Raw genomic sequence first — 99,051 nt, forward strand, 5'->3', positions numbered from 1 at the left:
GCTGCTCAATTAAACGTTGCCAATCTTCTAGTGTTCTTCTTAGCTTCATAATACCTCCTGAAAAATCAGAGGGTATAATTAAACGAATCAAAATGATCTGCTAGGTGTGGTTACTCGGACGCTTACCAAGTTTATCGGGAATGAAAAAGGCTATCTAAAATTTAATAAGCTCCATTTGATGCTTATCACACTTTGAGTTTCTGATTTTATTGTTAAGTTTACTCACACTAGACATATTATTGAGTCTGAAATTTGTCTAGCTTACTGGACAAACGGAGGTAGAGGGTATCAAGCTAAATGTTATTTTATAGTGCTCTAGTTATGAACTGGCAGGGTTTGTCACAGGTGACTTACTATGATAGTAAAAAGTGGTGGCCCCTCCCCGACTTGAACGGGGGACCTACCGATTATGAGTCGGGTGCTCTAACCAGCTGAGCTAAGGGGCCATTTGTAATATATTGAATCAACTTATTTTCACTATTTAGGGTAAACAGCTTAATTAAGCGCGTGCAGTATAAGCATTTTTTATTTTAATGTCACCTCTTGAATTGTAAAAAACAGAGAAAAAAGGCTCGGTTGTTGTATTAATAATCAAATTGGTAATAATTTTATATTTTCAGGTGCTATTTATGTTTTTATCTATGCTTTAATTATGCTCGGTCGCATTTACTCTATAAAACAAGTATAAAAAAAGAGTAGGCTAGCGGTGCTAACATACTCTTTATTTATTTCATTACGCTTACGTATGGCACGTTATAACCAACGTTTATGTAACTTATAACTTACTCACCATCTAAGAAGCTTTTTAATTGCTCTGAGCGCGATGGGTGACGTAATTTACGCAATGCTTTTGCTTCAATTTGACGAATACGCTCACGTGTTACGTCAAATTGCTTACCCACTTCTTCTAATGTGTGGTCAGTATTCATGTCAATACCAAAGCGCATTCTCAGTACTTTAGCTTCACGTGCTGTTAAGCCTGCAAGTACTTCATGCGTAGCACCTTTTAGGTTTTCAGACGTTGCTGAGTCAACAGGAAGTTCACCACTGCCGTCTTCGATAAAATCACCTAAGTGTGAGTCTTCATCATCACCAATGGGTGTTTCCATTGAAATTGGCTCTTTTGCTATTTTCAATACTTTACGCACTTTATCTTCAGGCATGATCATGCGTTCTGCTAACTCTTCTGGTGTTGGTTCACGCCCCATCTCTTGTAGCATTTGGCGAGAAACACGGTTTAACTTATTAATCGTTTCAATCATATGCACCGGAATACGAATGGTGCGCGCTTGGTCGGCAATTGAACGCGTGATGGCTTGACGGATCCACCAAGTTGCATAAGTTGAAAACTTATAGCCACGGCGGTATTCAAACTTATCAACCGCTTTCATTAAACCAATATTACCTTCTTGAATTAAATCTAAGAACTGTAAACCGCGGTTAGTGTATTTTTTAGCAATAGAGATTACTAAACGTAAGTTAGCTTCCACCATTTCTTTTTTAGCGCGACGGGCTTTCGCTTCGCCAATTGACATGCGACGGTTAATGTCTTTAATGCCATGAATGTTTAAATGGGTTTCTTCTTCGATTGAGTTTAGTTTATAAATACAGCGCTCTACGTCAGCCTCAATGTCGACAAGTTTGGCTGAGTAACTATGCCCTGCTGCTTTTTGCTCTTCAAACCAATTTTTAGAGGTTTCATTACCAGGAAAAATTTTAATGAATGTGGTTTTAGGCATGCCCGCACCCATCACACAATGTTTCATAATTAAGCGTTCTTGAACGCGTAATCTGTCCATAACACTGCGCATATTTTTAACAAGCTTATCAAATAATTTGGGAATAAGACGAAACTCTTTAAAAACTTCGGCTACCGCATCAATTGCTTCTTGTGCATCTTTATGACCACGCCCTTTTTTGTCGATAATCTTATTAGCGTGTTCGAAGGCATCTCGTAATTCAGTGAATTTTTCACGCGCTAATTCAGGATCTGGACCAGTATCTTCTTCCTCTTCAGCTTCTTCGCCTTCTTCAACGTCTTCGTCGCTCTCACTTTTGTCTTCATCATCAAGATCTTCTTTTGATAACTCAGAGCCAACATGTGTTGCGGCTGCAGGGACTTCATCATCTTGGGCGTTAGGATCTAAAAAGCCAACAATAATGTCGGTTAAGCGTACTTCTTCTGCTTCAAAGTTATCCCACATTTCTAATAGGTAGTTAATTGCAGGCGGGTACTCTGAAACACTACTTTGTACTTCTTTAATACCTTCTTCGATGCGCTTGGCGATAACTATTTCACCTTTACGCGTCAGCAATTCTACTGTGCCCATTTCTCGCATATACATACGAACAGGATCAGTTGTACGACCAATTTCGCTTTCTACTGTTGCTAATGCCTGTGCAGCAGCTTCGGCAGCATCTTCATCGGTATTAGCTTCGCTCATCATTAGTGTGTCGGCATCTGGAGCATTTTCAAAAACTTGAATACCCATATCATTGATCATACTAACAATGTCTTCGACTTGATCTGAATCGATAATATCTTGCGGAAGATGATCGTTTACTTGCGCAAACGTTAAATAACCTTGTTCTTTACCTTTGGTTATTAAATCTTTCAATCGAGATTGAGGGGCTTTTTCCATTGACGAGTGTCCACCTATGTCTGGTAAATAAAGTTTTTAAAACTATATTATAAAAAATGGGGTATTAAAAAAATTGCACAAACAAATAAAGCGTGAAATTATAGCAGATTTATGCTGTAATTTCCATCACTGAATTTATCTATTAAGTCGCTACTTATTTTCAAATTATCTTCTTCACTTGATGTCAGTATAGATATTAATACTGATTATGCGTGATTAGCCGTTTAATATTACTTGTAATTCTTGCCTTTCTTGTGCCGTTATTTGCTTCATACGTGCTTTGTGTAGCAAGAATTCCGCTCGTTTTTCAACAAAATCATTAAGCAGCTTTTCAATACTGTCAAGAAACACTTCTGCTGCTGCATTAGCCGCAACATGGTGCTGCCAACACATAAGTTTGGCTAACTGCTTCCCTTGCGTTGTATCTCGAAAGTACTCTAATAATTGTGCTGTTTTTATTGCTGGGTTTTGTCGACACAACTGTAGTAACTGGGTAAGTAAATCAACCCCTGGCACATCCAAGGGTGCTAAAACTGAAATATCACCTAACTCAGCTCCTATATGGGGGTGCTCTAGCAGTAATGCAATGGCTAACCTTATGGGGGTTACTTTAGTTGTCTCGCGTATTACTTTTTTGTTTGGGCTCGCATTTAATTGTTGTAACTCTAGTAAGCGTTTTTCGCTACTCATGCCAAAATGTGCGGCCATTTCTTCGATAATGGCACTTTTTAACATGCTGTCTGGCAACTTTACAATATAAGGTTGCAGCTTATCAATTAATGCCACTTTTTCTTCCGTGGTGTTCGCTGGGTTATCTTCTAGAAATTTGTCAAATAAAAATTGTGATAGTGGCATCGCTTGGTCAAGTATTTGTTCAAATGCTTTTTGGCCTTGTTTTCGTATAAGTGAGTCTGGGTCTTCGCCGTCAGGTACAAAAACAAATTTTAATGAGTAACCATCACGAATTAGGGGTAATGCATTTTCCATGGCACGCCATGCAGCATCACGCCCTGCCCGGTCGCCGTCGTAACAGCAAATAACTTCTTTTACCGTGCGAAACAAGGTTTGTAGCTGCTCTGGTGTGGTTGATGTACCCAGTGAGGCTACGGCATAACTTACGCCATGTTGCGCGAGTGCTACTACGTCCATATAGCCCTCAACCACCACTAAGCGCTCAAGGTTTTTGTTGGCTTGTTTTGCTTCATATAGACCATATAGTTCCTGGCCTTTATGATAAATTCGTGTCTCTGGCGAGTTTAAGTATTTTGGTTTTTCGTCGCCTAAGACTCGACCACCGAAACCAATCACTCGACCACGCTTATCATGAATAGGAAACATGATACGCCCACGAAATCGATCATACGGGCGACTTTTATCGCCTTGTATTGCCATGCCTAAGTCAACCAATTGTTGGTTGGCTTTCCCTTGCGGTGAAAATACTTTTATCATGCCGTCCCAAGCATCACCAATGTAACCAATACCAAAGCGTTTAACCACCTCGCCACTGAGGCCTCTACCTTTTAAATATGCAATTGCTGTTGCTTTATCTGTGGCTTTTTTTAATTGTTGCTGATAAAAGCGGCTCACTTGGCTCATCAACTCGTAATCATCTTGCTTTTGTTGGTAATGTTTTTGCTGTTGTCGCTGCTCTGCTGGGCTGGCATTATTGTCTTCTCGCACAACTTCTACACCGCAATAACTGGCCAGTTCTTCAATGGCATCAACAAAGTCTAGGCGATCAAATTCCATTAAAAATGAAATGGCATTACCATGTTCGCCACAACCAAAACAGTGATAAAATTGTTTGTCTTGACTGACGGTAAAAGAGGGAGACTTTTCATTATGAAAAGGGCAACAAGCCTGGTGGTTTTTCCCTGCCTTTTTAAGCGGTACACGGCTATCAATTAAATCAACAATATCCGTGCGTGCTAATAAGTCATCAATAAATTGTCGGGGAATACGTCCTTTCATATTATTAATCTCTACTACTTTAAAAAGCGAGGGGGACTTATTGTACACAAAACAGCAGCGTAATTGTATGACACCAAGTTGAGTAAGTTGGTCTTCATGAAAACACTGTATTTTGCGATAATAAGCTAGATTCAGTTAAAAAAATACCGCAGTATCTATGACACTGCGGTATTTTATTATGGAGCATAAACTGACGAATGGTGCAGTTTATCTGCCGATTATTAGCAATTAAGCTTGTGCGATAACTGCCAATTTGATGCTAGTATCAACATCAGCGTGTAAGTGAATAGCAATTTCATATTCGCCAGTTTCACGGATTACACCTAAAGGTAAACGTACTTCAGCTTTTGTTACTTCTACGCCAGCTTCTGTGATCGCATCAGCGATATCACGTGTACCGATTGAACCAAATAACTTACCTGCTTCACCTGATTTTGATGCGATGGTAATGTCAGCAAGTTCAGTAATTTTAGCAGCACGAGCTTCTGCTGTTGCTTTAACTTCAGCAAGTTTAGCTTCTAATTCAGCACGACGTGCTTCAAAGTGCTCAATATTCGCTGCCGATGCAAAAACTGCTTTACCCTTAGGTAATAAGAAGTTGCGTGCATAACCTGATTTAACAGTTACCTTGTCACCAAGGCCGCCTAATTTGGCGATTTTGTCTAGAAGAATTACTTCCATAATAAACCCCTTATTAGCTTACTTGTGTAAGTCGGTGTATGGTAACAATGACAAGTAACGAGCGCGTTTAATAGCACGTGTTAATTGACGTTGATATTTAGCAGCAGTACCAGTGATACGGCTAGGAACAATTTTACCACTTTCAGTGATATAGTTTTTTAACGTGGCAATATCTTTATAATCTACAGATGTTGCGCCTTCCGCCGTGAAGCGACAAAACTTACGACGTCTAAAAAAACGAGACATAATATTCTCCGAATTGGTTTTATTTTAATAGTAAAGTAAAAATAAAACGCTAATTAATCATTTCTATATGCTGGGCATGTAATACAAGTAACGGGTTACCGTTTCTTGATTCGTGGCGATTGATAAAACCGATCACTTTTACATTATTACCAGCAACTAATTCACGCGTTAAGTGTGATAACTCACCTGTAGCCACAACCTGTATTCTTACAAACGCTTGTCGCTGCATACCCGCTTCATGTTGAATAGACTTATGGTCTATTGAAAATTGGCTATGAGCAATGCCCGCTGGGCTTATTGACTGTTTTGGTGTTTTCACTACCAAACCGTTCAACACTAGGTTGTTCTCTTGCGAGATCATCACAAATGACTATTCTTCGCTAGCAGTTTCTTCTTCAGAAACATTTGTTTCTTCAACAGGTGCATTGGCTTCTTCTGTAGAAGCTTCAGCGCCTTCAACTGATGCAGAGAAATCTTTCTTAACTTCGCGACGCTCTTCTTTAGCAGCAGCCATTGGCGATGCTTCAGTTACCGCGTCTTTAGTACGCATAATCATGTTACGAATAACAACATCGTTATAGCGGAAAGCAGTTTCTAGCTCATCAATAACCGACTGTGGCGCTTCAATGTTCATCAGAACATAGTGTGCTTTGTGTAGTTTATTGATTGGGTATGCTAATTGGCGACGACCCCAGTCTTCTAGACGGTGGATTTTGCCTTCAGCAGCATCGATCAAGTCTGTGTAGCGCTGGATCATACCAGGCACTTGTTCACTCTGATCAGGGTGAACCATAAATACGATTTCGTAATGACGCATTACGAGCTCCTTATGGGTTGTAGCCTCATTTTCTGGCTCAGCCAAACACCAGTTGAGGCAAGGAACAAAAAGTTCAGGCTGAATTAAGGAGGCGTAGTGTAGGGAAAATAAACAATTAAAGCAAGCGATACTTGCCTAAACCTAATACCAATTGAGTTACCTGCCTTCCTAACAGGGTTCACAACGGCTAGTAAGTCTAAACAAGTACCAACAAAGCCCGATTAATGCGCTAATAAATTTTTAACCCGCTCTGCTAACATGTAATTCACTGGAATAAGAAGTAAGGTAATAAAGGTGGCAAATAAAATACCAAAACCTAGTGAAACCGCCATTGGAATTAAAAACTGTGCTTGCGTTGATTTTTCAAAAAGCAACGGCATTAATCCAATAAATGTGGTTAAGCTGGTCAACATGACCGGCCTAAAGCGCGAAGCCCCTGCAATTAGTACGGCGTTCATTAAATCATTTGTCTCTGCACGTTTTTTATTAATGAAATCGACCAATACTAATGAATCATTCACGACAACGCCTACCAATGCCAGTAAGCCTAATAAACTCATGATGCTTAAGTCTAACCCCATAATCCAATGGCCAACGACCGCACCTATCATACCAAATGGTATGATGCTCATAACAATTAATGGTTGTAAATATGACTTAAAGGGGATCGCTAACAAGACATAAATGATAAAAAAGACAAAAACCAAAGCCCACCCTAAAGAGCTGAAAGATTCTCGTTGTTCTTTTGCCTCACCTTCTAGTGAATATTTAACACCTGGGTATTGATTAATCAGCTCATCTAAATAGGTTGTTAAGTCGGCTTGAAGCACAGTCATATTGGTGTTGGTTTTTTCAATATCAGCAGTAATATTAACAGTTCGGTATAAGTCAATACGGTTGATTGATGATGGGCTTTGCCCTGGTGTTAAGGTGGCAACATGTGACAAGGGTACATTACCACCAAGCGGCGTTGTGATAAATATATTTTCTAAGTTTGCTATGGTGCTGCGTTCTGCTGCGGGTAAGCGTACCATTACACGCACGTCGTCTCTGCCCCGCTGTATACGTTGTACTTCAGCACCAAAAAAAGCGCTGCGTACTTGTTGTGAAACACCAACACGTGTTAAACCAAGGGCTTTGCCTTGTTTTGTTAATTCTATTCGCAACTCTTCCTTACCATCTGACAAACTGTCTTCAATTTCAAATACTGTTGGGTAAGTACTTAAACGTGTTTTAACTTTATTGGCAATTTCTTGCAACGTTGGTAGCGAACTTCCGGTTAACTGAATATCTATTGGGCTTGATGAACGCCCTGTTTCAGCTCTAAAAGTCAGGCTTTCAGCGCCAGGAATAACGCCTATCAACTCACGCCACTCTCGTACCAATGCACTCGAGGTGATATTTGACTGCCTTTCTTCTGCGGGAGTTATTTCAAAGCGAACACTACCGGCGTTAGACACCCCACCGCGTCCTCCGGTGGTAGCTAATATATTAAGAATAACACTTTCGCCAGTTTCTTCATCTCGGTATTTATCTTGTAAGTTTTTAGCTTTATCTGCAATATCAATAACAAAGCTGTTAGTCACATCAAAAGGAGTACCAACAGGAAGTGTTAAGCTCATACGCACTGTCTCACTCGGAATACGTGGGAAAAAGATAAACTTACTCCAACCACTCATCACCAACGAGATGATGACAAAGAATACAGCGACAAATAAGCTCAAGGTGGTTAACTTGTGCTTTAAAGCAACTCCTAACAATGGCTGGTAATAACGCAATATTATCCGTTCAAAGCCGTCAGCAAAACCACGCTGAAAACGTTCGAATTTGCCAGGTTCAGACTGTTCATGACGTAATTTCATGCCTTTTAAGTGGGAAGGTAAAACAAACTTGGATTCTATTAATGAAAAGATCAAGACCGGAATAACCACCACTGGAATTTGAGCAAATATTGGCCCTCTATTTCCCTCAATAAAGGCCAGAGGGATAAAGGCTGCTACTGTTGTCAATATACCAAAGGTAACTGGGGTGGCGACCTCTTGGGTTCCTTTTATGGCGGCTTCACTGCCTGAGCCTGATTTTTTTAAGTGCGTGTATATGTTCTCACCCGTGACAATGGCGTCATCAACCACGATGCCTAGCACCAGGATAAATGCAAATAAACTCATAATATTTAACGTTATACCCATAAATGGCATCACAATAAACGCGCCCATAAACGACACTGGAATACCCACACATACCCAGATAGCAATAGAAGGCCTTAAGAATAACGATAATAAAGCAAAAACTAAGATCAACCCTTGCATTGCGTTCGTGGTTAAGGTGGATATACGCGCTTTTACTATTTGCGAGTCATCGTCCCAGTAACTTAATTCATAACCATAAGGTAAACTGCTTTGTCGCTCTTCTATATAGTTTCTTACTTTCTCAGCGACATCTGTCGCACTTTGTTGGCCAATACGATAAACGTCAATAAAAGCCGCACGCTTACCATTAAAGCGTGTTCTAACGGGGGTTTCTTCAAAACCATCATTAATGGTGGCGATATCGTTAAGCGTTAACATCGACCCGTCACTGTTTGTTTTAATCACAATACGAGCGTATTCGTCCTTGCGGTAAGCTTGTCCTTTTGAACGAATTAAAATATCTCCCCCCTCAGTTTTGATATTACCCGCTGAAACATCACTACTTGAATTGGCAACCGCAGACGAAACTTGGCTGAGACTCAAACCATATTGACGCAATTTATCTTGAGATATTTCAATGGCTATTTCGTAATTACGCACACCACTAAGCTCTAGCTGCGTAACGCCCGGTATTTGCAATAAATCATCACGTATTTGTTCGGTGAATTCTTTTATTTCTTTTTCGCCATAAATACTAGAGACAGTAACGGCTATCACTTCGCGCTTTCGTTCCGCTAGAGCAACCACGGGCTTTTCAGCATCTACAGGAAAAGTATTAATAGCATCAACCCGTGCTTTAATGTCAGCTAACATTTCGCGCGCATCGTAATCAGGGTCAATTTCAACAGTGACCGAAGCTGAACCTTCTGAAGAGCGGCTGGTGATCCGCTCTATGCCTTCTAAATCTTGCACGGCTTCTTCAATTCGAATGGTAACCCCTTGCTCAGCATCCTCTGGAGTTGAGCCACGTAAAGAAACATTGATTGAAATTTTATCGGTGACAAAAGAAGGAAAAACTTCCAACGGAATTTTCGCAGACAAGCTAAACAAACCAAGAAATAAAATGGTTATCATTAATAAGTTAGCAGCGACATGGTTACGAGCAAACCAAGCTATCATTATTTGCTCTCCTTACTTTTGCGCTTTTTATTACCAGGCCTTCTCTTTTGGCTATTTTGGTTAGCGTTTCGTTGTGCCTTGCCTGACCCTTTTCGTTTAGAAGCTGTAGCGCCTGCAATTTCTACTACCGTGCCAGAGCTAACTTGACCAAGAGGTGTTAGCACAAGTTCATCACCTGCAGATAAACCCGATGCAATAATTGCGTCTCGATCATTTTGCCAACGAATGGTTATTTCTTTTCTTTGCAGTACTGTTTTATCTTCTATATTTTCTACAGTATAAACATAGCTACCTTGGTAAATTGAACTATTAGGAATAACTAAGGCTTGTGCTATCGTTTTACCCACTATTTTTGCATTAACATACTGGCCAATTTTAATCGGCGCCACCTTATTTTTATGCGTTATATCATAGGGGTCATCAATTTGTGCAACAACATAAAGCTGCTGAGAACTTTCATCAATTGCCCCCTCGGTTCGAACAATTTCCCCGTGCCACTGCTGTTCCCCAATTAAATCTGAGGTAATTTCAACGCTAGGGCCCTGCAGTTTATTTTTAGTAGCGCGGTATTCTTCGGGTAAAGCGATAAAACTAAGATCTTTGTTATTAATGGGGAGTCTTATTTCGACATAATCAATCGCATAAATATCTGCTAATGCTGTGTTACCCACCACAACGCGGCCAACATCAACCTGTTTTTTTAAGACTCTTCCGGCAAAGGGTGCGACTATTTTTGTCCGCTCTAATAACAACGCTGCTTTTTCTAAATTCGCTTGTGCTGATAACACTTCAGCCTGCGCAGCCGCTAACTGTGGCTCACGTAGAACTAAAGCACTCGGTTGTGCACCGTTGCCTAACCGCTGCCAGTCGAGCAATGCTTGCTTTGCTCTTGCCTCTTCTTCTAGCAGTGCTTGTTTTGCTGAAAGTAAATTTGACTGGCTAATTTTTACTTCCGCTTGATGATCTCTATCATCAAGCTGCACAAGTACATCACCCTTTTCAAAAAAACCACCGTCTCTAAATTGCTGGCTAATTTCTTTTATTTCACCTGACACTTGAGCAACAAGTACACTGCTCGTTCTCGGTTGCACTGTACCAAAGCTGTTGATAGTTACCGGGTACTGTTGTGGTGTTAATGTTAACGTTTCAACACTTATTTTAGCAGCTGGGCTCCCTTGACCTCGATTAGTTTCTGGTGGGTTATTCATAATAAATTGAGAAATAATATAGGTCGCGATAATAATCACGGCTGGTATGATTATTTTTTTAATAGATGATTGTTTATTGGGTTTGTTCATTGACTGGCTTGTCGATTGGTTACTTACTATTGTCATCTTTATTTATCCTGCGCTTGTGCTTTTGGCGTCGGTCTTTTTGCAAAATTACCACCAAGGGCAACATGAAGATTTATTCGGTTAGCGATTAATTGGTTTTTTATTTGAATTACCGCACTTTGAGCGTCGTAAGATCGGCTTTGAGCATCAAGCACAGTAATATAATCTACCAAGCCACTTTGGTATTGTTCAAACGATAAGGTTTGTGCTGCTATTGCGTTCTCTTGTGCTTTAACCATCATTTGGTAGCGCTCTTTTAAACTGGCTTCGTAGGTGATCGCGTTTTCAACATTGGCAAATGCATCATACAAGGTCGATAAATACTCTTGTTCTGCTTGCTTTAGGTCTAAGCGTAATTTTTCTTCATTTGCTGCCAATTTACCCGCATTAAAGAGGGGCATTGCTAAATTACCTAGCAATGACCAGCCTAGCGAAGAGGTTGATAATAAGTCTGAAATATTGGTTTGGTTATCTGATAACGAGGCCGTAAGGCTTATACTGGGAAATCGTTGTTTATGCGCATACGCTAATGCTGAGTCTTTCGCCAGTAGTTGATACCAGCTTGCCACTAACTCAGGCTTTCTGGAGAGTAAATCACTGGGTAAGCCAAAAGGTATGTCTGAGCCAAGCGAGGGTAATTGGGCGTCAACAAATAATGTCCCTTCAGGGTATTGCCCAAGTAATTGTTCTAGCTTGCGTATGGCGAGTGTTTTTTTTGCGTTTTGTTCAGATACCCTAGAGAGCTCACTATTGACTTCATTACGCGTTAAATACACATCTAGAGCACTGTTAAGCCCTTGTTGATAGCCTGACTCAATAATTACTAAATTTTGCTGTATATCTTGGCTACGTTGTTGATAGAGGGTTAATAATTTATTAGCTTCTATTACCGAAAACCATGCCGTAATTACATCAGCAACTAATTGTTGTTTTGCTTGTTCAAAGGTGGCTTTTTGTGCCATTAACTCTAAATTAGCTTGCCGGTTAGCCGCAGATAATTTTCCCCAAAGATCAAGCTCGTACTGTAAATCAAGATCTAAAGAAGCACTCGTGTTATAAGTATTGGTACTATCACTTGATACCGACTTACTTCGGCCATTTCTTAAAGATAAGTCCAGCGAAGGCCAAAGTTCACTGCCTGATATAATTAAATTTTGCTCACTAATAGCGATGGCAAAAGCTTGCTGCTTCAATTGCAGGTTATTCTTAAGTGCAATATCAACAAGTTGATGAACTTGCTCGTTGGCTAATTGGTCAAACCAACCCGTTGCGACTTCTGTACTTAATAAGTTAGTTGACCAGTTAGCAGGGACATGTGATTGCTGTAAATCATCTGCTAAGTAAGAAGATGAACTACAAGAAAATAGCAGCATGCTAAATGCCATAATATAAAGTGATTTAAGGGCAACAGCCATAAAAAATAGCCTTAATACTGTTTGTTATCTGCTTATGATGGTGGGTTATTTTAGTTGAGTTTTGTTATTAATTTCTAGTTAATTTACATAACATTACAAAGCTAAAAAATTTTTATCACTCCATATTTAGTCAATTGCTTTATGGTTGAGTACTCGCGCTAGCTCAACAGGTAAGCTTTAAGTATCTGTGGCAGTTTTTAAACAATAGATGTCTTGATATCATTTTAGTAAATACCGATAGTCACAAGCGTGTAACTATCGGTATTGATTGGCGTGCTATAAAGGAATTACTTGGTCGTTAATTGTTAATTTGCCTTGGGCAAAGTTAACGTTAAAGCTTAACTCGTCCTCATTTTTTAGCAATAAATCTTGTTCTATGTATAGTTCAACCGTTGATGTTAAGCCAAGATCGGCAAAAAAAGGCATAGGTGCTTTAGCGTTCGCATGCACTTTTACTGCGGGTATAATTGACATAATGTTGGCTGTATCAAACAAAGCGGCATCGACACTGAGTTGCATAAATGAGGTGATTTTTCCTGTGGGTGTTTGCACGCTCAAGTCTTTCATTTCAATCTGTGGCTCATCAACTAATAATTGGCCAACTAGGGCTGATAACTCTTGTTTTTTTTCTGGACTAAATATGGCTTCGCCCTTAGCAGACAAGTCAGACATAAAAGTGTTAATTTCTTGCATTACTTTGTAGTTCAACCCGTTAAGTACAATATCTAGATTCGCGCTAGTTAAGTGTTGCTCCGCCGTTATAATTTCATCAGCCTGCGTATTAATCGTAATGGTTAGCAAGTCATCATCACGGCTTGCTCGTGCTTTCATCAATAAATTATCAAGTGAATGGACAATATTACCTACTTCATCTTTTTCAGCTAACGCACTGATTGAGAAGTTAAAATCTCCGGTGGATATAGCATTGCCTTGGTAATAACTGCCGGCAATAAGTGTTTGGTCAAGTGAGAAGCCCATCTCAGCTAAATTAAAGTGCTTACCGCCTTTGCTCACGGTTAAGCCAGCCCACGAAAAATCGCCGTAGAGTCTTTTATTATCTTCTATTGTGAATTGTCCGGTCGCTTTAGCAGAGGCTATTGTATTGCCGTCAACTTCTTTCGTTATGTCAGCGATAGCCACTTTAGCAACAATGTTTTTCGAGAAGGTAATCAAGCCACTTAGCTGAACGTGTTCATTAATAAAGGTTTTAATTTCCTCCCCTATTAATGGCGTTTTAACGTTGATGCTGGCGTTAGAGTGGCTTAAGCCGAAAGTTAAACCGTCATCTGTCAATATGGCAGGCCCAAACGACAACGCCTCTTCAACCACTAGCGTAATGTCTTCAATACCTTCCTCTTGCAAAAGAATGGTTATTTCTGTTTGGGCTTTACCAGTAAACCACTGACGCGAAAAAGCCGTTGAGTTAATGACAATTGCAGGGTTGTCGTTAAGCTTTTTAACTCCTGATTGATGTTCAGTTTCAACCACACTGCCAATAAATACTGGCGCAATTAACATGGTAGCAATGAGTAATAACATAACAATAATGAGTTTTTTCATGTAAGCATCGTCCTTGAGGGTAGATCAGGCATGGGGTTAAAATAAGTCGTATTTTTAATCTGTGATTTTTTATAAAGTAAGCGAGTTAACAGCATAATATTATAACAATAAATGCTGCTTTACACCGAGCGCTGTCTAACCATTTCAAACAAACAAATACCCGTTGCTACTGAAACATTTAAACTAGAGACACTGCCTGCCATGGGCAACTTTACTAATTGGTCGCAGTTTTCACGTGTTAGCCGGCGCATTCCTTTACCTTCTGCGCCCATAACAAGCGCTATAGGGCCGGATAGTTTAACATCATAAAGGCAGGTGTCTGTTTCACCCGCTGTGCCGACTATCCATACGCCCATTTGCTGTAAATGCTTCATAGTGCGCGATAGATTAGTCACCTGCACTAGAGGTACTGTTTCTGCAGCGCCTACGGCAACTTTACGGACAGTTGCGGTTATTTTAGCCGCATTGTCTTTAGGGACAATTATTGCTTGCACACCGGCAGCATCGGCATTTCGCAAACAAGCACCTAAATTATGAGGGTCTGTAACACCATCGAGTATCAGTAAAAATGGAGGTATATCGCGTTTTTCGGTTGCGTTAATAATATCGTCTAAATCATTTTCGGTAAGGGCTTTACCTGGTTTTATCCGTGCAACAACACCTTGATGTTGTTCACCGTTACTTTTCTCATCAAGTACACGTCTTTGCGCCATTTGAGCAGATATTCCGTATTTACGCGCTAGGTTAGTAATAGGCAATAAACGCTCATCGTCACGCCCTTTTAAGAACCAAATTTCTATAAAGCGCTCTGGTGCACTGGTTAATAGTGCATTCACTGCGTGAATACCAAATACTATTTCTTCATGTTTTGCCATAAGTTTTGCCTTTGTCACACTGCGGATAATCACGGTTAAAATTAGATTTATGCCCATGAAAAATGAACGCAATAACTGATAGTTAAGTCATTGCGTTACCCCTAATAGGTTTACTTTTTATTTTTTGCTTTTTTTCTCGCGTTTTTACCTGGGCGCTTTTTACGTTCACTGCGTTTTTTTACTTTTGCCTTAACTTTACCCGCGACTTTAGGTTTTCTTTTAGAGGCCTTTTTATCTGCTGTTTGGGTTTTACCGTGCTTACTTTTAATTTTACTTTGACTGGCGCGTTGACTTTTATCTTTATTTTCGCCTTTTTTGGCTTTACTATTGCCTTGCATCAAAAGATCTATTTTCTTTTCATCCAAGCTCACTGCCGCTACCTGCACGGTAACGACATCGCCAACCCGGTATTTAATACCGGTGCTTTCACCGGTTAAACACATGCGTGCATCATCAAAGTGATAGTAGTCTTGGCCAAGTGAAGTAATATGTACTAAGCCTTCAATATGTAAGTTGTGCAAACGAACAAATAAACCAAAGTGCGTTACTGTGCTAATAACACCCGTGAAATTATCACCTACGTGGTCTTGCATAAACTCACACTTCAACCAATCATTTACATCCCTACTGGCTTCGTCAGCGCGACGCTCTGTCATTGAGCAATGCTCGCCTAACTCAACAACTTCTGCTAGCTTATAGTCGTATGCTCCAGCATTGGCATCACTGTCGGTGTCATGCTTTGCTTGCGCGCTTAAAATACTCTTTATAACACGGTGGACAACTAAGTCTGGATAGCGTCTGATAGGGGAAGTAAAGTGGCTATATGACGCTAACGCTAAACCAAAGTGACCTAAGTTGTCACTTTGGTATACAGCTTGGCGCATGGAACGCAATAGCATGGTCTGAATCAGTTCTTGATCAGGACGGCCCGCTGTTTTTGTTAAAATATGACAATAATCTCTTGCCTCAGGCGCTTCTCTAGTAGGTAAAGTGATACCCAACTCTGACAGGTAGCTCACAAAGGCATTATATTTCTCTTCGCTAGGCTTGTCGTGTACCCGAAATAAGCCTGGTTTATTATGCTTTTCTATAAATTTCGCAGTAGCAACGTTGGCTAAAATCATACACTCTTCAATAATTTTATGTGCATCGTTACGAATTAGTGGCACAACGCTTTCTATTTTTTTATCTTCATTAAATAAAAATAACGTTTCTTCTGTTTCAAACGCAATGGCACCACGCTTTTTGCGAGCGTCGCTCAATGCCAAGTACATGTCTTTTAAGTTTTCTAAATCAGGAACAAGTGCTGAGTACTCTGCTCTAAGTGCCAGCCCTTCTTTAATTTTTAGCTGTGCGCTGTCACTGTTGTTTTCATCTGCTGTAGTAATAGCTTTTGTATTAACATCCAGTATTGCTGCCACTTTACTGTAGGTAAAGCGTGCATGAGAACTCATGACTGCTGAATAAAATTCACTGCTTGATAACTCACCTTCACGCGTGACTGTCATTTCACAAACCATACAGAGTCTGTCAACATTGGGGTTTAGCGAGCACAAGCCATTAGATAGTTTTTCCGGTAACATGGGAATAACTTGGCTAGGAAAGTACACTGAATTACCACGTGAAATAGCCTCGTCATCTAATGCTGTACCGTGCCGCACGTAATAACTCACATCGGCAATCGCCACCCATAAACGCCAACCACCATCAGCCTCTTTTTGACAGTAAACCGCGTCATCAAAGTCTCGTGCATCTTCCCCGTCAATAGTAACAAGTGGTAATTGTCGTAAGTCTCTGCGGCCTAACTTCGCCGAGGCTTCTACTTCATCAGCAATAGGAGCAATTTCAGCTGCTACCACATGTGAAAATTGATGCGGTAGATCATGAGCGCGTAAAGCAATTTCTATTTCCATGCCGGGAGCCATATGGTCACCTAGCACCTCCACCACTTCACCAATAGCCTGCGAGCGTTTTGTCGGCCTATGGGTTAAGTTAACCACCACCATTTGCCCATGGCGCGCACCTAGCTTCGCTTTTGGGTCTATCAGTATTTCTTGTTTAATTTTATTGTCTTCTGGTACTACCATACAAATATGTTGTTCAACATAGAAGCGCCCGACAATTGGAGTTTTTCTCGGCTCAACCACGTCAATTATTTTAACTTCTTTTCTGCCTTTTCTATCACTGCGGTCAACCAGAATGGCTTGTACAATATCCCCATGAAATACACGTTGCATTTCATAAGCTGATATATAAAAATCTTTACCGCCACTGGCAGAAGGTTCGTTTATATTGCCTGAGTATTCTGGCGACAAAAAGCCAAACCCATCACGGTGGCCTAATACTTTACCCGTGATTAAACTATTCTTTGCCGGTATTGCGTATTGCTTAAATTTAGTAAAAATAAGCTGACCACTATTTTCCATAGCGCGTAAACGCCGCTTTAAACCTATAAGTAAGTGCTCTTCTTCATAGTTAAGCGTTTTAGCAAGGGCGTTAAAGCTAGGTGGTGGCGAGCTTTTTTCAATAAGTGATAATAATAGCTCTCGTGATGCTACTGGTTTTTCATATTTTTTAGCTTCGCGTTGCGCGTGGGGATCGTTTAAGGTCACAATAATTGATTACTTTAATAGCTGAAATAAGAACGGGTTAATCTTGAGTATATCACAAACTTTCGCTGTGAAAGTTAGAAAATAAAAGGGAGTAAAAATAACGCGTTTAATTTGTATAGTCTGTTTTTTTAGCTTTATTGACTATATGTGCTGGCATTTTTTGCGCGAGCTGACGCTTTAATTTCGCTATTTTTTTATGGGTTGCTTTATCGTCGGTCAGTGCATGATGCAGCTGTGAATATAGCTCAGGGTAATCAAGTGGGCTACCGAAGCCTTGTTGATAAATGCTCGCTAAACGCATTTGTGCTGCTAGACTGTTCATTGAGGCGGCAGCTTTTAGAAATCGAATTGCTTGGTCAATATCTTTTTGCATAAATCGGCCAATATGATAATAGCGCCCCATCTGTTCAAGGCCTTCTGTTAGGCCTTGCTCTGCAGACAAACGCATAAAATGCACCCCTAATTCAATATCTTTTTTCACGCATACGCCATACGCTAGCATATCACCCCATAAGTATTGGTAAGAGGGCATTTCAGAAATTACCGCACGCGCTTCGATATCTTGCACCAATTGACAGTCGTCTAATACGACTTGACCAAGGTGTTTATTTTCTTTGATTAGCTCAAGTAATTGATCATCCGTATAAATTTGTACTGCGGTTAAGTTTTGCCCGTACACAGTGGGTAAAAAGCTGAGATAAATAAAAAATAGAAAAGCTCGCATACAATCTCCAAAAAATACGCCGAAAAAGATAAAGTGTAGGCTTTCACGTTAACCTTGTTTAGGTTATCGGCCATACTGTATAAAACTAAACAATTAACACTAGTAACTATAACACGCAATCAAGAGCATGATTAAGCACAGCATAAAGCATACAAAATTGTATGCAATTAAAAGGCCATGACGGTTCAATGTGAATGGTTTTCGCCTACTTACGTCATTTAAATAAACAGGTAATTGTGACGTTATATAAATCTCGCTAATATTACCTACGGTGTATACTTTAAGTAATTACGCTTACTGGCTTTAAAATAGATGATTGTAGAAAAGCAACTGACGCAATTAAATGTCGGTGACTATGTCACCGGTATTGCTAAGCAAAGTGGTACTTTTTCATTAAAAGCACCAGGGCATATTAAAAGCATCAAGGTTATTAATCACTTAAAAAGTAATAATGTCATCTCTGTCTATATAGACGATGAGAAAAAAGCGCCGCCCCCCCACTAAAGACAAGACACAAATAGCGGCAGAAATAAAACAAGCCATTGAAATAATTAACGAGTCAAAAGACATTCATATCTATGGTCGTATGATTGCTATTTGCGATATATTTGACGCATTAACGGCAACGCGTTGTTATAAAGATGGTTTTTCACATAATAAGTCTTTTGCTATTTTGCGAGCGCTTGCTAAAAGTAACCATCTTGATGGTCAATTAGTTGACCAATTTATTCACTGTATCGGTGTTTTTCCTATTGGTACACTAGTGCAGCTAGCATCAAAAAAGCTTGCTGTGGTAGAGCAACGTAACCATAGTGACTGGAGCAAGCCTAAAGTACGCTCTTTCTATAGTGTAAAGTTAAGGCAGTACCTTAACACGCAAGATATTGATTTAGCTGACACCGATGATTATATTGTAAAGTCGGTAAAACCGGAAGAATTTGACCTTGATATGAATACAGTGATTGAAATGCTGCTTATGCAAGGGTGATCGGGCAAGCTTCTATCTCCTTAAGTACTTACGCAAAACAAAACACACTTGGTCAACAAGGGCTTATTAATTTGGTATCATAGCTATAGTGTTTTAACTTATTATTACTGGCTCTTCTTACATGTCTGAAACGAAAACAGCATTAAAACGTCAATTAGCGAGTTTAGTTGAGAATTCCCGCATTAATGCTGATATTGCGCAAAAGCTATTTGAAATAGAAACGCAGATTTTACGTTGTAAAACAAGCAAAGAGCTACTGCAACAGTTATTAACGTCTATTACTGACAAGTTTACTTTAACCAGTATACATTTATTATTAGCAGAGCCGCTCCCTATTAGCTATGTGCTCAGCGGTAATTTGCAGTCATCGTGGCATAAAGAAAACTGCCAAAGTATTACTATTGAAAAGCTACAACACTTACACCCTGAACGAAAACCATTGCTTATTAATGACATACACCACATTAGTACAATACTACCAGCAGTATTAGTTAAAAATGCCTTATCAATCGCATTAATTCCTTTAGTTATTGAGGACAAGCTGTTTGGTAGTTTAGTGTTTACTGATCAAGATAAAAATCGTTTTCACCCTGAGTTAGGCACAGTGCATTTAGAGCAACTAGCAGTAAAAGTAAGCTTATGCTTGTCAAATGCGCTGGTTAGAGAACAATTAGAATATATGGCGCATTACGATAGATTGACAGGTGTTGCTAACCGTCGTCTTATGGAAATTTCAATTAACGAAGAGCTGGTTCGTCAACGTCGTTATAACGTCCCCTTTTCGTTACTGTTCATTGATTGCGACAAATTCAAGCAGATCAATGATACTTATGGTCATGAATGTGGGGACACGGCACTCAGGTATGTTGCCACACAACTACAAGCGCTGGTTCGTGAAAATGATAAATGCTTTCGCTATGGTGGCGATGAATTTGTCATAATATTAGCTGGGCAAACCTACCAAGAAGCCAGAATAGCGTGCCAACGACTCACGCATTATTTTCAACACAACCCTATGCCCTATCAAGGCTCACATTTGGCAGTTACTATTAGCTGTGGCGCTGCAGCTAGTGATGGTAAAAAGACTATGGATACTTTATTACAGCAAGCTGACGAGCAATTATATTTGCACAAAAAAGCCGAGATAACATAGTTATATCGGCATTGCTACTGTATAGGTAATGGTACAGCTAATATATTGAATAGCGGTACTCGTTAAACACTGCGGGTGACAAAGGCCGTTAGCTTAAATAGAAAAAGAAGAGCCACAACCACACGTGGTAGATGCATTAGGGTTATTAACCACAAAGCGACTGCCTTCTAAGCTTTCAAGATAATCCACTTCGCCGTCAACCAAATATTGCAGGCTCATTGGGTCGATAACCATAGTGACTCCTTGCTTTTCTATGGTCATATCACCGTCATTTATTTTTTCGTCGAAGGTGAAACCATACTGAAAACCTGAGCAGCCACCACCCGTCACATAAACCCGTAGTTTTAGCGCGGGGTTCTCTTCCTCAGTGATTAAAGACAATACTTTGCTCGCCGCTGAATCGGTAAATTTAATTGGTAGTTCTGGAGTTGAGATAGGGTCAGACATGAAACTCTACTTTTATTTTAAAAGAATAGGGTAAAATCAAGGTAATTATACCAAGTCTATTATGATACTTCCTCTTTTTTATTGCAGAGAAAGTGTATACTGCAAGCATTATCTTAAACCCGACTAATTTAGTCAAGTATTATTATTTAATCAATATGCCATACCACTGTGTGATCAAGCTTGTGATATTTTTGCCATTTGTTTTTGGTTAATATTGCTGTCAGGTTTATTTTTTCTGGTATAAAATTTTCAGGTAAGACAAAAGTCCCTGTCAATACTTGGAAATACTTAAAGCTAAATGATAAGTCTGCTCTGGTTGTCGCAGAAATGTCAGCGAGTGCTAGCTGACTAGGCTTATCAGATAAACTCCCTGTGATCGCTAAGTCGACATAGCCTTTTGCGTAACGTTTTCTTATTTTTTGCTGCACTAAAGTGATTTGAAAGTCATAATGGTTAGGGCTTTGACTAGCAGTAACTTTAATATTATCAATAACAACGCCATCAGCTTCTTTTTCTGGCGCCATGACTTTTTCATAAAAGGCTAGCGCTTTTTTTACTTGGTAGTGCTCAAGCGACATTTCTTTTAAGGTTTGTTGCGCATTCTGGTTTGCTAGCTGCTCTATTGCAAGCTCGACTTCTAATGTATGAATAAGCTCAACTTGGCTTGATTGCTTCTGGTACAGTTCTTCTAACCGTATTTTTTGCTTTTCCAATGTCGCGGCTTGAAAGTTATGATAAAAATTCCCCATTCTATAGCCAACAAAAACACAAAGGGCAATAAGCACAAGTAAAAAAAAAGCTGACTTTAATGGCCCTAAACGTTCAGCAACAACGGTAAGATTTATTTTTGCTAACCAATTCATTTGTAACGTACAATAACCTTATAAAAAGTGAAGACTGTGTTTATTAAAAATCTTATATCATAAACTTTAGAAACAATATCGCTAAACTAGACAAATAAAAAGGCTAATAATGAGCTATATTAGCACAATAAGAGCACATTTAGCGCTACCAAAAACGTCATGGCAAATTTGTGTGCTTGCTGTTATTGGTGGCCTTGCTTCGGCATTATTAGTGGTGCTTTTCACCTTAACCATTGAGCAAATACAACAGCTCTACCTAGTAAAACGCGATAACTATAGCACCTTAGATGGCCTAAGTCGTTTTGATTTGCCCATTATCGGGGCAATTATTATTTTATTATTCGCCTGGCTTACCGGCTATAAATATCTGAGAACCGGCATTCCCTTTGTATTACACCGGCTAAAAGTTGCTCACGGTATTATCCCATTTAAGAATACGCTTAATCAATTTTTTGGTGGTGCTGTCGCACTTGCCTCTGGTTTCTCTGTTGGACGTGAAGGCCCTGCTGTGCATTTAGGTGCTGCAGCAAGCAGTTACGTTGGCAGTGTATTAAAACTACCTTATAACAGTATTCGTACCTTATGTGCTTGCGGTATTGCCGCTGGTATTGCTGCAACATTTAATACCCCCATTGCTGCAGTGCTTTTTGTGATGGAAGTGATAATGCGGGAATATAAAGTACATATTTTTATTCCGGTCATGTTAGCGTCGTTAGTGGGCTCATTAGTCACTAGTAATATTTTTGACGTCTCTCAAAAATTTGATTACTTTGCTAAAATCGCGCTTATTCCACAACACTATATTTCCTTAGTAATTTTAGGTATTTTACTCGGCACGCTCGCTGCTATCTTCAACAAAACATTAATAACCATTATTAAGCATAGTGAAAGGCTTCATATCGTACTACGGCTTATTTTAGCCGCTTTGGTCACCGGTGTTTTAGGGTATTTTGTCCCCAGTGCTATGGGCGTAGGAAGTGGCGCTATTGACATTTCTTTGGCGAATAATTGGCAAGTAGGCTTGTTGTTTACTTTATTGTTAGCAAAGTTTTTAATGACAATATTTGCCCTTGGCTTGGGTATTCCTGGTGGTATTATCGGGCCTATTATTGGTATTGGTGCGATTGCTGGGGCGTTAACAGGTGCGCTAGTGATACAGGTTTTTCCGGGCGAGCATATTGGCAATGACTTTATTTTAATGGGTATGGCTGGCTTTATGGCTGCTAGTTTAAATGCCCCCATTGCAGCTTTGTTGGCGGTAGTAGAGCTGTCTGGCCAACTGGAAGTAATATTACCCGCCATGATAGTCATCACGGTTTCTAGCATCATTTCAGGGCAATTATTTAGCAACCGCTCTATCTTTACTATGCAACTTGATGTACAAGGCCTGCTTTACCGTAAGCCGCCAATAGAAACAGCATTACAAAAAGTTGGTGTGCTAAGTTTACTGATCAAAAAAATAGAACTTACAGAGCAAACGTCTTTAACAGGTATTGCCGGGATCCTGATGACTATTGACAATAAAATACCCGTGGTTAATAGACAAGTTCGCCACAGCATAAAAAATAATAACACCATTGAAGAGGTTCATTATTATTGGGCTGACTTCAACGAAACAACGCCCTTAGCGCATATAGAGTCTATCGACGACCCAGCAACACAAGGAAGTGATGGGCAATATCAAGTTTCAGAAAAAATAAGATTATACCAGCTTATTCCTTTGTCGCACCAGGCAACCCTGGCTGAAGCCTACTTGGCATTAGTGCATAATCGTTGTGGTGGTGTTTATATTTACCAAGAAACGACCGATAATATTTTGGGTATAATAACCTTTGAACAAATAAGACATTACTTAGTTAATGGACAATTAATTGCCAACGTATTGCCACCACCAACGCAAACAAACCAATAGACACTTGAAGGAAAAATAGATAAATGAATGAGTTTTTAACCAATAGTATTTTATGGCTTAAAGCCTTACATGTGGCTTTTATGGTTGCTTGGTTCGCCGGCATTTTTTACTTACCGCGCTTGTTCGTTAACCATGCAGAAACCAATGAAAGCGCTGTTATTCAACAATTAAAAGGCATGGAAAAACGCTTGCTTTATTTCATTACTCCTTTTGCCATACTCACCGTAGCGCTAGGCACACTACTTATCTATATTTATGGTTCACAGTGGTTTGCTGCTGCTAAATGGCTGCACATTAAAATTACTTTGGTCATACTACTGCTGATTTACCATGGTTACTGTTTTAAGTTAGTTAAGACGTTTGCACAAGATAAAAACACACGTACTGGAAGGTTTTACCGAATATTTAACGAGGTACCGGTGCTGGCGTTATTTGCCATTATCATTTTAGCCTATGTTAAACCGATGTAATTTACCTTTGCGCAACTAGCAAGGAAAAATAGCGTGATATAGCATTATAAAATATTTCAATTTATGCTATATTCCTGCAAATTTTACACGACTTGCAAGCGGTTAAACTTTTCTAAATGATGAAATTTCAAGGCAACAATATACTGTCAGTGTCTCAGTTTGATCGTGAGGCTATTGCTAAAATTCTTGACGTCTCGGCACAAATGGCTCCCTATGCTGCACGAAAAAAACGTTGTACTGTGCTCGATGGTGCTATTTTAAGTAATTTATTTTTTGAGCCAAGTACACGCACGCGAGTAAGTTTTGGTACCGCTTTTAATTTACTCGGTGGTGCTGTTCGTGAAACCGTGGGACAAGAAAGCTCGTCGTTAAGTAAAGGCGAGTCACTCTTTGATACAGCCCAAGTAATTAGTGGCTATAGTGACATTATAGCGATGCGCCACCCACAAATGCATTCGGTGGAACAATTTGCCCAAGGGAGCACAGTGCCGGTAATTAATGGCGGTGATGGCGCGAATGAACACCCAACGCAAGCGTTATTAGATCTGTTCACCATACAATCAGAAATGATGCATTATCAAAAAGGTTTAGATAACCTTGATATTGTATTAATGGGGGACTTAAAACACGGTCGCACAGTACATTCATTGTCAATGCTGCTGAGCCTATACAAAAACGTTAAAGTAACCATGGTTTCTCCCAGTGCATTGCAAATGCCCGACAATGTCGTGTCGGCGTTAGAAAATGCCGGTCATCAAGTCATTATTACCGACACAATGGCAGGCAATTTATCTTGTGATGTAATTTACCAAACACGCATTCAACAAGAGCGCTTTGCCAGTAAAGATGAAGCTGACTTATATCGTGGCCACTTCAGTTTAAATAAAAGTGTTTATCAGCAATACTGCCGCGAAAATACTGTAATTATGCATCCATTGCCCCGGGATTCTCGCCCTGAAGCGAATGAGCTTGATGTGGATCTTAACGATTTGGACAGTTTAGCTATTTTTAGACAAGCCCAAAATGGTGTGTTAGTTAGAATGGCACTGTTTGCCTTAACTTTAGGTGTTGAAGATCAACTAACCCAATACGAAAAAAGCGTAAACTGGCATACCAACAAATGCTAATACGGCTTTAACCAGCAACCAATTTATACACTTCTGAGTATCACTTAACCGTAACAGGCTAAGTAAGTGCTCAGCGAACTAAAAAAGAGTTTTTACTATGAATGGATCTACGAATCTTTTAACCAACAATTCAGCGCAATTATTCGCTCAAGCAAAAAAAATTATTCCTGGTGGCGTAAACTCACCCGTACGAGCATTCAAGAGCGTTGGTGGTACACCTTCATTTATTAAGCGTGCAGAAGGTGCTTATATTTATGATGCTGACGACAATGCATACATTGATTATGTTGGCTCATGGGGTCCCATGATTTTAGGCCATAACCACCCCGCTATTTTAGCGGCTGTTATAGCCACCGCACAAAATGGTTTAAGTTTTGGTGCGCCTACCGAGTTAGAAATTACCATGGCTGAAAAAGTGCGTGAGTTAGTGCCGTCAATGGACTCTTTACGTATGGTTAGCTCTGGCACCGAAGCGACCATGACAGCAATTCGTTTAGCCCGAGGTTTTACAGGTCGTGATAAAATATTAAAATTTGAAGGCTGTTACCATGGCCATGCCGATTCTTTATTAGTTAAGGCTGGTTCAGGCGCTTTAACATTAGGCGTGCCCAATTCTCCTGGTATTCCTGCTGATTTTGCTAAACATACCTTAACAGCTAGTTATAATAACCTTGACGAAGTAAAGCAGATTTTTGCCCAATATGCTGACCAAATAGCTTGTATTATTGTTGAACCTGTCGCCGGCAACATGAACTGTATTCCGCCAGTAGAAGGTTTCCTTGAAGGCCTGCGAGAAGTGTGTAACGAACACAGCGCTGTGCTTATTTTTGATGAAGTTATGACAGGTTTTCGTGTTGCTTTAGGTGGCGCACAGGCTCATTATAACGTAACTCCAGACTTAACCACATTAGGAAAAGTGATTGGCGGCGGTATGCCAGTTGGCGCTTTCGGTGGTAAACAAGAAATAATGGACTACATTGCTCCAGTTGGCCCCGTCTATCAAGCAGGTACGCTTTCTGGTAACCCTATTGCTATGGCCGCAGGCTTAGCTGCGTTAACTGAGCTATCGCAAGGTGATAAACACCTGCAATTGAGTAACGCCACTGAAAAATTAGCCATGGGATTAAAAGCAGCAGCTGACCGAAACGGTGTGGATTTAAATATTAACTATGCTGGTGCTATGTTTGGCTTTTTCTTTACAAGCGATGAAAACCCAATTACCACGTTTGAGCAAGTAATGGCTTGTGATCAAGAGAAGTTTAACCGCTTTTTCCACTTAATGCTTGAACAAGGTGTTTATTTAGCACCATCTGCTTTTGAAGCTGGGTTTTTATCTCTGGCCCATACAGATGAAATAATTGAGAAAACACTAGAAGCCGCTGCCAAGTGTTTTGCTCAGCTGTAACCTATATTACTTAGGTGTTTAAGTAATAAATATAGGCGTTAGATGCCCCCTCTAACGCCTATTGTGTACTTGTAAACGCGTCTACGTATCGCCAGGTTCATTATGTTAGTTATGTAATAAACTGGTCAAAAAGCTGCACTGTTACTCTTTCACCGGCCATGACCTTCCCTTGCTCTGCTGGTAAAATAATAAAACAATTAGCTTGCGCTAAGCTTGATAAAATACCTGAACCTTGTGCACCAGTTGACGCAACAATGTTTTCACCTTGCGCATTTACGCTCAGTATACCGCGCTGAAAATCAATACGCCCAGGTGATTTTCTCAAATCATTAATACATTTCACCTGTAAAGTAGTCCGCTGAAGTGGCTCAGCATTTTGCATTTTAATTAAGGCTAGTAAGGCCAGTTGGTGAAAGGTCACCAAAGCTGAAACAGGGTTACCTGGCAAACCAAAGAAAACACTGTTCGCTAGCTTGCCAAAGGCAAAGGGCTTACCTGGCTTCATTGCTATTTTCCAAAAGCCAATTTCACCTAAAGCTTCCAATACCGCTTTAGTATAGTCTGCATCTCCCACCGAAACACCGCCCGATGAAATAACCGCATCGGCTTGTTTGTCTGCGTTAATAAAAGCTGTCCTTATTGCGTCAAAGTCATCTTCAATAACACCAAAATCAATCACCTCTATATGCAATTTTTCTAACATAGCACGCAAGACAAAACTGTTAGTTTCATATATATCGCCAGCCTTTAATGCCTGCCCAGGTAGTTTTAGTTCATCACCTGTTGCGATTAACGCAACTGTTAATTTTCGGTAAACTTTCACATCGTTAATACCTAATGAAGCCAAAACACCAATATCGACGGCAGACAACTTATGCCCTTTAGTAAAAACTTGTTGACCCAATTGAATATCTTCACCCGCATGACGCACGTTAGCGCCGGGTTTCTTTTCGCTAAGGAATGTTATTTCCTTGGCATTTACCCGCACATTTTCTTGCATCTCTACGCTATCACACGCTGCCGGCATTTGAGCGCCCGTCATTATACGAACACACTCTCCATGCTTACACTCCCCTTGAAAAGGAGCTCCTGCCATAGCTTGGCCAACCAAGGTTAACACCTTGCTTTCTTTAAAACTTTCAAAAGCAAAAGCATAGCCATCCATGGCAGAATTATCATGGTTAGGCACATTTATCGCACTGATAACCGGCGCTGCTAACACACGGTTGACGGCCTGGGTAATAGGCAAAATTAAGGTTTCAGTCACGGGCGTTACTTGTGACAACATATTCTCTAACGCATGCTCAAAAGGTAAAAGCCCTGGAGCTGAACAACAATCTGACATCAAAACCTCACTTAATAAATTTTTGTAACACCGTTAAATATACAGTTAAAAACATTCACTACCTCATCTGGCTATTATCCATTAATTAATAACAAAAGTAATAGCGCTTTTAATAACAATAGCTTGATTCGAATCAAAAAGTATTTAACCAAAAGCAAGATGTTACTGAGTAATAAATGCTATACTTTTATCAGTCATAAGACTAGACAAGTATTTTACACCGAGCTTAAATTGCTACCGCCTATTTTGATAAAAAATTTGGTTATGCTATTTCAAGCCGTAGCTTTGTTTTAACTAGGTTATATCTATTGCGGTATAAAACAATTGCTGCCAGGGTTAGCAAGGAAACGCGCTAGCCTCCCGACATTTGGAAAGGTGATATGTTAGAAGATAATTTTGGCCGTAGGTTTTATTACCTTCGCCTATCGATTACAGACGTTTGTAATTTTAAATGCAATTACTGCTTACCTGACGGTTATCAGTGTGATCAGCCGCGTGACTTTCTTTCACTTACTGAAATACAGCGTATAGCGGCGGCTTTTGCTAACTTAGGCACTGAAAAAATTCGTATCACGGGAGGCGAACCTGCACTGCGTAAAGACCTACCTGAAATTATTCATGCTTGTAAGCAAACGCCCGGTATTAAAAAAGTCGCCATTACAAGTAATGGTTTTAAATTACCTGAGCATTTACCCCAATGGTTAGATGCGGGTATTGATGCGATAAATATTAGTATTGATAGCTTAGACCCACGTAAATTTCATGCGATTACTGGCCATAATAAACTCGATACCATTTTAAAGGGAGTCGATATGGCGTTAGCGGACGGACGCCCTAGTGTTAAAATTAACACCGTTTTAATGCGTGAATACAGCGGCTATGACATTACCAGCTATTTAAACTGGCTCAGAGATACTCCAGTCACCTTACGCTTTATCGAACTAATGCAAACGGGTGATAATAAAAAGTTTTTTGATGCGCAACACGTACAAGGCGCTCGAATAAAGCAAAACTTAATTCTTGACGGTTGGTTACCTGTGCAACAAGACAAAACAGCAGGCCCTGCACAAGAATTTTACCACCCTGATTACCAGGGCCGTATTGGTCTAATAATGCCTTACTCAAAAGATTTTTGTAATACCTGTAATCGCTTAAGAGTAAGCTCTTCTGGAAAGTTACATTTATGCCTATTTAGTGAAAGTGGTTTGTCGTTACGCGAGCAATTACAATCTGATGATATTGCTCCGTTACAAGCACAAATACTCGCTTTATTAGGTGATAAAAAAGCGACTCACTTTCTCCATGAAAAACTGACCGGCGGCACTAAACATTTGGCTATGTTAGGAGGTTAATTTGAGCAACATAAACCATGAATGCTTAGGTGTAGTGCTTGCCGGTGGCTTATCCTCACGTATGGGACATGATAAAGCACAGCTAGTTAGAAATAACCATTCATTGCAGTCTATGCTCACCTTTTCAAAACAAACCCTGAATAACTCGGGCATTAATCATGTTGTTGTTAGTGGTGATAAGTATGATGTACCTGATCAAGTTAAACAAAGCGGCCCCGTTGGCGGTATTTTTAGTGTATTAGCTAAATACCCTCATGTTAGCTCTTTATTAATATTACCGGTTGATTTACCTTTTATTACCGCATCAGCCTTAGCTGATTTACGTATAAAAGGCGAGTTAAGCCAAAAAGCGACCTATTTTACAGGCCATAACATTCCGCTTTATTTACCTAATAATGCTTATCTAACTTTATTTTTAACGCAGGCGTTTTCTCGCTCAAAAGACATGAACAAGACAAACTCGCCACGCAGTTCGAAACACACAAATAGAGGGCCTTCAATGCAAGCGCTATTACAACAAGTACCTCACCAAGCAATACAGAGTAGGGATGAAAACATTTTATTTAATAGCAACACACCCGCGCAGTGGCAACAAGCAAAACAGCAATTACAATTTTAACTGGTTTATTGTTAAGGCGTATTTTTTAATATAAACAAGTTAATCCATTAATTTTATATATAAAAGAGTAGAAAGGATCACCTATGTCAGCACATGGCAGCACAAAATTTATCCCCTTAAATATTGCAATATTAACGGTTTCCGACACCCGCACAGAAACCAATGATACCTCAGGGCAAGCGCTAGTGGAGCGCCTTACGACCGCAGGCCATAACCTAGCAGACAAAGCTATTGTTATTGATGATATTTATCAACTACGTGCCCAAGTTTCCAAGTGGATTGCTGATGACAGCATTAATGTTATTATTTCTACTGGTGGAACTGGTTTTACTGAGCGTGACAATACGCCAGAGGCCTTAATGCCTTTATTTGATAAAGCTATCGAAGGGTTTGGTGAGGTGTTTCGTCATGTATCCTTGGGTGAAATTGGCACCTCGACTATCCAGTCACGTGCTTTAGGCGGCATAGCCAATAAAACGGTAATTTTAGCTGTGCCAGGCTCAACCAATGCATGTAAAACAGCCTGGGATAAAGTCATTAAAGAGCAACTAGATGCTAGCCATAAACCCTGTAATTTTGTGCCGCATTTAAATATTACCGCTGGGTCTTCAGCAACAGAAAAATGCGAGACCCGTGGCTAATGCGTAACTCAACTACTCAAGCGAAAGAAACACCTGTACTTAGCCATTTAAATCAACAAGGTGAAGCCAACATGGTTGATGTTAGCGAAAAGGCGATGAGCTCGCGTACCGCGACAGCACAGGGTATTATCAGCATGAACCGAGCCACCTTTGACTTAATAACCACAGGCAAACATAAAAAAGGCGATGTTTTTGCCGTGGCACGTATTGCTGGCATTCAGGCAGCTAAAAAATGCAGCGATTTAATTCCATTATGTCACCCATTAATGCTGAGCAAGGTACAAGTAGATTTCAGCTTAGATGAAGAAAGTTCATCAGTAAAAGTAACTAGCCTTTGTCGTTTAACGGGCCAAACCGGTGTTGAAATGGAAGCATTAACCGCGGTTTCCGTTGCTTGCTTAACCTTATTTGATATGTGTAAAGCTGCCGATCCTGCCATGGAAATAGGCAATATTAAAGTGCTAACCAAAGAAGGCGGTAAATCAGGACAATGGCAAGCTTAGTAAGTTGTCTATCCGTCCACGTATTGACGTTAGTTAGCAGTAGACCATAAGTTAAAGAGAGATAAATTATGATCAAAGTCGTTTTTTTTGCCGCGCTACGCGAGCAGCTTAATTGTAGTGAATTATCATTAAACAGTGAAAAACTAACCACTGTTGCCGATGTAAAAAAACAACTTGCCGAGACAGATGAACAATGGCAAAACACCTTTGCAAGTAGTGTTTTATTAGCGGCGGTTAACCACAATATGGTGAGTGATGAACAACCAATCAAGGCAGGTGATGAAGTTGCCTTCTTTCCGCCAGTAACCGGTGGTTAACAATGACTAAGCCCATAGATACGTTTAGACAAATTGAAGTTTCTATACAACGCCATGACTTTAACCTAGCTGATGAGGTTGCCTTACTTGAGAAAGACAATGCGACCGATGGCGCTATCGTGACTTTTGTTGGCCGAGTACGCAATCAAAACGATGGGACAAACGTTACGAGTTTAATACTAGAGCATTACCCACAAATGACTGAAAAATCTATAGCCGCTATTATTAACCAAGCAAAAGAGCGCTGGTGTTTAGGGCGAGTAAAAGTTATCCATCGTGTGGGTGAGCTTTTTATTGGCGAGCAAATTGTTTTTGTGGGTGTCACTAGTAAACATCGTGCAGACGCGTTTGCAGCTAATGAATTTATTATGGACTACTTAAAAGTACAAGCGCCTTTTTGGAAAAAAGAAGCAAGTAAAGAAGGCGTTAACTGGCTAGATGCTAAAATGAGTGATCATAAGAAAGCAAGGAGCTGGTAAAGGGTTAATATGTTATGCACTTGTATTATATAAAAAAACTATACTATTATGTAAGCATGGTAGGTTTATTATCTATTGCTTTACTTTTTTCTAATAATACGTTGAGTAAACCTACAGACGCTATCGCGAATAAGGGCTTGTCAAATAATACACAGCCCTTGCGCATTGCCGTTGCATCAAATTTCACCCCTGCATTAAAAAAGCTCTTAATTGACTTTCAGCAAAAAACACAAATCAACACGCAAGTTATTAGTGGTGCAACCGGCGCTATGTTTATTCAAATACAACATGGCGCCCCATTTGATATTTTTATTGCCGCTGATAGCGTTCGGCCCAAACAACTTGAAGAGCAGGGCTTAACCCTACCCAATAGCCGGCACACTTATGCGCAAGGCCAACTAGCTATTTTGTCAATGAATCGTGTAATGCGCATTAATGATTTAACCCAGACACCAACACGCTTTGCCATCGCAAACCCAGATACAGCGCCTTACGGCAAGGCCGCTAAAGAAACATTAGTGCATTTAGGCCTTTGGCAACAGTATAAGCCTAGATTAATTGTTGGGATGAATATCAACCAAACCTTTGCGCAAGTACGCACTCAAGCGGTGAGCAGCGGTTTAGTGGCGAACAGTCAATTGATACTCAATCAGTTACCCGGTACTATTATTCCGTCAGATCATCATCAGCCCATTGCCCAGCAGCTTGTTATTATGAAAAATAGCACCAACATTGAGCAGGCAAAATCATTAAGTAACTACTTACTATCACCAAGCGTACAAGAAAAAATTATCAATTTTGGCTATGCCGCGTTAGAGCAACAGTAATATGCTAGACCCAGACTTACTTGCCTTGATTACCACCTTAAAAATGGCCGGCTTAACCACAATCATTCTGCTGCTGCTTGGTACGCCTCTTGCTTGGCTTCTTGCTAAAATGACAAGCCGCTACAAAGTCATTATTGAAGCAATTGTCGCCCTACCCTTGGTTTTACCCCCTACAGTACTGGGGTTTTACTTACTTATTGCTTTTTCGCCTCAACACTTACCTGGACAGTTATGGCAGCAAGCTACCGGACAGCAATTAGCTTTTAGTTTCTCAGCAATTGTTATTGGTTCTGTGCTTTATTCTATGCCCTTTGTGGTGCAACCCTTACAAAAAGCGTTTGAACAGCTAGGCGAGCCACTACTTGAAGCAGGCTCAATGCTAGGCGCGAACAGTATAGACAGGTTTTTCAATATTGTTTTTCCCATGACAAAAGCCAGCTTTATCACTGCTGCCAGCTTAGGCTTTGCCCATACGGTTGGTGAGTTTGGTGTAATATTAATGATTGGTGGTAATATTCCCGGTGAAACGCGCGTGTTATCGCTCGCGCTTTTTGATCATGTTGAAGCGTTTGATTACGCCAGAGCGCACGTTCTCGCCATCAGTTTGTTAATCGGGTCTATGGTGTTATTAGCCTCGGTTTATTTACTCAATAGCCCACGAAAAACACCAATAAAAAAGGCTAGCACATGACAATTTTCAATGACAAACCCGCTAGTTTAGCGATAAATATTCAGCTGACTTTTGAACAGCTTAGCGTCAACCCTTTTCAGTTAAAGATTCATCAAACACTTTCTTTGCAAGGCATTACCGGAATTTTTGGCCATTCAGGGTCGGGAAAATCAACCCTGTTACGCGCCATTGCGGGGTTAGAAAAAAGGCTAACTGGCAGCATTAAACTCAATGGCTCTTATTTAGTTAACAGTCACACTAAATGTTTTGTTAACGCCGAACACAGAAACATTGGCTTAGTTTTTCAAGACTCGCGTTTATTTCCACACTTGTCTGTTGTAAGCAACCTAAAATTTGCTGCTAAACGTTGTAAAAATCGTCGCTTAGACTTTAATGAAATAGTTAAACTAACTGAACTAGAAAGCTTATTAGACCAACATGTTGACGAATTATCTGGCGGACAAAAGCAACGAGTAGCATTAGCCAGAGCAATTCTCGCTGAACCCAAATTACTCTTATTAGACGAGCCATTAAGTGCACTTGATAAACAAGCCAAAGCCAGCCTATTGAAGTTAGTTTTTGCTATTCAAAAGCAATTACAATTACCTATGCTTTATATCAGCCATTCTCTTGAGGAGTTACAGCAGGTTTGCAATAAACTGCTGGTACTGTCACAAGGTAAAGTGGTCGGCTATGATAAAATTCACGCGATGATCCATCAATTAAACCATGAACAAGGTCAAAGTTCACCGCAAGGTAATGTCAAAAATAATAACTTAATTGAGCAACAAACCAGTTTGTCTCTGCCTATTAAAACTATTGATAATGGGCAAGGCTTAACCGTTTTGGCTTTAAATGATCTGGACGAAATTTATTTACCGACGCTTGCAGCAGTGCCGTTAGGTAATATATTGCGCTGTTTTATTTTTGCGAGTGATATTAGTATCTCATTAATTGAGCCAAGCAACTCTTCTATTGTTAACCAGCTTTTGGTAAAAATAAGCTCCCTTACTAGTAAGGAAAACAAAGTGTTACTCACTGCGGTAACAGTAAGAGGTAAAGTAGCGCAAGAATTTTTTATTAGTATAAGTGCTTTTTCACAACAAAAACTAGCACTGAGCATTAATCAACAAGTATATTTACAATTTAAGGCCAGCGCCGTTCGTACATTTCTTAGTTAAAGGTAAGTATTCATTTTCATAACTACACCTGCAATCATTATAAAGGTATTACAGTGTTAACAACGCAAGAACAACTTAAGTATTCACGACAAATAATCATGGATAAAATTGGGGAGCACGGGCAAATAGCTTTGCAAAATGCCAAGGTGCTTATTGTTGGTGTCGGCGGTTTAGGTAACCCCGCCAGTTTATATTTAACGGCTGCTGGTGTGGGAAACTTGTACTTAGCTGACGGTGATACCATAGAGATCAGTAACTTACCGCGTCAGATCCAATTTAGTGAGCAAGATATTAATGAAAATAAAGCCGATGTTGCCGCTGAAAAACTAAGTACGCAATTTCCCGATAGCAACATTGAAGTAATTGATGAGATGCTTGATCAAGAGTCATGTGATTATTACTTTCCGCAAGTCGACTTAGTGCTCGACTGCTCAGACAATATAGCAACACGCTATTTAATTAATCAGGCTTGTGTCAGACATAAAATTCCTTTAATCATAGGCGCAGCAACAGGATTTGACGGCCAACAACTCGTGGTTGACCCTAGAGATAAAACTAGCGCTTGTTACCATTGCTTATTTCCTACGGCTGTTAAAGCGCCAACGAATAACTGCCAAACTATCGGTATTTTAGGGCCTGTGCTTGCTATTATTGCTGGTATGCAAGCCTTACAAGCCATCAAGTTATTAACCGCTACTAAAAGTGAGAATAACGTGCAAATTAATCAGTTAAACTTATTTGACGGCTTATCAAACCAGTGGCAACAGTTTCAGATAAAAAAACAAGCTGACTGCGCTGTTTGCGCCAAGGGTGGGTAGCAATAGTCATTAATAGGTAAGTTTAAAAGGAAGGTAGAAAATGAGCTGCCAACATTGGTATTGGCAGCGACTACTAGATTATTGCAATGACATTGCAAGGTTACTTTGCGCGTAACCTTACTGCGCTATTATGCGCTATTACTTGAACAGCCCCATATTTCTGTCTGTTACTGCTGCTCGCCATCCTCCTAGCCATTCTGATTTAACGTCAGTTCCTTGATAAGGGCAGTGATCTTTTGATTTACCGCTAAGACCTGCTTGATAACCGTTTGAGTGCGCTCTGCCTAACTTATCTCTTTTCTGTCTTTTCATTATTTTACACCTCGTAACTATAATTTAAAAAGTATCTTTTAAATTACCAACTAAAAATAGTGATAATAAAACTACGTTGTGGCCGATCGAGCTGCGCACCCTAGACAATAAATGATGCGCCATGAAATCTCAATCGACATCTCATTTAAAAGGATTTAGATCCGATATGCAAGCATGAAAGTAAGAAAGAATGTTGCCAAATATAATATAAATATTACTAGGGTATGGTCATTTTATCAGCTAATATTTCTCTCCAATAAAACAACTCATTACAGTGAAATAGCTCATTACTATAGAATATGGTGTTATAAGAATTAAGTTATTATACGAAGATAGTCTAACAAACAATTGTTATAGTACTTTTTAAAGTAGCTTACAGGGGAGTATTAACTCCCCTTGTAGTGCTGCTGTTTCTAATACTTAGCAGCTTGGTTTTTTGCCGGTAGTGTCTGCATAATAAAATCACGAATGTCTTGATTCGATTGCTTTAAGTCTTCATGTCTAAGGTACATCATGTGACCACTTCTATAGCCTTTAAACGATAAGCGGTCACGCATTTGTCCGCTAGGATCTAATTGCCACATTGTGTATTTAGCATCAAAATAGTTGGTAGCACCATCAAAATACCCCGACTGGATCATAACATGCAAATACGGATTTTGTGCCATGGCTAAGCGCAAGTTTTCACCGGTATTGTTATTGCTTCTGTCCCATGGGTGAACGTTACCAAACATGTTATATTTAATGTCTGTTTTATAATGTAGCTCTTCACGTAAATAATAATTGATTGCAGGGGTAAAGCTATGTAGCCAAGAAGTTAACTCTGCATTGTAGTCAGGGCGAGAACCAGCAACCTTTTTATCAATCCCTAAATAGCGTGAGTCTAGGCGACCCACTGTTTGTTTTCTATCACGTAATAATTCTTTCCAAAAAAAGTTATTGTCTACGTCTAAATTGTTAGCCAAAACTGCTTCTACAGACAAGCCGGCATATAAAGCCACTTGTTTTGCAATATCTTGTTTTTCAACAGAAGAAATAAACCCTCCTTTTGCGAGTGCTGGAATATACTTATTGATTGTAAAATTTTCTACTTCTGGCAAAAATTCATTTAAATCTTTCGACTGATACTGATTAGACAAAGCTTTGTGGTACCAAGCTGCAGCTGCAAAATAGGGTAAACGATTAGCAGCCTTAACAGGGCCGTCTCGCTTAATGCCAATATCTGTTGGCGACACTAAAATTACGCCATTGATATACATCCATTGTTGTTGCTGTAAAGCCAAGGCCAAACCTGAAACACGGGTAGTACCATAGCTTTCGCCAATCAGATACTTAGGCGATCGCCAACGGTTATTGCGACTAACAAATGTATTGATCCATTCAGCTAAGTATTTTACGTCAGCATTAACGCCAAAAAACATTTTTTTTTGCTCTGCCTTACTTGGCATGTCTCCATGCTTGTTAGGTAAAACTCTTGAGTAACCTGTGTTGACAGGATTAACAAATACAATATCTGCTACATCTAAAATAGAGTAAGGGTTTACCTTCACGCCATAGGGTTGCAGTGGGTACCCTTCTTCGTCAACATTCAGTATTTTAGGGCCTGTATAGGCAACATGCATCCAAACAGAAGCAGAGCCTGGCCCTCCGTTGAATGAAATTAACAAAGGACGCTTACTATTGTCTTTGATATCTGTTCGTTGGTAATAAGTATAAAAGAGGCTTGCCGTTGGGTGCCCCTCTTCATCCCATACTGGTTGAGTGCCTGTGGTAGCACTGTACTTTATTTTGTTCCCGTTTATTTTAGTACTGTGCTTGCTGGTTTGCTGTTCATCAACAACAATGTTTCGTTCATTATCAGCGTGTGTGGTAACACTAAATGTCATTCCAAGCAAAATAAGGATAGGGGCAAGTCTGGTATATAATTTCATTGTACGCCTCTGTGATAATTGTTAGTGATAATAGCTATTACGTTAAAAAAGTGAGCGAGTTTATGCACAGACAGTAGCAATGCTCACACCGTTAGCGATGTTAATACAACCTAACATAAAAGGTATTAGCTATCATAAATTTAAGATAGACCAACAAAATAACAAGATTAAATTTTGCTACTTGCCTTAGCATAAAAGGATGACTAAACAGTTCAATGAGCAAACCTATAATTAAAAACGCCTGTAACAAATAGTTGTTACAGGCGTTTTAGCGATAACACAATAATGAATAAACGCTCGTTACTGTTTCTGGCGATTAACGTCTTCTTCTATGCTTAATTACAGGCTCTTCATCCATTTGAAAGGTGTCAGTTGAGTCGATATCAAGGTGAACAACATCTTCTTCTTTACTTTGGCTAACAGGAGTTTCTTCTTTATTGAGCTGCTTTAAACGCTCAGAAAAAGAAGCTGATGATTGCTCTTCATCTTCTTTAGCGAATACTGATCTTAATTTATCTTTAAAGCTCTTTTTTTCAGCTGCTAACGATTTAAGCTCGTCTGTTATGCTGGTGTCAACTTTACCTTTTGCTAACAAGGGCGCTGCTTTAGCGGGTACTTCTTTCGCAGGTGCTTCTTTAGGCGTTGCTCTAATCGGTACAACCGACGACTTGAGTTTTTCAGCGCTTACCGCGCTAGTTATTTTTGGCTCTACTCCAGTGACTGGCTTAGTTGGCACAATAGGTTTGGTCCTTACTGCCCTGTCTTTTTCTTGTGTAATAGCGGTATCGGCCGATCCTTCACGGTTCATTTCACTGCTATTATTTGACACTAATGCGTCAAACTCAACAGCTACATCCGCTATTTCTTGTTTTGATATCAGTGTCGCTTTTTGAAGATCCATCAACTGTTTTAAAATACTATTGTATTTTTTTTCTAACGGTATGATATTTTCTTGAATTTCAGCGTCAAATTGCTGTGTTAACTCTTTATATTTATTAATCTCATCTTCAAAGCGCTTTATTGCTCTAGTCGTTTTTTCGGTGACAGTATCAATAAAAGCCACTTTTTTAACAAGCTCTTGTTTTTTATTGTCAAACTTTTCAATAAGCTCTTCTGATACTTGCGCTGTAGCTACATTTTGAGAAACAAAAGATTTAAATTCTTCTATTTTTGTCACCGGCAACCAATGACTATAAGATGGGTTCCAACCATACAAATCAGCATTATTAGCAACCAAGCTTTGAACATCATCTATGTTATACGGCCCGCTAACTTTATCATTCTCTGAAAGATACCATTTTTCCATAATCCATTCGCCTTTCATATTCTGTTTTAAAAATAAAAAACCTATTAAAAAATGAACTTACCTATGCATAAGTTTGCTTTTTGATGATGCCTTAAGGCTATTCTGCAAAGCACTATATTGGTCATGTATCTTTGCAATTGTTTCTTCTACTTCAGCATTTAGCTCTTCAGTAAAGCCGCTGTATGTATCAATATCGTGACCGATCTCAGAAATGGCTGTTCGGCTATTTCCTAGGGTATTATCAACACGTGCCAGTGTTGCAAATAATGCTTCTTCTTTGTTCTTATATGCCTCTAATAGCTCTGTTGGAATTGAGCCTGGTGGTGGTGGTATATTGATATCTACCTTTAGCTCTTCAACCTCATGCAGTGGTAGCCAATGAGTAAAAGATGGGTTCCAAACATAAAGATTAGAGTTTTCATACTTTTTAACATAACGTTGTGCTTCGTCAAAAGTTAATGCTTCGGTTGTTTCACCGTCATTAGAAAAAAGCCATTTCTTCATTTTAACCCTTCCACTGTTTTAAACATAAATTAATTATATTACCAAGTTAATTGAGTATATCCCTACTTAGAAAACTTATCAAATGATATGATGTTTTTTAACCATTACTTTACAAACCGTTTACCAAATCGTATTTTAATCTTTATTTTTTAATAACTTATAGAAGACAGTATTACCCATAACTTACCTTGTTTTCTCCAAATCATAAGGAAAACATGGGGGGGGATATTGGTAGTGCATTAAAAAAAACCGCGAATTTTCATTCACGGTTTTTAGTATTATAAATATTCTCGTTTATAGCGTTAGCAGTGACTTATGCTGCCGTCTTTTTAGTGATAAAAAAGCTATATAAATAAGCAAATAAGCCTAGCAAGAATATAACGCCAGCAATTTCACGTGCCCAATAGAATATGGCAAGTTTATCTTGTGTTGCCATAAAGCTTAATGCTTCACCAGTTTCGGGTAAACGCTGTAACCACACTTGTAAAATACCAGCGCCGGTTAAGAACAATGTGATAAACACCATAGACACTGTCATCAACCAGAAACCCCACATTTCAGTCACTTGTGCTTTATTACAATTAGCTTCTCCAATACCACGTAGTTTAGGCATGGCATAAGAGATAATGGTCATCACGATCATGGCATATGCACCATAGAAAGCCATATGCCCATGAGCAGCCGTTATTTGTGAACCATGGGTGTAGTAGTTTACAAATGAAAGTGAATGTAGGAAGCCCCACACACCTGCGCCTAAGAACGACATAACTGCTGTACCTAATGCCCATAAAGTCGCTGCTTTATTCGGATGTTCACGACGACGGCGGTTAACCATATTAAAGGCATACAACACCATAGCAAAGAAAGGTAGCGGTTCAAGTGCTGAGAATACTGAACCAATCCACTGCCAATATTCTGGCGTTGTTAACCAATAGAAATGATGGCCTGTACCTAAAATACCTGAGATAAGCGCTAATGCGATAATCACATATAACCACTTTTCAATTACTTCGCGGTCAACACCCGTAACTTTAATTAATACGTAAGCTAAAATAGCGCCCATAATTAATTCCCAAACACCTTCAACCCACAGGTGAACAACAAACCACCAGAAGTATTTATCTAAGGCTAAGTTAGTTGGGTTATAAAAAGCGAATAAGAAGAATACTGCTAAACCTATTAAACCTGTCATCAACACCATATTGATCGCAGTTTTACGACCTTTGAGCATGGTCATACCTAAGTTAAACAAGAAACCTAGAGCAACCACAACAATACCAATTTTTATAATGGTTGGTTGTTCCAAGAATTCACGTCCCATGGTAGGCCACAATTCATTAAAAGTGATATCAGCCAGAGTTGAATAAGGAACAAGTAAATAACCTAATATTGTTAAAACACCGGCAGCAGCAAATATCCAAAATAGGATCATCGCTAATTTAGGGCTATATAGCTCAGTTTCGGCCTCTTCGGGCACCATATAATAAGCAGCCCCCATAAAGCCAAATAATAACCAAACAATCAGTAGGTTAGTATGTACCATACGCGCGACGTTAAATGGAATTAACCCCCCAACAATGTCGCCAACAACGTATTGCAAGCCCATTAATAAGCCAAAAAGAATCTGGCCGACGAACAAGATCATAGCAAAAACAAAATAAGGCTTTGCTACAGCTTGTGATTGATATTTTAAAGTATTCACAGCACTATCCTTCAATGTTTGGTGGCCAGGTGTTAGTATCCATCTCTGATGCCCACTTTAAGAACTCAGCTAAATCATCAATTTCTTGATCGCTTAAGTGAAAGTTTGGCATTTGACGGCGCCCAGGTATATTTAATGGCTGTGCGTTCATCCAGCCATTTAAAAATGATTTAAACCCTGCTTCACCACCTCGACGGTTGTAAACATTCACTAACTCAGGAGCAAAGTAAGCGCCTTCACCAATTAATGAGTGGCAACCGATACAGTTGTTTTTTTCCCACAAATGCTTACCGCGCTCTACCGCCTCGGTAATATTGTGCCGATGATCCCGTTTAGGCATCTCTTTAGTAGTGTGAAAAGTCAAAGCTAAGAATATTAAGAAGAAGAAAACACTCCCCCCGTAATAAATATTCCTTGCCATGCCTTTAGTAAAGCTCTCTGACATGGTGTATCCCTTAATGAATAAAAAAATTCATACGTTAGTTCGTATACGTTGGTACGTAAATTTACTTATTATCGTTAGTTATGTTAATAAAAGCATAATAAGCATAGCTCAAAAAATACAGAGTGTCCCTTGTTAGAAATCAAAATATTGCTGTCTTTTGAGAAAGTACAACAAAATGTTACTAATTGTTGCGCCATATCAAATAACAGTTAAAAACTTTCCATATAAAAACAAGAAAAAAACTATAACCTTATAAAAGTAAAGGATATAATCTGATTGTATTTTTAGTAACACACGCATAAATAACCTTACAAACTTTGTCATTACTTCACTACTTTGCCCGTAAGGCACTCTTAAACTAACTGCTTTTTCCTTGCTCTATATAAGTTGGTATACCTCCATAAATAAGCGCGTGTTCTAAATACATAATAGTAAAAGAATAGAGAAGCGCAAAAATAGAGGGAATAGCATTAGTTCGCCTTTCTTCTACTACTTCTTCACCACTTTGATTTAATCCAGACTAATTACATGCGCTAAAGTATGTAGTTAAGAAATACTCACGCTTTAGCGTTAAAAACGTTTTGCTCTTTTTTTCATTACCAATGTCTTTATAATACCTTGTATAAAGTAAGCACTTTACTAACGTGATAATAACAATAATGGTAAAAACTAATGGCAATTGAATACAAAACTCGCACTCAGCTTGTGGTTGAGTTGTTGCGTGAAAAAATACTTAGCGGTGAGATCATTGCAGGACAACCCTTACGTCAAGCAGCATTGGCAGAGGAATTAAATGTTAGCCGAATTCCTGTACGCGAAGCTTTATTGCAACTAGAAGCTGAAGGTTTGGTGGCGTTTGAACCACACAAAGGCGCTAGCGCAACAGAATTAAACCTTGATCAAGTTGATGAGTTATTTGAACTAAGAGCAATGATCGAAGGCGACTTACTAGCAGCGTCTTTGGTTAATATTACTGATGATGCTCTGAGACAAGCGACTGAAATTTTAGCCAGCCTTGATAGTGCTTTAGGTAAAGAAAATGCCGCGAATACCTGGAGCGAGTTAAACTCTCGTTTTCATAACTGTCTATATTCAGGCGCCAATCGTCCACAAACAGCTGACTTAGTCAATATTCTTAACAAGAATGCTGATCGATATATTCGTATGCATTTATTATGGGCTGGTGGTATTTCTAAAGCGGGGCCAGAGCATGCCGAGCTCTTAGCATTTTGCAAAGAGCGCGATATAGTTAATGCGGTAGCAAAATTAAAGCAGCATATTTTAAGTTCTCGTGATGAAATTAAAGCTTTTTTAGTTTTACGAGAATCAAGTAAAAGCTAAAATAACACTTTAAAGCCAGTGTGTATCTATGCTTTGGAGTCATTATTAATGCTGCTAATGCAGTTTCTTCCGTCTTTTTTTGCCTGATACAGTGCTTTATCAGCTAGCGCTATCAATAACGCTGCTGTTTGGTTCATCTCTGGCACTACACTAGCCACCCCCAAACTTGCTGTAATTTTTATGGTGTGCTCTGAATATGTAATCGCTAGATTTTCTATCTCGTGACGAATCTGCTCGGCAATAATCATTGCTCCTTGATGTTTAGTCTCAGGCAAAATCACCACTAATTCTTCCCCGCCATAACGACAAACTAAATCAGGCGTGCGTTTAACAATATTGTGCATTGTGCTAGCTACCCGCTTTAAACAGAGATCACCCGCTAAATGACTATAGTTATCATTGATCTGTTTAAAATGATCAAGATCAAGCATTATTAACGATAAAGTCGACTGAGTACGAGCAGCCCTAACAAACTCTTGACTTAACATATCATCAAAGTAGCGACGGTTACGTACACCTGTCACTTGATCGACTGTTGACAAATAAGACAACTCTTCGTTAAGGAACTTCACTTTTTCTAGCGCTTGTTGAAGGTCTTCTGTGCGTGACGCCACACTGACTTCAAGCGCTTGGTTTTGTTTTTTCTGAGTCTCAATAAGCTCTTCTTTAATACGAAAAGACTCTCTTTCTGCAATTAAACGTCGCTGCATGGCGTCATAAAGCCGTTCAGCAAGCGCAAATGATAATAAAACGACCTCAATGGCAGAGCCGATTTGGGCAGCAGACTCAGTTAGCGTGGTTCGAGGCAATAAGCCGAGCTTATTCATCGACAATATTGCCACTCCAATTAATAATGCGGTCCATGCAGCAGAGAAATAAAAATCATATTTCGATCTTCTGTCAAACATAGCGTAGTAGCTTACAATTAAAATCGTTAACGTAGTTACAATTGAAAAACTTGCCACATAAGGAATCATAACGGCATAAGGATAGATAATACTCAGTAGCGCAGTGATAGCGTAAATAACAATTTGCACCGATGTAATACGGTAAAGTTTAGAATAGCAATACTTCAATTTTAAAAAGGTATTAACAAATAAAAGTGCGCAAATCAAAGCTAAAGGAGAAAAAACCGCTAAGCTCTTTTCATTCCATAGTGGTAAATTAGGCCAGATAAATTGGTAAGCAAAACCTGATAACGTTAGTTGATTTAAGGCAAAAATAGAAACATAAATCACATAAAAGGCATAAACCTTATCGCGCACCCTTAAAAATAAAAATAGGTTATATAAACACATCACCAATATCAGACCATAATACAGGCCATGGCCGAATAAAAAATACTGATCTTGCTCAAAAAAGGCCTTTTGTGGCCAAAGTGCTAACGAAAATTGTATTGCACTAGACGAGCGTACTTTTAACACAATGGTTTGGTCTTGAACGGTTTTAGGGATCGGAAATAAAAAGGCGCGATGCTGTATAGAGCGCTCTACAAACTGACGCTTATCACCGGCAAAGATAGTGTCAACAATTTTATTTTCACTATCAATACGATAGAAATAAATGTCATCTATTAATCCATAATCGAGCTCTAATAGTTTTTCATCTGCTTGGGCTGGCAAAGTAAAACGAAACCAATAAGTGTGAGGGGAAAACCCATAAGAAGGGGATTCTGATATATTTTGCTGCCAAAGTAACTTTTTTTGTGTTGTATTTTGCCCAATAATATCGTCTACAGTGAATTGATGTTCAGTATCAATCAACACTTCTATTTGTGCTCCTTTTATAATAAAAGGCGCGTCACTGTTCGCATAAGTAAGACTACTAAAGAAAAAAATACAAGTAACAAGGTAGACAACCGCTAGCTTACTGATTGAGTTAAGTTGAATGATCTTTTTGCTCCAGTTGCATGATATTAATCATGTCTTCACATTATAATAACAGTAAATACAGCATGAATAGTTAGCCTAAATACTGTGCAAGCCATCAATAATTTATAATGACTTAAACAATACCGTGGCATTAGTACCACTAAATAACCTGCGCTAAGTGTAATACTGCTTCATAGCAGCGAAACTGTTTTGTTGTAATAGCTACCTAGCAGGTATTTTACTGACAAACCAAGCTTTATCCCCCGCTAAAAAGCCACTGTCTGACAAAACAGGCATACGACAAGCTATTGTATTGTCTAGCATAGCAAGCTGTTGAAACGCTGCTGTTAAATATACCATGACACTACAATGTAACCCCTGAGACTCATGTCGGTACACGGCAAGTAAAGCACTTGGTTTATTTTCTCTTTTATAAACCTGTTGCAAATGCGCTTCAATATCTGAGAGTGCTGCACTCGCCAACATGGCATCACCTAAATTGACTTTAACCCAATTATTCATAGCGCCCCTAGCTAGCGTGTGCTTTAATCACTATTAGGCTAGCTGTTACTTTTCTGCTGTTATTGTTAAATTTACTTGCAACAGCCTTGCCATTGTTCTCAAGCCTGCCTTACTTATTATACAACCAAGAACAGGCAAACGATTAAAGCAATACTGCCGCCGGCATAACATTATTGTCTATTTCAAGTGGCTATAGATTTTTTAATCATCAAGTTAGTGGTTTTGTCACTAGCTATACTCACTCTACTAATATAAGCATTTTTTTTATTATTTAATAGCATTTTCCCTGTTAAGGCTATTGCTTTCTTTAACAACAAACGTTCAAACCAGTAACGCTTAAAAATATAAAGACAAAAATAAAAGTCAATATTAATGCTATGACAACATCACAGTGACAAGGGTAATATACCTTGTCGTCTGCATAGCGACTGACGAAAAGCCTCACTTTTTACACTGTATTTTGCTAAAAGTTACCAATATTGATACATAACTGTTGACAACAATTGGTAGCGCTCTATAATGCAAGTCGCTTGAAGTTAGTTTTATATTTTTGTACACCATTACGTCGTTAATTTCTGCTTTGTAGATACTAGCACGTCCTGTTTTATAAGTAATAGCAACACTTTTTAGCAAACCCTGCTTCTTCAGCTCGCTTAAGATAAGCTGATGCAAGCTCAATTACTCATAAATAAATTAGGATAGAATTATGTCTACAACTACTGGTACAGTAAAATGGTTTAACGAAGCTAAAGGTTTTGGTTTCATCGAGCAAGAAAATGGCCCTGACGTTTTCGCTCACTTCAACGCAATTGTTGGCGAAGGTTTCAAAACTTTAGCTGAAGGTCAAAAAGTTGAATTCACAGTAACTGATGGTCAAAAAGGCCCTCAAGCTGAGAACATTGTTGCACTTTAATTTTTTTTAATTAAAGTCACAAAAAAAAGCGAGTATCTATTAGATAACTCGCTTTTTTTGTATCTGTAGTTTAGCGTTTTCTCCGAGAAAAACTACAGCACTAATAAATGGTCACTGCCGATGGACTTAAAACCGATAAAATAGCTAAGCGCTCTAAACTACAGTAATCAGATGCGACACCTAACATCTCGCTACTTACCCCTAATGATGATAATTGTAAGTCATTAAGTAGCTCATCTTGATCAGTTGATTTTACTAATTTTTGGTAAGTCATGATCCGCTTAGAAATATACAGTAGTTGTGATTCAGTATTAATCAAATCAAAGTTCCCTTCATCTTGGTTACGGATAGGGGCAACAATATTGTACGGTAACTGCCAGTTTTTTAATAACTCCGCACCACATTCAGCAAAAGTAAAACCTAAAATCTCTCGTTGTTTCTCCCAAGGTAAGCAATTGTCTTCCTTACTTTCATACGTGGCAATGTGCTGTGGCGAAATTTGCTTAACAACCAATTCTCCTAAGTTGTGCAACATGCCTAAAATAAATAATCGTTCTCCATTTGGAATATCTAAACGACAACCTAAAAACTTAATCAGCAAAGCGCAGTCAACACTTTCTCCCCAAAAATTGTCTAAGTAATCTTGTGAAATATTCAGAGATTGGCAGGCTTTTGCCGTAAAGTAGGCAATAACAAGGTTATACACCTCAGTGATACCAAGTACCAACACAGCTTTGGATATGGTGTCAATTTTACCCGGGTAATTAAAAAATGAGCTATTAGCAAGCTTTAAAATGGTGCCTGTCAGTGCAGGGTCGATGATAATCACATCACTAATATCATCAATGGTGGAAGATTCATCATCAATCAATTCTTTAATACGAATAAAAGAGTCTGATAAAACAAAAATTTCACCCGCTTGATTAGCATATTCAGTCGCTGTCATACATAGTTTTCCGGTTAAGATTATTAGAGCTAGCCTATTTGTTAATAAATAAGCTAGCAGTATAAATTGAGCTTACATATAAAAGATTAAATCAATATTCAACACTTATTTGATAAGACGAAAATTTACGCATATTAATCACCCCTTGCTCAAAAATTAAATATTGTCCTTTAATGCCTAATAATATACCTGATACTGTTGGCGTTTTGTCAAAGTTAAAAGAGCTTATTTTTGTTAAGTATTGGCTAACAGGGTAAACAATATCTACCACTTCTTCATCTAAACGCTGCACGGCATTATCGCCATACTTCAGTGTTATCTCTGCTAAACGTTGTGTTATCTTAGGTATTAACAGTGCCGCTTGTGCTTTTAAGTCAATTGGCGCATTTCTCCCTCTAAGCATAGCACGCCAGTTCGTTTTATCATTAACCAACTCTGCTAGTGCTGTTTCAACCAAACCTGATTGCAAGCGCGTGCTCACTTTAAAAATCGGCAATGCTTGAGTCGCGCCCTGATCAATCCAACGCGTAGGTAATTGTGTATGCCTGGTGATACCCACTTTCAAAGCTGAAGTATTTGACAGGTAAACAAAATGGTCAATCATACAATGCGCTTCTCCCCATTGTGGCTCTCGACAAGTACCTAGGTGGTAATGACAGGTCTCTGGCTTCATAATACACATATCACATTGTGCCAGTTTAGCCATACAAGGATAACAAAAGCCTTGAGAATAACTTTTTTTAGTCACTTTGCCACAATGCTTGCAAGCAATTTTCCCATGAAAGTTTAAAGTTAATTTACTTCCAATAAGTGGGTTTAACGCTATGCTTTGTTGTTGACCTGCAGGGTCAATAGGGGCTAAGGGAAGTTGGTATTGAACAGTGTTATCACTATCAAGTTGTGCAGTTAATTTTTCAACTGCGCCTATTGCTGAAATGGGCATTATTACTCTCTTAAAATATTCTCTTAAATCTAACAGGTTATAAGTTTTCTCAGGAAGTTTGAGTTCATTGTTTCGAGTCCGACTAATAGTAAACGCTTACTGTTCAAGGGTTAAAACTAAAACTGGACTTTTTTACGGGTTTGCTTAATTATTTTTTTATTCGCTTTGCTGGTCAATCTGCGTTGAACAGAGCCTTTTGTGGGCTTGGTTGGACGTCGTTTTTTTTGTACTACCATGGTCATAATGATCAATTCTTTTAACCTTTTTAATGCATCTTCTTTATTCATTTCTTGTGTACGAAATGACTGTGCTTTAATGATAACAACGCCCTCTTTAGAAATTCGGCTATCCTTACTCGCCAGTAAGCGTTCTTTATATGCTGGCGGTAACGTTGAACTAGAAATATCAAAGCGTAAGTGAATAGCAGTCGCAACCTTATTTACACGTTGTCCGCCGTTACCCATTGAACGAATGGCACTTAACTCTATTTCCCAATCAGCTAAACTAACATTATTTGATATCTGTAACACTTTTATTTACCATTCGCCTAACTTAACTTTAACGAGTAATTTATGGATACAGTGCACCCTTGGTTCGTATATTTTTTACGGTGTAGTGACAACAGCTTATATACCGGTATTACTACGGATATAGACCGTCGTCTACACGAACACAATTATACCAAGTTTGGCGCTAAGTATACTAGAGCAAAGCGCCCAGTAACATTAGTGTTTGCAGAGCCTGCAGTAGACAAAAGCGCGGCGAGTAAACGAGAGTATCAATTAAAGCAACTAACCAAAAAGCAAAAAGAGTTACTTGTCAGTAATTACCTAGCCTAATAGACTTGTGCATTAGAGGTCTGTTCAGTTGATTCTGCCACTCTTTTTTGGATAAAACTTCTCAATTACTGTTAGAATAACTCGTTTTTTTTAATCAAGTGATCCCCATGCCTAAAGAAATTACCACTAAGAACGCTATGTTTATCGAAAAATATTGTGCCATTAATGGCGAAAAAATTAGTTTTACCCGCCAACAAGCCAGTGACTTTGCTAAGCAAGTCGCTGATGATTTTAATCCTTTGCATAATATTGAAGCAAAACGCTTTTGTGTTCCTGGTGATTTATTATTCGCAGTAATTATTGCTAAAGCGGGTTTACATAAAGAAATGAGCTTTAACTTTTCCGGTATGGTTAGCGATAATGTTTTATTAACTTTTCCTAGTGAAATTAATGGTTCATTTAACCTCGTTGATGAAAAAGATAAAACCTACCTGACGGTAGAAGCCAGTGGTGAAAAAACACATTGTCCATCGTTGATTAATGCCCTAACCAAGGCTTATGTCGATTTTTCTGGCCAAACTTTTCCTGAAATATTAGTCAAGCTGATGACCGAGAAAGGCGTAATGATAAACCCTGCACGCCCAATGGTAATGTATCAATGCATGAAAATAAGCCTTAAGCGACTGGATATTGATACCCTTTCCTTACAGCTTGCACAAACTAGCTTGTCAATTGAGTCAAAGCGTGGTGATGCATGGCTAGAATTTGACTTGATTTGTGATGGAGAAGTCGTAGGTCATGGTAAAAAACACATGTTACTCAGTGGTTTGCGCGAATACTGCCAAGAAAGTGTTGACGCAATGGTTAGGCAGTATAAAGAAGTTAAGTGTCGCTACAAAAACCAATAGAAGCGTTATTTACTCAGCCGCTAGGCGCTAATGGCATTGCTGCGAAACACGCCTTATAAACTCAGCAAGGCAGTGTTTCGTACTCTATTACTGATTCATCGTATGATAGTGCCGCTCAAAACGTAACCTTTGTGCCCGTTTGTTTTCACTGCAAGCAGCAAATACTGGGAGGCTTTTGGGAGACAGACATTGAGAGGGCTGTTGGTAGTACTTAAGCCAAGCTTGTTTTTTATCGCCTTGATATATTGAGTGAACCACCACGGCATTATTGGTTTGAAAAGGTATACCGGCCTTAATTTTTTTCATTTTCTTTCTTTTTACCCGTTTTGTATTACTCCCTTTACTTGTTTTTGGTTTCGCTTTTTTTTGATCTTTTCTTTTCGCTTTGCCAGTCCCCCTTTCACATTGCCACCATAGGTTTCGTGCTTTATCTTCACGCTTTCGTAAGCTTATACCTTTACTAGCTGAATAAGGTTTACGTTGTAACGCCTGAACGTTATGCAGCTTATCAAGCAAAGGTTTGCAGCGTTTTTTGGCAAAGGTTACCGGTGAATATATCCATAAGAATAGAATAATCAGTAAAATTATATGTTGAGACAAAGACTGAAAAATCGCCATAAACACGCATTGAACTGGGCGCGGCTCTATTGGTGGAAACATACATTCTTCCTTGTTTGTTACTCGTTAATCCATTAAGTTAAGCATAGCCTAATTTTTACGCTATGCTTAAATAATTAAATAATTAATACAAGGATGTTATTTATGCTACAAGCAATAATAAAAACTTCTTCAGCAAGTTTACTGCTCTATTTACTCTTACTTACCCAAGTACAAGCTACAAAAGCACAAGTGGTTCGCGCAAACACCACAAAACCCGCACTTCAGCATGCAACTGATTATAAAGCCGTTAAAGAGATCAGTCTGTATTGGGTTTCTGAAAAGCTCGACGGTATGAGAGGTTATTGGAATGGACAACAGTTATTCACTCGCCAAGGTAATATTATTCATAGCCCCAAGTGGTTTACTCAGAACTGGCCAGCAACGCCTATGGATGGCGAGTTATGGAGCGCCAGAGGACAATTTCAGTCAATTATTTCCTGTGTACGAAAGACCTCAATTAATGACGCTTGCTGGCGTAAAGTCCGCTTTATGATTTTTGATTTACCTAAGCATACTGGTACTTTTACTGAGCGTATTATCACCATGAAGCACTTAATTGATAAGACAAAATCAAGCTATTTAGCGATGATCAAACAATTCAAATTAGCGAATAGCGAACAGCTTGAAGATACACTGAATAAAGTCATCATAAACAAAGGCGAAGGTTTAATGTTGCATCATGCAAATACTTATTACACTGTTGGGAGAACTGCCAATATAATGAAGCTTAAAAAAGCGCAAGACAGCGAAGCAACCGTTATCGCTTATATAGAGGGTAAAGGTAAATATCAAGGAATGTTAGGTGCTGTAACAGTCAAAACAGCCACGGGTATAATATTTAATATTGGTTCAGGGTTTAGTGATTATGAACGTGCTAACCCGCCTCCAATAGGAAGCATAATTACTTTTAAATATAACGGTACAACAAAAGCAAATATACCAAGGTTTGCTCGTTTTTTTCGTATACGCAATAAGGCAGCACTTGTTGAGTAAAAATAATTAACTGCGCTGGCACAGTTAATTATTTAGCGTCTGTTTAGAAAATACAGTGTTTAGCGAAATCTTTGGTTTCACTCGCGGTCCAATCCCCTTTGTCTTTTTCTTTCATGTCAGCGCACCACTCTTCACTACCTATTTTAGGTGAGCAAGCAGTAAGCAAGAATACCACTGATAATAAACCGATAACTTTTTTCATGACATATCCAAATGCTGTATATAAATGTAATAATAAACATAACCTCATTTACAACATCTTGCAACAATTGCTGATAAAAACAACGAATTAATGCCGTATGCTCGCTATACTTTACGGTTGATATGAAAACACCAACACTTTAAGCCCCTTGCCTGCATGGGCTTCTTTAAACACACTTGGGTTACTTATACGTTGCTCAAATACGCAAGCTGGGCATTCACGCCTCACTTCTTTTTGTAAAAAATGCTCGTCAAGATCTGGCGAGTTCAAACACAGCAGCAGTTGAGCTCCCTCGTTCATCCATTGTGGAATTTTACGAATAATTTTTGCATAATCGCGTTCAATATTAACGCTGCCTTTTTGAAAGGAAGGTGGGTCGCAAATTAAAAGATCATATTTACCATGTTTTTTAATGCGGCTATTTGACTTAAAAATATCAACACCTTCAAACACTATTTGCTTGCCATCTTTCTTTGCTAAATTATTCAGTTGATGGTTTTCCCTTCCTTTACTTAATGACGATTTACTTAAGTCAATATTCACGACTTTACTCGCGCCGCCGGCGGTAGCCGCAACCGAAAAAGCACAAGTGTAAGCAAATAAATTAAGCACATTTTTGTTGGCTGCTTGCTGGTAGACCCAAGAGCGCCCATTAGCCATGTCTAAGAACAAGCCGCTATTTTGTGCTTTACCCAATTCAATATGATATGAAAGTCCTTGCTCCGTAACGATCGTGCGATCAATCACTTCACCTAGCAATACCTGCGTAGGGGCAAATTTTTCATACCGCCGCTGTACTTGTACGCTACGACATTCCTTGATTAATTGCTGTAATGCCTCTGCTTGTGTCAACAGCCAGGATTCGTCTACGGCCTCGTACAAGGTGATTAAAATAACGGGCGCTAACCAATCCACATTAACATGAGATAAATTGTCGTAAGCATGGCCTCGGCCATGAAAAAGGCGCTGACAGTCAGTAAAATCGGTTGCGTTTATATGTTCAATCATAGGGAGTAACTTAATATATAGGGCCTAGGTGTTAATAGGGTTATTCAATGTTAAAGAAAAAACCGAGCTATCGTAGCTCGGTTTAGTTTTATTACTTTGAGAGAGTCGGCATTTATGACAAATCTATCGTCTCGTAAAAGAAGGTGTTTATGTCTTTTTAGAAACCAAACAGATTTACTGCAAAGAACTTCTGTGCCACTGTATTAATGAATATAATTAACACAATTACTGGAATAAAGGTGCCCAACGAGAAGTTAATGTATTTTTCTATCCAAGAACCAATATAGTGTTTATTACCGACACTAAGCTCTGCTGACAGGTTCTTTTTCTTCCAACGATAACTTACAAAGACACATAATAAAAAGCCATTTAGTGGTAAAATTGTATCATAAAAAACATCATAAACTAGGTCAAAGAAGGATTTACTTACCCCTGCATAAGTGGTGAATTCGCTAAAAAAAGTAACCATACCAAAGGAAAGTGTTGCAAAAACAGTTAAAACGCCAGCTGTTAGCAACAAAATAAGTAGCGCTTTTTTACGGCTGTGTTTTTTCTCTGTCACCAAATAAGAAACGGGCACTTCAATAATTGAGACTAACGAAGTTATGGCAGCAAAAAAGACGAGAAGAAAGAAAAACAAAGCAACAGCGCTTGCACCTACATAACCAATTGACGTTTGTAATGCTAAGAATATTTTAGGTAAAAAAGTAAATATTAACGATACAGAACTATCACTTAACTCACTTGGATTAACATTAGGGTTAAAAGAAAAAACGGCCGGTAAAATCATTAGGCCAGCAACAAAAGCGACCGAAGTATCAGTAATAGCGACAAGCTTGGCTGAGTTGGGAATATTGGTTTTATTATTTATATATGAGCCATAGGTAATTAAAATTCCCATCCCCAAAGACAATGAAAAGAAAGCCTGTGACAAAGCACCATTAACAACACTAGGGGTTATTTTAGTAATATCTGGTATTAAGAAGAATTTAACGCCATCAAAGGCGTTATCAAGGGTTAAGACAAAGCCAACCATTGCGATCAACATAAAAAACAAGGTTGGCATCAGTGTTTTAGCCGCTTTTTCAATACCGTCTTTAACCCCCGCAACCAAGATGAAATTAACAATACCTGCAACAACAGCCATGGCAATAAATAGATATGGACTATTAATAAACTCACCAAAGCCATTACCACTGGCTAAATAATCCAAATTTCCAGATAGGGTTAACACTATATACCCAAATATCCACACGGTAATAACCATGTAAAATATCGCGATCATGAAGGGAGTTAAGACGCCAAAAAGCCCTGCCACCCCCCAAATTGTGCTATTGCCACTTAACGACTTATAAGCACCGACAGGCTCTTTCGCTGTTTTTCTACCAACCGCCATTTCAGCTATCATCACTGGTAAACAAATTAAAAATACAAACAATGCATATAAGATTAAAAAAGCACCACCGCCATTTTTAGCTGCATTCACGGGAAAGCCCACCAAATTACCAATGCCAACTGCAGAGCCTGCTGCTGCGAGAATAAAGCCAATTCGGGAACTAAAATGTTCTCTAGATGTGCTCATAAACTTCCTTCATTTATTTTTTTTATAGCTGCTATTATATAGCTAAAGCTTTAGTTATTATTGTGTTGGTTGTCGTTTACAGTGGCTTGATGCTAGCAAGCTTTCCAGTTATTGTCTAAGCGCACGTTCACCGCGAACCTAACAATAAAAACTAACCTTCAGTAAACAAAACGTTACTTTCTTATTTAACACGTTAACGCTTTATGGGCCTAGCCAAAAAGTGTCTTGACTACAATCTTACCGAGTAAATAATGTTGGGTTCATCATGGTTAAAATGGCTTGGGTGTCGTTTTTTGCTATTTCAACCACTTGCGCTATGTCTAGCTCAGTAAGCTTTACACTTTCACATAATGATGTATCAATCACCTGTGAAAAGGTAAAAAGGTCGCTATGACTGTCAAGTAACGCAAGTCTTGACGCTAAGTTTAACACTTTCACGTCTTGATTAATTTGCTGGCTTTGTGCTTGATTAAAATAACGAACAGGTATAATTATTTTTTCAGGTAACTGCCAAGCTTTCAATAACGCTGCCGAAATATCAGTATAAGTATAGCCCAGCTGCATTTTTTGTATCTGCCAAGGTAGTTTGTCATGGCTATACTGTTCACAACGCTGTGCAATTTCAGGGCTAGTTTTAGCAACGAGTAATTCTCCAATATTTTGCAGTAACCCTGCGACAAATAAGCGCTCTATGTCTTTTATTCCTGCCTTTATTGCTAAACTTTTAGTAGCAACAGCACAATAAACACTCATTCGCCAAAATCTTTTCAAATTAATACTCTGGCTTGCAAAGTGTTTAAAAGCCGAGCCCGCAATATCGACTAGCATCATATTATAAACAGCTTGTGTACCTATAATAGTAATAGCACGGGAAATAGTACTGATTTGGCCCGGAAAATGATAAATACTGCTATTGGCAATCTGCAAAAGCCTTGATGTCATAAAGGGATCAACACTGATAACTTCTGCAAAGTCTGCAATTGTTGCGCGTTCGTCAGCCATTAATGTTTTTATTTTAAACCAAGCGTCAGGCAAGGCAAAAGAGCCTGTAGCTTGTTGTGCGTATTCTTTTGCCTGCATGATTGCCCTTTATTAAAAAAACCTTTGTTTAATAACCTTAGTTCATATAAATAAAGATAGGCAAGGCTGCGAGTGATGAACAACACTTGCCGCTTGTTTTTTTCGCCACACTGCGCCTCACCACCTCACGTATTTATTCTTCTTCTTCAACCAAGGTCATTAAGGATGTATTCCCTCCTGAAGCGGTAGTGTCTATGCTGATGGTTTTTTCTGTTAATAATCGCTGAATCAAGTTATCAAAGTATTCAGAAGTAATTACCGGCAATATTGCCCCTGCTCGCTCTGACAGCTTTTCGCTCATGTAGTGTTTTATTCCACAGTTACTATCCACTACGACACCTGCCAGTGCTGGGTGTGCTAACAGGCTTTCTAGGTGGTGCAGCTTTGCAACTTGTAAAATACCCACATCGGCACCCGTTGAAATAAACTTATCTCTAAAAGCGATGGCTTCTTCGTAGTATAAATCAGACACCACTGACGTTACCGTATTGCCCGTGGCCAGTGCAGTTACTACTGACATAACCCAAAAGTGAAAGCTGACATTGTCATCGGCAAAACAAATAAGGTTACCGCGATTTTCTAAATAAATGACATTCGACTCACCGGTAGGCCCTGGTAACACTTGTGGTCTTTTAAGACGCTTATCAATGCTAATCAATTGGCTACGTGCCGCTGCTAACGTGCGATTTAAGTCATCTGCTAAATCATCAACAATTTCCACATGTGCTATTTTAGCCAGTAACTGACGCACGTGTGAAATACGGGTGTTTAAATCAGTTAAACGCCACTTTTTTTGTGCTTGTTCTGCTGTATTCAAAAAGGAGTCTGCTTGCGCTTTTGTGGTGTCATCACCGGCCAAGGCAAGTGTTTGCGCAGGCAACAAATTAAATGTTTCTTCATCAGGTGTAGCTTTTTCAACCATTAAGCGTGATAGGTAATTGGGACCACCGGCTTTAGGCCCTGTTCCTGATAAACCTCTACCGCCAAAAGGCTGTACACCAACAATCGCGCCGATCATATTGCGATTAATATACACATTACCCGCTCGCGATAGTTTAGCTAAGTCCATTGCTCTGTTTTCTATACGCGTATGAATACCCATGGTTAAACCAAAGCCAGTGCTATTTACTTTTTCAATAACCTCTTCTATCTCTTCGCCTTTAAAGCGAATAACATGAACACAAGGACCAAAGACTTCTTTGGTTAACACATCAATACTGCTAATTTCATATAAGCAGGGCGCAAAAAAGAAATGCCCATCACGGTTATACTTTTCTTTATTAGGGCTAACTGATTTGCCGCCAAATAACTCGCATTGATATAAAAGCGTGCCATTGTTTTTCATGTAATCAGTATGCGCATTAAGGGCATCAAGTGCTTTTTGGTCAATAACAGGACCAACATCTGTACTTAACTGTGCAGGGTTGCCAATATGTAATTCTGCTAAAGCGCCCTTAAGCATGGTAATAACATTATCCGCAATATCGTCTTGTAAGTATAAAACTCTTAACGCTGAACAACGTTGCCCTGCTGATTGAAAACCCGATGAAATCACATCGTCTACTACCTGCTCTGGTAATGCAGTAGAATCTACAATCATACAGTTTTGGCCACCGGTTTCTGCAATTAAAGGTACCTGGTCACCACCTCGCTCAGCTAAGGTTTGAGAAATGCGGGTTCCCGTTTCAGTTGACCCCGTAAACATGACTGCGGCCACTCTTTCATCAGGCACAATAGTTTTACCTACCGCACTACCTTGCGCTAAAACCGCCTGCACTACATCTTGAGGTAAGCCTACTGATTGCATTAATTCTATGGCGCGCAGGGCAATAAGGCTCGTTTGCTCGGCAGGTTTTGCCAACACAGTGTTACCGGTTACGATAGCAGCGGCTACTTGCCCTAAAAATATCGCTAGTGGGAAATTCCATGGGCTAATACATAAAACAACGCCACGCGCCTCAAGGCGCTCGTCTTCACTTTGTTCTATGGCGCGCGCAGCATAATATCGACAAAAATCAACAGCTTCTCGTACTTCATCAATACCATCTTGGGCAACCTTACCTGCTTCTTTAATACAAAGTGCAATCAGTTCGTTTATATGACGTTCTAAAATATCAGCAATACGACATAGTAAGGCAGCACGCTCTGTTACTGGTGTATTCGACCAGCTAACAAAGGCTTTATCTGCTTTATCAATCATGGCTAACATTTCATCGGTGTTATGGTGATGAGTAAAGCCTATAATTTCACTGTGGTTCGCTGGGTTTCTGACCGCGTTAGCACCATCAGGTATATCTTTTTCATTTAAGAGGTTATCTGTGAACCAATTATCTAGCGTCGATTTTAAACTGCTAATAACAAGCGCATCGGTTAAGTCTATCCCCTTAGAGTTATCTCGGCTTTCAATATTGTTACTGCGTTTTTTCTTATTTTCATCTCGATAAAGATCTATTGGCATTTTTATTTGCCCATTGTATCTATCTCTTAAGCCTTGTGTTTTTTCTACAGGATCTTCAAGTAAATACTCAACCGGCTGAGACTCATCAACAATAGCATTAACAAAAGAGGAGTTAGCGCCATTCTCTAATAACCTACGGACTAAATAAGCCAACAAGTCTTCGTGATACCCTACAGGTGCATAAATACGGCATTGAATGCTTTCTTTAGAAACTATTTGGTCATATAAAGAGTCGCCCATGCCATGTAAGCATTGAAACTCAAAACCGTTTTTGTCTTCACCTGCTAGCTCAACAATAGTCGCCGCAGTGTAAGCATTATGTGTCGCAAATTGCGGGTAGATAGTGTCTCTATAATCAAGCAACTTATTTGCGCAAGCATGGTAAGAAACATCTGTTGATGATTTGCGGGTAAATACGGGAAAGTCGCTCATGCCATCTTTTTGTGCATTTTTAATTTCGGTATCCCAGTAAGCGCCTTTTACTAATCGAATCATCATGCGGCGGTTTGCTTTAAGTGTTAGGTCTCTTAGCCAGTCAACCACAAACATCGCCCGCTTTTGATACGCTTGCAGGGCAATACCAAAACCTTGCCAATCACCAAGTGCTGTATCGGTAAAAACGGCTTCTATTATGTCTAACGAAATATCTAGTCGCTCAGACTCTTCTGCATCAACAGTTAAACCAATGTTATAAGTTTTTGCTTGTAAACAAAGCGCTTTTAACTTTGGTACTATTTCAGCCATCACACGCGACTTGTTGGTAAACTCATAGCGAGGATGAATTGCAGACAATTTGACTGAGATACCCGGCACTCGGCGGGGATCATTTTTTCCTGACGCCAAGGCAACTTTGCCTATTTCATCAATCGCGTCTTGATATGACTTAAAGTAGCGCTGTGCATCAGCCATGGTGCGAGCACCTTCGCCCAACATGTCATAAGAATAAACATAACCTTGCTGCTCTTTGGTTGCTGCACGCTCGGTAGCCGCTTTGATGGTTTCACCCATAACAAACTGCTTCCCCATAATTTTCATGGCGTAGTTCATCGATTTACGAATAACGGGCTCACCCAAACGCCCTATTGTTTTCTTCAATAAACCAAATTTGTCTTGTTTACGCTTATCGGCATAATCAACCATAGAGCCAGTGATAAGCAAGCCCCAAGAAGATGCGTTCACAAAAATAGAGTCGCTGGTTCCTAAGTGAGTACTCCATTGCCCTTGAGAAATTTTATCGCGGATTAGTGCATCTTGTGTGTGCTTGTCTGGCACCCGTAGCAGAGCTTCTGCCAAACACATGAGTACAACCCCTTCTTCTGTCGACAAAGAGTATTCGTTTAATAGCGCATCAATTGCACCATTGCCTGCTTGGTCTTTACGAATTTTTAAAACCAGTTGGCGAGCACGCTCCCAAGCGCGACTTCGCGCACTAACATTGACCTCAGCAAAGGGTAAAATATAGTCAACGGCAACGTTTTCATCGATACGGTAAAATTCACGTATTTTTTGACGAATTGGACAATCCGTATTTAATGAACCAGAAAAAAGCATGGGCGAACCTCCAAATAAGCTAACAAGGCGTTTACGTTAACATAGTATATATTTTGCCGCATGCTAAAGTTACAATAACAAAATGTGCGGTTTGTTCTCGAGTGTAATTATTTCATAACACAAAAAATCCAGAGTGGACAGGAGGATAATAACCCGTAGCTCTGGATTTTATTATATAATTGGGTTGTTAAGCCGAACCCACATTGGTTAGTAGTTAATGCAGCTAATTAATATCGATACGGGTGATATTTGCTCCTAATGCTTGCAACTTATCTTCAATTTTCAAGTAGCCACGATCAATATGATAAATACGATCAACCTGGGTCGGTGTTTTAGCAACTAACCCTGCAATCACTAAGCTTGCTGAAGCGCGTAAATCAGTGGCCATAACTTGCGCACCGTTTAATGAGTCAACGCCTTGCACAATGGCAGTATTCCCTTCAAGAGTAATATCTGCCCCCATACGTTGTAATTCTGGTACATGCATAAAGCGGTTTTCAAAAATAGTTTCAATAACCGTTGCTGTCCCTTCTGCTAATACATTAAGGGTCATGAATTGTGCTTGCATGTCGGTTGGAAATGCTGGGTGTGGTGCTGTGATAACATTGACGGCTTTCGGCGTTTGCGTCATTAGCAACTCAATCCATTCTACGCCTTCACTGTTCTCACCTATGGTAATTTGCGCACCGGCTTCAGTGAGTTTTGACAATACGGCTTCTAAACCGGCAGCGTCTGTGTTTAAACATTTAACTTTACCTTGGGTTACGGCCGCGGCAACTAAGAAAGTACCGGTTTCAATTCTATCGGGCATCACGCTATATTCACTGCCGCGTAGCTCACTAACCCCTTCAATAGTTAATGTATTGGTTCCCGCGCCAGCAATCTTTGCCCCCATACTGATTAAACAATTAGCAAGGTCAACAATTTCGGGCTCGCGTGCGGCATTTTCAATGATGGTAACGCCTTCTGCCAAAGCGGCTGCCATCATTAGGTTTTCAGTTCCGGTAACGCTGACAACATCCATAAAGATGTTAGCGCCTTTAAGGCGACCTTCTTTATTTGCAACAATATAGCCGTTCTCAACGTCTATATCTGCAGCCATCGCTTTAAGGCCTTGAATATGTAAATTTACTGGCCGTGCGCCAATAGCGCAACCGCCTGGCAATGACACCTCGGCGTGCCCCATACGCGCAAGCAAAGGCCCCAACACCAAAATAGAGGCCCGCATTGTTTTAACAAGATCATAAGGCGCGCAACATTGCGTGATATGACTCGCATCAATACTTAATTTATCTTCACCTAGCCATTGGGTTTTAGCCCCTAGTTGACCCAGCAATTTTACGGTCGTTAAAATATCATTTAACTTAGGTACATTATTAAAAACGATCGGTGTTTTTGATAATAATGCTGACATTAAAATAGGGAGTGCGGCGTTTTTAGCCCCTGAAATGGTGACTTCACCACGTAGTGGTTTACCACCAATAACTTTAAATGCGTCCAAAATGGCTACTTCTTTTCTTATGAATGAATGGAATACTGACTTAACTAGGTATGACGAGTTAACGCACAACACCTAATAATATTATCGCTAAATAATAGCTACATATTAAATAGCTTGTCTCGTTGCCACTGCTCTTTAGTAAAGGTTTTAACAGACACTGCATGTATAGCACCTTCTTTAATTGCATCTGCTAAGGGGGCAAAAACAACTTGTTGGCGCTTAATTCGTGATAAGTCAGCAAACATATCTGCAACCGCAATAACACTACACTGTGAACCGTCAAACTTAACATGTAATTCATCAAGTGTTAACGCATCATTAATTAATTTTTCTATTTCTGTTACTTCCAAAGTATGTCCTTAATCGGTTATTCATTGCTGTTAGGAGCTGTTGGCAAAAAGCCTTCAACCCCACTTAAGCTAATTAATTTAGTTAATTTAACAGGTATGCCACTAAATGTTAATTGACAATCAGTAGTTATTGCTTGCTCTAGCAAATAAAAAAGCCAAGCAAGGCCTGCTGTATCTATACGAGAAATTTGTTTTAAATCAATTGTGGGGTGTTGCTGAGCAATAATTTGCCTAATGTTTTTTTTTGAGATATCCATCACGGTTTGCCGTGTTAGTTCACCTACTAACGCGATCTTGTTTTCTGTGATACTTAACGTTATTTTTTCCACAAATCCGTCACTTTTAGCTTGGTTAATGTTAAGCTCGGTTTCTCGCTAACGTTATAAAACTCGTTAGGTATAAAGTCACCAAGGTGTTGTCAATTATTTTTTAAAAACAATATCCCTTTCACTTTGCTGCCTTAAGAGCTCGGTAACATAAGGTAAGCCTTTTTGACGAATAACACCGCCTAGCTCAGCTTGTTTGCTGTCAAGTAAACTGACACCTTCTGCAACCATATCAAATGCTTTCCATTCGTTAGTTTTTTTGTTTCGTCTTACTTTAAATGACACATCTATATTAGCCCTACCTGTCATTATGATGCGCGTGTCTACCGCCACAATTCTGTTTTGAGAAAAATCTTTAGCGGGTGCAAACTCTACTGGTTGGTTTTCATAAAGCGTGAAAACTTGTGCATAAGAGGTTATTAAGTACTCTTTAAAAACAGGCACAAAATCTTTTCTTTCTTGTTCAGTCGTGTTTCTTAAATGTTTACCGATAACTTTAAAGGCTGAATATCGATAATTGATATAAGGCATTAACTCTTCACGTACGATGCGCTTAAGAATATTAGGATCTGCTTTTATCGTTTGTTGCTCATCAGCAAAGCGTTGAAAGGTTTTTCCTGCCACTTGCTTTATCATCAGATAAGGGTCACTTTTATCTACATAAATCCGCGCGGGGTCGACCGCATCCTCTATTTCAGTTTCTGATGAGTCATCTAATCGCTCCGCAGCATGCACCAAAGTGCTTTGCGTTAATATAAAAGCAAAAATACAACTAAAAAACAGTGTGATTTTTGACGTTTTCATTTTATTTATCTTCCCCTCTTTCATTGTTAATCACCACTTCCTTGGCTAAATAAAAACTGCCCTATTAGCTCTTCTAATACTAACGCAGGTTTAGTATCTTCAATAAGGTCATTTGGTTGCAGGATATCTAACGAATCATCCATAAAGCCTGGCTGTAAACCTATGTATTGCTCTCCCAAAAGGCCGGCTGTCAAAATTGCGACCGACGTTGCTTCTGAAAAATTATCGTATTCACTATATATTGCTAAAGTCACAACAGGGGTATAGTCGTCCTCATCCAGGGAGATATTACTCACCCGGCCAATAACGACACCACCCACTTTAATCGGGGAGCGCACCTTTAAACCACCAATATTATCAAACTTAGCAAAAAGGTTATAACTTTCTCCGTCACCTGCAATACCGCTGTTAGCTACTTTTAGTGACAGCACGAGTAAAGCAGCAATACCTAAAGCAACAAAAACACCCACCATCAACTCTATTTTTTTTGACATAATGTCTTCACCAAACGCCTTTAAAAGCGACTTAAAAAATTATTAGAACTCACTAAAACTGAATACCAAAAACCGTATTTACTACACAAACTATCTTGCGAACATTAATGCTGTTAAAATAAAGTCTAACCCCAATACCAACAACGATGACTGCACCACAGTTGACGTTGTCGCGCGTGCAATACCTTCAGAAGTAGGCTCACAATCAAAGCCTTTGTAAACGGCAATCCAAGTAACAACAAAAGCAAAAACAATACTTTTGATAATACCATTTAAAATATCTTTGTTAAAATCTACTTGTGCCTGCATTACCGACCAAAAAGTCCCGCTGTCAACGCCAAGCCAATCAACACCAACGAGGTGAGCCCCTAAAATCCCCACCATAGAAAATATAGCAGCAAGTAACGGCAAACTAATAAAACCCGCCCAAAAGCGTGGTGCTATCACCCGACGCAATGGGTCTACTGCCATCATTTCTAAACTTGATAATTGTTCAGTTGCTTTCATCAAGCCAATCTCAGCGGTTAAGGCCGAGCCTGCCCGGCCCGCAAAAAGTAACGCTGCTACAACAGGGCCTAGCTCGCGCAATAAAGACAGCGCCACCATAGGCCCAAGGCTTGCTTCAGCACCATATCCCACTAAAATAGTATAGCCTTGTAACGCCAATACCATGCCAATAAAGCTGCCAGAAACAACAATTATAACCAGTGACTTAACACCCACACTGTACAGTTGTTTTATTAATAATGGTGTGCCCTTACGTATATTAGGCAGGTGTAATATGGCAGACAGTAACACAATAACGGCGCGCCCTAAGCCACTAACTAACGCTAACGTATTGCGTCCTAATAATTGCAGCTGCTCCATTAACGCTTACCTCGTTTACTTACGCCAGATGAGCCTTGAATAAGCTCGCCTTGATAGTGAGGTGCATCAAAGTGAAAAGGTACTGGCCCATCTGCCTCCCCCTTAACAAATTGTTGCACTAATGAAGAGTCGTCCTCGTTGATTTGCGCAGGCGTGCCATGACCAATAATTTTTTGCTCCGCAATAATGTAGATATAATCAGCAATACTCATCACCTCAGGCACATCATGAGAAACCACGACAGATGTTAAACCAAGGGCATCATTTAATGAGCGAATTAAACGTACAATAACTCCCATTGAAATAGGGTCTTGTCCTGCAAAAGGTTCATCATAAAGAATTAATTCTGGGTCTAAGGCAATAGCACGTGCTAACGCAACACGGCGTGCCATTCCACCAGAAAGCTCATTCGGTTGTAAATCACGTGCACCGCGCAAGCCTACGGCTTCAAGTTTCATTAATACTATTTTTTCAATAATGGTTTCAGACAGCTGGGTGTGCTCTCTAATAGGAAAGGCGATATTGTCATAAACGCTCATGTCGGTAAAAAGAGCACCACTTTGAAATAACATACTCATACGTTTACGTGTTTCATACAAGGCTGTTCGAGAAAGTTGAGGAATATCTTTACCAGCAAATAAGATTTGGCCAGAGTCGGGGCGTATTTGCCCACCAATTAAACGTAACAAAGTGGTTTTCCCAATACCACTAGGCCCCATTATTGCGGTCACTTTACCTTGAGGAATAGACAAGCTAATATCATTATAAATAACCCGCTCACCTCGCCTGAAGGTTAGATTACATATATCAACTAAATTTCTATTTTTTTCGTTTACCATCATAATATCAATTATGCCTTATTAATTAGCCGCAATTTTACCTGACCACCTAGAATTGTTCACTAACAATTAACAATTTAGTGGAGAATAAATCTGATTAAATGTTAGAAAATGTAAAAAAACTACTTTTTTGCGCATTATTAAAGTTATTTTACATTAATTACATTAATTACTTTTTTTTTCCGTCACAAACAGCGACAATTTAGCGCCTTTATTTTGGAGTGATGAATGTTAGCACAAGTAGTAATATTATTGGTTGCCTTAACCATACTCGTTTGGAGCGCAGACAAGTTTGTTCTGGGCGCTTCATCTTTAGCAAGAAACTTAGGTGTTTCTCCTATGATTATTGGTTTAACTATTGTTGCTATGGGCTCATCTGCCCCTGAAATGATGGTTGCCGCCGCCGCCTCACTGCAAGGTAATCCAGACACGGCAATTGGTAACGCTATCGGCTCAAATATTACCAACATAGCATTAGTCCTAGGGGTAAGTATTTTAATTAAACCTTTAATGGTTTCCTCTTCTACCATTAAACAAGAGTTACCCCTTTTATTACTAATTTCTCTTTTAGCTTATTGGATGCTATTTGATAATACTTTCAGCTTCTTTGAAGGTATTACTTTAATGATAGGTTTTTTTGTTTTTATTGCGGTTTTATTAATTAAAGCAATAATACAGCGTAAAAATAATAAAATAGATGACCCTATGATCCTTGAAGCTGAGCAAGGCCTACCTGAAGTGACAACGACAAAAATGTCAATTTTTTGGTTAGTTGCTGGCCTCACACTGCTGGTATTAAGTGCCCATTTTTTGGTTGATTCAGCCATATATATTGCCAAAGCTTATGGCATTAGTGATTTAGTTATTGGCTTAACGATTATTGCCATTGGCACAAGCTTACCTGAACTTGCAGCCAGTATCGCAAGTATCTTAAAAAAAGAAGACGACTTAGCTATCGGCAATATTGTCGGCTCAAATATATTTAATATATTAGCAGTATTGCCCTTTGCTGGTATAATAGCTCCTGGGGCAATCAACCCTGAGGCCTCACTTAGAGATGCCCCTATTATGTTGGCCATTACCGGCTTACTCTTCCTATTATGTTTTAGTCGTAAATTCGGGTATTTTAGACTGACTCGCGTAAAAGGCGCATTATTGTTATTAAGCTTTTGTGCTTATCAGGCATTCCTTTTTAGTCAAACAACAATTTACTAGCTAAACAACCAACAAATGATACCTAGAGCCATGAAAAACTTTAAAGAACTTGCCAAAAATGTAATTAATATTGAACAACAAGCTATCGTGGAGTTGTTACAATATATTGATGATAGTTTTGAAAAATCATGCCAATTAATGTTTAACTGCCAAGGGCGCGTTATTGTGATTGGTATGGGAAAATCTGGCCATATTGGCGGAAAAATTGCTGCGACACTTGCTAGCACTGGTACCCCTGCTTTTTTTGTTCACCCAGGGGAAGCAAGCCATGGCGACTTAGGGATGGTTACCAATAATGATGTCGTACTCACCATTTCAAATTCAGGTGAAACAGCCGAAGTACTTGCTATTATTCCGGTAATAAAACGCATTGGTGCTAAGCTGATTGCCATGACAGGCAACACAACTTCCACCTTGGCAAAGTTAGCTGATACTCATCTTTGCATTAAGGTTAGCACTGAAGCTTGTCCATTAGGCCTAACGCCTACGTCAAGTACCACGGCAACCTTAGTCATGGGCGATGCAATTGCAGTTGCTTTGCTTAATGCGCGCGGCTTTACCGCAGATGATTTTGCATTATCACATCCTGGTGGTAGCCTAGGGAAACGTTTACTGCTGCGTTTAAGCGATATTATGCACCAAGGTGAGCGCCTTCCTCTTGTTTCTGATGAGGCATTAATCAAAGATGCTCTGGTAGAAATGTCGCTTAAAGGTTTAGGAATGACGGGGGTTGTTAACGCAAATAACCAACTAGTGGGTTTATTTACCGATGGCGATTTACGCAGAATTCTTGATCTACAAATTGATATTCACCACGATAAAATAACGAGTGTTATGACCACATCGCCTACAGTGGTACAAGCTGATATGCTAGCAGCACAAGCGCTAAATATCATGGAAGAGAAAAAAATTAACGGTTTAATTATTGTTGATAATAAACAAACCCCTATCGGCGCCATGAATACACATGATTTACTGCGCTCAGGAGTACTATAAATGAACGCTAAAAAACAGAGTGACAGCCCAAAGCCCAATAACATGGCGAACACATTATACGGTGAGGTTTGTCACACCACGTTAGCACGCGCAAAAAATATAAAATTATTGGTCTGTGATGTCGATGGCGTTTTTTCTGATGGCCGAATCTATTTAGGTAATGACGGCGAAGAACTAAAAGCCTTTCATACCAAAGATGGCTTTGGCATAAAAGCCTTAGGCAGCAGCGGTGTTGAAGTTGCAATTATAACGGGGAGACGCTCAGCAATAGTGGCCAACCGAATGGCCGCTTTAAACGTTAAACACATTATACAAGGGCAGGAAGATAAACTTCCTGCATTAACCAAACTGGCCAATCAGCTTAATTTAACCCCAGATGAAATAGCCTATATAGGTGACGACATCCCTGATTTAGCCTGTATTAATTATGTTAACTTAGGTATTGCTGTGTCTGATGCACACCCTACGGTATGTGCAAACGCTGATTACATCACTTTTACCCGCGGTGGTTTTGGTGCTGTAAGAGAAGTGTGTGATTTAATCATGCAATGTCAAGGCTCACTTAACCAGGCAACAGGCGCAAGTATATGACACGCGCCAATACCCTCGCTTTTTTAGTGTTACTCATGGGGGCAACCGCTTACGGCATCATTGAGTGGCGCCAGGCAGAAAAAGCACCAGAAACAGGTGTTGCAAACAAGTTAACCCCTGATTTTATTGCCGAAGCACTCAAAACCGATATTTATACCGACACAGGACAACTTTCCCATGCAATCATTGCTGATCGCATGGAGCATTACGCAGAGCTTGAGGTCACGCACTTTGAGTTACCCAATTACACCCTATATCCCCAAAATCACCCTAATAAAATCTCAACGCCTAACAGCAATAACCTAAATAACAGTCTACCTAAGCTTGCTAGTACGCAAAACCCACCGTGGAAACTAAGTGCAAAAGAAGCAACACTGTATAAAAACAATAGGGTTATTTTAAATCATCGCGTACACTTAAGTGCAACCGATAAAAATAGCTTAATACAAGCAATATACTGTAAATATTTAGAGCTTGATTTAAATACTAATATTATCAGCTCAGAGCAAACAGTGATGGTGCAAGGTAAAGACTTCACCATGTATGGCTCTGGTTTGATCATTGACTTAAACACTAAACAGATGACTTTAACTGAACATGTGCGTACCATTTACAAAAAAAACAATAGTTAATACCTTCATGACACTTAAAAACCTTAGCAAAGCGCTATTATTTAGCACACTACTGCTCTCGTTAGGTCTACCAGCTTCTGCTGCAAAAAAAGATCTTACGCAAGAAATCACCATAAAATCTAAGCGGCAATCTGCTGATTTAAAAAATAAAATAGCAAGTTATTTAGACGACGTAAATATCAGCCAAGGCTCTATTTCTATCGTTGCTGATATTGTTCAGGTATATAGCCATCATGATGAGGCAACTAACGAAAAATATGACACCTACCTTGCCAAAGGTGAACCCGCTATTTTCAAACAAGAATTAGAAGACGGGAGCTTAATTAGCTTGCAAGCAAATGAAATAAAATATCAACCAGATCAATACATCATTACTATTTCAGGTAACGCACAAGTTAAGCAAGCTGGTAGCAAAGTTACTGGTGAAACAATTACTTACAACACATTAAGTGAAAAATTAGAAGCGATTAGTGGTCAAAATGAATCGGTAACCACTATTTTACAGCCTGCTCAAATAAAAGCCCAACAAGATAAGAAAAACAATGACAGTAACAAACCATAAAGCTGACGATATATCGAGCAAATCAACCTTGATAGCTCAAAATTTATCAAAGTCTTATAAAAATAAAAAAGTCGTTAAGCGCGTTAGTTTAGCTGTAAGTGCTGGCCAAATTGTTGGTTTGCTAGGCCCTAATGGCGCTGGAAAAACAACGTCTTTCTATATGATTGTCGGTTTAGTTCCAAATGACAACGGCCAAATTATACTCAACGATGAAGACGTTACCCTTGCTCCTATGCATGAACGAGCAAGACGTGGCATAGGCTATTTACCCCAAGAAGCCTCGATATTTAGAAAGCTCACAGTTACTGATAATATTATGGCTATTTTGCAAACTCGCAAGGGCCTTAATGAACACGAAAGGCAAAGTAAACTAGAACAACTACTAGAAGAGTTTAGTATTAGTCACATTAAAGACAACTTGGGTATGAGCCTGTCAGGTGGTGAACGAAGACGGGTAGAAATAGCAAGGGCATTGGCCGCTGATCCTGAGTTCATTCTACTTGATGAGCCCTTTGCAGGTGTTGACCCAATTTCTGTTGGTGATATAAAAAAAATAATTATTCACCTTAAAAATCGCGGTATTGGTATATTAATTACTGATCATAATGTGCGTGAAACACTTGATGTATGTGAACATGCATATATTGTTAGTCATGGTGAAATAATTGCTGAAGGTGACTCTGATCAAATTCTTGCGAATCAAACGGTAAGAGATGTATACCTAGGCGAACAATTCACGCTATAGTTAACTTAAGCATGAGAACTTTGGCTATACTGAACTCACTTAGGCTATACTAACCTTAAGTGACTAAAAGTAATTTTTAAATTAGTTATCATAATGTTAGCAATATTTATTAATAGGAAGTAAAAAAAGTAGATGCGCCCAACTCTGCAACTCCGAATAGGACAGCAATTAACGATGACACCGCAACTGCAACAAGCGATCAAGCTGTTGCAGCTGTCTACGTTAGAGCTTCAGCAAGAAATACAAGAAGTACTTGAAAGCAACCCTCTACTTGAAATAAGTGAACAAGACAGATCTAGCGCTGATACGGAAAATAGCGCTAACGATAGTTCAGAGAGACTTGAAGAGGCCTTTTCAGCCACAGCTGAAACAACGACCAGTGAAGAACCATCGGCAAGCATTGATGAAATTAGTACGACAGAAGCCATGGAAAAAAGTGATATTCCTGAAGAGTTAAACATAGATACAACTTGGGAAGAAAGCTACAGTGCCGGCACCTCAAACACTGGTGCTATTAGTAGCCCAGGAGAAGATTACACCTATCAAGGTGAAACAACTGACTCAATTCAAGATCACCTTTTATGGCAAATGGAGTTAACGCCTTTTTCTGAAACCGATAGAGCCATTGCCATAGCAATTATTGAAGCTGTAGACGATGCAGGTTACTTAACGGTTTCAAGTGAAGATATTTTAGAGAGTGTCGGGATTGAAGGGCTAGAGCTTGATGAAGTAGAAGCCGTTCTAAAACGTATTAATGTATTTGATCCTATAGGGGTTGCCGCGCCGTCGATTGCTGACTGTTTACTAATTCAATTAAACCAGTTTAGTTCTGACACTCCTTACTTAACAGAAAGCAAATTAATTATCAGAGAGCATATTGATTTACTGGGTAGCCGTGATTACCGTCAACTCATGCGTAAAACACGGCTGAAAGAGGATGACTTACGTGAAGTGATGCGGTTAATTCAAAGTTTAAACCCTCGCCCTGGTGATGTGATTGATAAAAGCGATGATCAATACGTGATTCCTGACGTTTCCGTAGAGAAAAAAAATGGCCGCTGGGTGGTTGAGTTAAACCCTGATAGCGCTCCTAAGCTGTCAGTCAATCAACAATATGCCGCCATGACTAAAACAACAAAGTCATCGAGTAACGACGGCCAATTTATTCGCGCTAATTTACAAGAAGCCAAGTGGTTTATCAAAAGTTTAGAATCACGCAACGACACTTTACTCAAAGTATCAAACTGTATTGTACAACGCCAACAAGGCTTTTTAGAACATGGTGAAGAAGCAATGCGGCCAATGGTTTTAAATGATATCGCTGAAGCGGTCGATATGCATGAGTCTACAATTTCTCGTGTAACAACACAGAAGTATATGCATACGCCACGAGGTATTTTTGAATTAAAATATTTTTTTTCAAGCCATGTTAGCACTGAAAATGGCGGTGAATGTTCGTCTACTGCTATTCGATCGTTAATTAAAAAGTTCATTTTAGCGGAAATACCTGCTAAACCGCTAAGTGATAGTAAAATGGCTGATTTACTAGCCGAGCAGGGTATTAACGTTGCTAGGCGCACAATAGCTAAGTATCGAGAGTCTTTAGCTATTCCACCGTCGAACCAACGTAAAAGTTTACTATAATCAGTAACTTTATTTTTAATTGAACTAAAGAAGGATCATACTTATGCAAATTAATCTTACGGGCCATCATGTAGATATCACTTCATCATTACGCAACTATGTTGAAACAAAGCTAGCCAAGTTAGAGCGTCACTTTGACCATATTACTAATGTTTACGTAGTATTAACGGTAGAGAAGTTAGATCAAAAAGCAGAAGCCACAGTGCATTTAAAAGGTAATGAAATTCATGCCTCTGCGGTGAATACCGACATGTATAGTTCAATAGATAATTTGGTTGATAAACTCGACCGCCAGATACTCAAATATAAAGGCAAAATAACCCAACATTAGCTTAGCGCCACCACTTAAATTATTATGACACTACAAAATATCTTAACACTGGACTGCACGCAATGTGCAGTACCAGTTCGCAGTAAAAAACGCTTACTTGAAAAAATATGTCAGCTTGCTGCCCAGGAATTAGGCAATGTAAATCCAACCGATCTATTAGATAGCTTACTGAGCCGAGAAAAAATGGGCAGCACAGGTATTGGTAACGGCATTGCCATTCCTCATGCTAGGCTCAGTAATACAGACAAAGCGGTTGCTGTTTTTTTAACCACTGAACAAGCCATTGATTTTGACGCTATTGACAACCAGCCAGTTGATATATTTATTTGTTTATTTGTCCCTGAAAATAACACACAGGAACATTTAGAAACACTGCAAAGCATTGCAAAGCTTTTTAGCGATCGTAAAACAGCTAAAAAAGTACGCAAGTGTATAAACCAAGAAGCAATGTTTGACCTGATTCAGCAAGCCATTTAAATTTTAAACAAGCAAAGTGACAACTTGTAACACCCTCGTTTCTCGACTTTTTTTATCCGCAATTGAGATTTAATATATGAAGCTTATAATTGTTAGTGGTCGCTCTGGCTCAGGTAAGTCTGTAGCATTAAGAGTATTAGAAGATTTAGGTTATTATTGTGTTGACAATATTCCCGTAAATTTACTGCCAGCATTAACGCACACCGTGATTAATGATTATGAAAATGTCGCCGTAAGTCTAGACGTGCGAAACTTACCTAACAACCCGCAAGATATAGAAGAAATCATTGAATATTTACCCAATGCCGTTGATGTTACCACCTTATTTTTAGATGCCGATGATAACGATCTGATTCGACGGTTCAGTGAAACCAGACGGTTGCACCCACTGATCAAAAATAATATCGCCTTAGACCAAGCCATAGCACTAGAAAAAGAATTGTTAACACCAATTTCAATCAATGCTGACTTATACATTAACACCAGCGAATTAAGCCCACACCAATTAGCTGATTTAGTGCGCGAGCGCATACTGGGCAAAAAAACGGGTAATATGGTGCTTGTTTTTGAATCATTTGGCTTTAAACACGGTATTCCAGCCGATGCTGACTATGTATTTGATGTGCGCTTCCTCCCTAACCCACATTGGGAAAAAGAGTTAAAACCCTATACTGGCTTAGAGCAACCAGTAATAGACTTTCTTGCCAGCCAGCCCATTGTCACTAAATTTATTTGGCAAGTTAATAGCTTTATGATGACTTGGTTGCCTCACTTAGAGCGCAATAACCGTAGTTATGTTACTATTGCTATTGGTTGTACAGGCGGCAAGCACCGCTCGGTTTATATTGCTGAATTATTAGCAAGAAACTTTATCAAAGAACAAAAAAATGTACAAACGCATCATCGAGATATAAAAAAAAGCATTGAGTAACGCCATTATGCCATCACATAAGCCTAAATTAGCAGCAAGCAGCACACCAACTGCAGAGACAGCGGATACCAATATCATCGTAAGTAAAGAAATTACCATTATTAATAAGTTAGGCTTGCACGCCAGAGCTGCAAGTAAGCTAGCCTTACTTTGCCAAAGTTTTTCGGCGAACATCACCTTATCGCTTGAGCAAAAAGAAGCTGACGCCAACAGTATAATGGCTATTATGTTATTAGCTGGCGGGCAAGGAAAAGTTGTAAAAGTAACCGCTCAGGGAGTTGATGCGCCAGCCGCTTTAGCAGCTATAAGCCAGTTAATTGGCGATAAATTTGACGAAGATGAATAAATAACATTAAATAACCAAAGCAATAAATAACATAAATATTAAGTCTATTAACCCTTCATTTGAGTGTTTAATAGCGTTGATATTTCCCTTTACTCTGTTGACTGCGTTTACCACGCTCAAGTAAGGTCGCTATGTCAGAAATAATAGAACAAGAAAATATCCAACAAAGACTACTGCAAGTCAATAGTGCCTTAGATAGTGGCATGTTTGTTTATGTACGTAAGCTATTACAAGGCATGTCTGCCTATGACTTAGCATTATTCCTTGAATCCTCTCCAGCTAAAAGCCGAGCAGTATTATGGCAGCTTATCGATAGCGAACACCACGGTGAAGTCCTTGAAGAACTAACTGAGGAAGTACGCAAAAGCATATTACCCAGTATAAAGCCTGAAAAACTCGCTGCTGTTGCCGAAGGCATGGATGTTGATAATTTAGCTGAAGTATTGCGTAACCTGCCCGACAGCGTTTATAGGCAAGTGCTCAATTCTATGGATTCCCAAGATAGAAGCCGGGTAGAAACAGCATTATCTTATGAGCATGATACTGCCGGCGGTATCATGAATACCGACACCATTACTTTACGCCCTGAAGTCAGTGTTGACGTAGTATTACGCTATTTACGGTTAAAGGGCCAACTGCCAGAAGCAACAGACTCTTTTTACGTTGTTGATAGAACCAATCATTTCATTGGTGCCGTTTCATTAGCCTCTATTGTCACGGCAAAACCTGAAGTTATCATTTCAACATTAATTGATGCAGAAATTGAAGTGGTGCAAGCCAACATGAGCGAGCAAGAAGTCGCACAATTATTTGAAAAATATGACTGGTTTTCAGCACCTGTTATCGACCAAAAAGGGCATTTATTAGGCCGAATTACCATTGATGATGTCATTGATATTATTCGTGAGGATGCTGAACATTCAATGATGAGCATGGTGGGCTTAGACGATGAAGCCGACACCTTTGCACCTGTGATAAAAAGTACAAAGCAGCGCTCATTGTGGCTAGGGGTTAACTTAGTAACCGCTTTATTAGCCGTTGCAGTTACCAGTATGTTTGAGGGACTTTTTCAACAACTAGCAGTATTAGCGGTCCTTAACTCTTTAGTACCGAGCATGGGCGGTGTTGCCGGTAATCAAACCTTAACTTTAGTTATTCGTGGTATGGCATTAGGTCATGTAGGTAATAGTAATGCTCGCGCGCTCTTACACAAGGAAATAGCCATAGGCTTTCTTAATGGTATTATTTGGGCATTATTAATTGCAAGCGTGGTCGCTATTTGGAAACAGGATATAATGCTAGGCGTCGTTATTGCTTTTGCGATGCTAATGAACATGACGGCAGCGGGCTTAGCAGGTGTTGCTATTCCACTAATACTTAAACGCTTCAACATTGACCCAGCGCTTGCAGGGAGCGTCATTATTACGACTGTGACTGATGTAGTGGGGATATTTGCTTTTTTAGGCACAGCAACCCTACTGTTAACATAAGGCTTAAGTGCTAGGTGTGAAGTGCGAGGTGTTAGTAACATTATTTACATCCCCATTCCTCAGCACTTCTGCTAACACCTGATGAAAAGATAAATTACTGGCCTGCCACCTGCATGTTATCGATTAAGATTGAACCTGTATTAATACTCCCGTGTTTATCAACATCAGCACCAACAGCGACAATACCTTTAAACATTTCCGCCAAGTTACCCGCAATGGTAATTTCACTAACCGGATACGCAATTTTACCATTTTCAACCCAAAATCCGGCAGCACCGCGAGAATAGTCACCATTCACCACATTGACCCCTTGCCCCATTAATTCAGTAACCAACAAGCCTGTACCTAAGGCTTTTAACATGGCATCAAAGTCTGCGGCTTTACTGCCTTTCGTTGTTATATTTTTATCCTTCACTAACCAATTATGAATACCACCAGCATGCCCCGTAGTAGTAAGCCCTAACTTACGGGCAGAATAACTGGTTAAGAGATAGGTTTGTAACACCCCATGAGTAATGATGTCTCTGTCTTTTGTCAAAACACCTTCATTGTCAAATGCGCTACTCGCGAGTGCTTTAGCAATATGAGGACGCTCATTAATTGAGAGAAAACTCGGGAAAACCTCATTCCCCAATGCATCTAATAAAAACGATGACTTACGATATAAGTTGCCACCGCTAATCGCGGCAATAAAGTGCCCCCAGAGGGTATTAGCAATATCAGCACGAAATAATACCGGCACCTTCATGGTCGACAGCTTTTGTGGGTTTAAACGTGATAGCGCTTCTTTCGCTGCTTGTTGACCAATACTTATGCCACTGTCTAATAATGAAAAATCACGATTAACGTCATAAGCATAATCGCGCTCCATAGCATCACCACTGCCAGCAATAACAACACAACTTAAACTGTGTCTTGAACTCGGATAACCCACCAATTGACCATGGCTATTACCATAAACTTTAAAGCCTGAAAAGCAATCTAAATTAGCACCGTCTGAATTAGTGATACGTTTATCACTATTTAATGCACTGTGTTCACATGCTTGAGCAATCTCTATCGCTTGTTCGGTGGTTAACGCTTTAGGGTGGTATAAGTCGAGATCTTTTGCTTGCATGGCAAGCAATGCTTTATCAGCTAAACCAGAGCAATCATCAACTGAGGTGTATTTAGCAATATTCACAGCGGCTTCAACGGCTTGTTTTAGCGCTTTTTCAGACAAATCAGCGGTTGATGCACTGCCCTTTCTTCCTGCTTGATAAACCGTGATTCCTAAAGCGCCATCATTTGTAAACTCAACATTTTCAACTTCACCAAGACGCGTACCAACACTCAGGCCTTGTTGACGACTCATGGCTACTTCAGCACCGTCTGCGCCTAAAGATTTAGCAAGCTCTAACACTGTCGCTACTCTGTTTTTTACTTGGTCAAGTTGTTCAATTAATGGATCACTAGCTTGGTTCACTTTGGTCATAGGTTATTATCTGCTTATGTTAACGTTAGTTTTGAATGTGTTTACAATTAGTTTTAGCGTATTTAGTTTTAAGGTAGCGCATTAAAAGATCAACTTCCGCTATTTTGCCATTTGCACGTATACCTTAAAAACAAAAATCGTACCAGTTACAGGGCTTTTGACGTATCAAGAGCACATAAATTTAGGCTATAATAAAAGTAATATTTATATAATTTACATTAGCAACTATTATGCCTCACTCAGCCAACGATATCGACGATTCAACCCCAGAAATAGACGAAGAATTAAAAAGTAAATCTGAAGTAAAGCGAGAAATGCACAAGTTGCAAGATTTTGCTCAATCTTTAGTTGAAATGTCAAAGCACCAACGCAGCCATATTCCTTTAAATGAAGAGTTAAAAGACGCCATGGTGGTGGCTGACAAAATTAAAAACAAGCATGAAGCGCTACGCCGGCATGTACGACATATCACCAAGTTATTACTTGAAATAGATCTTGAGCCTATTTATCAAGCCATTAGTGTTATGGAAAACAAACACCAACAAGCCACCGCCAAATTTTTGCGCTTAGAAGCTTTAAGAGACGAATTAATAGAGCAGGGCAATGATGCTATTGAAGCGCTGCTCACAGAGTTCGAACAAATGGAGCGACAAAAACTAAAGCAACTGGTGCGCAATGCAGCAAAAGAAAAAAAGCTTGAAAAACTAGGGAAACATTACAAAAATTTATTTGATTACCTTAAAGACAATAGTTAACAGTACTCCCTTAGGCGCTAGTAGGCTTTGGCACTCATATGCAAGCGCTAAAGCCTAGTCATTCGCGCCAAATTACTGGCTAATTACTGTGTACCTCCAATAGTCATTTCATCAACTCTTAAGGTCGGTTGTCCAACACCAACAGGCAAACTTTGACCGTTTTTACCACATACACCAACGCCAGCATCGAGTTTAAGGTCATTCCCAACCATAGAGACCTTTTTCATGGCTTCTGGGCCGCTACCAATTAAGGTGGCTCCTTTAATTGGTGTGGTTATTTCGCCATTTTCAATTAAATAAGCTTCTGAACTCGTAAAAACAAATTTCCCTGAAGTAATGTCAACCTGCCCGCCCGCAAAATTCGGCGCATAAATACCTTTTTTAACTGACTTAATAATATCTGCCGGACTTGACTCCCCCGCTAGCATGTAAGTGTTAGTCATACGTGGCATAGGTAAATGTGCATATGACTCTCGTCGGCCGTTACCTGTGGGGTTAACTCCCATTAAAGCCGCGTTATGCTTGTCTTGCATATAGCCTTTTAAAATGCCTTTTTCAATTAAGACATTATATTGTCCTGGCGTGCCTTCATCATCAATGGTCAATGAACCACGGCGATCGGCTATAGTGCCGTCATCAACAATCGTGCAAAGATCTGAGCAAACTTTACTGCCAACTTTTCCTGAAAAGGTTGACGAGCCTTTACGGTTAAAGTCCCCTTCTAGGCCGTGCCCTACAGCTTCATGCAGTAACACACCCGGCCACCCAGCGCCTAATACCACAGGAAACGTGCCCGCGGGTGCATCAACAGCGACCAAATTAACCAATGCTTGACGTACCGCTTCTTCAGCATAAGCAAGGTAGCGCGGTTTATCTATAAAAGCATTGCCAGCTTCTACTTCAAAGAAGTAGCTGTAATCAGTTCTAGCGCCACCGCCAGCACTTGCACGCTCACGCTTACCATTTTCCTCTACTAACACTGAACAGTTCAAGCGCACTAAAGGACGAATATCGGTAGCATAAGTGCCATCAGTTGCTGCCACTAATATTTTTTCATAAACACCTGACAAGCTCACAATAACTTGGCTTACGCGTTTATCTATTTGTCTAGCATGGGCCTCAACTTGGTGTAGTAAGTCTATCTTTTGCTCTTGTGTTAAACTACCAAGGGGCTCAACTGACTGATAAATTTTAATTGGCGAATCGCGTTTAAACGCTTGCACTTGTCCACCCTGCCCTGCATCAGCTATACCTTTAGCAGCGTCAGCCGCTTGCTGCAAGGCTAGCGGTGATATATCGTCTGAATAGGCAAAGCCTGTTTTCTCGCCTGATATGGCACGTACGCCAACACCGCGTTCAATATTATATGAGCCTTCTTTAACAATACCGTCTTCCAGCACCCATGACTCATGCTGACTAGACTGGAAATAAAGATCAGCAAAGTTAACTTGTCGCCCCATCATGCTATTTAATGTTTTTGATAAAAAATCGTCATCAATCTGGCTGTCTGCTAATAAAACTTGTTCAACATTATTCATTTATAATTCAACTTAACATTAGGTTTTTGCAGCATGCTGTAATGGCATGCTCGTTCGAATCCGTTTAATTTCCTGCGGGATAAAGTCACAACTTATGGCTCCCTCGCCTGTTTCAATGGCAGCCAATATTTCTCCCCAAGGGCTAATAATCATAGAGTGCCCCCAGGTTTCTCGCCCATTTTCATGAACCCCTTCTTGGCCAGCGGCAATAATATATACTTGGTTCTCTATCGCTCTTGCTTGCAATAAGGCTTGCCAATGTGCTTTTCCAGTAACACGGGTAAAAGCACTTGGTACAGTAATAATATCTGCGCCCATTGCGGTTAATTGTTGAAAGAGCATCGGAAAACGAAGGTCAAAGCATATCGTTAAGCCTATATTCACCAAAGGTGTTTTTACTACACAAGGCGTTTTTCCTGCTTGGGTAAAACGAGATTCACAGTAGTTTTTCTCGTTATCATCAATATTTACATCAAATAAGTGTATTTTATCATAACGCCCTATTAATGTTCCCTTTGAACTAAACGCACAACTACTGTTGGTAAATTTGTTTTTATCATCGCCAAGTAGAGGAATAGAACCAGCAATTAAGGTAATAGTATACTTTTTAGCTAAAGCACTTAAAGCTTTTTGTAGTCTGTTATTCGCTGCTGAATGCTGCGCTAGTATTAGTTGCGCATTGTCTTTTGCGCCAAAAAATAAGCAACACTCGGGCAACACAACAATATGTTCAACACCTTTATTGTGCTCGTTAATGCTGTCAGTTGTAAAAGCCGGGTTGGCATCTGTTAATTTTATCAGTTGCTGCTCAATAGCGTGCAAGTTATGCGCTACATCGGCTTTAGTATTCAGCTGAATAGCGCTGAGTTTAATCATTATTTAAGCCCTCTAAGTTGCTTTGCGTTTTGTTAGGCTCTTTCTTATTTAATTTATCTTGTGGTAGCGTTTTGGTACCTTCATTACTGTCGATAAACTCGGGTGGTTTAGAGCGCCCAACGCTCACATCACGACTTTTACGCTGTACTTCTTTAAAAGTCGGTGAACTAACATTGCCGGTCAGTTCAAAATTAAATTCTGAGACCACTTGTGAAGTTATCACTTGATCAATGGCAACACCGGCTAAAAATACAACAGGGTTTAAGGTGGCGATCCAGGCAAGCACCGGTAAGCTAGAGGTCAAGTTAGGCTTATAAGACATGCGGTAGTCAAGTGTATTAGTAACAAAGCTGGTATTACCTTGAATAAATAAATTACCCGCTGAGCCATTCATACGGGTATTATCTGTATATAAAACCCCTGACTTTATATGATAGTCACCTTCAATGTTTTTATAAAACATGCCATCACTAAAAATATCCCTAAAGTCTAATGTTAATTTTCTTACTAAAGATTGCAAGCTAAGTACTGAAAAAATGCGCGCTTTATCACTAACATCAGCTAAGTAACCGTCGTCAATAGCCGCTTTAACATCACCGTTTAAATTACTGAAGTTAAAGGCTTGTGGGCTACCCTGCCATTGTAAGTTAAAATCAAGCTTACCACCGCTGTCCCGAATAATGGAACCATAGCCTAAACGCTCTAATTCATACTCAATATTTTTTAAGGATAATGCACCATTTACATTGGTTACATACCCTGTTGCTAACTTGTGCCACTTTCCCGACAAACTCAGTTCTGCTTGCTCTCGACTTGCGTTAAAGTTTTCAAGTGTTATCGTTTTATCATCAGTTCTAAGTAGAGCAAAGCTAACAGTACCTAGGTCTAAATCATCAATTTGACAACGCTCACAGAAAAAATTTACAGGGGGAATGTTAGCAAATACTTCATCGCTATTTACTGCATCAGCTTTAATTTCGCTTTTATTTTTGTCAATGCTTTGCTCTTGCTTAGTCTCTGTAGTTGCCTTTAGAGGGGGGTTGGACAACGACGCTAACGGTGGCGTTTTTTTATAAGTTAAATTAAGAAAGTCAGCATTAATATCAATTCCTTGCGCTAGCCAATTTGGGGGTATTTTAATCTGGCTACGTGTTTCTTTCGCATTAAGCTCTAATAACCACCCGTTATTTTGATCTAGTAAATTAAATGAGACGTGATGGAAGTCTTGCCCAAGTAAGGCTAACTGACCAATAGTTCCCCTGATACGTTCAGGGTGAGCAAACAAAGCAGGTGCTTGCGCTAGTACAGTTTTTGGGGCGGTGTCCTGCGAAAGAGCTTGAGCAGTTTTTACCACTTTTACACTGCCATCACTATGTGTGGCATCCTCTGGTGTTTTCGCGGTTGAAATAGTGTGAATAATATCAGAGAGCAAGGGTTGCCATTCACTGGCATCGACCTGTGCAAGATTACTTGTTATATGAAAACCATTCATGGGTAAGAGCATTTCTTCCTTACCTAAAACAATATGTGCTCTGGCAAAGTGGTTACTATCGTGCGCTAACACACCAAAAAAACTGAGCTGCTCCCCATAAGTTGCATTGAACGTTGACTGGTCTTGCTGGCCATTGATTGCAATATTTAAAGGCATGGCTGTTTTTACTTGCTTATTGTAAGGCTGAGGTAATGTCAGGTTTAGCTGCTCAAGATCTGAGTCAATGGTAAATTGATAAGAAAGCCCCCCCTTATGGTGTTGATATAAAGATAAATCGCCTTGCCATTGTAATGACCCGTTAACATACTTTTTTAAATGCGGTGGTACATGCACAAGCCACATATCTTTGTTCCAGTTAGCCGCTAAAGCAATATGCGTATCATAGTAGTCCGTTTTATTTCGCCCCTTAACATTCACTTGTAAAGGTAAACCCTGCCAAGTTAATGTTAGGTCCTGAGTTGCTAACTCACTATTTTCAAATTTTAGTGATCCAAAAACATTTTCAAAATTCATTTGAGGTTTTTGCAGGGCAACACTATTACCTGCGAAGTGAATATTACCCTGTGCCAATACATCTTCTAAGGCATTTAAAGGCAAGTTTAAATGAAAGTCACCATTTATATTTCCTTTAACTTTTAATTGCTGTAATGCACTCCCTACACTGTCCTCAAATGGGCTTTGCATCATTAAATCAGTAACATTAGCGGCTAAGGTATCTTGAATTAACGCCGCTACAGTTAATGTTTGCTCATGTGCTAAGTTATCTATCCCAACTTGCACACCACTAACATCAAGCCCTGTTAAGTTACCTGAGCGGCCTGTAATTAGCATGCTCGTATTAGAAAAGTTTAGGTTAGCACTCAAGTCTTTGATCGCTGGCCAATGTTCATTAAATTTGAACTGCGCCTGCTCAACTTCTGCGTCAACAATAAAGGTGCCTGAATTATCAGCAAATGGAAATTTAGCCACATCACCATGGATCAGCACTTGTGCCTGTGTCAGGTTGCCCGCTATTAAGCTTGTATTTAAATAATCGACTAAGTCATTACTCATGATGCTAAGTGGATAATAGTGTCCTGCTTTACTGGCGTCACCATCCAGTACGTTGGCTAGTAACGACATTGACACAAGCCCTTCAGCGGGTGCGTTAAGTGCTAAATCACCACTTAGCTTTAATTCTTCCGAGCTTAGCGCAATATCATTCACAGTTAATTTCCAGCCGGTGTCAGCCATGGACAGACCAACTTCTGCTTGCAAAAGCTCATAAGGAATAGGCGCTACAAAGTGTTTATCAAAGTCTAAATGCCCTTGCTCTGCTTTTAAATTGACATGCAGGTATTGGTCGGTGAAGCTCAATTTACCTGAAACATTATCCATGCCCGGAATCGCTTGGCTGTATTGCGTTGACAGCTGGTTAAAAGTAGCAAGTGATTGAATATTCTCTGCGGTTTTTTTAACAAAAATATCTTTTGCTTGGCCAGTAATAGATAATTCAGACAGTAAGGCTCGGTTCTTGTCATTATTAATAAACAAAGGTGCTACGTGGCTAATTAACGATAAATCGAAAAATGATAAATAAGCAGCAAACTCTTGTGCCGTTTTGTGCATTGTAATGGTGTATTCTTCTGCTGCTTCGTCGTTAAATCGTAACAACATCGGCGTGCTATACAACTTGAAGCTGTCAGTTTGCTGCCCTTTAACCAATAATAACTGTCCTGCGCTTAAAGTTATGTGGTTTGTTTTTTCGATGACTTGAACATTGTCTTCACTACTTTTTTGCCAACTGCTTTCCTGCCAACTAATTACATTGTCATGCAGTGATAACTGTAAACGTTCAAGGTTACCCTCATTAACTTTCAACCAAGCTGAAAAGCTAATATCTGTTTTAATTTTATCATTATCTATGGTTAAAAAATCATCCAGCCATGGGGTAATATCAAGGTGGTTTGCTTCAACATAAACGGTGCCTGCTAACGTTTCAATCGCCGGCCCAAGCAAATCAATTTTTACGGTTAAGTTATTCGCGCTTAATTCATCAAAAATGATATTCCCTTGCGCTTGATGTCGCTCACCAGTATTCAACCAGTTTAAATTATTAATGCGAAAATGGCGCTCTAAAGCGTCACTCTCAATTGAAATATTACTATTGACTAAAGAGAAGCGATTAATACGGTTTAAAAAAATATCTGAAATTTTCTTAATGCTATCAAGCTGGCCATTGGTGTCTTTATTTTTTGTTTGATTATCCCAAACGCCTTGCGCTAAGTTGACCACAGCACCATCAAGTATCATATTACTGGAAATTAACCGCTGTGAAGTTAATGTGGCCCAAAAATCAATTTGTATTTCTAGGTGACCAACATAAACATAAGCATCTTGGGTATCAACTAAGGTAACCCTGTTCGCAATTAACGTTGGCCCCGAGCGTTGCCAGCTCATCCCCAGACCACCCAGTATAATGTTTGTTTGGTTGCTACTATTGATATAATGTTGAAAGTCTTGACGATAGTTTTCAACGTAAGGTAGGAACAAGCGAAACGCGCTGATCAATACCGCTAATAATACCAACATTATCGCCAGTATTTTATAGAGGCGGTTAAGCCAACGGTTAGAGACGCTTACAATTGACATTAATAATTTTGTTCCTAAATCATGTCTGTTTTATGATTAATTTATTGAGCTACAGCCACATTGACTACATCATTACTACATCAAATTGCTCTTGGGAATACATCGCTTCAGTTTGCACTTTAATTGATTTACCAATAAAAACTTCAACTTCTGCTAAGCTATGAAATTCATCATTAACCAAAAAATCACTAACCGCAGACGCCGCATAAACAATAAATTGGTCTGCATCATGCGCTCGATTAACACGGACAATTTCACGCAAAATCTCAAAACAGACAGTTTCAACTGTTTTTAGATTACCACGACCAGTACAAATAGGACATTCACTACATAAAATATGCTCTAAACTTTCACGTGTCCGCTTTCGCGTCATTTCAACGAGGCCTAGCGATGAAAAACCATGAATACTGTACTTAACATTATCTTTTGCCATGGCCATGTCTAAGCTACTTAATACACGGCGTTTATGATCTTCGTTGTGCATATCAATAAAATCAACAATGATAATTCCGCCTAAATTTCTTAACCTCAGTTGACGGGCAATAGCCTGTGTCGCTTCAATATTGGTACTGAAAATAGTATCTTCTAGATTACGATGCCCCACAAAAGCACCGGTGTTTATGTCTATGGTTGTCATGGCTTCAGTTTGGTCAATAACCAAGTGCCCCCCAGACTTTAGTTCAATTTTACGGTGCAGCGCTCGTTGTATTTCCACTTCAACCGAAAACAAATCAAAAATAGGCCTTTCACCTGGGTAGTACTCCATCACTTGTGTCAGTTCTGGGATAAACTCTTCAGTGAAGTTCACCAGTTGCTCGTGTGTTAGTTTAGAATCAACACGAATACGTTCAAATTTCACACCGACAAAGTCTCTTAAGACACGTAATGATAAAGACAAGTCTTGATATAATGGCAAATTAACTTGTTTGCGCTTTTTTCGCTCTTGTACTTTTTCCCAAACTCTGCGCAAAAACTCTGCATCGTGTTTTAATTCTTCTTCACCTGCACCTTCACCCGCAGTGCGCACTATGAAGCCTTGCTGTTCATCACAATACGGGCTAACAATACTTTTTAACCGTTTACGTTCTTCTACCCCTTCAATACGTTGGGATATGCCAGCATGACTCGCATGTGGCATCAACACTAGGTATCGCGATGCAATTGTAATATCAGTCGTTAAACGCGCTCCTTTTGAGCCTATTGGGTCTTTGACGACTTGCACCATTAGTAGCTGCCCTTCATGCACTAAAGCACGAATATCGGGTACTTGGTCGGTTTCTTCTTTTAAGATGAGTTTAGAGTTAATGTCTGATGCATGCAAAAACGCGGCTTTATCTAGCCCTATATCTATAAATGCGGCCTGCATACCTGGTAACACTCGGATGACTTTACCTAAATATATATTTGAAACAATGCCTCGTTTGGCTTCTCGTTCAATATAAACCTCTTGTAAAGAGCCATGCTCAATTAAGGCGACGCGCGTTTCACTCGGTGTTACATTGATCAATAACTCACTGCTCATTTAATATTAATCCCTTTGTGATATTTAATTTATGCTGAATTTAAGTTTAGTTAACCTTAAGTTGGTGAGCAACTAATGCTCGTTGGTAAACCTACCTGAGCCAGCAGTTGTGCTGTTTCATATAAGGGTAAACCAACAACAGCCGAGTAACTACCGTTTATTGCCGTTACAAATTGACCACCAATGCCCTGAATAGCATAAGAGCCAGCCTTATCACAGGGTTCTCCTGTACTCCAATAGCGTTTTATTTCCTCAGTAGTTAAGCTTTTAAAGTGAACGTTAGTTTCCACTATCTGGCTGAGTACTTGATTGTTTTCAGCTTGGCTAATAACCGCTATCGCCGTTAGGACTTGATGCTGCCTGTTAGCAAGCCGCTGCAAGGTTGCTATACATTCCGCTTCATTACCCGGTTTTCCTAATATTTCACCATCGATAACTACGCTTGTATCTGAGCCGATAACTACAGAGTTTGCTTGTTGCTGTACAGACAAGTAAGCAAAAATTGCTTGGGCTTTTGCTATCGCTAGACGCAGCACATAAGCGTTAGCACTTTCCTTAGCATGCGCAGTTTCGTCTATGTTTGCCGGTTGAGTACTAAATTGATAACCTAGCTGTGATAACAGTGCTTTTCTTCTGGGCGACTGAGATGCCAAAATAAGTTGTTTCATACGGGCTCAATGTAAATGGGTTATTTAATCACAAAATGGCGACGCACTTTGCGTAACAAGTAAAACACCCATGGCCACAACACGAGTGTTGTTATGACAGGATATAAATAGCTAGTAAGGAAAGCGACATCAACTAAAAAACGCTGCAACCAAAAAACAACCAAATGATATAAAGCCGCTAACACGCCGGTAATAAGGGCTTGTTGCCAAATAGAAAAGTTACGTATTTTTTGAAAGTTTTCAGCAACAATAAAAACGGCTATGGCCATTGCCGCAGCATGAACACCTAATACTGAGCCGAGCAATACATCCAGCAATAACCCCATCACCCACGCAGTAATAATATTTACTCGTTCAGGCAAAGCCATGCACCAATACATCAAGACAATAAGCACCCAGTCAGGGCGAAAGGCGTCAACGCTTAATGGTAATGGCATTATGCTTGCCATTATGGCAATCAATAACGTGAGCAAAATAATAACACCATTATGCGCAAACATTATTTTACGACCTTGGTTTCAGGTTTAGAGGAGAAAATACTCGCTGGTTCTTCATTTGATAATAATAACAAGTAACGTAAGCGGTCTATTTCAGCAATTGGGGTACTATACACCCTTAAAAACTCTCGTGATTCATCATTACTAATAAATGAAATGGTAGAGACAGGGTAACCTTCGGGGTATTTACCGCCTAAGCCTGAAGTAACTAATATATCACCTACCTCAATGTCAGCACTTTGTGGAACAAAGTTATGATTTAAGCGGTCGATATGACCACTACCTGAAGCAAATAATCTTAAGCCGTTACGCTTAACCCGGACAGGCACTGCATGTGAAATATCGGTAATTAAAATAATACGGGAGGTGGTTTGCCCAACATGTAAAATTTGCCCTACAACACCGAAAGAATCTATAACTGCTTGTCCTTCATGCACGCCATCTCTAGCACCGCGGTTAATCACTAATTGGTCGGTGTAAGGATCACTGTCAACTGACAAGATTTCAGCCACCATTTTTTTAAGTTCGCTACGCAAAGGTGAGGAAAGTAAAGAGCGTAACCGTTCATTTTCATGCTTGATAATATCAAGTTGCATAGCCTGCTCATGAAATTTAAGTTCGTTTAAACGGTACTGTTGATTTTCGTCCATCAATTTTTGCCGTGTGGTGGTATTAGTTGACAGCCATGTAAGGGCGACTTTAGGTGTGTTAGCAAGATACTGTAAAGGGCTTACCATCGATTGTAAGTAGCCTCGCAGTGATTCAAAGCTTGCCATTTTATGGTCGAAGAAAACCAATAATGCAGAACAACACAGCACCAAAATAAGTCGGTGCTGTGGGGATGGGCCATGTTTAAAAATACGATTCATAGAAAACCAGTTACGGGTTGATAAATGCTAACAATGAGTTTTCCCTCTTAATATTGTGGGTCAATTAATGTTTTTATTTAACAAACATTTACTATTTAAAAACATTATTCATACGCAAAAAGATCACCACCGTGCATATCTACCATTTCGAGTGCTTTGCCACCACCTCTAGCGACACAAGTTAGTGGGTCTTCAGCAACAACCACGGGGATACCCGTTTCTTCCATTACTAAGCGATCTAAATCGCGTAATAGTGAACCACCCCCGGTAAGTACCATGCCGCGCTCTGCTATATCAGCAGCAAGCTCTGGTGGTGACTGCTCTAAAGCAACCATAATAGCACTCACAATCCCCGTTAATGGCTCTTGTAATGCTTCTAAAATTTCATTGCTGTTTAAGGTAAAGCTACGAGGTACACCTTCAGCAAGGTTACGACCACGTACTTCTATTTCAATGAGCTCTTCACCTGGATAAGCTGAACCAATTTCATGCTTGATACGCTCGGCTGTGGCCTCACCAATAAGGCTGCCAAAGTTACGGCGAACATAGTTAATAATCGCTTCATCAAATTTATCACCACCAATACGCACTGATGACGAATAAACCACACCATTTAACGAGATAATGCCAACTTCTGTGGTACCACCACCAATATCAACAACCATGGAACCGGTTGCTTCTGAAACAGGCATGCCCGCACCAATAGCAGCAGCCATTGGTTCATCAATTAAGTAAACTTCGCGCGCGCCCGCACCCATCGCAGACTCGCGAATAGCGCGTCGTTCAACTTGCGTTGAACCACAAGGGACACAGACCAAAACTCTAGGGCTAGGGCGTAGTAAGTTATTACTATGCACCTGTTTAATAAAATGTTGCAGCATTTTTTCAGTAACAAAAAAGTTAGCAATTACGCCGTCTTTCATTGGGCGTATTGCTTCAATATTGCCCGGCGTACGGCCTAACATTTGCTTAGCTGCAGAACCCACCGCAGCAACACTTTTAGAGCCGCCGGTACGATCTTGACGAATAGCAACCACTGAAGGCTCGTCTAAAACGATACCTTGATCTTTAACATAAATAAGGGTGTTGGCTGTACCTAAATCAATTGATAAATCGTTAGAAAACATACCGCGTAATTTTTTAAACATAAGCTCGAAATGTCCTGTGAAAATGCGAGTTAATTAGAGCGTGCTATTATCTTGAATAATAGATCAAACATCATACCTCAGTATGACTAATTTGTGTGGCTTGTTTTTATAAATATTATAAAAAAATTACTTTTCACCAGCAAAAAATGATGAAAAGGTGAATTCTGTCGCTGTTAGCCGTAATTTATACGCCGAATGCTTCAAATATCTTCACTCGGCGAAATATACCCCTGGTAGCCTTCTGCTTTTAACGCATTAAAATGCGTCAATTGCGTTTTATCTTCTATCCCTGTAATAATCACGTGAATTTGTAAACCTTTAGCGACATTAACCAGCGCTCGGCAAAGTGCTTTATTTTGATTTAACTGGTCGTAATAAGCAAATGAAAGATCAAGCTTTATATAATGAGGCTGTAGCTTTTGTAGGTATTCTAGCGACCCTATATGGCGACCACATTGGTCAATACCAATTTTAGCACCAGCAGCGCTAATCACTTCAGCAAGTTGATAACATTGATCAAAGGAGCTTATTACTGCTGATTCTGTCATTTCAAATAGCATGCGCTCTGTGTATAACGACTTGTTCAGATAGTGTGTTAACCATGCTTTAAATTCAGGGTCTTGTATGCTGTCATGGGTTAAATTAATTGAAATATCTTCATTGGCTTTTGCTAAAATCCCTTGTTGCTCAATTGAGCTGAGTAAACATTGGTCGAGTTGAGAGCCTAACGAAAAAAGTTCAACAAATGGCATAAATTCTGACGCCGTAACAATTTGTTTGTCTATCATTAAGCGACAATATAATTCACGTTGAATAACCTTGTCTTCGGCCATACTGAGTACCGCTTGCCACTGAAAAATAAAATGATCATTGTTAATTGAATCAACCAGCTTGCTACGCCATTGTGAACGGCTATATTTTTGCGGTTGTTCCGCATCTAACCAATAACTTACTTTATTATCACGCTGGGCTTGTTGTAGCGCATTATCTGATTGGGCCAAAAAATCAGATGCGGTCATATTTTCAATCCGCTGGCTAACCCCTAAAGCAAAACGCGTGTTCGGTGTACAACCTGCCTTAGCGATCTCTTGGTTAATCAGCCTTATTAATGCTTGCAGGTATAATTCCATCGTGTTTTTCTCTGCTTTGGTGACTAAAAAAGCAAATTCGCTATTGGCAATACGTGCAATAACCCCCGGCGCAATTGCAGGCAGCTCTGCTTGCATTCTATTAGAGACGACTTTAATAAGTTCATCACGCCCTTGATAACCATATTTACTATAAATATCTTCAATCCAGTCAAATTTTGCCAAAATAAGGCCGCCGAAGCCGGGTTCATTCAACCAGTTATTAACTTGTGCCGAAAAATATTGTCGGTTAGGTAGCTGTGACACCTGGTCAATAAACTTTTCTTCTTTGAGCTCATGTACCTCGTCGTCGAGTGTGGTAAATATTTGCTTTAACTGCGTTGACATCAAATTAATGGCACTAGCAACCGCTTTTAACTCTGTTGTTTTTGGTAGCGCAATATTCTGGCTAAATTTACGCTCTGAAATTTCCTTTGCTTGAACAGCAATATTGTGCAATGGCTGTAAAATATGATTAAGCCTAAACCTTAACACTATGATAGAAACAATAAAGAGCAAAGATAAAACCATCACGGTGTCTTTCATTACTCGCCATAGTTCCTGATATCCCAGCCCAGGATGGCTTTCAACTTGTAGGGTTGCTAGCTGCAACCAACCTGAGGTAATGAGTGTTTCTTTTGTTTGCGCTTTAAATAGCGCTAAGTTAATAAACCACTGTGGAACGCCTTCTATAACAACTGGGTTTTCCCAAGTTTGCACGTTCCCATCTGCCAACCATTTTAAGGTGACTTTACGGTAAAACCCACCTTCAAATATCACATTTACTAACGTTTCTGCAGTGGCTACATCGCCAGTTTCTATGTGAGGTTGTAACATTAACCCTAAGGACGTTATGGTATTATTTAAGTCTGATTCCATTTGCTGGTTCATAAAGTCACGAGTTTGCGTAAATTGAAAATAAACTAGACTCGACATCACTAATAAAAAAAGTCCGAACAGTAATGAGTTTATTTCTCTAAATAGGGTCATACTTTAAAACTCCATATTGAGCTTGGGTTGCTTTAGCTGGGAAGTATTTAGACGATGCCTTAAATCTCGCCACAGCTTCAATTTCGATGATTTCCCGCTTAAAACACCACGGCCTTTCTCTTTATTTAGCCATAACTGGCTTGCATTAAAACTGTATATGGGGATCAAGTCGTTACGCTCATTTGCCGGCTTAATAACCCCGTCTATGTTGTCTAATATTAATGGCATAGCACTGGGGGTTTGATAATAAGAAAGTACCATATGGTACTGATTTAGCTTAACCGCTTTAACCATAGTGATTCTCATTTTTTCATCGGCAATACCAAGCGCTATTAAGGTAAAGTATTTTGCTATTGAATAATCTTCACAGTCACCGCCATTTGCGCCAATAAACTCAACTGGGGTTGCCCAATAATTACTCTCACCCCAAAGTTTATCGTCATCAATAAAGTGCAGTAAATTAAAAAAGTGATTAACTTGCTTTAGTTGTTCAAGTTCTGACACTGCTGACTTTTCTTTCATTAACGCAAACCAGGCCTGCCCTCTTTTTGCTGCTCTATCACCATAGTTTTGCTGTAAAGCGGTAATGATTTTATCTTCATCAAGTGGCTGGGCAGGTTGCGCAAATATAGTCGATAGAAAAAGCGTACTGATGAGTAGTATTATCAGCGATTTTATAACACTGCTTTGGTAAAGAGCGTTCCCTCTGTTACTACTCATAGCTAATTAGTCTGCTTGGTCTACCGTATAAATAGTCCACTTGAGTTCATCATGTTGTTCTGTTTGTGATGTCTCAGCGATTATACGACGATTAACGCTATGTGCGTGCTCTGTTTGGCTATTGACTGCTGGCCGTTCAAAACCATAACCAATAGTTTTGATCCTACCTTTCTCAATAGCAAACTCGTTTTGTAATAACAAAGCCACCGCTTGGGCACGGTTATTAGAGAGTAGTTGGTTTAACGATGCACTGCCCAGTTTACTCGTATGGCCTTCAATTAATACATTACTGTGGGGCTGCTGCTTTAAAATATTGGCTAATTTTTTTATTTCAATGTAAGCACTAGCCGGCAATTGAGCAGAGTTATGATCAAATTTAATATCAAGCTTAAACGGTTTAATGTTAGACACTTTATTACCACAGCCATAATTGTCTATCGAGGCACCTAGCGTTGTGTCTGCACATTTTTCTCGGGCATTGATCACACCATCATTATCGTAATCGGCTAGATCATGTTGCTGTACAACCGAGTCTTCTAGCGTCACTCTATTGTTACCAGCGCATGCGCTAAGCCAGAGTGCTGCCATAATGACAAGTGTGTATAATGCTGTCTTTTTATTGGGGCTTAGTGATGGTTTATTCATTGTAAGCTCCTTGGTCGTAATGATGCTCACCTTCCCATGCTGTTGACCTTGTTACCCGTAATGAGTCTAGTAATTGCCCGGTGGCATTTAATAAACGGTATTGTGCGCTTAATTCATTAAAATCAGCATCTAAGTAGTCTTTACGTGCTTGAAACAATTCGTTTTCAGTATCGAGTAAATCAAGTAGATTACGTTGGCCGATATCAAATTGTTGCTTGTAAGCTAACTGGGTCTCCCTAGAGGTAATAACATGTTGTTTTAAATATTCTTTTTGTAAAGCTAGCATTTCTGCAGCATTCCAGGCAAGGTCAAAGCTTTCCGTTACCTGACGGTGTGCGCTGGCATTTATTTCTTGTGCTTCTGACACTTTATAAGCAGCACTTCTTTCGCTCGCCACATCTTTGCCACCAGAATAAAAGTTATACCGTAAACGTAGCATTGCTGTTGCGTCATTACGATAGCCTCCCACCTCGTCTCCTAATTGGTTTAAACCGTTTTCTCCACCAAGGTTATTATCAGCATTAGCCGCCAACTCTAACGATAATGTTGGGTAGTAATTTGATTTTACAGCGCTTTTAAATGACCGTGCTGCGCGTATGTCTTGCTGAGCTGACTTGATGACTGGGTGCCGCTTAGTTGCTAAGTTTACACCACTTGCTTTATCTTTCGGTAACATATCCGCATCAGGCACGGGCAGTACTAGGTTATTTGGTGCGGTATTGGTTAAGCGAATAAACTGAGCTCTCGCATCAAGGTTATTATTACGCGCCGATATCAAGTTAGCTTGCGCGCGTGCTAACCGCCCTGTGACTTGAGATAAGTCAGCAATATTGCCTAGCCCTGAGTCTGTGCGCTCTTTTATTTGTGAAAATATTGATTGATGCGACGCTATATTGTTTTCTGACAACTGAATGAGCTGCTCAGTTTTTATATAATTTAAATAAGCTTTAGCAACCTGTAAAGCAAGGTCTTCAGCATTAGCTATCAAGGTCCATTGCTCAGCACTGGCTTCGAACTTGGTTCTTTCAATTTCATTACTTGTCAACATGCCATCAAAAAGCATTTGCTTTATGCTGATACCAAACTCACCGCGGGCCAACTCTGTTTTACCATCATCCCCATTTAAAGCACTTCTTCGGTTGCTTGCTGTGTCGGTATATTCATAGCCATAACCTGCGGTTAAATCGACCGTTGGAAAATACCCTGCAGCAGCACGGTTAACGTCTTCTTCTTTTGATTTAAAGCGGGCAAATGATTGGCGAATATCGGGGTGAGTATCAAGTGCGGTTGCAACAGCTTGCTCTAGGCTTTGGCCATAACTACTAAGAGAGCATAATGCTGACAGGCCTATTACACCCATTATTGCTATTTTATTTAAATTAAACATAATATTATTCATAAGTATTCCATATTTTTTATGCTTTGCTTTGATTCTTTGATTATCCAATATCAACTAAACGTTATCGCTCTCTAAGTGCAGCTTCATTTGCACGTAATATTGGATTTAAAATATATTCTAAAACAGTTCTTTTACCAGTAATCACATCAACTTCGGTTAACATACCGGGAATTATTGGCATTGCTTCCCCTTGTTTATTTTTTATGCTTGAAGCGTCAGTGCGCACTCTAATAAGGTAAAAGCTATTTCCGTCTTCATCTTGCGTTGTGTCGGCACTAATATGTTCTACTTTACCGGTTAAACCACCGTATCGGGTAAAGTCATAGGCGGTAATTTTAACAACGGCGGGCAAACCAGGGTAAATAAAAGCGATATCTCTAGGTTTTATTTTAACTTCGACCATCAATTTATCTTCTGTTGGTACTATTTCTGCTATTGTTTCACCTGGTTTTACTACACCACCTAACGTATTAATATGAATGGTTTTAATAGTACCTACCACAGGTGATAAGATTAATGCTTTAGTGACTTTATCTTGAGCCCCTACTTGTGACTCATTAATACGTGACAATTTATTTTGCAATTCGTTAAGCTTAGACCTTGCTTCTGCTCTATAGGCTAATACTGTTTCTCGGCGATTTAATATTGACTCTTGTAATGCTGACTTCAATTTAGGGGCAAGCAGCTGAACGGCGCTCAACTCCCCTTTTAATTCATTCACACTGCGCTCTAATTTATATAGCTCTATTTTCGACACAATATTTTTTTCAGCAAGGGGACGTGTTAAGTCCAGCTCTTTGTTGGCGATTAAATAACTTATTTTTAATGTCTCAATTTTAGAGTCTAATTCAGTAACCTCTTGCTCTCTCTGTTGAATTTGTTGCGCCTGAATCGCTAATTGGTTAATTAAGTTGTCTAACCGTTCGGAATATTCTTCTTGCTGTCTTTCTACCATTAATTGGGCATTTTTTCGTAAGTCATCAGGGTAAATCGGCATATTTTTCTTTATTTCTATTTGTCGTTCCCATAATGTATTGCTGCCAACTAATATACTTGAAAGCTCTGCTCTTAAACGAATTACATTAGCTCTCAAACTACTAACCTCTTGCTTTTGTTCAGCAAAATCTGACCTAAACCGGGTATCATCAATGCGAGCAATAGGTTGATCTTTAATCACTCGCATTCCCTCTTGTACAAAGAGTTTTTGTAACACTCCACCGTCTAAACTTTGCACAATTTGTACTTGTGTTGAGGGAATAACCTTGCCTGTACCAGACGTTACTTGCTGCAATGAAGCAAAGTAGGCCCAAAGAATAAAACAAAAAACTAAAGCAGCCATCGCCCAAATAGTTAAACGATGTAAACTAGGTACCTCTGTTAGCATAGCGCCATACACATCATCGGCCATATCTAAATCTTTTTGACTCACTTTCATACGCTTGTCTCTTGATTCAATGGTGACCCTTTTAACTGCGCTAATACTTTGTCTTTAGGGCCATCAATAGCTAACTTGCCTTTATCTAACACGATGATACGATCAACTAAGCTTAATAAGTCCATTTTATGAGTGATGAGTAACAGGGTACGGTCTTTAGCTGTTGCTTGAATTGATTTAATAAATTGCTTTTCAGCACGGGCATCAAGGCTGGCGGTAGGCTCATCAAATAGTAATATCGGTGGTGAGTTTAAAATCGCCCTTGCTAAAGCAATAGATTGTCGTTGTCCCCGTGATAAGGCATTGCCGCTTTCTCCTACTTGTTGGTCAAGCCCTTGACTATGATGGTCTGTAAAGACACTCACCCCCGAAAGCTGAACGGCTCTAATAAGTTGATACTCTGTCACTTGTCTGGTACCAAATAAAATATTGTCACGAATGGTGCCATGAAATAAAACAACATCTTGTGGCAAATAGCCTATGTTTTTACGTAAGTCGCTCGGGTGTATTTGTTGGTAATTCAAGCCATCAAATTGGATAACTCCTTTACTTGGCTGATAAAGACCAAGTAATAATTTTGCCAAGGTGGTTTTACCTGAACCATTATGGCCAACAATCGCTACTCTTTCTCCTTGATTAATCTTTATTGACATTGATTGTAAAGAGGGGATGTCTGCATTAGAATAATGAAAGCTAACATCTTCAGCATTAATGTTACCATTAAATTTACTACGGCTGACCAAATGTGCTTTATCTTCAAACTCGCCTTCTTGCCCCATTAACCGATCAAGCTGTTTTAGCGCACTTAAGCTTTGGTTAGAACGCGTCATTAGCCCAGCTAATTTAGCAATAGGCGATATAGCACGCCCTGTTAACATGACTGCGGCAATTATCCCCCCCATGGAAATTAAGTTTTCTGAAACTCGATAAACACCTAACACTACAACCCCAACGACTGACAATTGCACAATAAAACTGGCAAAATTTAACACGGCATTGGTAATGATTTTTGATTTAAGTAGCCAAGTTGAGGTATGGCCTATCATTTGCTGCCAAGCATTTTGTACAACACCTTCAGCCCCGTTTGCTTTAATTGACTCTAACGTGCTTAGGCACTCAACTAAATGCCCGTGGCGTAAGCTTGAAAATTTGTTAGTTTCCTCTATCGCTTTTTTAAGTGTTGGCTGCTTAATCAAGGTGTAACCAATAATCAGCATAGAGGCGATAACAGGGAAAAGCACAAGGTCTCCAGCAACCAACCAGATCGCAAACATAAACAGCAAGGCAAACGGTAAGTCAACAACAGCACTTATGGTGGCTGATGATAAGAACTCCCTTATGTTATCAAATTCACCTATTTGTTTAGCCATGCCGCCAACACTTGGTGAGCGTTTTTCAAGTGGTGTACCTATCGCTTTAGAAAACAAGTTTGAAGAAACTTCAATATCAATTTTTTTACCTGCAACATCGATTAAATAACCTCGAAGTTGCTTTAGAATAAAGTCAAAAATATACGCTATGCCTGCCCCAATAGCGAGCACCCAAAGAGATTCAAAGGCAAGGTTAGGAACAACCTTGTCGTAAATATTCATAATAAAAAGTGGCGAAACCAGTGCAAATATATTGATCATAACCGAGGCAATAATCACATCTCGATAAATAGACGAAGTGCTTTTTATTTTTTGCCATAACCAATGCGTTTTTGAAGTATCGACATAAACATCAAAGTGTTTATCACCACGGTATTGTTGTTTTATTAAGAATAAATAGCCAACAAAGCTTGACTCTAACTGTTCAATGGTCAGCTGCTCCTGCCCGCCTGTTTCGGGTAGAGAAACTATTGCTTTATTTTCTTTAATATCTATTTCTTGAAGTACTATTGCCTTTTTGTCTTTTAGTAAAAGAATACAGGGCAATAGCATTGACGGAAGTTCATTTAAACCTTTACGCACTAGTTTCGCACTTAAACCTGCTCGAGATGCTGCCTGTGGTAAAAGCTCTGGTGTTAAGTTTATTTCTTTCAACGGCAAACCTGCTGAAAGCGCTTCAGCAGAATACGGGTTACCAAAATGTTCAGTAAGCAGCACTAAACTATCTAATAGAGGGTCTGAGCCTAACTTTTGTGAAGCGTTAATTGACCACTCAGCTGAAGGTTTCATTGTCGAGCGCACCAAATTCTTGATCCCTAACCTAATGTTCCAATGAACTAAAGATCTAATAATGGCACAAACAGAGGCTCACTGTTAGATCTTTGTAATTATTTACAAATTTCTCTACCTCATTATAGCGAATCGGTAGAGTCAAGTTCACTTTGTTGTGGAACATTTTCTAAAGGTGCATCACTTACCAAAATTGCACCTTCTTGTAAGAAGCCATTAGTAATGACAGTTTCATCTCCTTGGTTTTCATTTTTCTCTAAAGATTTTTCTAATGTTAATATGTCGTCAGGTATATCAAGGCTGTCATCGTTTGATAAGCCGTTAAAACCTAAGTAATCATCGAGGTTACTGCTTTGTGGAGCAAAAACATCACTTAAATCTACGCCCAAGTTAGGCGCAAGGTGCTCGTCAGTTGTACTACCATTAATAGCTTGTACACTAAAAGATGTATCTATAGTTTCGCTATTATCAATAATATTCTCATCATCATTCATTGGCGCTAGACGGCTTCCTCGACCTCCCCCGCTTTTCGCTATATTTATAGTCAGTGTGGTTGTGTCAGTTTCAGCATTGTTCATATCTCCATCTTTAATGGTATAGCTAAATACATCGGTTATTGGGCTAGTAGGCAATGCTAAACCATCATGGCTTGCGTATGTATATATACCGGTATCATTAATTGATAATACACCATAAGCTGTCGTTATATCGTATGACGTGTTAGTAGAATCAAAAATATAATCAATACCGCCATAAGAAATATTAACAAGAGATATTATCCCATCTGCGGATGTGTCAGGTGCATCTCCTGAGCTACCACCAAACAAAATACTACCCTTGACTTTACTTACGTAGGCAGTACCCGAGCCTGGTTTTTCATTTAAACCAATAAAGTTTACATCAGCAGCAGCAATAGGCGCTGAATCTTCAATAGTAATGGTGACTGTCGCTGTATCGGTATCGAAGCCATCACTTAAGGTATAGTCAAAACTGGGATAAACTGCGCCTAGTGCATAACCTTCATTATTATCATAAGTAAAATCACCCGCTTCATTTATCGTTACCGTTCCGCCATCAACAGCCACAGTAGCAAAGCCATCAATACCAAAAACCAAATCAACACCATTGATTTGCGTTACCGTTAATGCAGACCCATCACCACCGTCATGATCGCTGATCCCGTCACCATCGTTATGTGTGATAATGTTACCTGAAACACTTTCTCCTTGGCCAATATTAAATTCATCATCCGCTGCTACTGGCGGAATATTTGGCGCGGCATCGACTGTAATGGTTAAGGTCGAGTCATCAGTATCACCCGCACCATCTTGTACGGTGTAGTTAACAACAGGTACATTGCCATTAAAATTAGCGCTTGGCTCAAAGGTATAACTACCGTCACTGTTAAGGGTGAGATCCCCTTCGGCTAAAGCGGCTGTTGCGCCAATAGCATAAGTAACACCGGCAATCGTAAAGCCAGTAACCGTTAATGGGCTATCTGGACTGGCGGCATTATCTAGCACGTTACCGTTTAGGGTAGTATCTTCAGGGGTTGAGACCACTTCATCGCCATCAACAATATCCGATACTGGCGTGACTGTAATGGTTAAGGTCGAGTCATCAGTATCACCCGCACCATCTTGTACGGTGTAGTTAACAACAGGTACATTGCCATTGTAATCATCTGCAGGAACGAAACTGTAGTTACCGTCACTGTTTAATGTAAGATCCCCTTCGGCTAAAGCCGCTGTTGCGCCAATAGCATAAGTAACCCCCGCAATCATAAAGCCAGTAACCGTTAATGGGTCGTCTGGACTGGCAGCATTATCTAGCACGTTACCCGAAATAGCGGTATCTTCAAGGGTTGAGACCACTTCATCGCCATCAACAATATCCGATACTGGCGTGACTGTAATGGTTAAGGTCGAGTCATCGGTATCACCGGCACCATCTTGTACGGTGTAGTTAACAACAGGTACATTGCCATTAAAATTAGCGCTTGGCTCAAAGGTATAACTACCGTCACTGTTAAGGGTGAGATCCCCTTCGGCTAAAGCGGCTGTTGCGCCAATAGCATAAGTAACCCCCGCAATCGTAAAGCCAGTAACCGTTAATGGGCCATCTGGACTGGCGGCGTTATCTAGCACGTTACCCGAAATAGCGGTATCTTCAAGGGTTGAGACCACTTCATCGCCATCAACAATAGATGAAACTGGTGTAACTGAAATGGTTAAGGTCGAGTCATCAGTATCACCCGCACCATCTTCTACGGTGTAGTTAACAACAGGTACATTGCCATTGTAATCATCTGCAGGAACGAAACTGTAGCTACCATCAGCGTTTAACGTGAGATCCCCTTCCGCTAAAGCGGCTGTTGTGCCAATAGCATAAGTAACCCCCGCAATCATAAAGCCAGTAACCGTTAATGGGCCGTCTGGACTGGCGGCGTTATCTAGCACGTTGCCATTTAGGGTAGTATCTTCAGGGGTTGAGACCACTTCATCGCCATCAACAATGTCGGGTACGGGCGTGACTGAAATGGTTAAGGTCGAGTCATCAGTATCACCCGCACCATCTTCTACGGTGTAGTTAACAACAGGTACATTACCATTGTAATCATCTGCAGGAATAAAGCTGTAACTACCGTCACTGTTTAACGTAAGATCCCCTTCGGCTAAAGCGGCTGTTGCGCCAATGGCATAAGTG

Annotated in this window: 91 protein-coding genes, 1 tRNA gene and 1 riboswitch; of the genes, 35 read left to right on the forward strand and 57 right to left on the reverse strand. The window is 39.6% G+C overall.

What is annotated here, in order from left to right:
- Positions 1 to 369: 369 nt before the first annotated feature.
- From AC0UA9_RS13720 to AC0UA9_RS13785, 14 genes are all read right to left on the reverse strand, one after another.
- Positions 370 to 446: transfer RNA gene (locus AC0UA9_RS13720), tRNA-Ile, on the reverse strand.
- A gap of 336 nt (positions 447 to 782) precedes the next feature.
- Entirely contained in the window at positions 783 to 2,642 is a 1,860-nt protein-coding gene (gene rpoD / locus AC0UA9_RS13725) for an RNA polymerase sigma factor RpoD (protein WP_475660670.1), read from the reverse strand.
- 216 nt (positions 2,643 to 2,858) lie between these two features.
- On the reverse strand, positions 2,859 to 4,613 hold the full coding sequence (gene dnaG / locus AC0UA9_RS13730) for a DNA primase (protein ID WP_475660672.1): 1,755 nt from the start codon (positions 4,611 to 4,613) through the stop codon (positions 2,859 to 2,861).
- A 228-nt stretch (positions 4,614 to 4,841) separates the two neighbouring features.
- Positions 4,842 to 5,294, reverse strand: a complete 453-nt coding sequence (gene rplI, locus AC0UA9_RS13735) for a 50S ribosomal protein L9 (RefSeq protein WP_475660674.1) — start codon at positions 5,292 to 5,294, stop codon at positions 4,842 to 4,844.
- A gap of 18 nt (positions 5,295 to 5,312) precedes the next feature.
- Positions 5,313 to 5,540 carry a 30S ribosomal protein S18 gene (gene rpsR, locus AC0UA9_RS13740; protein ID WP_159821572.1) on the reverse strand — a complete coding sequence of 76 codons (228 nt, stop codon included), beginning with the start codon at positions 5,538 to 5,540 and terminating at the stop codon, positions 5,313 to 5,315.
- 49 nt (positions 5,541 to 5,589) lie between these two features.
- A complete protein-coding gene (gene priB, locus AC0UA9_RS13745) occupies positions 5,590 to 5,901 on the reverse strand; it encodes a primosomal replication protein N (RefSeq protein ID WP_475660850.1) in 312 nt (103 codons plus the stop codon).
- A gap of 9 nt (positions 5,902 to 5,910) precedes the next feature.
- Entirely contained in the window at positions 5,911 to 6,357 is a 447-nt protein-coding gene (gene rpsF, locus AC0UA9_RS13750; protein ID WP_475660676.1) for a 30S ribosomal protein S6, read from the reverse strand.
- A 221-nt stretch (positions 6,358 to 6,578) separates the two neighbouring features.
- Positions 6,579 to 9,665 (reverse strand): efflux RND transporter permease subunit, encoded by a 3,087-nt coding sequence (locus AC0UA9_RS13755; RefSeq protein ID WP_475660679.1) that lies wholly within the window; start codon positions 9,663 to 9,665, stop codon positions 6,579 to 6,581.
- Positions 9,665 to 10,963, reverse strand: coding sequence for an efflux RND transporter periplasmic adaptor subunit (locus tag AC0UA9_RS13760; RefSeq protein WP_475660852.1), 1,299 nt, complete (start codon positions 10,961 to 10,963; stop codon positions 9,665 to 9,667). Before AC0UA9_RS13760 ends, AC0UA9_RS13755 begins: the two co-directional genes overlap by 1 nt.
- A gap of 38 nt (positions 10,964 to 11,001) precedes the next feature.
- Positions 11,002 to 12,414 (reverse strand): efflux transporter outer membrane subunit, encoded by a 1,413-nt coding sequence (locus AC0UA9_RS13765; protein WP_475660681.1) that lies wholly within the window; start codon positions 12,412 to 12,414, stop codon positions 11,002 to 11,004.
- Between the two features lie 276 nt (positions 12,415 to 12,690).
- A complete protein-coding gene (locus tag AC0UA9_RS13770; protein ID WP_475660682.1) occupies positions 12,691 to 13,974 on the reverse strand; it encodes a DUF945 family protein in 1,284 nt (427 codons plus the stop codon).
- A 119-nt stretch (positions 13,975 to 14,093) separates the two neighbouring features.
- Entirely contained in the window at positions 14,094 to 14,849 is a 756-nt protein-coding gene (gene rlmB, locus AC0UA9_RS13775) for a 23S rRNA (guanosine(2251)-2'-O)-methyltransferase RlmB (protein ID WP_475660685.1), read from the reverse strand.
- Positions 14,850 to 14,959: 110 nt separating this feature from the next.
- A complete protein-coding gene (gene rnr, locus AC0UA9_RS13780; RefSeq protein ID WP_475660687.1) occupies positions 14,960 to 17,461 on the reverse strand; it encodes a ribonuclease R in 2,502 nt (833 codons plus the stop codon).
- A gap of 106 nt (positions 17,462 to 17,567) precedes the next feature.
- Positions 17,568 to 18,185: a tetratricopeptide repeat protein gene (locus AC0UA9_RS13785; protein ID WP_475660689.1), complete on the reverse strand. Its 618-nt coding sequence runs from the start codon at positions 18,183 to 18,185 to the stop codon at positions 17,568 to 17,570.
- Between the two features lie 312 nt (positions 18,186 to 18,497).
- Between AC0UA9_RS13785 and AC0UA9_RS13790 the strand changes: the two genes are divergently transcribed.
- The 3 genes from AC0UA9_RS13790 (at position 18,498) to AC0UA9_RS13800 (ending at position 20,326) form a co-directional block, all read left to right on the forward strand.
- Positions 18,498 to 18,689 (forward strand): hypothetical protein, encoded by a 192-nt coding sequence (locus AC0UA9_RS13790; RefSeq protein ID WP_475660692.1) that lies wholly within the window; start codon positions 18,498 to 18,500, stop codon positions 18,687 to 18,689.
- Positions 18,661 to 19,173, forward strand: coding sequence for an HD-GYP domain-containing protein (locus tag AC0UA9_RS13795; RefSeq protein ID WP_475660694.1), 513 nt, complete (start codon positions 18,661 to 18,663; stop codon positions 19,171 to 19,173). The genes AC0UA9_RS13790 and AC0UA9_RS13795 overlap by 29 nt, the downstream gene beginning before the upstream one ends.
- A gap of 121 nt (positions 19,174 to 19,294) precedes the next feature.
- On the forward strand, positions 19,295 to 20,326 hold the full coding sequence (locus AC0UA9_RS13800) for a DUF484 family protein (RefSeq protein WP_475660696.1): 1,032 nt from the start codon (positions 19,295 to 19,297) through the stop codon (positions 20,324 to 20,326).
- Positions 20,327 to 20,419: 93 nt separating this feature from the next.
- Here AC0UA9_RS13800 and erpA read toward each other — a convergent pair whose 3' ends face one another.
- Positions 20,420 to 20,773, reverse strand: a complete 354-nt coding sequence (erpA, locus tag AC0UA9_RS13805; protein WP_475660698.1) for an iron-sulfur cluster insertion protein ErpA — start codon at positions 20,771 to 20,773, stop codon at positions 20,420 to 20,422.
- 146 nt (positions 20,774 to 20,919) lie between these two features.
- Complete coding sequence (locus AC0UA9_RS13810; protein ID WP_475660701.1) at positions 20,920 to 21,636, reverse strand: DUF6776 family protein; 717 nt, start codon at positions 21,634 to 21,636, stop codon at positions 20,920 to 20,922.
- 109 nt (positions 21,637 to 21,745) lie between these two features.
- On the opposite strand from AC0UA9_RS13810, the gene AC0UA9_RS13815 reads away from it, so the two are divergent.
- From AC0UA9_RS13815 to hemL, 4 genes are all read left to right on the forward strand, one after another.
- Entirely contained in the window at positions 21,746 to 23,548 is a 1,803-nt protein-coding gene (locus AC0UA9_RS13815; protein ID WP_475660702.1) for a chloride channel protein, read from the forward strand.
- Positions 23,549 to 23,571: 23 nt separating this feature from the next.
- Positions 23,572 to 24,018, forward strand: coding sequence for a protoporphyrinogen oxidase HemJ (hemJ, locus tag AC0UA9_RS13820; protein WP_475660704.1), 447 nt, complete (start codon positions 23,572 to 23,574; stop codon positions 24,016 to 24,018).
- Between the two features lie 116 nt (positions 24,019 to 24,134).
- A complete protein-coding gene (locus AC0UA9_RS13825; RefSeq protein WP_475660706.1) occupies positions 24,135 to 25,145 on the forward strand; it encodes an aspartate carbamoyltransferase in 1,011 nt (336 codons plus the stop codon).
- A 97-nt stretch (positions 25,146 to 25,242) separates the two neighbouring features.
- Entirely contained in the window at positions 25,243 to 26,550 is a 1,308-nt protein-coding gene (hemL, locus tag AC0UA9_RS13830; protein WP_475660708.1) for a glutamate-1-semialdehyde 2,1-aminomutase, read from the forward strand.
- Between the two features lie 109 nt (positions 26,551 to 26,659).
- Here hemL and moeA read toward each other — a convergent pair whose 3' ends face one another.
- Entirely contained in the window at positions 26,660 to 27,895 is a 1,236-nt protein-coding gene (gene moeA / locus AC0UA9_RS13835) for a molybdopterin molybdotransferase MoeA (protein WP_475660710.1), read from the reverse strand.
- Between the two features lie 206 nt (positions 27,896 to 28,101).
- A riboswitch (molybdenum cofactor riboswitch) is annotated at positions 28,102 to 28,290 on the forward strand.
- Here moeA and moaA point away from each other — a divergent pair.
- From moaA to AC0UA9_RS13885, 10 genes are all read left to right on the forward strand, one after another.
- Positions 28,276 to 29,247 carry a GTP 3',8-cyclase MoaA gene (gene moaA / locus AC0UA9_RS13840; RefSeq protein WP_475660711.1) on the forward strand — a complete coding sequence of 324 codons (972 nt, stop codon included), beginning with the start codon at positions 28,276 to 28,278 and terminating at the stop codon, positions 29,245 to 29,247. (Overlaps the previous riboswitch by 15 nt.)
- A gap of 1 nt (position 29,248) precedes the next feature.
- Entirely contained in the window at positions 29,249 to 29,866 is a 618-nt protein-coding gene (mobA, locus tag AC0UA9_RS13845; protein WP_475660712.1) for a molybdenum cofactor guanylyltransferase, read from the forward strand.
- Between the two features lie 83 nt (positions 29,867 to 29,949).
- The gene (moaB, locus tag AC0UA9_RS13850; protein WP_475660714.1) at positions 29,950 to 30,507 is read left to right on the forward strand and encodes a molybdenum cofactor biosynthesis protein B; all 558 of its coding nucleotides are present in this window, start codon (positions 29,950 to 29,952) and stop codon (positions 30,505 to 30,507) included.
- On the forward strand, positions 30,507 to 31,010 hold the full coding sequence (moaC, locus tag AC0UA9_RS13855) for a cyclic pyranopterin monophosphate synthase MoaC (protein ID WP_475660716.1): 504 nt from the start codon (positions 30,507 to 30,509) through the stop codon (positions 31,008 to 31,010). Before moaB ends, moaC begins: the two co-directional genes overlap by 1 nt.
- A 68-nt stretch (positions 31,011 to 31,078) precedes the next feature.
- Positions 31,079 to 31,327, forward strand: coding sequence for a molybdopterin converting factor subunit 1 (moaD, locus tag AC0UA9_RS13860; RefSeq protein ID WP_475660718.1), 249 nt, complete (start codon positions 31,079 to 31,081; stop codon positions 31,325 to 31,327).
- Positions 31,328 to 31,329: 2 nt separating this feature from the next.
- Entirely contained in the window at positions 31,330 to 31,806 is a 477-nt protein-coding gene (gene moaE / locus AC0UA9_RS13865; protein ID WP_475660719.1) for a molybdopterin synthase catalytic subunit MoaE, read from the forward strand.
- Positions 31,807 to 31,820: 14 nt separating this feature from the next.
- A complete protein-coding gene (gene modA / locus AC0UA9_RS13870; RefSeq protein ID WP_475660720.1) occupies positions 31,821 to 32,633 on the forward strand; it encodes a molybdate ABC transporter substrate-binding protein in 813 nt (270 codons plus the stop codon).
- Position 32,634: 1 nt separating this feature from the next.
- The gene (gene modB, locus AC0UA9_RS13875; protein WP_475660722.1) at positions 32,635 to 33,324 is read left to right on the forward strand and encodes a molybdate ABC transporter permease subunit; all 690 of its coding nucleotides are present in this window, start codon (positions 32,635 to 32,637) and stop codon (positions 33,322 to 33,324) included.
- A complete protein-coding gene (gene modC / locus AC0UA9_RS13880; protein ID WP_475660724.1) occupies positions 33,321 to 34,484 on the forward strand; it encodes a molybdenum ABC transporter ATP-binding protein in 1,164 nt (387 codons plus the stop codon). The genes modB and modC overlap by 4 nt, the downstream gene beginning before the upstream one ends.
- 53 nt (positions 34,485 to 34,537) lie before the next feature.
- A complete protein-coding gene (locus tag AC0UA9_RS13885; RefSeq protein ID WP_475660725.1) occupies positions 34,538 to 35,302 on the forward strand; it encodes a HesA/MoeB/ThiF family protein in 765 nt (254 codons plus the stop codon).
- Positions 35,303 to 35,440: 138 nt separating this feature from the next.
- Here AC0UA9_RS13885 and rmf read toward each other — a convergent pair whose 3' ends face one another.
- From rmf to AC0UA9_RS13915, 6 genes are all read right to left on the reverse strand, one after another.
- The gene (rmf, locus tag AC0UA9_RS13890; protein ID WP_475660727.1) at positions 35,441 to 35,614 is read right to left on the reverse strand and encodes a ribosome modulation factor; all 174 of its coding nucleotides are present in this window, start codon (positions 35,612 to 35,614) and stop codon (positions 35,441 to 35,443) included.
- A gap of 413 nt (positions 35,615 to 36,027) precedes the next feature.
- Positions 36,028 to 37,545: a S10 family peptidase gene (locus tag AC0UA9_RS13895; protein ID WP_475660728.1), complete on the reverse strand. Its 1,518-nt coding sequence runs from the start codon at positions 37,543 to 37,545 to the stop codon at positions 36,028 to 36,030.
- Between the two features lie 316 nt (positions 37,546 to 37,861).
- Positions 37,862 to 38,851, reverse strand: coding sequence for a DUF4339 domain-containing protein (locus AC0UA9_RS13900; RefSeq protein ID WP_475660730.1), 990 nt, complete (start codon positions 38,849 to 38,851; stop codon positions 37,862 to 37,864).
- A gap of 57 nt (positions 38,852 to 38,908) precedes the next feature.
- Positions 38,909 to 39,355, reverse strand: coding sequence for a hypothetical protein (locus AC0UA9_RS13905; RefSeq protein WP_475660732.1), 447 nt, complete (start codon positions 39,353 to 39,355; stop codon positions 38,909 to 38,911).
- A 313-nt stretch (positions 39,356 to 39,668) separates the two neighbouring features.
- Positions 39,669 to 41,057 (reverse strand): cbb3-type cytochrome c oxidase subunit I, encoded by a 1,389-nt coding sequence (locus tag AC0UA9_RS13910; protein WP_475660734.1) that lies wholly within the window; start codon positions 41,055 to 41,057, stop codon positions 39,669 to 39,671.
- A 4-nt stretch (positions 41,058 to 41,061) separates the two neighbouring features.
- Positions 41,062 to 41,502 carry a c-type cytochrome gene (locus AC0UA9_RS13915; protein WP_475660736.1) on the reverse strand — a complete coding sequence of 147 codons (441 nt, stop codon included), beginning with the start codon at positions 41,500 to 41,502 and terminating at the stop codon, positions 41,062 to 41,064.
- A gap of 672 nt (positions 41,503 to 42,174) precedes the next feature.
- Here AC0UA9_RS13915 and AC0UA9_RS13920 point away from each other — a divergent pair.
- Positions 42,175 to 42,843, forward strand: coding sequence for a GntR family transcriptional regulator (locus tag AC0UA9_RS13920; protein ID WP_475660738.1), 669 nt, complete (start codon positions 42,175 to 42,177; stop codon positions 42,841 to 42,843).
- Positions 42,844 to 42,869: 26 nt separating this feature from the next.
- Here AC0UA9_RS13920 and AC0UA9_RS13925 read toward each other — a convergent pair whose 3' ends face one another.
- Positions 42,870 to 44,609 (reverse strand): sensor domain-containing diguanylate cyclase, encoded by a 1,740-nt coding sequence (locus tag AC0UA9_RS13925; RefSeq protein ID WP_475660740.1) that lies wholly within the window; start codon positions 44,607 to 44,609, stop codon positions 42,870 to 42,872.
- A 327-nt stretch (positions 44,610 to 44,936) separates the two neighbouring features.
- Positions 44,937 to 45,236 (reverse strand): hypothetical protein, encoded by a 300-nt coding sequence (locus tag AC0UA9_RS13930; protein WP_475660742.1) that lies wholly within the window; start codon positions 45,234 to 45,236, stop codon positions 44,937 to 44,939.
- Between the two features lie 706 nt (positions 45,237 to 45,942).
- On the opposite strand from AC0UA9_RS13930, the gene AC0UA9_RS13935 reads away from it, so the two are divergent.
- The gene (locus tag AC0UA9_RS13935; protein WP_033092258.1) at positions 45,943 to 46,149 is read left to right on the forward strand and encodes a cold-shock protein; all 207 of its coding nucleotides are present in this window, start codon (positions 45,943 to 45,945) and stop codon (positions 46,147 to 46,149) included.
- A gap of 100 nt (positions 46,150 to 46,249) precedes the next feature.
- Here the strand turns inward: AC0UA9_RS13935 and AC0UA9_RS13940 are convergent, their stop codons facing one another.
- From AC0UA9_RS13940 to arfB, 3 genes are all read right to left on the reverse strand, one after another.
- Positions 46,250 to 47,095 (reverse strand): HDOD domain-containing protein, encoded by an 846-nt coding sequence (locus tag AC0UA9_RS13940; protein ID WP_475660744.1) that lies wholly within the window; start codon positions 47,093 to 47,095, stop codon positions 46,250 to 46,252.
- A 91-nt stretch (positions 47,096 to 47,186) separates the two neighbouring features.
- On the reverse strand, positions 47,187 to 48,038 hold the full coding sequence (locus AC0UA9_RS13945) for a DUF2797 domain-containing protein (protein ID WP_475660746.1): 852 nt from the start codon (positions 48,036 to 48,038) through the stop codon (positions 47,187 to 47,189).
- Positions 48,039 to 48,154: 116 nt separating this feature from the next.
- On the reverse strand, positions 48,155 to 48,568 hold the full coding sequence (arfB, locus tag AC0UA9_RS13950) for an alternative ribosome rescue aminoacyl-tRNA hydrolase ArfB (protein ID WP_475660749.1): 414 nt from the start codon (positions 48,566 to 48,568) through the stop codon (positions 48,155 to 48,157).
- A 42-nt stretch (positions 48,569 to 48,610) separates the two neighbouring features.
- Between arfB and AC0UA9_RS13955 the strand changes: the two genes are divergently transcribed.
- Positions 48,611 to 48,877 carry a GIY-YIG nuclease family protein gene (locus tag AC0UA9_RS13955; protein ID WP_475660751.1) on the forward strand — a complete coding sequence of 89 codons (267 nt, stop codon included), beginning with the start codon at positions 48,611 to 48,613 and terminating at the stop codon, positions 48,875 to 48,877.
- 107 nt (positions 48,878 to 48,984) lie between these two features.
- Positions 48,985 to 49,725: a DUF3581 family protein gene (locus AC0UA9_RS13960; RefSeq protein WP_475660753.1), complete on the forward strand. Its 741-nt coding sequence runs from the start codon at positions 48,985 to 48,987 to the stop codon at positions 49,723 to 49,725.
- 87 nt (positions 49,726 to 49,812) lie between these two features.
- Here AC0UA9_RS13960 and AC0UA9_RS13965 read toward each other — a convergent pair whose 3' ends face one another.
- Positions 49,813 to 50,385 carry a hypothetical protein gene (locus AC0UA9_RS13965; protein WP_475660755.1) on the reverse strand — a complete coding sequence of 191 codons (573 nt, stop codon included), beginning with the start codon at positions 50,383 to 50,385 and terminating at the stop codon, positions 49,813 to 49,815.
- 102 nt (positions 50,386 to 50,487) lie between these two features.
- On the opposite strand from AC0UA9_RS13965, the gene AC0UA9_RS13970 reads away from it, so the two are divergent.
- Positions 50,488 to 51,378, forward strand: coding sequence for a DNA ligase (locus tag AC0UA9_RS13970; protein WP_475660757.1), 891 nt, complete (start codon positions 50,488 to 50,490; stop codon positions 51,376 to 51,378).
- A 43-nt stretch (positions 51,379 to 51,421) separates the two neighbouring features.
- Here the strand turns inward: AC0UA9_RS13970 and AC0UA9_RS13975 are convergent, their stop codons facing one another.
- The 12 genes from AC0UA9_RS13975 to mlaF all read right to left on the reverse strand — a co-directional run bounded on the left by AC0UA9_RS13975 (position 51,422) and on the right by mlaF (position 64,440).
- The gene (locus tag AC0UA9_RS13975) at positions 51,422 to 51,580 is read right to left on the reverse strand and encodes a DUF3012 domain-containing protein (protein WP_475660760.1); all 159 of its coding nucleotides are present in this window, start codon (positions 51,578 to 51,580) and stop codon (positions 51,422 to 51,424) included.
- A gap of 111 nt (positions 51,581 to 51,691) precedes the next feature.
- Positions 51,692 to 52,588 (reverse strand): class I SAM-dependent methyltransferase, encoded by an 897-nt coding sequence (locus tag AC0UA9_RS13980; RefSeq protein WP_475660762.1) that lies wholly within the window; start codon positions 52,586 to 52,588, stop codon positions 51,692 to 51,694.
- Positions 52,589 to 52,745: 157 nt separating this feature from the next.
- On the reverse strand, positions 52,746 to 54,170 hold the full coding sequence (locus AC0UA9_RS13985; protein WP_475660764.1) for a sodium-dependent transporter: 1,425 nt from the start codon (positions 54,168 to 54,170) through the stop codon (positions 52,746 to 52,748).
- A 237-nt stretch (positions 54,171 to 54,407) separates the two neighbouring features.
- Positions 54,408 to 55,250 (reverse strand): HDOD domain-containing protein, encoded by an 843-nt coding sequence (locus tag AC0UA9_RS13990; protein WP_475660766.1) that lies wholly within the window; start codon positions 55,248 to 55,250, stop codon positions 54,408 to 54,410.
- Positions 55,251 to 55,383: 133 nt separating this feature from the next.
- Complete coding sequence (gene putA / locus AC0UA9_RS13995) at positions 55,384 to 59,259, reverse strand: bifunctional proline dehydrogenase/L-glutamate gamma-semialdehyde dehydrogenase PutA (RefSeq protein WP_475660768.1); 3,876 nt, start codon at positions 59,257 to 59,259, stop codon at positions 55,384 to 55,386.
- 223 nt (positions 59,260 to 59,482) lie between these two features.
- Positions 59,483 to 60,760 (reverse strand): UDP-N-acetylglucosamine 1-carboxyvinyltransferase, encoded by a 1,278-nt coding sequence (gene murA / locus AC0UA9_RS14000; protein ID WP_475660770.1) that lies wholly within the window; start codon positions 60,758 to 60,760, stop codon positions 59,483 to 59,485.
- A 98-nt stretch (positions 60,761 to 60,858) separates the two neighbouring features.
- A complete protein-coding gene (locus tag AC0UA9_RS14005) occupies positions 60,859 to 61,110 on the reverse strand; it encodes a BolA family protein (protein WP_475660772.1) in 252 nt (83 codons plus the stop codon).
- A 17-nt stretch (positions 61,111 to 61,127) separates the two neighbouring features.
- On the reverse strand, positions 61,128 to 61,439 hold the full coding sequence (locus AC0UA9_RS14010) for an STAS domain-containing protein (RefSeq protein ID WP_475660774.1): 312 nt from the start codon (positions 61,437 to 61,439) through the stop codon (positions 61,128 to 61,130).
- Between the two features lie 93 nt (positions 61,440 to 61,532).
- Positions 61,533 to 62,240: an MlaC/ttg2D family ABC transporter substrate-binding protein gene (locus AC0UA9_RS14015; RefSeq protein ID WP_475660776.1), complete on the reverse strand. Its 708-nt coding sequence runs from the start codon at positions 62,238 to 62,240 to the stop codon at positions 61,533 to 61,535.
- Between the two features lie 26 nt (positions 62,241 to 62,266).
- Positions 62,267 to 62,734, reverse strand: a complete 468-nt coding sequence (gene mlaD / locus AC0UA9_RS14020; RefSeq protein WP_475660779.1) for an outer membrane lipid asymmetry maintenance protein MlaD — start codon at positions 62,732 to 62,734, stop codon at positions 62,267 to 62,269.
- 90 nt (positions 62,735 to 62,824) lie between these two features.
- Entirely contained in the window at positions 62,825 to 63,601 is a 777-nt protein-coding gene (gene mlaE / locus AC0UA9_RS14025) for a lipid asymmetry maintenance ABC transporter permease subunit MlaE (protein WP_475660781.1), read from the reverse strand.
- Positions 63,601 to 64,440 carry a phospholipid ABC transporter ATP-binding protein MlaF gene (gene mlaF, locus AC0UA9_RS14030; RefSeq protein WP_475660855.1) on the reverse strand — a complete coding sequence of 280 codons (840 nt, stop codon included), beginning with the start codon at positions 64,438 to 64,440 and terminating at the stop codon, positions 63,601 to 63,603. The genes mlaE and mlaF overlap by 1 nt, the downstream gene beginning before the upstream one ends.
- 228 nt (positions 64,441 to 64,668) lie before the next feature.
- Between mlaF and AC0UA9_RS14035 the strand changes: the two genes are divergently transcribed.
- From AC0UA9_RS14035 to mgtE, 12 genes are all read left to right on the forward strand, one after another.
- Positions 64,669 to 65,655 carry a calcium/sodium antiporter gene (locus AC0UA9_RS14035; RefSeq protein WP_475660784.1) on the forward strand — a complete coding sequence of 329 codons (987 nt, stop codon included), beginning with the start codon at positions 64,669 to 64,671 and terminating at the stop codon, positions 65,653 to 65,655.
- Between the two features lie 30 nt (positions 65,656 to 65,685).
- Complete coding sequence (locus AC0UA9_RS14040) at positions 65,686 to 66,651, forward strand: KpsF/GutQ family sugar-phosphate isomerase (protein ID WP_475660786.1); 966 nt, start codon at positions 65,686 to 65,688, stop codon at positions 66,649 to 66,651.
- Positions 66,652 to 66,693: 42 nt separating this feature from the next.
- Complete coding sequence (gene kdsC / locus AC0UA9_RS14045; protein ID WP_475660857.1) at positions 66,694 to 67,242, forward strand: 3-deoxy-manno-octulosonate-8-phosphatase KdsC; 549 nt, start codon at positions 66,694 to 66,696, stop codon at positions 67,240 to 67,242.
- Positions 67,239 to 67,874, forward strand: a complete 636-nt coding sequence (gene lptC / locus AC0UA9_RS14050) for an LPS export ABC transporter periplasmic protein LptC (RefSeq protein WP_475660789.1) — start codon at positions 67,239 to 67,241, stop codon at positions 67,872 to 67,874. The genes kdsC and lptC overlap by 4 nt, the downstream gene beginning before the upstream one ends.
- 7 nt (positions 67,875 to 67,881) lie before the next feature.
- Complete coding sequence (lptA, locus tag AC0UA9_RS14055; protein WP_475660791.1) at positions 67,882 to 68,436, forward strand: lipopolysaccharide transport periplasmic protein LptA; 555 nt, start codon at positions 67,882 to 67,884, stop codon at positions 68,434 to 68,436.
- Positions 68,417 to 69,181 (forward strand): LPS export ABC transporter ATP-binding protein, encoded by a 765-nt coding sequence (lptB, locus tag AC0UA9_RS14060; protein ID WP_475660793.1) that lies wholly within the window; start codon positions 68,417 to 68,419, stop codon positions 69,179 to 69,181. Before lptA ends, lptB begins: the two co-directional genes overlap by 20 nt.
- A gap of 132 nt (positions 69,182 to 69,313) precedes the next feature.
- Entirely contained in the window at positions 69,314 to 70,825 is a 1,512-nt protein-coding gene (locus AC0UA9_RS14065; protein WP_475660795.1) for an RNA polymerase factor sigma-54, read from the forward strand.
- A gap of 43 nt (positions 70,826 to 70,868) precedes the next feature.
- Complete coding sequence (gene hpf, locus AC0UA9_RS14070) at positions 70,869 to 71,156, forward strand: ribosome hibernation promoting factor (RefSeq protein WP_475660797.1); 288 nt, start codon at positions 70,869 to 70,871, stop codon at positions 71,154 to 71,156.
- A 24-nt stretch (positions 71,157 to 71,180) separates the two neighbouring features.
- Positions 71,181 to 71,633, forward strand: a complete 453-nt coding sequence (ptsN, locus tag AC0UA9_RS14075) for a PTS IIA-like nitrogen regulatory protein PtsN (RefSeq protein WP_475660800.1) — start codon at positions 71,181 to 71,183, stop codon at positions 71,631 to 71,633.
- A 76-nt stretch (positions 71,634 to 71,709) separates the two neighbouring features.
- A complete protein-coding gene (gene rapZ / locus AC0UA9_RS14080) occupies positions 71,710 to 72,564 on the forward strand; it encodes an RNase adapter RapZ (RefSeq protein WP_475660802.1) in 855 nt (284 codons plus the stop codon).
- A 7-nt stretch (positions 72,565 to 72,571) separates the two neighbouring features.
- Complete coding sequence (locus AC0UA9_RS14085; protein ID WP_475660804.1) at positions 72,572 to 72,910, forward strand: HPr family phosphocarrier protein; 339 nt, start codon at positions 72,572 to 72,574, stop codon at positions 72,908 to 72,910.
- A gap of 131 nt (positions 72,911 to 73,041) precedes the next feature.
- Complete coding sequence (mgtE, locus tag AC0UA9_RS14090; protein WP_475660807.1) at positions 73,042 to 74,400, forward strand: magnesium transporter; 1,359 nt, start codon at positions 73,042 to 73,044, stop codon at positions 74,398 to 74,400.
- Positions 74,401 to 74,494: 94 nt separating this feature from the next.
- Here the strand turns inward: mgtE and pmbA are convergent, their stop codons facing one another.
- Positions 74,495 to 75,874: a metalloprotease PmbA gene (pmbA, locus tag AC0UA9_RS14095; RefSeq protein WP_475660810.1), complete on the reverse strand. Its 1,380-nt coding sequence runs from the start codon at positions 75,872 to 75,874 to the stop codon at positions 74,495 to 74,497.
- Positions 75,875 to 76,104: 230 nt separating this feature from the next.
- On the opposite strand from pmbA, the gene yjgA reads away from it, so the two are divergent.
- A complete protein-coding gene (yjgA, locus tag AC0UA9_RS14100; protein ID WP_475660813.1) occupies positions 76,105 to 76,629 on the forward strand; it encodes a ribosome biogenesis factor YjgA in 525 nt (174 codons plus the stop codon).
- Positions 76,630 to 76,712: 83 nt separating this feature from the next.
- Here yjgA and tldD read toward each other — a convergent pair whose 3' ends face one another.
- The 15 genes from tldD to AC0UA9_RS14175 form a co-directional block, all read right to left on the reverse strand.
- A complete protein-coding gene (gene tldD, locus AC0UA9_RS14105) occupies positions 76,713 to 78,167 on the reverse strand; it encodes a metalloprotease TldD (protein WP_475660815.1) in 1,455 nt (484 codons plus the stop codon).
- Between the two features lie 18 nt (positions 78,168 to 78,185).
- On the reverse strand, positions 78,186 to 79,043 hold the full coding sequence (locus AC0UA9_RS14110) for a carbon-nitrogen hydrolase family protein (protein WP_475660817.1): 858 nt from the start codon (positions 79,041 to 79,043) through the stop codon (positions 78,186 to 78,188).
- Positions 79,036 to 83,166, reverse strand: coding sequence for a YhdP family protein (locus tag AC0UA9_RS14115; protein ID WP_475660820.1), 4,131 nt, complete (start codon positions 83,164 to 83,166; stop codon positions 79,036 to 79,038). Before AC0UA9_RS14115 ends, AC0UA9_RS14110 begins: the two co-directional genes overlap by 8 nt.
- A gap of 64 nt (positions 83,167 to 83,230) precedes the next feature.
- Complete coding sequence (rng, locus tag AC0UA9_RS14120; protein ID WP_475660822.1) at positions 83,231 to 84,688, reverse strand: ribonuclease G; 1,458 nt, start codon at positions 84,686 to 84,688, stop codon at positions 83,231 to 83,233.
- A gap of 56 nt (positions 84,689 to 84,744) precedes the next feature.
- Complete coding sequence (locus tag AC0UA9_RS14125; RefSeq protein ID WP_475660824.1) at positions 84,745 to 85,356, reverse strand: Maf family protein; 612 nt, start codon at positions 85,354 to 85,356, stop codon at positions 84,745 to 84,747.
- A 20-nt stretch (positions 85,357 to 85,376) separates the two neighbouring features.
- Positions 85,377 to 85,856, reverse strand: a complete 480-nt coding sequence (gene mreD, locus AC0UA9_RS14130; protein ID WP_475660826.1) for a rod shape-determining protein MreD — start codon at positions 85,854 to 85,856, stop codon at positions 85,377 to 85,379.
- Positions 85,856 to 86,722: a rod shape-determining protein MreC gene (gene mreC, locus AC0UA9_RS14135; RefSeq protein WP_475660828.1), complete on the reverse strand. Its 867-nt coding sequence runs from the start codon at positions 86,720 to 86,722 to the stop codon at positions 85,856 to 85,858. Before mreC ends, mreD begins: the two co-directional genes overlap by 1 nt.
- Before the next feature lie 104 nt (positions 86,723 to 86,826).
- The gene (locus tag AC0UA9_RS14140; protein ID WP_475660831.1) at positions 86,827 to 87,870 is read right to left on the reverse strand and encodes a rod shape-determining protein; all 1,044 of its coding nucleotides are present in this window, start codon (positions 87,868 to 87,870) and stop codon (positions 86,827 to 86,829) included.
- A gap of 200 nt (positions 87,871 to 88,070) precedes the next feature.
- Positions 88,071 to 89,987 carry a bifunctional diguanylate cyclase/phosphodiesterase gene (locus tag AC0UA9_RS14145; RefSeq protein ID WP_475660834.1) on the reverse strand — a complete coding sequence of 639 codons (1,917 nt, stop codon included), beginning with the start codon at positions 89,985 to 89,987 and terminating at the stop codon, positions 88,071 to 88,073.
- A 3-nt stretch (positions 89,988 to 89,990) separates the two neighbouring features.
- A complete protein-coding gene (locus tag AC0UA9_RS14150) occupies positions 89,991 to 90,707 on the reverse strand; it encodes a transglutaminase-like cysteine peptidase (protein WP_475660836.1) in 717 nt (238 codons plus the stop codon).
- Between the two features lie 6 nt (positions 90,708 to 90,713).
- The gene (locus AC0UA9_RS14155) at positions 90,714 to 91,352 is read right to left on the reverse strand and encodes an OmpA family protein (RefSeq protein WP_475660838.1); all 639 of its coding nucleotides are present in this window, start codon (positions 91,350 to 91,352) and stop codon (positions 90,714 to 90,716) included.
- On the reverse strand, positions 91,345 to 92,751 hold the full coding sequence (locus AC0UA9_RS14160) for a TolC family outer membrane protein (RefSeq protein WP_475660840.1): 1,407 nt from the start codon (positions 92,749 to 92,751) through the stop codon (positions 91,345 to 91,347). Before AC0UA9_RS14160 ends, AC0UA9_RS14155 begins: the two co-directional genes overlap by 8 nt.
- A gap of 61 nt (positions 92,752 to 92,812) precedes the next feature.
- A complete protein-coding gene (locus tag AC0UA9_RS14165) occupies positions 92,813 to 94,186 on the reverse strand; it encodes an HlyD family type I secretion periplasmic adaptor subunit (RefSeq protein ID WP_475660842.1) in 1,374 nt (457 codons plus the stop codon).
- A complete protein-coding gene (locus AC0UA9_RS14170; protein ID WP_475660844.1) occupies positions 94,183 to 96,345 on the reverse strand; it encodes a type I secretion system permease/ATPase in 2,163 nt (720 codons plus the stop codon). Before AC0UA9_RS14170 ends, AC0UA9_RS14165 begins: the two co-directional genes overlap by 4 nt.
- A 122-nt stretch (positions 96,346 to 96,467) precedes the next feature.
- The coding region (locus AC0UA9_RS14175; protein ID WP_475660847.1) for an Ig-like domain-containing protein at positions 96,468 to 99,051 on the reverse strand (2,584 nt) is incomplete at its 5' end.

This window comes from Colwellia sp. F1 (genome assembly GCF_056238625.1).

What these genes read in the sequence shown, in the direction of transcription:
- AC0UA9_RS13790 (WP_475660692.1), top strand. Translation starts at nt 18,498, where the DNA reads ATGATTGTAGAAAAGCAACTGACGCAATTAAATGTCGGTGACTATGTC.
- AC0UA9_RS13985 (WP_475660764.1), bottom strand. Translation starts at nt 54,170, where the DNA reads ATGAGCACATCTAGAGAACATTTTAGTTCCCGAATTGGCTTTATTCTC.
- AC0UA9_RS13810 (WP_475660701.1), bottom strand. Translation starts at nt 21,636, where the DNA reads ATGAATTGGTTAGCAAAAATAAATCTTACCGTTGTTGCTGAACGTTTA.
- AC0UA9_RS14155 (WP_475660838.1), bottom strand. Translation starts at nt 91,352, where the DNA reads ATGAATAAACCATCACTAAGCCCCAATAAAAAGACAGCATTATACACA.
- mlaE (WP_475660781.1), bottom strand. Translation starts at nt 63,601, where the DNA reads ATGGAGCAGCTGCAATTATTAGGACGCAATACGTTAGCGTTAGTTAGT.
- pmbA (WP_475660810.1), bottom strand. Translation starts at nt 75,874, where the DNA reads ATGACCAAAGTGAACCAAGCTAGTGATCCATTAATTGAACAACTTGAC.
- AC0UA9_RS14015 (WP_475660776.1), bottom strand. Translation starts at nt 62,240, where the DNA reads ATGAAAACGTCAAAAATCACACTGTTTTTTAGTTGTATTTTTGCTTTT.
- erpA (WP_475660698.1), bottom strand. Translation starts at nt 20,773, where the DNA reads ATGTCTGACCCTATCTCAACTCCAGAACTACCAATTAAATTTACCGAT.
- AC0UA9_RS13980 (WP_475660762.1), bottom strand. Translation starts at nt 52,588, where the DNA reads ATGATTGAACATATAAACGCAACCGATTTTACTGACTGTCAGCGCCTT.
- mreD (WP_475660826.1), bottom strand. Translation starts at nt 85,856, where the DNA reads ATGTTTGCGCATAATGGTGTTATTATTTTGCTCACGTTATTGATTGCC.
- AC0UA9_RS13755 (WP_475660679.1), bottom strand. Translation starts at nt 9,665, where the DNA reads ATGATAGCTTGGTTTGCTCGTAACCATGTCGCTGCTAACTTATTAATG.
- kdsC (WP_475660857.1), top strand. Translation starts at nt 66,694, where the DNA reads ATGGCGAACACATTATACGGTGAGGTTTGTCACACCACGTTAGCACGC.
- AC0UA9_RS14115 (WP_475660820.1), bottom strand. Translation starts at nt 83,166, where the DNA reads ATGTCAATTGTAAGCGTCTCTAACCGTTGGCTTAACCGCCTCTATAAA.
- rplI (WP_475660674.1), bottom strand. Translation starts at nt 5,294, where the DNA reads ATGGAAGTAATTCTTCTAGACAAAATCGCCAAATTAGGCGGCCTTGGT.
- rpsF (WP_475660676.1), bottom strand. Translation starts at nt 6,357, where the DNA reads ATGCGTCATTACGAAATCGTATTTATGGTTCACCCTGATCAGAGTGAA.
- priB (WP_475660850.1), bottom strand. Translation starts at nt 5,901, where the DNA reads ATGATCTCGCAAGAGAACAACCTAGTGTTGAACGGTTTGGTAGTGAAA.
- AC0UA9_RS14035 (WP_475660784.1), top strand. Translation starts at nt 64,669, where the DNA reads ATGTTAGCACAAGTAGTAATATTATTGGTTGCCTTAACCATACTCGTT.
- mreC (WP_475660828.1), bottom strand. Translation starts at nt 86,722, where the DNA reads ATGAATCGTATTTTTAAACATGGCCCATCCCCACAGCACCGACTTATT.
- AC0UA9_RS13915 (WP_475660736.1), bottom strand. Translation starts at nt 41,502, where the DNA reads ATGTCAGAGAGCTTTACTAAAGGCATGGCAAGGAATATTTATTACGGG.
- putA (WP_475660768.1), bottom strand. Translation starts at nt 59,259, where the DNA reads ATGCTTTTTTCTGGTTCATTAAATACGGATTGTCCAATTCGTCAAAAA.
- lptA (WP_475660791.1), top strand. Translation starts at nt 67,882, where the DNA reads ATGACACTTAAAAACCTTAGCAAAGCGCTATTATTTAGCACACTACTG.
- AC0UA9_RS13770 (WP_475660682.1), bottom strand. Translation starts at nt 13,974, where the DNA reads ATGAAAAAACTCATTATTGTTATGTTATTACTCATTGCTACCATGTTA.
- rng (WP_475660822.1), bottom strand. Translation starts at nt 84,688, where the DNA reads ATGAGCAGTGAGTTATTGATCAATGTAACACCGAGTGAAACGCGCGTC.
- AC0UA9_RS13930 (WP_475660742.1), bottom strand. Translation starts at nt 45,236, where the DNA reads ATGAATAATTGGGTTAAAGTCAATTTAGGTGATGCCATGTTGGCGAGT.
- modC (WP_475660724.1), top strand. Translation starts at nt 33,321, where the DNA reads ATGACAATTTTCAATGACAAACCCGCTAGTTTAGCGATAAATATTCAG.
- AC0UA9_RS14160 (WP_475660840.1), bottom strand. Translation starts at nt 92,751, where the DNA reads ATGAATAATATTATGTTTAATTTAAATAAAATAGCAATAATGGGTGTA.
- rapZ (WP_475660802.1), top strand. Translation starts at nt 71,710, where the DNA reads ATGAAGCTTATAATTGTTAGTGGTCGCTCTGGCTCAGGTAAGTCTGTA.
- rpoD (WP_475660670.1), bottom strand. Translation starts at nt 2,642, where the DNA reads ATGGAAAAAGCCCCTCAATCTCGATTGAAAGATTTAATAACCAAAGGT.
- ptsN (WP_475660800.1), top strand. Translation starts at nt 71,181, where the DNA reads ATGACACTACAAAATATCTTAACACTGGACTGCACGCAATGTGCAGTA.
- moaE (WP_475660719.1), top strand. Translation starts at nt 31,330, where the DNA reads ATGACTAAGCCCATAGATACGTTTAGACAAATTGAAGTTTCTATACAA.
- lptB (WP_475660793.1), top strand. Translation starts at nt 68,417, where the DNA reads ATGACAGTAACAAACCATAAAGCTGACGATATATCGAGCAAATCAACC.
- AC0UA9_RS13800 (WP_475660696.1), top strand. Translation starts at nt 19,295, where the DNA reads ATGTCTGAAACGAAAACAGCATTAAAACGTCAATTAGCGAGTTTAGTT.
- AC0UA9_RS13825 (WP_475660706.1), top strand. Translation starts at nt 24,135, where the DNA reads ATGATGAAATTTCAAGGCAACAATATACTGTCAGTGTCTCAGTTTGAT.
- AC0UA9_RS14085 (WP_475660804.1), top strand. Translation starts at nt 72,572, where the DNA reads ATGCCATCACATAAGCCTAAATTAGCAGCAAGCAGCACACCAACTGCA.
- AC0UA9_RS13900 (WP_475660730.1), bottom strand. Translation starts at nt 38,851, where the DNA reads ATGGAAAAATGGTATCTTTCAGAGAATGATAAAGTTAGCGGGCCGTAT.
- AC0UA9_RS13940 (WP_475660744.1), bottom strand. Translation starts at nt 47,095, where the DNA reads ATGACAGCGACTGAATATGCTAATCAAGCGGGTGAAATTTTTGTTTTA.
- AC0UA9_RS13970 (WP_475660757.1), top strand. Translation starts at nt 50,488, where the DNA reads ATGCTACAAGCAATAATAAAAACTTCTTCAGCAAGTTTACTGCTCTAT.
- AC0UA9_RS13815 (WP_475660702.1), top strand. Translation starts at nt 21,746, where the DNA reads ATGAGCTATATTAGCACAATAAGAGCACATTTAGCGCTACCAAAAACG.
- AC0UA9_RS13785 (WP_475660689.1), bottom strand. Translation starts at nt 18,185, where the DNA reads ATGCGAGCTTTTCTATTTTTTATTTATCTCAGCTTTTTACCCACTGTG.
- hpf (WP_475660797.1), top strand. Translation starts at nt 70,869, where the DNA reads ATGCAAATTAATCTTACGGGCCATCATGTAGATATCACTTCATCATTA.
- modA (WP_475660720.1), top strand. Translation starts at nt 31,821, where the DNA reads ATGCACTTGTATTATATAAAAAAACTATACTATTATGTAAGCATGGTA.
- rmf (WP_475660727.1), bottom strand. Translation starts at nt 35,614, where the DNA reads ATGAAAAGACAGAAAAGAGATAAGTTAGGCAGAGCGCACTCAAACGGT.
- AC0UA9_RS14140 (WP_475660831.1), bottom strand. Translation starts at nt 87,870, where the DNA reads ATGTTTAAAAAATTACGCGGTATGTTTTCTAACGATTTATCAATTGAT.
- AC0UA9_RS14065 (WP_475660795.1), top strand. Translation starts at nt 69,314, where the DNA reads ATGCGCCCAACTCTGCAACTCCGAATAGGACAGCAATTAACGATGACA.
- modB (WP_475660722.1), top strand. Translation starts at nt 32,635, where the DNA reads ATGCTAGACCCAGACTTACTTGCCTTGATTACCACCTTAAAAATGGCC.
- lptC (WP_475660789.1), top strand. Translation starts at nt 67,239, where the DNA reads ATGACACGCGCCAATACCCTCGCTTTTTTAGTGTTACTCATGGGGGCA.
- AC0UA9_RS13960 (WP_475660753.1), top strand. Translation starts at nt 48,985, where the DNA reads ATGCCTAAAGAAATTACCACTAAGAACGCTATGTTTATCGAAAAATAT.
- mgtE (WP_475660807.1), top strand. Translation starts at nt 73,042, where the DNA reads ATGTCAGAAATAATAGAACAAGAAAATATCCAACAAAGACTACTGCAA.
- AC0UA9_RS13990 (WP_475660766.1), bottom strand. Translation starts at nt 55,250, where the DNA reads ATGCAGGCAAAAGAATACGCACAACAAGCTACAGGCTCTTTTGCCTTG.
- AC0UA9_RS14110 (WP_475660817.1), bottom strand. Translation starts at nt 79,043, where the DNA reads ATGATTAAACTCAGCGCTATTCAGCTGAATACTAAAGCCGATGTAGCG.
- AC0UA9_RS13765 (WP_475660681.1), bottom strand. Translation starts at nt 12,414, where the DNA reads ATGGCTGTTGCCCTTAAATCACTTTATATTATGGCATTTAGCATGCTG.
- moaD (WP_475660718.1), top strand. Translation starts at nt 31,079, where the DNA reads ATGATCAAAGTCGTTTTTTTTGCCGCGCTACGCGAGCAGCTTAATTGT.
- hemJ (WP_475660704.1), top strand. Translation starts at nt 23,572, where the DNA reads ATGAATGAGTTTTTAACCAATAGTATTTTATGGCTTAAAGCCTTACAT.
- AC0UA9_RS14040 (WP_475660786.1), top strand. Translation starts at nt 65,686, where the DNA reads ATGAAAAACTTTAAAGAACTTGCCAAAAATGTAATTAATATTGAACAA.
- AC0UA9_RS14165 (WP_475660842.1), bottom strand. Translation starts at nt 94,186, where the DNA reads ATGAAAGTGAGTCAAAAAGATTTAGATATGGCCGATGATGTGTATGGC.
- hemL (WP_475660708.1), top strand. Translation starts at nt 25,243, where the DNA reads ATGAATGGATCTACGAATCTTTTAACCAACAATTCAGCGCAATTATTC.
- AC0UA9_RS13905 (WP_475660732.1), bottom strand. Translation starts at nt 39,355, where the DNA reads ATGAAGAAATGGCTTTTTTCTAATGACGGTGAAACAACCGAAGCATTA.
- moaC (WP_475660716.1), top strand. Translation starts at nt 30,507, where the DNA reads ATGCGTAACTCAACTACTCAAGCGAAAGAAACACCTGTACTTAGCCAT.
- moaA (WP_475660711.1), top strand. Translation starts at nt 28,276, where the DNA reads ATGTTAGAAGATAATTTTGGCCGTAGGTTTTATTACCTTCGCCTATCG.
- AC0UA9_RS13935 (WP_033092258.1), top strand. Translation starts at nt 45,943, where the DNA reads ATGTCTACAACTACTGGTACAGTAAAATGGTTTAACGAAGCTAAAGGT.
- AC0UA9_RS13955 (WP_475660751.1), top strand. Translation starts at nt 48,611, where the DNA reads ATGGATACAGTGCACCCTTGGTTCGTATATTTTTTACGGTGTAGTGAC.
- moaB (WP_475660714.1), top strand. Translation starts at nt 29,950, where the DNA reads ATGTCAGCACATGGCAGCACAAAATTTATCCCCTTAAATATTGCAATA.
- moeA (WP_475660710.1), bottom strand. Translation starts at nt 27,895, where the DNA reads ATGTCAGATTGTTGTTCAGCTCCAGGGCTTTTACCTTTTGAGCATGCG.
- AC0UA9_RS13795 (WP_475660694.1), top strand. Translation starts at nt 18,661, where the DNA reads ATGAGAAAAAAGCGCCGCCCCCCCACTAAAGACAAGACACAAATAGCG.
- AC0UA9_RS13965 (WP_475660755.1), bottom strand. Translation starts at nt 50,385, where the DNA reads ATGTTTCCACCAATAGAGCCGCGCCCAGTTCAATGCGTGTTTATGGCG.
- AC0UA9_RS13945 (WP_475660746.1), bottom strand. Translation starts at nt 48,038, where the DNA reads ATGCCCATTTCAGCAATAGGCGCAGTTGAAAAATTAACTGCACAACTT.
- AC0UA9_RS14170 (WP_475660844.1), bottom strand. Translation starts at nt 96,345, where the DNA reads ATGAAACCTTCAGCTGAGTGGTCAATTAACGCTTCACAAAAGTTAGGC.
- rlmB (WP_475660685.1), bottom strand. Translation starts at nt 14,849, where the DNA reads ATGGCAAAACATGAAGAAATAGTATTTGGTATTCACGCAGTGAATGCA.
- mlaF (WP_475660855.1), bottom strand. Translation starts at nt 64,440, where the DNA reads ATGGTAAACGAAAAAAATAGAAATTTAGTTGATATATGTAATCTAACC.
- mlaD (WP_475660779.1), bottom strand. Translation starts at nt 62,734, where the DNA reads ATGTCAAAAAAAATAGAGTTGATGGTGGGTGTTTTTGTTGCTTTAGGT.
- tldD (WP_475660815.1), bottom strand. Translation starts at nt 78,167, where the DNA reads ATGAATAATGTTGAACAAGTTTTATTAGCAGACAGCCAGATTGATGAC.
- AC0UA9_RS13920 (WP_475660738.1), top strand. Translation starts at nt 42,175, where the DNA reads ATGGCAATTGAATACAAAACTCGCACTCAGCTTGTGGTTGAGTTGTTG.
- AC0UA9_RS13760 (WP_475660852.1), bottom strand. Translation starts at nt 10,963, where the DNA reads ATGAACAAACCCAATAAACAATCATCTATTAAAAAAATAATCATACCA.
- dnaG (WP_475660672.1), bottom strand. Translation starts at nt 4,613, where the DNA reads ATGAAAGGACGTATTCCCCGACAATTTATTGATGACTTATTAGCACGC.
- AC0UA9_RS14150 (WP_475660836.1), bottom strand. Translation starts at nt 90,707, where the DNA reads ATGAGTAGTAACAGAGGGAACGCTCTTTACCAAAGCAGTGTTATAAAA.
- AC0UA9_RS14145 (WP_475660834.1), bottom strand. Translation starts at nt 89,987, where the DNA reads ATGACCCTATTTAGAGAAATAAACTCATTACTGTTCGGACTTTTTTTA.
- rpsR (WP_159821572.1), bottom strand. Translation starts at nt 5,540, where the DNA reads ATGTCTCGTTTTTTTAGACGTCGTAAGTTTTGTCGCTTCACGGCGGAA.
- AC0UA9_RS13895 (WP_475660728.1), bottom strand. Translation starts at nt 37,545, where the DNA reads ATGAAATTATATACCAGACTTGCCCCTATCCTTATTTTGCTTGGAATG.
- AC0UA9_RS13975 (WP_475660760.1), bottom strand. Translation starts at nt 51,580, where the DNA reads ATGAAAAAAGTTATCGGTTTATTATCAGTGGTATTCTTGCTTACTGCT.
- yjgA (WP_475660813.1), top strand. Translation starts at nt 76,105, where the DNA reads ATGCCTCACTCAGCCAACGATATCGACGATTCAACCCCAGAAATAGAC.
- AC0UA9_RS14125 (WP_475660824.1), bottom strand. Translation starts at nt 85,356, where the DNA reads ATGAAACAACTTATTTTGGCATCTCAGTCGCCCAGAAGAAAAGCACTG.